The following is a 115,343-nucleotide window of genomic DNA, read 5'->3' as shown; positions in this document are numbered from 1 at the left end:
TCCAGGCATGGCATCCATCGACTGGCGATTGCCGGCCACCCCGAGGGTCACTTTCAGGCTGACGAGGATGCCCTCGACCTCGCCCTGCGCAGCAAACTGGATTATGCCGAACGCGAGGGGCTTCAGGCATGGGTAGTCACGCAATTTCTGTTCGACGCTCAACCTCTGATCGACTGGAAGGCACATTTGCGCCAGCGCGGTATCGATGTCCCCATTCGCGTCGGGCTTCCCGGCCCCGCGACCCTGACGACATTATGGAAATATGCCATGTCTTGCGGCATCGGCCCATCCATGTGGGCGCTCCAGCGCCAGGGGGGAAGATTGTTCAAACTCGCCAAGGCCCGTCCACCGGTCGAACAGGTCCTGGGGCTCGCCGAACAGCATGATCCGGCACTCTCCCTGCACTTCTATCCCTTCGGCGGGATCGACAAGACGCTAGCCTGGGGGCAGGCCATCGAAAGCGGCCATTTCCAGCTCGATGCTCAACAACAAGAGATACACGTCCTCACTTGAGTCATCCGGATGACATCAGAAATGCGTATTGTCCGGCCGGGCCAGGTTGTTCACCTTGGTCCGGCCCATCAAGCGCAGCAACCGGTTACGGCAATAGCGCAAGACGGGATACAACCATCGAGCCCGCCTCGGCGAGCGAAATATCCAATAATTGAGGCGATTGAACATGCCGGAACGGCTACTCATCAATGCCAGGGCATGAATCGCGTCATCGCCGTAATACAGACGGTCATCGAGTTTCAGTACCATGCCCTGGTCGATATCGAGCCCCGCCCGGGTGATCTCCTCCATGATATCGCTCGCCTGGCGGGCATCGACGAGCCGTATTTCGCCGACCGAGTCACGCAGCCGGAGCAGGCGACAATACTGATCGCAGAAAGGACATTGCGTGTCATAGACCAGTACCGCTTCCTGCATTTCAGACCTCAGGTCCAATTGGCCACGACATCGTCGAGTTCAGCAAGCAATTCATTGCGACGCGATTCACTCATGAACCCGACATTCAATGCATTACGCGCAAGCTGCACAAAGGTCTCACGGGACCATTCGAATGCCTGATGGCAAGCGAGATAATTGTCCAGCACGCCACCCCCGAAATAAGCCGGATCATCGGAATTGAGCGTCAACACCAGTCCCGCGTTCAACAATGTCGGTAGCGGGTGATCGCGCATGTCTTCAACGACCTTGAGTCGGACATTGGACAACGGACATACGGTCAGGGGGATACGACGCTCCCGCAGGATCTCGACGAGTTCCGCGTCCTCCAGGCAACGGACGCCATGATCGATACGGCAGACATCCAGCGCATCCAATGCCTCACGTACATAGCTGGCCGGTCCTTCTTCCCCGGCATGAGCGATACGCGGAATCCCGAGTTCCTTGGCCCGTTCGAAGACGGCCTTGAATTTACCCGGGGGATTGCCGGATTCGGCACTGTCCAGACCGACGGCATCGATCATCTGCCAATACGGCGACGCACTTTCCAGCACATCCATGGCTTCGTCAGCGGGACAATCGCGTAGAAAACTCAGTATGAGCGCAGTGGAAAGCCCCAGTTCACGCTCGGCATCACGCATGGCCCGCATCAATCCATCGACCTGGATCGACAGCTCGACACCCCGTTGTAGATGAGCCTGAGGATCGAAGGATAATTCGACATGCCTGACGCCTTCCCCCTGCGCCCGGTGAAAATAATCCATCGCCAGGTCATAGAAATCCTCGGCCGTGCACAACACCCCCATACCTTGATAATAGAGATCCAGGAACGACTGCAAATTATCGAACTCATAAGCGGCCCGAACGGCATCGACCGACGGATACGGCAACTCGATACCGTTTCGCTTGGCCAGCGCGAACATCAGTTCCGGTTCCAGCGATCCCTCGATATGAAGATGCAGCTCCGCTTTGGGGAGGCGGGTCAAAAACTCTTGCATGGTTCACTCCCGTCATGATGATTGCCTCATCGTGAGCCAGCCTGACCGATTGATCAAGCATCCAGCCGGTCAACGAATTCAACACATCACTACCGCACGATGCGACAGCTCATGAATAACTAGCGAACCGCTTCACCCAGGGGTGGTTCCACGACGCCCCCGTCACTGAGGATGACCGCGCGATCGATCCCCGGAGGATCGACGTCACCACCTTCGAGCTGATGAACCAGAAACAGTACACTGCGTCCTTGTAACCATGGGTCCAGACGAGTCGAGATCCGCGATGCCAGCTCACCATCCAGTCCGGAAAAGAGCTCATCGAATATCACCACCTCAGGTTCGGCCAGGAGAACGCGCGCCAACGTCAGCCGGCGCGCCTGGCCACCGGAGAGCTGCGCCCCGCCTTCCCCGACCATGGTCGCCAACCCATGCGGCAATTGTCGGACCCACGCATCCAGCTCGACCATGGCGAGGACATGCCATAATGCCCCCTCATCCGCCTCATGATCAGCGATCTGCAGGTTGGCAGCGATGCTGTCATGGAACAGTTCCACCTGTTGGGTCAGATAGCCCAGGCGACCATGCCAGTCATCCAATACGATTTCGGACACCTCGATACCGCCAATGACCACATGCCCGACCTGCGGCTCGACGAGACGCGCCATCAGTTGCGCCACACTGGATTTTCCCGCTCCCGAGGGCCCCACCAGCGCCACGCGCTCTCCCGGCGCCAAGCGTAGATCCAGATTCGATAGCGCCGGACGTGGTGCCCCGGGATAGTGCAGTGTCACGTTTTCCAGACGAACCTCGGGCGGATGCCCCTGTGCATACCGAACCGCATTCGATGTCGAAATCCGGCTACGTGACTGACGCAATGCATTGAGGCGTCGTGCCGCTGACCGTGTCGCACCGAAATGGGTCAACGCCATCGGTAACATGGCCAACGCTTCGCTCATGGCAAGCACCGCCAACGGTAGCATGACCATGACCGGCGCGGATATCGATTGCTCTTGATAGGCCCATGACGCCAGGTACAGTACCGCCAGCGCCGTCATGCCGACGGCAACCGACACCATCGCATTACCGAATGCCACCATACCGGCCAGACGTCGTTGATCCCGATACAAGCATTGTTCCGACCTGGCGATCGTCTGATGATGGGATGCCAACGAACCATACGCCGACAACGCCGCCAGCCCCTGAAGGTGATCGATGGTATGCGAGCGCAGCGTCTCCTGCGTGGTAACCCGGCGCTGACTGGCCGCCATTCCCCACCAGGCCTGACCAGCGATCAGCCATAACCAGGTCCCTCCAAGCAACAAGGCAATGGTCGCCCCGACCCAGGGGACAAAAATCGATGCCACACCGCTGACCAGGATTATGGCCAGCAATGTCACGGCAGGCGGAGCCAGTAGGCGCAGATAGAGACTGTCCAATGTATCGATATCGGCCGTGAGGCGATTCAGCCACTCACTGGCCCGACGTCGGGACAGGGTATGGGCATCGAGTTTCACCAGTACGGCAAACATGCCGGCTCGCAGGTCGGCCAGAAGCCGCAGCACGGTATCGTGGTTATAGAGGCGCTCCAGATACCTTGATACCGTACGAGTGACGGCGAAAAAGCGGATGCCGCCGCCCGGCACATACACATCCAGGGTCATCGCGCCGCCTGCCGCCAACAGCATGCCTGCCACCGCCGTGGCCGTGATGAACCAGCCCGACAGTGCCAACAAGGCGGCACCCGAACCGACGGTCAACACCATCAGCAGTGCCCCTGTCATCAGCCGGGAACGTCGCCGCCGCAACAGCTTCAACCAGGGGCGGAACTCATTGGTCATGAGCGAACCTCATCGATCCTGCCTTGATCGAGAATCAGAGTCCGATCCGCCATCGCCATCAATGCAGGATGGTGGGTCGCGATCACGACCGTTCTGCCGCCTTGCGCCAATATACGAATCGACTCGATAACGCCAGCTTCCGTGTCATGATCGAGACTCGCCGTCGGTTCATCGAGCAACACCAGCCTCGCCTTCGAAAGGAATACTCGCGCCAGCGCCAGGCGTTGCGCTTGACCGCCCGACAGGCCAACGCCCCGTTCCCCCAGCGGGGTATCCAATCCTGAAGGCAACGTCGCCAGGAAACGGCCCAACCCTGCTGAAGTGAGCGCATCGATCATTGCCTCCTCCGAAGCGTCCGGCGACACCACGTTCAGGTTGTCCGCCAACGTTCCCTGAATCAGCCAGGGTCGCTGGTCCATCCAGGCAACCCCTTCCAACGGCGGCATTTGCAGATGACCGCTATGGGGTTCGATAAAGCCGGCCAGCAACTGCAGCAGCGTTGACTTCCCGGCGCCCGACGGCCCTGCCAGAGCGACGGTTTCGCCCCGGTAAAACGTGACCGATAGCGGTCCCAGAACGCGATCCCGGCCACCATGAAACACCGTGACCTCTGTCAGTTGAATGATGGCACTGGCCGAACCGCCAACATCCTCTGCCGCGGCCGGCGATGACGATGAGCTGACTCGTTGCCCGTCCGCCGTTTCCATGGCAAGCAGCCTGACCAGACCTTCGGCCGCCCCCAGCGCCGCTGCGCGATCATGATAATGCTGGGATAATGTTCGTAGCGGCTGAAAGAACTCGGGCGCCAGCAGCAGAATCGTCAATCCGGAAAACAGGGTCAATGACGGCGACGGACCGTAGTCGATATATCCCAACAGCCCGAAACCGACATAAATCGCGACGACCGCAATCGCAACGGCAGCGAAGAACTCGAGGACAGCCGATGAAAGAAACGCCAGGCGCAAGGTTTTCATGCTCAGTCGTCGATAATGATCTGCAGCGTCATACACCTCGTCGGTTGCTTGCACGCCACGTGCAAACAACTGCAGGGTGGTGATCCCCCGCACCCGGTCGATGAAGTGGCCGGCGAGCCTGGCGACGGCTGCAAACTGGTCGCGATTGAGACGCTCCGCCCCCATACCGACCAGCGCCATGAATAATGGAATCATGGGCGCCGACAGCAGCAGAAAAAGCGCCGCCAACCAATCCAGCCACACCACCACGGCCAGAATCAGCAGTGGCTGCCAGATCGCCAGCCATTGCTGGGGAAGAAACCGGGCAATATAACCATCCAGTGCCTCGACCTGATCGACCAGTTGATTGCCCAATCCAGCGGAGTGATACCCCGACAGTCGAACCGGCCCCAAGCGTTCCAGATGATTCAACACCTCGTCCCGAGCCCGTTGGCGAATGTTCAGGCTGGCCTCCTGCCCTGCCGCTTCCTGGCTCCATAACAGCAGCGAACGCAACAACACCGCGCCGGCCAATCCTGCGAACACAGGAAGCAGCGAATCCGGCGAGGTACCCGCTACGACCAACTGGCTGATCAGCCAGGCCAGGCCGACCATCTGCAATACCGTCAAGGCACTGGCGACGCCCCCCAACAGTACGCTGCCGATCAACCAATGACGCTGCTGTTTCGCCAGCCGGCCCAACCAGTGACGGGGCGACATGGCTGCCGCCCCCGTATCGGTATCGCTCATGCGTCAGTGATAGCCCTCACCGACGCGAACCTTGCCGCGGAACACCCAGTAAGTCCACGCGGTATAGACCAGCACGATAGGAATGACGAACAGCACCCCGATCAACAGGAAGAGTTGAGACTCAGGCGCTGAAGCGGCATCCCAGATCGTGTGATCGGGCGGAACGATGACGGGCCATTTGCTGACGACCAGTCCCAGATACGTGAACAGGAAAATTCCGAGCGTCGAGAGAAACGGCAGTGCTTCATGGCGCCGCCTGAGCGACCATATCAGCAGAGTCATGCAAGCCAACGCCAGCATGGGCAGCACCCAGATCCAGCGGAGGTGACCAAACCAGCGTTCCCAGACGGCCGGATCAATGAACGGCGTCCAGAAGCTGATGATCAGAAAGATCACCAGGACGGCCGCAAGCAGGCGCGGCGTCACACGATAGGCCCATTGCTGGATGTGGCCTTCCGACTTGAGGATCAGCCAGGTCGATCCCAGCAGGGAGTAACCGATCATCATGCCGATGCCCGTCAATACGGTAAACGGTGTCAACCAGTCCAGAGGGCCACCCACATAAGCAAACCCTTCGGTTTCGAAGCCCTGTATGTAGGTACCGACGACCGCTCCCTGAGCAAATGTTGCCACCGCCGACCCCCAACAGAAGGCGCGATTCCACCAATGGCGCGAACGATGGGACTTGAAACGGAACTCGAAAGCGATGCCCCGAAAAATGAGCCCCGCCAGCATCAGGAACACACCGATATAGAGTGCCGGTAGAAACACCGAATAGACCAGAGGGAAAGCCCCCAGCAATCCGGCCCCCCCCAGCACCAGCCAGGTTTCGTTACCGTCCCACACCGGCGCCACCGAATTCATCATCACATCGCGCGCCTGCTCATCAGGCGCAAAGGGGAAGAGGATGCCCAAGCCCAGGTCGAAACCATCCATCAGGACGTACATCATGACGCCGAACGCGATGATCACCGCCCAGATCAGTGAAAGATCGATCAGTTCCATGTATCAGCCCTCCACCTTGGCCGTATCATCATCGAAGGGAACATGTGCTGCCGACCAGGGACGTTTGGGACGTTCCACCTCATCGACCTCGTCTTCTTCATCCTGGATCGTCATACCGTTACGCACGACTTTGGTCAGGTAATACATGCCGGCGTAGAAGACCACGGCATATACGGCGATATAACCGATCAGAGTGAACAACGCCATTCCGCCTGTCAGCGACGGTGTCAGGCCCTCGGCATGCGTCATCATGCCCTGCACAAGCCAGGGCGCGCGGCCCGACTCGGTCACGAACCAGCCAGCCAGCACAGCGATGAATGGCGAGACGCTCATCACTCGCAATAACTGCAGATAGCCACGATGTTGATACACCCGACCGCCCCGGCGCAGCCAGAGCCCAGCCAGTGCCACAGCAATCATCAGGAAACCAAGCCCGACCATCACCCTGAACGACCAGAACACGAACCAGACCGGAGGCTGCTCGTCGGGAGCCGCCTCGGTAATTCCCGGCACTTCGCCGTCGAGATGATGCGTGAGGATCAGACTCGCCACATTGGGGATACCCAATTCGACGAGGTTTTCCTGCGCCTCCTGGTCGGGCCAGGCAAACAGCAGCAACGGCACGCCCGACCGGGTTTCCCAGTTGCCTTCCATGGCCGCCACCTTGGTGGGCTGATGCTCCAACGTATTCAGCCCGTGGAAATCGCCGACCAGCGCCTGAGCGGGTGTCAGGAACAACAGCAGCCACAAGCACATCGACAACGCCCGCTTATTGGCATCGACGTCACGCTTGATCAGCAGGTACCAGGCACTGACCCCGGCAACGACGAACCCACCGGTAATGAACGACGCCAGCACCATGTGAGAGAATCGGTACGGGAAGGAAGGATTGAAGATCGCCTCACCCCAGGACGTCACTCGAAACATGCCGTCTGCCAACTCGACGCCTGCCGGCGTCTGCATCCAACTGTTGGCGGAAAGAATCCAGAAAGACGATATAAAGGTGCCCAATGCGACCATGACCGAAGCAAACAAGTGAACGCCTTGGGGCACTTTACCGCGACCGAACAGCAATACCCCAAGAAAAGCCGCTTCGAGGAAGAATGCCGTCACCACCTCATAACTGAGCATCGGTCCGAGGAAGTTCGAGGCTGCCTGGGAAAAATTGCTCCAATTGGTACCGAATTGGAAGGACATGACGATGCCCGACACCACCCCCATGCCGAAAACGACGGCGAACACCTTGGTCCAGAAAATGGCTAGACGCTCCCAGGCGGGCGTTCCGGTCCCATAAAAGAGTCCATTGAGTAGCGCGATATAGGATGCGAGGCCGATGGTAAACACCGGAAAGATCGCGTGAAACGACACGACGAACGCAAACTGAAGTCGCGACAATAGCAGCGGATCCAGCTCCATGATTCCTCCCCTACGACTTCCGGAAACCGGTTATCACCGTCACCTGATTCATCCGGTGTCTTGGTATCATCAGTATTCCACCGGACAGACAGGTATCACCACGAGGGTAGCTCATGGCACGGCATTAACCATGGATAACCACTCACGTTAGAGGCATGACTACCTACGAAAGTGGTACCTCTCCATGCTACTGCGATGCTCAACCCGGCAGAAGGGGATTTCTTGCGCTATCGTGTGGCTTGTTGACGCACGTCAAACCAAGACATGCTCATTGAACAGGATTAAATGATGGCGTGACGTATCTTGGCAGAAAGCCATTCTGAAACCATCACTGTCGCGAAGATCAACAAGAAGATGACCGCCACACGATCCCATGCGAGTGTGTTGATGGAGGCATTGAGTTGCAGACCGATGCCTCCCGCACCGACCAGACCGAGAACAGTCGCTTCGCGGATATTGATATCCCAACGATATACGCTGATACCGGCAAACGCCGGCAAGATCTGCGGCAATACTCCATAGCTCATGATCTGCAACCGACCGGCCCCCGTCGCCGAAACCGCCTCGACAGGCGTGGGATGAATCTCTTCGATCGCCTCATACAGCAATTTGCCGATGAACCCGACCGAACGTAGCGCGATGGCCAGAATACCCGCCAGCGTCCCCGGCCCAAGAATCAGCACCAGCAGCAAAGCCCAGATCAATGAGTTGATGGAGCGTGAAGTGACGATCGCCAGCAACGCTATGGGTCGTAATACAGGATGCGGCGAGGTATTACGAGCTGCCAGAAATGCCAGGGGAAATGCCACCATGATGCCCAATGCCGTCCCCAGGGTGGCAATATTCACGGTATCCCAAAGCGGAAGCCACAGTTCACTAGCATAGGCCCATTCCGGAGGCACCATTCGCGAGATGAGATCGCTCCCCTGGCGTCCAGCATCGGCGACGAATGACCAATTGGTGTTACCGGCAATCAGCTGGCTGCATAACAGGAAAAGCACCGTTCCCGATAGCCAGATCAGCCATATCAACCACTGAGTACCCGTAGTACGTCGTCGCCAGACAGGACGCTGGTGAGCGACGGATTTCGACAAAGGCATGCAGGCTCTCCGGATTCACTGAAGGTAACGACGTGCATGGCTCGAGGCATATTCCGTCGCCATGACGATGGCAATGATGACAAGCAGAATGGCGGCAGCCGATTCGTACTCATAGCGGTCGATCGCCGTATTGAGAGTGGCACCGATGCCACCGGCACCGACGATGCCGATCACGGCGGATTCACGAAAGTTGATATCCAGCCGGTAAAGCGACAGCCCCAATAGCCGGGGTGTCACCTGAGGCTGCACGGCATGATTCATCACCTGCCACCACCCTGCCCCGGTAGCACGCACCGCCTCCACCTGGCGCCAATCGATGGCCTCGATATCTTCGGCAAGCAACTTGGCCAGAAAACCGATCGTGGCGAAGGCAAGCGTCACGACACCGGCCAAGGGACCGAAGCCGAACATAGCCACGAACAGGATGGCGATGATCACCTCCTGGAAAGTCCGCGACAAGGCGATGACACCACGGCAGAGTCCATAAACCGGCCAGGGCGCAATATTGCGTGCCGCTCCCAGACCGAACGGTACGGAAAGCAGAATACCCAGCACCGTGGACACCACGGTCATGGTCAGGCTTTCCAGTATCCCGCCGACAATATCGTCGCGACGAGAGACGAAATCCGGTTGGAAGAAAGCCGAGATGAAGGCGGCACCTCGCCCCAACCCTTCCATGACACGGGACCAATCCACCTGGATACTGGCGAAGGCCAGCACCAGATAAACCACCAGCCCGATCCACAACGCCCACCGCCAACGAGGATCGCGGATCAGTGGCGGCCGGCGCCAGGTGCTCACCGCCATCCTGGAGTCGCTGTCTTGGGACACCGTCATGACATCCCCCCGTGCACCGCCATGGGAGTTGCTGGTGACACACCTCCTTCATCGGCGTCATCCGCGGGCTCCGGTTCTGTGCTCCACTCTTCTTCGCCGTAGATCGTGGTCAACACCGAAGGGGTCAGCGTATCCGGTCGGCCATCGAAGACGATTCGACCATCGCGCAACCCGACGATGCGATCGGCAAAACGTTCGGCCAGCGCCACATCATGGATATTGATGATCGCTGCCAGCCCTCGCTCGACACACAACTCACGGATGAGGCGCATGATCTGCCGCGATGTCCGGGGGTCGAGGCTGGCCGTCGGTTCGTCGACCAGCAGCAGTGAGGGCGACTGCAGCAACGCCCGCGCAATACCGACGCGCTGGCGTTGCCCTCCGGACAACGCATCGGCCCGTTTATCCATGGCATGAGGCATACCGACTCGATCCAGCATATGGAGTGCCGTTTCGATATCGGCGGATGGATAACGGCGCAGGAAACTCCGCCAGAACCCCACATACCCCAGACGACCTGACAGCACGTTCTCCATCACTGTCAGACGATCGACCAGGGCATACTCCTGGAAGATCATCGCCATCGACCGGCGCGCCCGACGTAACTCGGCCCCATGCAGTCGAGTCAACGCCACGCCTTCGAGCCGAATCTCTCCCTGGGTGGGTTCGACCAGACGATTGACGCACCGGATCAATGTGCTCTTCCCGGCCCCGGATGGCCCTATCAGGGCCATTACCTGTCCACGGGGAAGTGCCAAGTCAATATCGATCAGAGCCGGTTCATCGCGTCCATATCGCTTCTGTACCCCTTCAAGCCGAAGCATAGCGGTATCGCTCATGACGACGACTCCCCTTCAGCCACAATCGTAAGAGACATCATTCGCCTCATCGATCGTACGGATGACATCCCAGTGTTCTTCATAGGTGATCGGGATAAACTTGGCTTCGCCGGAATTCTTGAACTCCTCTGCCAAGGCACTGCCTTCCCACTCGAACGTCTCGAAGGCTTCCCTGACGTCTTCGGCCACATCCGGATCCAGGTTATAGACATGGCCGTAACCGGTCGTGGGGAACGTATCCGAGGTATAGATACTGCGGTAATCGTCCTCGCCGATCACATCACGCGAGATCATGCGCTTGAGAACGGAATTAGCGATGGCGGCAGCCTCGTAGTCGCCATTGACCACGCCCATGATCGAGTTGTCATGCTTGCCCGAAAACTCGGTGTCGAAATCCTCACCGGCCTCCAGGTCGAACTCCGATTGGAGAAGTGCCGAAGGCGCCTTGAATCCGGAGTTGGATGATTCCGACGTGAAGGCCAGCGTACGCCCTTCGAGGTCGTCGGGAGACTCGATGTCGCTATCCGGCTGAGTGATTATCTCCATCTCGTAGCCGAAACTGTCATCCTCCCGGGCCATCATGGTGAAAGGGACGAAGCCCGCACAATTGACAGCCAACGGATTGGATCCGGTATTGAAGCCCGCAACATGCAAACGTCCCGCCCGCATGGCTTCGACCTGAGCCGCGTTGGATTGAACGGGGAAAAATTCGACGTCTTTTCCGGTCACCTCTTCCATGTGCTCCAGGAAGCCAGCCCAGACATCGGCATACACAGCGGGATCCTCGACCGGCGTGTAGGCAAACACCAGCGTGTCGGGATCGACCCATTCCGATTCGTCTGCCGGCAGATCGGCCACCAGGTCACCGTTCTCATCCTGATAGCGTGACGACAGATCGTCAGCGGCACTCACCGAAGCCGCCATCAGCATGAATCCAGCCACGGCCGTGCTCAGTAACGTCGGGGCGAAAGTCCGGAATGAAGCGAGCGCACCGGTTCTAGAGGCCATACCGACGCCGGCTGCGGTCCGTTGTCCTGCGTAAGTCACTTGTACTGTCATGTCATCGAGCCTTTACAGGTGATTGAAAAACCACCACTGACCCTAGGCGATGCTCATGACAGTCATGCGACGCTTTGATGTCTCCTTCATGTCAGTTCAACGACACACCGATGACATGTCTGGACACGACATGTCATCCGCTTGCCGATAACACCGTGGTTACCAAATAGCCGGTATAGAGAATGAACAGCAGCAGCAGCAATCCCCCTTCCAGCCGATTGATTCGCCCCGGGCATCCACGCCAACCCATCGCGAAAACAGCCAGCAACACGGTCATCACCATCATCACGATCCAGTCGCGCCTTAGTACTTCAGCACCGGCATCGATGGGATGAATGACACCGGCCAGCCCCACGACCCCCAACGTGTTGAACAGATTTGAACCGACCACATTGCCCAACACCAGATCATGTTCCCGACGACGCAACGCGCTGATCGATGAAGCGAGTTCGGGCAACGAGGTCCCTACAGCAACGACCGTCAAGCCGATGATCAGATCGCTGACCCCGAAGCGCTGGGCAACGGCTACTGCTCCCCATACCAATAGCCGGGAACTGAGGATCAGCAATACCAATCCGACGACCGTCCATATCAGTCCCCGTGACAGGGACATGGGGCGGACAGCAATGCTCTCCTCGGTCTCGCTGGCAAGCACATCATCTCCAGCGGTACGCGCGCGCCATATGCTGATAGCCACGAAACCACCCAATACTGCCAGTAGCACGACCGATTCCCACTTCCCGATATAGCCGTCGTGAAGTTGCCAGGCAGCCAGCAGGGTGACACCGCCAAGCAAGGGTATTTCCTGACGCAGGACCTGGGAGTGAACCGCCAGCGGCGACAATAATGCCACCAGACCGAGAATCAGACCGATGTTGGCGATATTCGACCCATAGGCGTTACCCAGGGCCAGGCCAGGACTGCCCTGCCATGCGGCCAGGGCCGAGACCATCAGTTCCGGAGCCGACGTCCCGAAACCAATCACCAGCACACCGATCAATAATGGTGATAGCCCTAGATGCCCAGACGTCGACGCCGCCCCGTCCACGAAACGTTCGGCACTCCAGACAAGAACAGCGAGCCCAGCGACGATTGCCAGTAGTGGCCATAGCATCGTTGATTGTCTCCTCGATGATTTGCTGACGCTTCCATGCGGACATTCATATACGAATGTTTGTATGTTGCGCGACAGGCGGCATAATGGCACCAAGCATGGTGATTCACCAGTCATGACGTCAGTGGAGTGTCTATTTGATCAACCAGCGAGCGTCAGGTGACGGATACACGCCATTCATACCGGAATCCCCCGAAGCGAACCTCTCCCGGCGACGCTTGCGGGCGTGTCATGAATGTGATCTGTTGACGGCGCTTCCCCCACTGCATGCCGGGGAAAAAGCGGATTGTCCGCGTTGCGGCCATACGCTTGCCACGCGCCATTTTCGCCCCGCTCAGCGCAGCATGGCACTGGCCATCGCCTCACTGCTGGCATTGATGATGGCCACCTCGTTCACATTCGTCAGTTTCGAATCCCGCGGTATCGGTAATCGCATAGAACTGACACAGACTGCGACAACGCTGCTCAACTTTCACGAACCCTTGGTAGCGATTGGCGTCGCTCTGACCGTCATCGTGCTCCCGGCCGTTTATCTATGTGGGGTCATCTGGCTGCAATTCGGGCTGTTGCGTCAGAATCCGCTCCCTTTCAGCCGAGGCATCGCCCGCTCATTGACTCATCTCCACCCCTGGATGATGGCTGACGTCTTCATCATCGGTGCACTCGTCAGCCTTTTCAAAGTGGCTGGCATGGCGCATGTTGAGTTGGGTGTTTCTTTTTGGGCCTTCTGCGCTTTTGCCTTGCTGTTACTGGCGACCACGCAATCGTTCGATGCCGACTGGATGTGGTTTTCACTCGCAGGAGAGCCATTGGCTCCCGAAGGGAGCCAGGTCGGGCAAACCGCTGCTCCACAAGGACTGGTCGGTTGTGCGACCTGCGGCCTGGTCAACCGGCTGGATGAAACGACGCGGCATACGCATTGCCGACGCTGTGGCGAACGACTTCATGCTCGACTTCCGCATAGTCTACAGCGAACCTGGTCATTACTCATCGCTGCTGCCATTCTCTATATTCCTGCCAATATCTATCCGATCATGACCACCACATCGCTGGGCCGTAGCGACCCCTCGACAATCATCGGGGGAGTCGTCACGCTGTGGCAATCGGGCTCCTGGCCGATTGCGATGATCATTTTCTTCGCCAGCGTACTGGTACCGGTCGGCAAATTGCTCGCTCTGGCTTGGTTATGCATCGCCATCCGACATAGCGATAGCTTGAAGAACAGCATTCGCACCCGGCTGTATCGAATCACCGAGTTCATCGGCCGCTGGTCGATGGTCGACGTCTTCGTTGTCGCTCTACTCGTGGCATTGATACGTGCGGGTGATCTCATGTCGATCACGCCGGGACATGCGGCACTGGCCTTTGGCACCGTTGTGGTACTCACTATGCTGGCCGCCATGACCTTCGACCCGCGCCTGATCTGGGATGCTCCCAACGCGACCATGGAACGTGGCAGTCAAGGAAGTCGCTCATGACCGAAGACAACACGCCCTCCTCCGATTCTCAACGGGCCGTCAAACGCCGTCAGTCTCGGCTTTCGCCGATCTGGATCGTTCCGCTGGTCGCGGCACTGATCGGACTATGGCTCGTTTACGACAATATTGCCGGACGCGGGCCCCAGGTGACGCTCATCATGGACAATGCCGAAGGGATCGAAGCCGGCAACACATTGATCAAGAGCCGTAACGTCGAAGTCGGGCGTGTAGAAGACGTCCGCCTCTCCGAGAATATGGATCATACGATCATCACCGCTCGCATGAACCCGGATGCCGAACGCACGCTGGTCGAAGACAGTCAGTTCTGGGTCGTCAAGCCGCGTATCGACCGTGAAGGCATCAGCGGCCTGGGCACCGTCCTGTCCGGTGCCTATATACAACTGCAACCTGGCAGCAGCGACATCCCGCGAGATCGCTTCGAAGTACGAGATCAGCCTCCCGTCGCGTCCAGTGATACCGAAGGACTGCGACTCAACCTCGATAGCCAACTCGGTAACTCCCTCCGTGTCGGCGATCCTGTCACCTATCAGGGATACACGGTTGGACGTGTCGAGGAAACGGAATTCGATGCAGAGGCCCGAGAAATGCGCCATCGACTCTTCATCGAGAGCCCCTACGATGTGCTGGTCACCAGCAGCACCCGTTTCTGGTCGGCCAGTGGCGTCGACCTGCGTCTCGACTCCGAGGGGGTACGGGTCAATGTCGAATCTCTGGAATCCTTGCTGGGAGGCGGTGTCACATTCGGCATTCCCGAGGATCTCCCCACAGGACAACCCGTTGAGGAGAATACCACCTTCACTCTCTACGCCGATGAAGATAGCGCGCGCCAGGGGACATTCAACCGTTATCTGGAGTATGTAATGCTGGTCGATGGCAGCGTACGGGGATTGTCACGGGGCGCTCCCGTCGAATATCGGGGCGTTCGCGTCGGCACCGTCGCCAGCGTACCCTGGAATTTCACCTCACCGCAGCCGGACTCCCGCTCCCAATTCTCCATTCCGGTGCTGATCCGTATCGAGCCTCAACGCCTGGGGGAGGATGAACGTGATCGCGGACTCCAGGAATGGAACGAAGAATTCAAGCAAATGTTCGATATGGGCCTGAGAGCATCGCTGAAATCAGGCAATCTGCTGACTGGTGCTCGCTATGTCGATCTCAACTTCCAACGTGACCTGGAAGGCGAATACGAACCGGAGACCTTTGAAGATGTTACCGTCTTCCCGACGACATCGTCAGGGTTCGCCCAGATCGAACAGCAGGTGTCGGACTTGCTGGAAAAACTCAATTCACTGGAAGTCGAACCGGTACTTCATCGCATCGACAGTAGCCTGGCGGCTTCGGAAAACACGCTTGAGGAAGTCCAGCAGACCAGCGAATCGCTACGTGAACTCCTTGACAGCCAGGAAACCAGAAACATGCCTGGCAACGTCAATGCAACTCTCGCGGAGATACAGCGCACACTGGATGGTTTCTCACCGGAATCTGCCGCCTATCAGGATCTGACCCAAACAATGGAACAACTCAACAGGTTAATGAGAGATCTGCAACCCACGGTACGCACCCTGCGTGAACAGCCCAATGCACTGATTTTCGATCGCCGGGAAGGTGACGATCCAGAACCTCGTGCACCGAGAGAGTAAGGGACATTGCATATGGTGTCATTGACGCATTTTGGCCAACAGTATCCGCATCTCGACACGAGTGGCAGATACCTCCGGATGACGCGCCATATCATCATGATGGCGGGATGGCTGATATTGACAGGCTGTGTCGGTACGCCAACCCCCAGTGAGCGCTATACGCTGCCTGGCCCCGAACATGTCGAGACCGCCGGTGCCGACACGGATCAGGTCCTGTTGATCGACTCCCTGACTCTCGCCGGCTATCTCGACAGCGACGGCATTGTGCTACAACTCGACGAGCTCCGCCTGAACGAAGCAAGACAACATCGATGGGCCGAACGCCTTGATCGACAGCTCGAACGTGGATTGCGCCAGCGCCTGGCGACGACGCTGGAAGACACACGGATAACGATGGATGCTGACGATACACGCGCCAGCGATACCGTGACCCATTTGCGTATCACCATCGACCGGTTCCAGGGAGATCATCGTGGCTACGCGATTGCCAGTGGTCAGTGGCAACTGCATGATGAAGATGACCGCCTGGTCATGGCCCGATCTTTTGATGAACGCACGGAACTTACCAGCGACGGCTATGCTGCTCTGGTGCGAGCGCTCGGCCAGAGCTGGGATCGCGTGGGGAAGGCAATCGCGACCGCCGTAAGGGAAATGCGATAACTCGTCAAATCGAGATCACGTCATACGTGTACGCAGCCTCGATACCGCCTGGCTGTGAAGCTGGCAGACCCGTGACTCGCTGACCCCCAGAACGGCCCCGATTTCCTTGAGGTTGAGTTCTTCCTGGTAATACAGCCCCAGCAGCAACTTTTCACGTTCGGGCAATGCCTCGATCGCCTCGATCAACTGCTGCCGCTGTTCTCCATCGATCAGAGCGGCAAATGGCGATGGCGGGCCTTTGTCGCCTGAACTGGGCTCTCCTCCGTCACTGACAAGTTCCTCGAACGGTAATAACTGCCCACCATTGGCATCCCCCAGCAACTGCTGGTAGTCCTCCAGGGACAGCCCCATGTCATCAGCAATTTCACGCTCATCCGGCGCACGTCCAAAGGATTGTTCGAGACGGCGGATCGCTTCGTCGATGCTGCGCGCATGGCGTCGAACACTGCGTGGCACCCAATCCCGACTACGTAATTCATCGATCATGGCTCCGCGAATGCGTTGACTGGCATAGGTCGTGAACGCTGCTCCCTGCCCTGAATCATAGCGGTTCAAGCAGTCCAGCAACCCCACCATGCCCGCTTGAATGAGGTCATCGAGTTCAACACTTGCCGGCAATTTGACCTGCAGTGCCAACGCCTGACGACGAACAATCGGCAGGTACTGCTCCAGCAGGGCTTCCTGATCGATCTTACCTTGTGCCGTATACATCTCTCTCGCCTTGGCCCCTGGCGGCGTGCCGGGTCGTGAACATCGGGGTCATAACACCCATGCTGCATTATTACTGGCAACTTGCCCCCTGCAAGCGGGGAATACGCGACTTCAACAGGGTTTTTTTGCCGATTTGCTGCTCATGGGTGGCAACCTCGGTCAAGTTATCGCTAGGCTAGTTCTGATCCCTCTCATGGAGCGAGCCATGAACGCCGAAGCCCCATTTCACCAGCAGATCACCTCCGCACAGCCACTGCGTAATCGCTATCTTCTCATGCGTCATGGTCATAGCCAGGCCAACGCCGACCATCTTATCGTCAGCGATCCCGAAGAAGGTCGCATCTCATCCGGTCTATCGTCCTTGGGGGTGACGCAGCTCGACGACCTCATGGCGACCTGGTCCTGGCCACTGCCCGAGCGCATCCTGCATTCGGATTTCCTGCGTACTGCCCAGACGGCATCGTCACTGGCTCACCACTTTGCGCTTCCCGTTGCCGCCGACTCCCGCTTGCGCGAACGTCATTTCGGTGAACTGGAAGGCGCGCCGGATCATTTCTACGAGTCGGTCTGGGCCTATGATCAACAGGATCCACTGCATCAAGAATTCGGAGTGGAAAGTCTCATCAGCGTGGCCAATCGAATGATGGCCGTGATCGACGACTTGGAACGGAAACATGATGATGCCGTACTAATGGTGGTGAGTCATGGCGATCCATTGCATATCCTGCTCACTTACCTGGAACACAGACCACTCGGCGAACACCGTCGTCGCCGTACGCTGGAACCCGCCAGTGTCACACTGCTGCACGGTTAACGATACTCGGCAATGACCTGCAGGCCTTGCACGGTCAAAGCACGTTGATCCGAGGGTAATCTGAACTGGAACCACAACGGCGTAGAGGCCGGAACACCGGCTAGCGCCTGACTTTTACCGCGGGAGGAAGATAACGGTATACATTTGGCTCGATGGCAGATCCAGGCTTCTACTCGGGCCTTCGCCGGTACATCGAAGCGCCAGCGTACCGTCTGCAGGCGGCTATCTTCCCCGACCGATGAAGGGGGGGACATACGCTCGGAGGTCGTGTCGCGGCCCTCGATGGCGACCCGTACGCTGGCAGGCTCAGCAACCCAACTACCCGCCGTGCCGGCCAGTATCGCCGCAGGCCAGGCGAGCAACAAGAGCAGAGTCAATACGCGCCAACAATGTCTGTCTCCCTGGCAATCAGTGCCCCATGCAGCTATCACAGTGCCTCGCGTGTTCATGGTTTAAAGAGAATCAGCAGCTCGATCCCCAGGAAGGATTCAGCGGCATCGCGCAGATTGTTCAGCAGTCCACGGGGCGAAGAGAAACCGGGGTGCAGCACCAACAACCGTTTCGGCCCATGGTTGGCATATACCTGCTTGAGGGTACGATAGGCCAGCCGAAAACCATCCGGCCCCTCCTCCACCCATAACGCCCAACGGGGTTGCTGTTGAGCAAGCACCGGCAGATGCCGGCTCTCGGCAGCGAGCGGCACGATTCGCCACGCGGCCGGGTTGCCTATCCAACGATGACCGTCCTCGTGCCACGTCTGCAGCACCTCGCTGACACGTCGGGATTGAGCGGCAGACGTAGTCGGCATCCCCACCACCATCAATGTCGTCGGTGATGGTGCCGTGGCTGTATTGGACTGGCTCGACGCCATCGTCTGATCGGGCTTCTCATTGGCCCAACGACGCAGCCCGGCAGCCTGGTCCCCGCGAGCTCCCTGTGCATTCGCTGTCTCGTCCATCATCACCCGTAGCTGCTCTCACCGGAACGTTCGACCGACGCGGGGCGATCGACCGCCCCCTTTTCATACTGGACTTGTCGTCGCGATGCCCCAAGCTCACTCAACGCATCCTGAGCGACGAAGGCTTGCAACAGGGCTTCCAGAAGCCGTCTCGCACGACGTTGGCGTTGACCGTTCAACAGGTTCAACAATTTAGCGCGAGTATCCATCGCCCACATCTCGCCATCCTGCTCGAGTCGTACTGCCGTGGACGCCAGGCCACTGGCCAAAGACAGCTTGAGAGCGGCATCACTGTCGCCCAGACCGGCATCGGCCAGGCCCTGCCAGGCCTGACGTGTCAGAGCCGGCAGTTCGGCATGAACCATCTGCCGTTCCAGCAGTACCGACACTTCCATCGCCTGGGGAGACACCAGCCAGAACCGGCGTCCCATCTCACGACCGCTGTCAGCATCGGTCAATGTGCCGAACCAGGCTTGTAACGGCAACGCCGAGGCCGTGGTATGGCTGCCGGATTGTCCCGGCGATACGTCCAGTGCCGACAAGGCAACTGACACGCGTCGCCCACGACACCTTATCGTCACTACCTCAGCGGGGGACGCCAGTGTCACCAACGAGGCCAGCGATACTCGCTCTCCCCCATGAGTGACCTTGGTATTGTGCTGCGCCGCTGCAATCCAGGGCAGCTGCCAGGCCGCCAGCCACTCCATGACAGGTACTGTAGGACAGCGTGAAAAGACATGTGATGACACGCCCAACTCACGTGACGCCCAATCGAGACGCTCCTCACCAGAGGCCGGTAGCCGATGACGCAACCAATTGAGCGCAGTCGGCAGACCGTTACCACCCACCATCTGGACAGGCATCGCCCAGTCGCTTCCGGCATGCTGTACCGGCCCCCATAGCAACATCAAGCCCGCACTACGCTTCCCGACGTCTCGAGCCAGCGGCAATACTCGACTCTCGAGTGACTGCCAGGCATCGGGCTGGCGCGACCTGGGCAGATGGCAAAGAGACCAGGCCGCCTCCACGTGCATGAACCCGGGTACTTCACGCCGCAACGATTCGAACGCCGAGGCCAGGCCACGCCCCTGCCCCAATAGGCCACGCGATAATTGCTGGAGTTGAATGCCACGTGCGCTCAGTTGAGCCGTATCCGGCGTATAGGGAGAATCGCAGGCAGCGGCCAACGCCTCGTCGATGAGCGAGTGGCGCTCGGCTGGAGACAGATCTTCAGGCACCTGCTGGCCATGTGATACATAGTGCAATACCAAGCCATGACGTATCACGCTATCGAGCACGGGCCCCAACCGAGCCGCCTCATCTTGTTTGGTGAGGATACAGTGCTGCAACGTGCTACCGGCGTTGTCTGCGGCCTGTCTATAGGTCGACACGACGTCATCCAGGGTTTCTCCCTGGCTGGCCGCACTGAGAACCAGCATCAATCGGACCGGGCGAGACTGTGCCAGCGCGGAGATCTGCTGCACCAGTCGTTGATCGCGCTGACTCATGCCCACGGTATCGATGATGATGAGTCGTTTTGCATCGAGACGTGTCAATTGCGATGCCAGATCCGCTTCGCTGTCCAGCGCATGAATGTCGATCCCCAAAAGATCGGCGTAAATGCGCAACTGATCGTGAGCGCCGATCCGATAACCATCGGTCGTGACCAACGCGACCCCGTCACTGCCATGCTGCATGACATAACGGGCCGCCAGTTTGGCCGTTGTGGTGGTCTTTCCGACACCAGTCGGTCCGACGAGAGCGATAACTCCCGCTTCGTCCAGCAACGAGGCCTCGTCATCCGGTGTCTGTAGACTGGACATCAACTGATGCGTCAGCCAAGTGTTCACTCTGGGATCGTCCGGTGACAGAACCGTCAGTTCATCCGGCAGCATGGCAACGATATCGTCGCCCAACGTCATGCTGAACCCGGCACTGACCAACCGCTGACGAAGATGTGTCGACACCGCGGTTCCCGAGTCGGACGCGGGCGTTCGTCGACTCAGCATCTCTCGCATATCCTGCATTTCGCCCAACAATTGGCGACTCAGCGCCGCAAAATCCTCATGCCCCACCGGTGACGTTTCCGATGTGTCAGAGGTCGGGTGTGGGGCCTCGCGGCTATCGGAGCCGGATTGGGTCAAAGCGGGAGATACAGGCGTTGACGGCGACCGTGCCGACACCTCTTGCGGGGACTCTGTCATTCGACCGTGATCGTCTTCAGCCAGTGCCAGAATTTCGACACCGTCATCGCTCCGACGATTGGAAAGGATCAGTGCATCATCACCGAGCGAGGCACGGACTTCCCGCATCGCCTCGCGACTATTGACGCCAACGAAACGCCGAACACTCATTCACGACCTCCCACCAGACTGGTGACTCGAAGGGTTCTATCATCAGGAATTTCGGCCTGGGACATGACCACGAGGTGCCGCAACCGACGACGCAGGAAGCGTGACAGCAACGGACGTAACGCATGCTGAACGACCAGTACTGGCGGTTCTCCCGCGTTCTCCTGGCTCTCGAGCGCGGTTTCTGTCTGTGACATGAGATTCTCGGCCAGGCCGGGCTCGAGAGCACCGCCGTTGTTCATGGCCTGCATCAACACCTGTTCGAGCTGCGCATCGAGCCCCATCACATGCAATTCGCCACTGGCCGGGAACCACTGCTGGGTGATGGCGCGTCCTAGTGCAATACGGACCTGTGCCGTCAACTCATTGGGATCGGTCGTCTGCGAGGTATACTCAGCCAGCGTATCCAGGATCGTCCGCATGTCGCGTATCGATACGTCTTCATCAAGCAGATTCTGGAGGATACGTTGCAACACGGTCAGGGAGATCGCCTTCGGCACGACCTCTTCAACCAACGACTTGTGATCTTCTCCCAGCTTGTCGAGCAATTGCTGTACCTCGGAACGGCCCAGCATTTCACTGGCATAACGGTGCAGCAGGTGGTTGAGATGCGTCGCCACCACGGTACTGGCATCAACGACGGTATATCCATAGACCTGAGCATGTTCGCGCTGACTGCTATCGATCCAGACTGCCGGCAGACCGAATGCGGGATCCTCGGTGGGTGTTCCATCGACATGACCGGATACCTGCCCCGGATCAATCGCCAACCATTTGCCCGGATAGGCCTCAGCCTGACCGACTTCTACCCCCTTCAACGAGATCGAGTAATTATTGGGTCCCAATTCGAGGTTGTCGCGGATATGGACCACCGGTGGCAGGAAGCCGACTTCCTGAGCAAATTTCTTGCGCACGCTCTTGATACGTGACAGCAACTCCCCTTCCTGACGATGATCGACCAGCGGGATCAACCGATGGCCGACTTCCAGTCCTAACGTGTCCACCAATTGAACATCATCCCAACTCGCCTCCGGCGCTTCCGGTGCCGGTGGTGGCTCGGCTTGCTGGGCAGTTTCGACGAGCTTGCGCTCCTGACGACGCATAATGAACCAGGCCAGCCCACCCAGTAGCACGGTAAACGTCAAGAAAACGAAGTTGGGCATACCTGGCACCAGGCCCAACAATCCCATGACAGCCGCGGCCAGTACCAGGACTTGGGGGTTGACGAACAACTGGCTCAGCATCTGTTGGCCGACGTCCTGATCGGTCGTGACACGTGATACCGTGACGCCCGCCGCGGTGGAGATCACCAGAGCCGGAATCTGTGCCACCAACCCATCACCGATCGTCAACAGCGTATAGGTTCGTGCCGCATCGCTGAAACTCAAGTCATGCTGTAACATCCCGATCAACAACCCGCCGATGACGTTGACGATCATGATCACCAGTCCGGCAACCGCATCACCACGCACAAATTTGCTGGCACCATCCATCGAGCCGTAGAAATCCGCTTCCTGAGCCACATCGGAGCGGCGTTGACGTGCTTCCTCTTCTCCAATCAGTCCGGCATTGAGATCGGCGTCGATGGCCATCTGCTTGCCGGGCATCGCATCCAGCATGAACCGCGCGCCCACCTCGGCAATACGGCCCGCTCCCTTGGTGATAACCATGAAGTTGATGATCACCAGTATCATGAAAACCACTAGCCCGACAGCGAAATTACCACCTACCAGAAAGGTGCCGAAGGCTTCGATCACCTTGCCCGCGGCATCGCCGCCTTGATGCCCCTCCATCAATACCACACGCGTCGAGGCCACATTGAGGGAGAGCCGCAACAAGGTCGTGAATAGAAGCACCGCCGGAAACGCCGCAAAATCAAGGGGTTTCTGGGTAAACATGCTAACCAGCAACACCATCACGGCCATGGCGATGTTGAAGGTGAACAGCATATCGAGCAGGAAAGGCGCCAGAGGCAGGATCATCATGGCCAGAATCATGATGATCAGCACCGGACCGGCCAGCAGCTTCATGCGCACGTCGCTCATCCAGTCGCGACGTCCCAGATAATCAGTCAGCGCTCTCATCGACGCTCCTCACTCGATCCATTGCCCGACGACTGTCCGGAACGCGGCCCATCCATCGCCGGTGGCACCGGCAGATTGTCAGGCGTATCGGGAACGTCACCTCCCTCTTGCTGGACCCGTTTGATACGGAATGCCCAAGCCAGGACTTCAGCCGTCGCCGTATATAAGTCCACCGGTATTTCCTGTTCGAGATCGACATGGTGATACAGCGCTCTGGCCAATGGTGGTGCCTCCAGTCGGGGGATGCCGTTTTCATCACCTATCTCACGAATGCGTGCTGCCACGGCGTCCGCCCCCTTGGCGACAACACGCGGCGCTGACATAAGATTGTCGTCATACTGCAAGGCCACGGCGTAATGCGACGGGTTGGTGACGACAACATCCGCCTCAGGCACATTGCTCATCATTCGTCCTCTCGCCATGGCCTGCTGCTGGGAACGAATCCGTGCCTTGACCTGTGGATCCCCTTCGGACTCCTTGTGCTCGCGCTTGATCTCATCCTTGGTCATCCGCAACTTCTTGTTGTGACTCCACAACTGGAACGGCACGTCGATCAGGATCACCACCACCAGCGTCAATACCATCAGACCGCACGCCATGGCCGCCATATTCAGCGCCGTGGTCAAGGACTGTCGGATCGGCTGATCCATCAACGACATGTATTTCTCCTTGTTGAAGAACAAGAAGGAGAGCCCTACACCTCCGACCAACAATGACTTGGCGATTGCCTTGGCCAGTTCGGTGAGAGCTTGCGTGGAAAAAATCCGCTTGATCCCCTTGAGCGGATTGAGCTTGCCGAACTGGGGTTTGAGCGATTTGGCGGTAATCAGCCAGCCACCAAGCAGCGCCGGTGTCACCAGCGCTAACAAGGCCAAGAGCAGAAACAGGGGTAGCATGATCATCAAGGTGCGCTGACCGAGATCCCATGCTGCGATCAGCATCGATTCATCCTGAAATGCCTGGCGCCGCTCGAACAGAAACGCCTGCTCCATGACCAACCCCAGTTGATCCTGCAGGGTCGCCCCCATCACCCAGAATCCAGCCACGCCACCCAGCAACAGCATGAATGTCGTCAGCTCGCGCGAACGCGCAACCTGCCCTTCCTCGCGGGCCTTTTCCAGACGTCGCGGGGTCGGATCTTCAGTCTTTTCCTGATCGCTTTCTTCGGCCATGGCCCGTGTACATCAATCCTGGCTGGAACTAGGACATCGGGCATTATCGTGAAAGGCGGGCAAGGGCAATACGCCGAACAGCGGGACGAATCGTGCGTTAATTCACGATTGCCACGCCGTCGGCTCAAATGAGGAAGGCAATGACCGGCAGTAAATCAGAATCCAAGCTCGTCGAGCAGATCGTCGACCTGATCCTGAGAATTCACGACATCCTCGCCTTCAGGTTTGACCTGCGGTCCATTGAGTAATGACTTCTCGCGCTGCTCATCGGCTTTCCATTGCCCTTCAGCGCGCATCTGCATCGAGGCTCGTCCTTCGCCTTCAGGAACGCTGTCGAGCAGCACCTGCACCAATTGATGTTCGATCTCACGTATGACATCCATCATCTTCTTGATCACCTGGCCCGTCAGGTCCTGGAAGTCCTGGGCCATCATGATCTCCATCAACTCGGCATTGGTTGCCTGAGTCTGTCCCGGCACCCTGCCAAGATAGCTGCGCGTGTCGTTGACCAACTCCTTGGCCTGCTCCAATTCGATAGGATCGGCAAACCAGGCCTTCCATCGTTCATCCAGGGCCTGTGCCTGCGCACCAATCTCGTCCTGGATCGGCTGTGCGCGATCGATGGCATTCAACGCCCGTTCGGCAGCCTGTTCCGTCATCGAACCGACATAGCTCAATCGATCACGGGCATCCGGTATCGCTTCCGCCGCTCGCTCGATCTCTTTATCCAAACCCAGTTCGCGCATGTTCTCGCGCAGCATCCGGGTCAAATGACCAATACGCTGGACAAGATCATCCGGAGCATGCTGTTGCGATGCATCCTGAGAGTTATCACTCATGACCATTACCTCTCCAGTCCGTTACATGCCCAGCTTTTCAAAAATCTTGTTGAGTTTTTCTTCCAGCGTCGCGGCGGTGAAGGGCTTGACCACATACCCATTAGCACCGGCCTGAGCAGCAGCGATGATGTTTTCCTTCTTGGCTTCGGCGGTCACCATCAGGACCGGTAAATCCTTCAGAGCATCATCTTCACGGATCTGTTTAAGCATCTCCAGACCATCGAGGTTGGGCATATTCCAGTCAGACACCACGAACTCGAAGTTGCCGTTCTTGAGCTTCGACAAGCCATCCTGACCGTCTTCGGCTTCTTCGACATTGGTGAATCCCAGTTCTTTGAGCAGGCTGCGAACGATCCGACGCATGGTCGGGAAGTCATCCACTACCAGAATGCTCATATCTTTGTTGGCCATTGCTGCTCCTCATTGACTCAACGTAAATGAATGCGACCGATCCGATGCCGGCCGCCAACAATTCAAAACTCTTCCCAATCGTCTTCCGTCACCGTGCTCTGCTGTTTCTGCGGCTGTGACGATTGATGTTGCAGACTACGGGGTGACGAAACGTCATCCCGCTGCGGGGCAGACTCTTCAGCCGCATGACGACTGGAAGTCGAATTGCCGGCCGAGGCTTGCGCCGTCTGATGTCGCAGGGAAGGCGTATTCTCACTTGACGTATCCGCTTCATCGGCCAGACGGAACACCGCCACGGCCTTCTCCAACCGATTGGCTTGTTCCTCGAGCGACATGGCCGCAGTCGCTGCCTGCTGTACCAGCGCGGCATTCTGCTGGGTCACCTGATCCATCTGGTTGACCGCATGACTGACCTGCTCGATCCCGTCGCTCTGCTCCTGCGACGCCGACGAAATCTCGTCCATGATATCGGTCACGCGTTTGACCGCTGCCACAACTTCTTTCATGGTCTCCCCGGCCTGTTCGACCAGGGTCGAACCTTCCTGAACCTGCGTTACGGAATTATCGATCAGTTCCTTGATTTCCTTGGCAGCCGACGCACTGCGACCCGCCAGATTACGTACCTCACCAGCAACGACCGCGAACCCACGCCCCTGTTCACCGGCGCGAGCCGCTTCAACCGAGGCGTTGAGTGCCAGAATGTTGGTCTGGAAAGCGATCGAATCGATCATTCCGGTAATATCGGCAATCTGTTGAGAGCTGCCGGAAATACCATGCATGGTCGAAATCACCTGATCGACCACCTCACCGCCTCGCTGCGCCGTACTCGAGGCGTCGGTCGCCAACCCACTGGCCTGACGCGCATTATCGGCGTTCTGTTTTACCGTGGTGGTGAGCTGCTCCATGCTCGTGGCGGTCTCCTGAAGCGACGATGCCTGCTCTTCGGTCCGCGATGACAGATCCGAGTTTCCACTGGCAATTTCACGCGTGCCGACATGGATGGAGTTACTGCTATCGCGCACGGTGCCAACCGTCTGACTCAAGCCTTGCTGCATCTTGCGCATGGCGGCAAACAACTGTGCAATCTCGTTGCGCCCATATACCTCGATGTCATGCGAAAGATCCGCCTCGGCGATATACTCCAGGTCCGTGACTGCAGCCCGCACCGGTTCGGTCACGAGCTTGCGCAGCCCCAGGTAGATCAGCACCAGCAGTAATACCGTAACGCCCAGCACCGCCAGACCGATCCACTGAAAACGCTCGATTTGTGCCTCGTATCCCGCCATTTGCACGTCGCCACGCTCATTGGCGTAGCTCACGAACTCGGTCATGTCCGAACTCAACGTCTCCGTGGGCTCTTCCAGCTCGGCACGCAGTTCGTTGAACAAGGGGGTGTTGGCGTCATCGAGCGCGGCCACTTGTTCATCGACCAGCTCGAAGACGGCACCAAAGCTGCTCTCGACGGCTTCCGCCATCTCAAGCCCCTGGTCCGTCTTGGGGGTCTCGACGAAGTTCTGGTAGCGGTTATGGGCCCGTTCGATCTTGTCCCTCGCGACATCCAGTTCGGAGTTGGCGAGATCCATACGCCCCAGCATGATGTGGTTGGATGACACCTCCAGACTGATGCGTGCGGAGTTGAGCAATGCGTCAGCACGGTTGATTTCGTTCAACTGCTCGACATTGATCTGATTGATGGTCTGCAAGGACTCATCCGCCGATTGATTGGCGATGAATCCCAGCCCTGCGATCACGGCTATGGACACTGCGAAGCAGATCAGCACGCAGCTCATAACGATGTTGAGACTCAAGTTGCGTAGAAGTGACATCATGCCGGCATATCCTCTTCACATTTATCGTTATCGAGAGTTGATCGTCTGTGACGACATCCTTTATCTCCCTGCGTCAAACACGCTGGGCACGGCCCGATTCGGCAGCCAGCTTCATGAGGCGCGGCGCAATATCCATCAACGGCACCACATCGTCGGCCGCACCCATCGCAATCGCTTCACGAGGCATGCCGAACACCACACAGCTCTCCTCGTCCTGCGCGACGGTTCTTGCACCGGCCTGTTTCATTTCCAATAACCCAGCGGCACCGTCCTTACCCATTCCTGTCAGCAAAACGCCGATCGCATTGCGGCCCGCCACATTGGCCGCCGACCTGAATAGCACATCAACCGATGGGCGGTGACGATTGACCGGTGCCCCGCTGTCCAGACGTACCACATAGTTGGCACCGCTGCGTCCCAGCTTGAGGTGGGTGTCACCCGGCGCAATGTAGGCATGACCAGGCAGTACGCGCTCGCCCTCCTGGGCCTCTTTCACGGTGATACGACATAGCTTGTCCAACCTTTCGGCGAACGAACGGGTGAACCCCCCCGGCATATGCTGGGTGATCATCACGGCGGGACAGTTCGGCGGTAGCGGCTCAAGCACATTGCGAATCGCTTCGGTACCGCCGGTCGATGCGCCGATGATCAACAACTTCTCACTCGAGACCATCGGCGCTTCGACTGGCCGGGGTGCCGGCTTGTTCTTGGAACGGGCCTGACGAGGCCTCGAACGTGCCGCCGCCCGTATCTTTTCGGCGATGACTTCGCCGTATTCCATCATGCCACTGCGAATCCCCAGCGACGGTTTCGCCAGAAAGTCCACAGCACCCAATTCCAGAGCCCGTAACGTGACTTCCGACCCCGCCTGGGTCAGCGACGACACCATCAGTACCGGCATCGGTCGCAACCGCATCAGCCGCTCGAGAAAGTCCAGGCCATCCATACGCGGCATCTCGACATCAAGGGTCAACACATCGGGATTGTGTTGCTTGATCAGGTCTCGTGCCGCCAGGGGGTCCGGCGCCACGGCCACGACCTCCAGGTCATCATGACTATTTATGATTTCGGTCATCAGGTCCCGAATCAGTGCCGAATCATCGACGCACAGGACCTTGATCTTCGCTGCGCTCAAGGCGTGTCTCCTTTCCCATATCGCAACGCCCAGCCCGTGGCGTGACGCGCATCCGATATAGGCGATATCGGCGGGAGTCTCGATCTCTTTAACCAAAACGCAAAAGAAAATGACCCATGAGGTTCATGGGTCATATGGAAGCGACACGGGACGGGAGTCCCCGTCGTGGCATCAGCGCGGCGACAGTACATACACGGTCTGACCGCGAAGACGGAATCGCTCGCTGATATAGGAAAAGTTCTCCGAATGACCGGCAAACAACAGGCCATCCGGCTTCAGCAGAGGGGCGAAGCGTTCCAGGATTCGTGCCTGGGTCTTCTTGTCGAAGTAGATCATGGTATTGCGACAAAAAATGGCATCGAACGGCCCCTTCACCGACCACTCAGGGGCCAGCAGGTTGAGCGTGCCAAACTCGACCATCTCCGACACCTCGGGACGCACCCGGGCCAGACCAAGGCGCTCACCGCTGCCCTTGAGGAAGAAACGCTTGACGCGCGATTCTTCGAGCTTGCGAACCTGCTCCATGGGATAAATCCCCGCCCGCGCACGCTCCAGAGCTTCCGTATCGATGTCCGTTCCCACGACCTCGGCATCCTTGGCACGGTTGCCTAACGTTTCGATCAACGTCATGGCAATCGAGTACGGCTCCTCCCCGGTCGATGCCGCGGCGCTCCAGACACGAACCGGACCGCGACATTTTGCGACATGATCGGCAAGTAAAGGAAAGTGGTGAGCCTCGCGAAAGAAGGCAGTGAGATTGGTCGTCAAGGCATTGGTGAACGACTCCCACTCACGGGCGGTCGGCTGCTTTTCAAGGCGTGCCAGGTAATCGCTGAAGCGCGTCAGCCCGTGGTGGCGCAAACGTTTGGCAAGCCTGCTGTACACCATTTCGCGCTTGTGTTCGGCCAGCACGATTCCGGCCCGTTGATAGATCAACTCCCGGATACGCGCGAAATCGGCATCAGTCAGTACGAGATCGCGCTCCAGCATACTGGACACCGGCCATGACTGAGCCGGCGGCTGTTCCGGGGGTATCTGATTCAAAACGCCTCCCAATCATCCGTCGCTTTCGCCAGTTGACGGTTATCATCACCCTTCGACGAAGCCGTGAGTTCACCCGTTTGCTGATCGACCCTTTCAGCGTCCCGATCGACCTGAGCGACCCGCTTCTCCACCTTGTCGGCACGCATTTTCAGGGCTTTGACATCCTCTCGTGCCTCTTTAACGGTTTCCGCACCACTTCCCGACAGGCGGAAAGCTGCGACTGCATTGGACAGCATTAGTGCCTGATTTTCCAGTTCCGCCGCCGCACGTGCCGAGGCCTGTACACGTTCCGCATTCTGCTGGGTGACCTCGTCCATTTGAGAGATCGCCTGATTGATCTGGTTCAATCCGCTGCTCTGCTCTTCTGACGCGGCAGTGATTTCCCCCATGATGTCATTGACCTGCTGCGACGATGCAACGACGTCGCCGATGGAGCTTTCGGCTTTCTTGACCAACGATGCACCGCTATCGATCTCGCGTGCGGAACTGTCGATCAATTCCCGGATATCCTTGGCCGCATCGGCACTGCGACCGGCCAGGCTCCGAACCTCGCCAGCCACGACGGCGAAACCACGCCCTTGCTCACCAGCACGAGCAGCCTCGACAGAGGCGTTGAGCGCCAGAATATTGGTCTGAAAAGCGATGGAGTCGATGAGACCGATGATCTCGGTCATCTTGTTGGAGCTTTCGGTGATCCGCCCCATGGTATCGACTACCTGACTCATCAACTCCCCACTTTCCCCGACGCTCGACACGTTGTTGACGGCGAGCTGACTGGCCTGGCGCGCATTGTCCGCATTCTGACGAACCGTCCCGGTCATCTGCTCCATGCTCGACGCCGTTTCCTGAAGTGACGCCGCCTGCTCTTCGGTCCGCGACGACAGATCCTCATTGGCGGAGGCAATATCGCGCGACGCCGGCGTCACGACCGATACTCCGGAATTGACATCACTGACGATACTGCCCAGGCAATTCTTCATGATGTTGAGGGTGTACATCAGTCGTCCCACTTCATCACGACCATGGTCGGGCGCCTTGACGCCGAGGTTGCCGGCAGCCATCTGCAGCGTGAAATGCAGGGACTCGCGTAGCGGTCTAAGCAATGCCTTGATCGTCATGCTCCCCAACAACACCAGGAACGCCAGACCGACGATCAGCAACGTCGACTGAACGATCAACAGGCGTTGTTGTGCGTCGCTGGCCGCCTGTGCAAGTTCACGGGCCTCCTCCTGCTTGGCCGCGACGAGTGCATTGATCTGTTCACTCAGTTCTTCCCCATCATCCTCCAATACATCATTGTAGGCTCTGTAGGCACCGTACTGATCACCCCCGGTCAGGCCGTTCAGCGTCGCCAGCAACCCATCATCGATATAGCGTTGCAGCCCTTCGGAAAACACCTCGGTCTCTGCGCTCTGATTCACCTCACGAGACGTATACTCACCCCAGAGGGACTCGATACGTTCAATCGAATCTTCGACATCCGCCTCGACCTGCTCCATTTCGTCGGCTCGCAGACTATCGATATGATCGCCCAACCTGTCGCGACTACGCACCATCAGCTGTTCGATCTGCTGCAGACGCGCCACATCCCGAAGCCCATTCTCGTTGAGCTGCATCAACCGCTGCCCGGACTCATTCTGGGCATAGATGCCGAGACCGCCGCTGGCAATCAGTAACACTGCCGCCAGGCCAATGATCGACACCAATCGTGCTCGCGTGGTGCTCAGATTGAGTCGTCCCAACCAGCCCACCATTCCACGACGCTCCAGCGCCCCACGATTCAACCGCAAGTGCTTGCCTTTGCCTTCGCGTAACTGACGATAGGCTCGCTCGGCCTGAGCCACTTCCTCACGGCTCGGCTTGAGGCGCACCGAGGCATACCCTAGTGTTTCGCCATTTTCGACGATAGGCGTCACGCTGGCACGAACCCAGTAATAGTCCCCATCCTTGCGGCGATTCTTGACCAAGCCATTCCACGTGTCGCCGGACTGCAATGTCTCCCAAAGGTTCTCGAACGCCTGCGTCGGCATGTCGGGGTGACGCACGATATTGTGCGGTGCGCCTATCAGTTCTTCTTGAGGAAAGCCACTGACCTCGACAAAGGCCGGATTGGCATAGGTGATCCGTCCTTTGAGATCGGTGCGCGAGATCAGGAAATCATCGTCCTGAAGCTCATATTCGCGCTGGGTCACCGGTTGATTGTTACGCATCCTAATATCCTGTTCCTGAATCGATATCGAGTGACGTTAAAACGCTTCCCACTCTTCTTCAGTGCTGCGAGTGACTGTACGATCACTCCGAGTCGGTTCCGCCGCCGGTTTCCCTTGCGGTCCGGATGAAGACGGGAGCTGACGATGGGGCAGACGCACGCCCCCCTCGGCTTCTGGTGCATCCCGCTCCGCTAGCCGGAAGAGCGAAACGGCGTCACGCAACCGTCCGGCTTCCACCTCAAGCTCACTGGCCCCATTGGCGGCCTGCTGAACGAGCGCAGCATTCTGCTGGGTCACTTGATCCATCTGGGTAACGGCATCGTTGACCTGGCCAATGCCATGACTTTGTTCCTCGGAGGCCGCGGCGATTTCATCCATGATATCGGTCACACGCTGGACCGATGCGACGATGTCATCCATCGTCTTGCCGGCCTGATCGACCAGCGAGGTACCGGTCTCGACCTTGGCCACGGACGCTTCAATCAAATCACGAATCTCTCGGGCTGCATCGCTACTACGACTCGCCAGATTACGCACTTCGCTGGCTACTACGGCAAAACCTCGCCCCTGCTCTCCCGCACGTGCGGCTTCGACAGAAGCGTTGAGTGCGAGGATATTGGTCTGGAAAGCGATGGAATCGATGACTTCAATGATGTCGGAGACTTTTCGGGAGCTTTGATCGATCTCGCGCATGGTGCCGACGACATCGCCCACCACTTCACCGCCACGCGTGGCCGTCCGTGAGGCGTCGACGGCAAGTTGGCTGGCCTGGCGTGCATTGTCGGCATTCTGAGTCACGGTCGAGGTCAATTCTTCCATGCTCGAGGCGGTCTCCTGCAATGAAGCCGCCTGCTGTTCGGTTCGTGCCGAAAGATCACTATTGCCTTGCGAGATCTCCTGTGCTCCCTGATGGATCAGGCCGCCACTGCGTCGTACTGTCCCGACGATATCCGCCAGGCTGTGCTGCATATGTGCCAGGGAAGCAAAAAGACGACCGATTTCATTGTTGCCACGCTGTTCGATGGGTTCTGATAAATCTCCCTTGGCGATCAGGTCGAAATGGCCAATCACCCGGTTGAGAGGACGAATGACATTGACCGTCACTCCCCATAACACGACCGTGACGGTCACGGCTGAAATCACCAGCGCAACGATAATGCTCCACTTCAGCAGACTGGCAACACTGAAGAAATCCTCGTATAGCGAATGGCCTTCACTTTCTGCTGCGCGAAAAAAATCGACGGCATCCTGATAGAAGCGGTCATTGAGCTCTCCGGCAGTCTCGAGATGGTTGCTGTATTCGGTCAGCCCATAGCCGGCCAGTGCCTGCTGCTGCGGCCAAAGGGCCTCGTCCATCAACGTGGAAAAGCTCGCCTCGACCTCATCGATCAAGGCCTCATGGTCATCGCGCGCCGGCAGTTCGAGAAAGGTGTCCATTACCGCTTCGGCTTCAGCAAGCTCGTCTTCCAGCGCTTCGGCCCGTTCGATAGCCGCTTCCCGATCATCCTGGGTCGTGGCATTTTCCAAGGCATCATGGATCTCGGCCATCTCCATGCGCGCATGACTCATGGTCGCATTGACCCGGTTGAGCGTTGACTGTTGATCCACATTCACCGAATCAAAGCGTGCCAGTGCATCCTCGCTGTAATTCACGGCATAAAGGCCCAGTCCGCTCAGCACCAGGACCAGCAGGGCAAAGACCACCAGCACCAATGCCCAACTCATGCGTACCGTCATATTGTCGAGTAATTTCACGTTGCTCCCTTATCACCAGTTCCCAATACACACCGATGCCAACCATGGGTGGGTTAACACCGGCATGAACAACATCCACGAGTGGCGCTCCCTAAGACGGAAACGCATCCTTCCTCGTCAGGGTGCAGGGCCGTTCGGCTTGTTATCGTTCGTTATGTGACGCCGTTCATTCCTTGACGCTCTCCACCAGTGCCATTTCCTCACTGGTCAAGAGTTTGTCGATATCGACGATCACCAGCATGCGATCTTCCAGGCTGCCCAGACCGCTCAGGAAGTCGGAGGACAAGGTCACACCGAATTCTGGTGCCGGTTTGATTTGATCCGGCGTCAATGTCATCACGTCGGATACCCCATCGACGACAATACCGACGATACGCTCACCGACATTGACCACGATCACCACGGTCTGACCACCGTACTCGACCTTCTCGAGATGGAACTTGATGCGTAGATCGACGATCGGCACGATCACGCCGCGCAGATTGGTCACGCCCTTGATGAACTCCGGCGCATTGGCGATACGGGTCACATTCTCGTAGCCACGAATCTCCTGCACCTTGAGAATATCGATGGCGTACTCTTCATCGCCCAGTGAAAAGACCAGGAATTCTTGACTATGCGCCTCGACGGCGGCGGTGCTGGCGGAATCCAGAGTTGTCATGACTCTTCTACCTCCTTCAAAGGCACTGGCTGGTTAACGCCGCCCGGCAAGGGCCGGCGCGCTTCTCTCTTGGTACGGTTGAGGCGGTGCATGCCGGTGATATCCAGGATCAGGGCCACACTGCCGTCACCCAGGATGGTTGCCGCCGACACGCCCGGCACCTTGCGGTAATTGGTTTCCAGGTTCTTCACCACGACCTGTTGCTGACCGATCAATTCATCAACCAGCAGGGCATAACGTCGCCCTTCCCCTTGCACGATCACGGCAATACAGTCCGTCATGGTGGTCTGCGCATTCGGTACATCCATGACTTCATGCACGGCGATAACGGGCAGGTACTCGTCACGCACCTTCATCACGATATCGTCGCCGGCCATGGCATAGAGGTCCTCATTCCGTGGCTGCAGGGATTCGAGCACGGCGCCCAAGGGAAGAATGAAGATTTCATTGCCGACCTTGATCGACATGCCATCGAGAATCGCCAGTGTCAGCGGCAGAACGATGCGGGTAGTGGTACCCACCCCCGGTTCGGATTGAATCTCGACATGCCCGCCCATGGCTTGAATGTTGCGCTTGACGACGTCCATACCGACGCCACGTCCGGAGACGTCACTGACTTCATCGGCCGTTGAAAAGCCTGGCGCGAATATCAGCTGCCATACGTCATCATCACTCATGTTATCCGACGTGGGCACACCATTGGCCTCGGCCTTGGCGAGAATCTTCTCGCGGTTGAGTCCCGCACCGTCATCGATGACCTCGATCAGGATATTACCCCCCTGGTGCTGGGCAGACAGCGTCAACTTCCCGGTCCGGGGTTTACCGGCAGCTTCACGGGCATCAGGCATCTCGATGCCATGGTCGAGACTATTGCGCACCAGGTGCGTCAGGGGATCGATGATGCGTTCGGTCAGGCTCTTGTCCAACTCGGTGGACTCACCCTCGGTCACCAGTTCGATATCCTTGTCGAGTTTGGCGGTCAGGTCGCGCACCAAGCGTGGGAAACGGCTGAACACATAATCCATGGGTACCATACGGATGGACATGACGGCTTCCTGCAAGTCGCGCGCATTACGCTGCAGAAGGCTGACACCGCTGGTCAGCGAACTATTCGCCGTACTGTCCAGTTCACTGACCGTTTGATCGAGCATCGACTGAGTGATAATCAACTCGCCGACCAGGTTGATGATCTGATCGACCTTATCCACCGGCACGCGAATCGAGGTCGACTCGCCCGCCTTGGCTTTGGGCTTCGCCTTGGTTTTGGCGGCGGACGAGGTTTTGGTGTCGTCAGACGAGGTTCTGGTGTCAGCATCAGTGGTGGCATGTGCCTGGGGCTTGTCGGCTGACGCCGATTCGGCGGGCGCCTCAGAGGATGCCGATGCCTGCTGAATTTCGACCTGACTATCATCAATGATGAAACACATCACCGCTTCGATGTCATCGGCACTCGCGGTTGTCTCGAGAGTGACTTCATAGCGCCTATCGTCACCGGACTGATGCTTGATTTCGCCGAGTTGGCCCAACTCTTCCGCCAACAAACCACGGTTCTCGTCATCGACCCCTAACAACGCGACCGTCAACAGTGACGCCCCGGCGTCCGATGCTTCATCCTGTTCAGTCGCTTCTCCGGTGGAATCCGATGATACCGAAGACGATTCCGGCATCTCTTCCGACTCGGCGTCGGGATTGGCATCCGGCGTTTCCGACCCAGCCGAGTCCGATACGACTTCACCATCGACGCTCTTGCCCATCTCGTCCAGGGCCAGTTGCTGCAAGGTCTTGCAGATTCGGTCAAATGCCTCGGGATCGGGTTCCTCCCCATCGCGATAGGCATTGAGCTGGTCATGCAACATATCTTTGGCTTCCAGAAAGGTATCGACGATGTCACGCCTCAGGGTCAGTTCGCCTTGCCGCGCATAGTCGAGTAGATTCTCGAGCAGATGCGTGGTGTGCTGAAGCGCATCAAAACCAAACGTCCCCGCTCCCCCCTTGATGGAATGGGCCGCCCGAAAAATGGCATTGAGCTGCTCGCTGTCGGGATCGTCGACATCCAGTTCGAGCAGATGACGCTCCATATCCCCGAGGAGCTCTTCAGCCTCCTCGAAAAAAGTGTCGTAGAAATCTGTGATATCCATGCGCGTTCCCACTCGTATTGTTGACGTCGGTCGTAGGGCTATCCATCGGTAGTTGCGTCACGCAACCCTTGCCTGAAGCGATTGACAGGCCCCAGGTTGATGTCTGAACGCAGCGAGTCGCCCGCAGGGGATGGTGGCAACCCCACACCGGCTCCAGGTTCGCCCTGAGATTGGATGCGTGCCTTGGCCTCCCGATCGAGGACCAGGATCGCAATCCGTCGATTGACCGGGTCTCCCGGCTCACTGTCGGCCAACGGCACGCGATCCCCGAGACCGGTCACTCGCAGCAACTTGCTGGAATCGAGACCGCCCTCGATCAGCTCACGCCGGGAGGCATTTGCCCGATCCGAGGACAATTCCCAGTTGCTGTAATTCTCTTGTCCCGAGGCGTACTGCAGGTTGTCCGTGTGCCCTGTGATACTGATCGGGTTGGGCAGCTCATTGAGAAGCGGTGCGATGGTTTGCAGCAAATCGCTCATGTACGGGGCCACCCGGTCGCTTCCCAGTTCGAACATGGGACGCTTCTCGGAATCGACCAACTGGATACGCAGCCCCTCGGGTGTCATGTCCAAACGCATCTGATCACGCAGGTTACGCAGTTGAGGATCGCTCTCGATGACCGATTCGAGCTTGTGCTGAAGGTTACGGAAAGTCCGACGCTCATCACTGGGCCGCGTTTGCGTCCGGGTATCGATACGCATGCGCTCACCGTCCTGATGGGCAGGGTCCGGGCCACCGCCTGGTATCGCACTGTCACTGGCAGTCGTTTTGTCCCCCCCCGCCATGGCCGCTGACAAGGAGGTGTTGAAATACTCGGCAATGCCTTCCAACTCTTCCTCGCTAGCCGTCGCCAGGATCCACATGACCAGAAACAGCGCCATCAACGCCGTCATGAAATCCGCCAGTGCGATCTTCCAGCTCCCTCCATGATGTGCCTTGACGACCTTCTTGCGCCGAATGATGATCGGACGGCGTTCTTCGCTCATGCGCCCCCCGTTCCGGTTCCCTTGGCCGAACGAACATGCTCTTCCAGCTCGGTGAAGGTGGGACGCTCGGCGGTATGCAATGCTTTGCGGCCGAATTCTACAGACAATTGCGGCGCATACCCGTTGAGGCTGGCAAGCAGCGTGACGCGGATGCACTGAAGCATTTTCACGGCTTCAGCGACCTGGCGGTCGATTCGACTGGAAAGCGGATTGACGAACCCGTAGGCCAGCAGGATGCCGAGAAAGGTGCCTACCAGCGCATGGGCAATCATCACCCCCATTTCGGCCGCCCCGGAATCGGCAGAGCTCAACGCCTTGATAACGCCCATCACCGCGGCAACGATACCGAAGGCCGGCAGTGCATCACCGACCTTGTACAGCGCATCGGCAGGAATGTGTGCCTCATGCTCGAAAGCATCGATTTCATGTTCCATCAATTCATCGATCTGGTGCGGATCCATGTTGCCGCTGATCATCAGACGCAGGTAATCCGTCAGGAACCCCATGATCATGGGGTCGTTCTGGATCTTGGGATAATCGGAAAACAGCGCACTTTCTTCCGGGTTATCGATGTCGCGCTCTATCGCAAGCATGCCGTCACGACGGGCCTTGGTCAGCAGCTTGTACTGCAAGGCCATCAGCTCCATGTAGGTTTCCTTGTCATACTTGGTGGTGCGCTTGAGCTTGCTCGTGGTCCGCAGCGTCGCCTTGATCGCCTTGAAATTGTTGGCAGCGATAAAGGAGCCGACAGCGGCCCCGACGATCATCAGTACCTCGGTGGGCTGATACAGGGGACCCAGGTGCCCTCCCGCCAGGGAAAAGCCACCAAAGACAGAGAGCGTTACGATGATAAATCCGATAGGTATCAGCACAACCGGCTTCCTTATCCACGACGATTTGCGACATCAGGCGCTATGTATTACCCCTGTTATCGGCAAGAGCTTCGAGTGCTTGAGGGCCACATCCTGAAAAAATTGATGCGGTGCCTGGCGAGAGACCAAAAAAAACCCCGCACTTCGAGGCACGAGGTTCATGTGGTATGCCTGCATCAATCAGTCATGAAACGTGACAGTCAACGCACCGCAACCCGGGCACTCGTCATCACCGCGTCGGCCACCGACTGACGCGACCCTGCAGGCTTGCGCGTCTTCCCGGCACGCGAAGGGGGCTGACAGATACCACAGACATAATGCTTCGAGGGTGTGTAAGCATGTGCCACGAAATGACCGCCGCAACTATTACACTCGATCAACTCGAGCATATCGTTCTCGAAGAAACGTATCAGCGTCCAGGCTCGCGTTAGTCCCAGAACAGGCTCGGCGCCATCGATGGCAATTTGCTCGAGATACAGGCGGAATGCCTTGACGAACGCCTCCATTCGCGCACATTGCTGTTCATGGGCCAACGTACGATAGATATTGTAAAACAACGATGAATGGATATTGGGAAGCCAAGTGATGAACCAGTCTGTAGAAAACGGCAGCATTCCCTTGGGTGGTGACATGCCCCGCACCTCTTTATAGAGCTTGATCAATCGCCCTCGGCTCAACTCCGTTTCGGTCTCGAGCACCTGCAGGCGCGCACCCAGCTCAATCAGCTCGATGGCCATCTGCACCTGCTGCATTTCACTGACAAGACTTTTTTCCGTCACGGCTCAACTCCCTTGTGCTGACAAGGCTCCGGCCGTCGTTGACGATGCCATCAACAACGACGCGTGCGTCTGCGACAGCCCCTGTTCACGCTGGTTGTGCGTAAGCTTCATCAACTGATCCGGCTCATCGAAACAGAGTCGACACAGCAGTTGATTGGTTCGGGATAGCTGACTGAGTTGTTTGACGGAAAGTGAGGCAAGTAAATCCGCCATCGATTCATCGATCTTCAAGCGAAACATCGCCGTCGTGCGATCTTCACTCAACATTCGCTGAACGAGAAGCAGATACGAGAGATTGATTTCCTGGATTTCATCCAGAATACCATCGTTTTGCATTGTAAACCCCTGCGTGTTTATCGGGTTATCGACGTATGACGTCTGGTTGTTATGAACCCTTCAGTGGATGTTTCGTCCACTTTATTTATTAATGTCATTGTGAGACTTTTTTATGAAAGGTTTCAACACACCCAAGGGTCAATGGAACCCATACTAAAGCATGACCCAGGTCATGGATATCAATAGAAATCTTTATTATCAATTAGTTATAAAATAGCGGAAGGAAATGAAAGTATCAGCACGGTAAACACACAACGCTAGCTGATACATTTTACTACAAATCGATACAGCAAAAGGATACGCTGATGTGTACAAAACAAGCCGGACAATCATCAATCATTCTGCTTTGCAGAATCAATTTCTCTCACCCAGACCAACAGTTCCGCAATGACCTGATAGAGTTTGGGCGGAATCGCTTCATCGATGTTCAACTGCATCAGCAGGGCCACCAATTCCGGAGCATCATGGACATAGATACCCTGCCGCTTGGCCTCATCGACGATACGCTCGGCCAGTTCTCCGTATCCTTGCGCCAACACTCGTGGCGCATTGTCTCCTTCTTGATACGCCAACGCCACTGCCTGTCGACGTCGACCGGCATGATGCCCCTGTCCATCATTCATTCAACGGTGCCCTCGAGGTTGGAAAGATGAGTCCGCAACAGCACTTCATCGAATCCGCAAGCTTCCAGTCTCGACCGCAAGTCTCCCTGCCCCATTTCCAACGACCGTACGACATCGGCCGAGGGACTCGCCAATGTCATCGTCAACCGCACTCCCGCCAACCGCATTGACACACTAAGTTCACCGAGATGCGGCAACCGCAGGGTGATATCAGAACGCCAGGGAGGAGCATCGTCTTCCTGCTGATCGTGTTCCCCTTCCTCTTCCCTGCCATAGCGCTGATCCGTGGGTTCCGGTACATGCACCAACAGCGCCATGAAGATGCCCGTCCAGACATCACCTTCCCAACGCAGCACCGGCGTCACCAGCATCTCCAACTGATGACGAACAACGCTCTGCAGCGCTTCATTGACCGGCTCCTGTAACGTTATCGCGGAGCGTGACGCCATGTCCGCCATGGCGGTATCACTGGGTGACCAGGCTGCCTGCCCCGATGACGCCCCTTGATTGGCAGCGACCGGGCCCGGCTGCCCGATAGAGGGCGTGGACGACAGTGGTGTCGGGGTCGCCGGCGACATCTGAGATGAGACACTTGATGCCATGGCTCCCCGTTCGCCTCGCCCGCCTGCCGACGCTGGATCAAGCAGCGGTAGCAGTCTGGACACCGTATGGGCATCGGGAGGCGACAACGGTGCAGGAGGAGATGCCTGGGCCGAACCGACTGGCCTCAGAGAGCCCAGAGCAGCAAAATCACCGGGTGCGGGCCGTTGGGCTCGCGTCATCAGCATCTGAGGCTCGCGTTCAAGAGCTTGACGAGAAAGCTCGCCACGGAACCATCGCCCGAGATGCGATTCGTAGAACAGACCACTTTCATTGATGCTGGCTTGCAGTGAGGATGCTACCTGGGTTGGTGAGGCGGACTGACCACTTGGAGACATCAATGGCGCCGATGGAGACAGTGCCGACGGAGGAGCGGGAAACTTGACGAGGATATCGGCTATCGAGCGGGCGGCTGGGCTGAATTGAGTCGTGGTCGATGCCGGCGTCTGCCCTTGCCGAGCCGCCGGCGTACCCTCTTGTGGTGTCTCGCGAGCCGCGGCACCTCCAAGAGGCGTCAACTGTGGCTGACGCGCGTCCAGCCGAGAATCACTATGTAACGCCCGCGGTGCCTCACTTGGTGTCATGGGTTTGACAGGTTCGTTGAGGACCTTCGGGGACGGATTATCGACACGCTTGCCCAGCACCTGATGCAGCAGCGTGTCGAGTATCGGCGTGATACCGCTCACAACATTACCTAACGACGGTTGGCAGCATGATACGTGCGGTGCAGGTCACGCTGTCGACGGGTCGTGCCGATCATTTGCCCCAGCTCATCACGGCGTGCTATCAGACGCTGGCGTATCTCCATGTCCTGCTCGAGGATCCGTTCCAACAAGCTATCCTTGCGGGCCTGCTGCTCCTGACTCATAGCATCCTGTCCTTCAATACGGGACAGCCGTTCGACGTCGATCACGTACTGGGATTCCTCTTCGATCAAGGCATCCCAATCCTCCTCCCGAGCCTGCGTGAGCATGCGCGTCGAGCGTGCCAGCAATCCCTCGTAAAAGGATATCAACGCTTCCTGCGGTGTTGTGGCATCGTGGCGAGATGGCTCTTGCATAACATCAATTTCCATTAACTTGAGGCCCAATGTCGCGCCAAGCGGACCCGATGTCATCGAGAACACGAACCGCTTCATCGATTTTCTCGACATCATTATGCAGGTTGGCCTGCAACAGTTGCCGTGCGACGTAGTCATAGAGTGCATCGAGGTTCGCGGCGATTTCACCACCCTTCTCACCGTCCAGCACGGCACGCAGTCCATTGTTGACGATATCCAGCGCCTTGGAAATGGACTTCCCCTTTTCCTGAGTGTTCCCGTTTTCCATATGCAGCTTGGCTGCCCGAATCGATGCCAGAGCGCCGTCGAAAAGCATCACGATCAACTGATGCGGGCTGGCCGACATCACTCCGCTCTCGACACCCACACGTGCATACGCACCTGCACCCCTGGCATATCCCGAACCACTTTTAGAAGCAGTCACAGCCATCGCTAGTCACTCCCATTGAAACCCTGTTTCTAACACAGAGCATGAAACTCGGATTCATCACCTATGGTTCAATAGCGGCGGATACGGCATCACATCAAGCTGGATAGGCCGCCGCCGCCGCCACCAAGCTGCTGCGAGAGATAGGAACTCGTCGAGTTCATCTCGGATACCATGCTGTCCATCTGAGCAAACTGCTCCTGATAGCGCGCCATGGTGTTGTCGATATTGCGCTGGACACTCTCCGCACGATCGTTGAGTCCGTCGATGCGCGTATTCAAGCCATTGGTCGCCGTCTCCAGGCTTCCGTTGGGCCCTAACACCGTCTCCATCCGCGCATCCAGAAGGCCCGCCATACCACTGTCGTCATCAGCACCGGCGAAGAAATCGACCAGGGTCTCCTGATCCGTTTCGATCACCTCATCAAGCTTGGCGTCATCCAGGCTGAGTCGGCCATCGACATCCATGCTGATGCCGACATCCGACATCAGACTCAAGGCACCATCTTCACCCTCGACACCACCACTCAAGGCGCTTCGCAATTGCGTCTGAATCCCGCGCAAGGTCGAGTCGCCCATGAGTTCGGCCGCTTCTCCGGACTCGGAATCGAACGCGGTCAACTCACCCATCGTATCCTGGAGGGCGTTGTAGTTATCGACGAAATCCGTGACAGCGTCCTTGATCGACTCGGTATCCTGCTCGACGGTGACCTTGGAACTGCCGGTTTCCTGAAGATCCAGCGTAACGCCTTCCAATCCATTCTCGACCGTGTTCGACTGGCTGGTAATGTCAATGCCGTTAACAGTCAGGTCCGCGTTCTGCGCCCCGACGGTTTCCGTCATGGCATCATCACCATTGCCATACTGCAGGATATCGCCGGCAATGCCCCCGCCATCGAATGACACGTTCATTTCCGAATCGGCACCGGTGTCCTTGGACGTCAGCACCAGACGATGCGGCTTGTCACTACCATCATTGACGATCGAAGCACTGATCGCCCCATTTTCCGCATTGATGGCATCGCGGATATCACTTAGCGAACTGTCGGCATCGATTGCTATATCCATTGTCTCGCCTCCCGCTGTCTCCAGAGAGAGGGTACCGGCACCGTTTTCCAGGCTGGCATCACGATCCTCGACGCCATCGGCGGCCAACGAATGGGCTTGTGCCAGTGCATTGACGTCCACATCATAGGTACCAGGCGATGCCTCGGAGTTCGCTGCCACATCCACTGCCGAACCTGACGCCTCACTGGTCATGCTCGTGAACGTCTCCGGATCATTGAGCGACGACAGTGACGACTGAAACTCGGAGAGCGAACTCTCGAGCTCACCGTAAGCCGATATCTTGGCTTCATAGCTGGATTTCTGTTCCTCGATCGGCTGCAGCTTTTCCTCTTCCGCTGCGCGCAACTGATCAAGCAAGCCATTGAGGTCCAGTCCAGACCCAACGCCGAGTGACTGAATCGTCGACATGTTCGCCCCCTTTGATGCTGTGTTCTTTTTACCAGCATGGCGCCACCGTGACGCCCGGAAAAAGCCGGCATTATACGGTTATTTCTAATTATCGACGGCCATACAGTAGACTTTAGCCCTCGCGACGGATATTTTTTGCATCGATACGAACGCCCGGCCAATGAATGAACAGCCGGGCGTTCGCTTGTGACGGCACAGAATCGATACTCAGGAAGGCGTCATGCCCCGCAGACGCTCACTACGTCGACGCAGCAACTCGAGTGTCGTCAGCAGCAATATCGACAGGATCACCAGCAATGTCGCCACGGCCAGAATCGTCGGACTGATCTCCTCGCGAATCCCCGACCACATCTGAATCGGCATCGTTCGCTGTCCGGGGCCTGCCACGAACAGCACAACGACGACCTCGTCGAAGGACGTGATGAAAGCGAAAAGCGCTCCCGATACCACACCAGGCGTCACCAGCGGCAAGATCACCTTGAAGAAGGTTCTTTGTGGACTCGCGCCCAAACTGTGAGCAGCGCGAATCAGCGTGGTATCGAAACTCGACAGGGTCGCCGTCACGGTAATGACAACGAACGGGATTCCCAGCACGGTATGCGCCAGAATCACGCCTAAATAGGTTTGGGCCAGATGGATCTTGGAGAAGAAGAAGAACATGGCCGCCGCGGAAATGATCAACGGTACGATCATGGGCGAAATCAGCAGCGCCATGAACAGCCCCCTGGCCGGCATATGTCGACTACTGAGCCCGAGTGCGGCCAACGTTCCCAGCACCGTTGCCAGTAACGTGGAGCAGATGCCGATAATGAAACTGTTCTTGATCGAGTTCAGCCATCGCGATGATGTGAAGAAGTCTTCGTACCAACGCCACGAGTAGCCTGCAGGATCAAAGGACAGCATCTCCCTGGTAAAGGTGAAATACGGTTCAGCATTGAAAGATAACGGTATAATTATCAAAAGCGGACCGATCAGGAACAGAAAGATCAGCGCGCACAATCCCCGAAACACGTAATGCCATATGCGCTCACTGCGGGTTGCATAAGAAGGAATCGCCATATCGTCACCCCAGTTTGACTTTATCGACGCCGACCAGGCGATTGAAGACGAGATAGAAGACCACCACCACGAACAGCAGAATCGAAGCGATGGCGGCCGCCAGCCCCCAGTTCAATGACGTCTGCATGTGATAGGCGATGTAATTGGTGATGAAGCGTCCCGACTGCCCACCGACCAGCGCCGGAGTGATGTAATAGCCGATCGAGAGAATGAAGACCAGAATCGCACCGGCGGCAATCCCGGGAATCGTCAGCGGGAAATAGACCCGCCGGAATGACAGGAACGGCTTGCCCCCGAGGGATCGCGCTGCATGCATGTAGCTCGGCGGAATCGTCTTCATGACCGAATACAGCGGCAGGATCATGAATGGCAACAGAATATGCGTCATGGCGATGATCGTACCCAGCTTGTTGTGAATCATCTGCCAGCGGGCATCGTCAGCAATGACCCCGAGCACGACCATGATGTCATTCAGTACCCCCTGAGACTGCAGGATGGCAATCCAGGTCGTGGTCCGCACCAGCAGCGAGGTCCAGAACGGCAACAGCACCAGAATCATCAGCAGATTGGATTTGCGTAGCGGCAGATTCGCCAATAGATACGCGATGGGGAATCCCAGAACCAACGTCAGCAGTGTAATGACCGAACTCATCCAGAACGTTCGCCAGAACAACCCTTGATAGATTCGACGGTCGTCTGCGACATCGACGATCTCACCCTCAGGCGAATACTGCTTGTCGATGGCCGCCAGATAATAGGACAGGGTGTACGGGCTCGATTCGCGTTTGATGAGTCGCCAGGTCTCCAGGTCGCCCCAGGCATCATGAGCCTCCAGCAACCCTTCCTTGTATGGGGGATCCATGGTGCGACTCGCCATGCCGCTACGCATGACCGCCGAACGCATCCCCGATTTTTCATAATTCAACCGACTGGACAGGCGACCGATCGCGCGATTTTCATGCCCCTCGGCCAGATCATTCGCCAGCGCCTCGTAAACGGGCTCCTCGGGCAATTCATCCGATCGAGGATCCCAGTCTTCCAACGCAGCGACCGTCCGTGACAGATGCGTGGCGATCTCCGTATTGGCCACACTACGCGACAGCATGTCGAAAATCGGCATGACAAAGGCAATGACGAGGAACAATAGCAGCGGCGCCACCAGCAGTAGCGCCTTGAGTCTGGAGCGGCGCACGGCACGCCGCAGACTGACTTTCAGCGGTACGCCATCGGCCGTCGTCAACTCACCGGATGATACGGATGAAGACACGCAATACCTCCGAACAAGGAACGGATACCCGGAACGGGGCGGCCATCAGGCACACCCCGCACCGGTTTGTCACAACGTTTACTGGGCGAGCCAGGCGTCGAAACGCTGGGTCAGTTCGTCATTGTGATCCGCCCAGAACGGATCATCCTTGGGGATGGCCGTACGGAAGTTGTCTTCATAGGTGGGCATGTGCTCTTCCATCTCGATACCGGTCTCGGCATGCGTCGACACGAGTTCGTTCGACGATTCACGCGCCGGACCATAGGAGATGTATTTGGCCTGATCGGCAAGCCGCTGGGTATCGGTTGCCCAATACAGGTAGTCTTCCACCTTGTCGAGCTTGCCCGCCGGAACCACCCAGCCATCGAGCTCGAATACCTGTGCATCCCAGATGATCTCGAAAGGCTGATCTTCGCTCACCATGGCATTGAAGATGCGGCCATTATAGGCGGAGCCGAACGCCACCTCCTGGTCAGCCAGCAACTGCGGCGGCTGGGAGCCCTCTTCCCACCAGATCACCTCATCCTTGATGGTATCCAGCTTGGCAAAGGCGCGGTCCACGCCTTCTTCCGTCCTGAGCACGTCGTAGACCTCTTCCGGCTCGACGCCATCAGCCACGAGTGCCCATTCCAGGTTGTTGATCGGCTTACGGATCAACGCGCGTTTACCGGGATAGTTCTCGATATCGAACACATCCTCGATCGAATCAGGTTGATCATCCTCGGGGAACATCTCGGTGTTGTAAGCGACGATGTTGGAATAAACGATCTGGGGTATGAAACACTCGCTCAGCGAGCCCTCGATGAAGTCTTCACTGGGAGGCGTACCATCCGGGGCATCGGCAAGCATCTCGTCATGATCGATGGGTTCGAGCAGTCCCTCGGCACAAGCGATCATGGCATCGGCCGGCAGCATATCGACCAGATCCCAGGTCACGTTGCCAGCTTCGAACTGGGAACGTAGGCCGGCCAACGCATTGCCGCTGCGATCGATATTGACGATTTCATCGCCGGTCTTTTCCATCCAGGGTTCGTGGTAGGCCTTCTGCTGACTCATGCTGTAGGCACCGCCCCACGAGACGACATTCAGCTCTTCCGCTTGAACACCTCCTGCCATAACCACGACAGAGGCACCGGAACAAGCCAGGATTGCATGACGCAACATGTTTTTCTTGAACATTTCTGGTTTCCCTTTCGGTTGTTGTTGTCAATCAATTGTTGTGGGTTATCGTCAATTGAACGTCGTCACGCATCCAGGGCGTGACAGTCATCACTAGACCAACCGACCTCGATCTGTTGACCGGGACGCAAGGCGTGATGTCCTTCGGCATTGGGCGTCTTGATGACGAACTCCTCGTTGCCGCAAACGGCGATCCGCGTGCGCAAGTGATCGCCTAGATAAATCACCTCCTGCACCTTGGCGGTGAAGCAATTCTGGAGCCCTTCACGGCGGGGATCGTCGCTATCGCGTAGCACGGCCACGCGCTCGGGACGCAGTGACAGCGTCGTCCGAGAACCGATACCGCCGACGGCCACGGGTTTGGCAAGTACGGTTTCTCCGCTATCCAGTTGCACCTTGCACTGATCGCCCAGGCGCTCCACGACGTCACCCACCAGCCGGTTATTCTCGCCGATGAAATACGCCACAAACGCATTGGCCGGGGATTCATACAGCGTCTGCGGATCGGCCAGCTGCTGGACCACACCATCGTTGAACACGGCGATGCGATCCGACATGGTCAGCGCCTCGCTCTGATCATGAGTGACGTAGATCATGGTCACGCCCAGGCTGGCATGGATACGCTTGATCTCGTACTGCATCTCCTCGCGCAGATTCTTGTCCAATGCCCCGAGCGGCTCATCCATCAACACCAGGTCGGGCTCGAACACCAGGGCACGTGCCAGCGCCACGCGCTGTTGCTGCCCGCCGGACAGTTGCGCCGGTCTCCGGTCACCGAAATCTTCCAGACGAACCATGGCCAGGGCACGGGCTACGCTCTTGTTGATCTGCTCCTTGGTGTAATGACGGACTTCCAACGGGAAGGCGAGATTTTCCGCCACCGTCATATGAGGAAAGAGCGCATAGTTCTGAAAGACCATGCCGATACCACGTTTATGCGGGGGTAAATCGTTGATCGGCTGACCTTTCAATAGAATCTGACCGTGGGTCGGCGTTTCGAAGCCGGCCATCATCATCAGACAGGTCGTCTTGCCCGAGCCCGACGGTCCCAATAGAGTGATGAATTCGCCCTTATTGATGTCAAGATTGAAGTCCTTGACGACCAGTTCGACACCGTCATAACTCTTCTGAACGTTGACGAATCGAGCAAAGTATTCGTTCTGTTCCGAGGAGGGGGAACCCTGATCCGCAAGGGCCGGATCCGCATCGCTGATAGGAGTACTGTCTTGGGTCATTCGTCTTCCCGCGTGTGGTAGTTATCATTGTGTTACACACTCGTTTGAACATGACGATAGAGTGCGACGCCCTCTCACCACAACCCGCCTTCAGGACATTTATCGTTGAACGGCAGGACTGTTTTGCGCCGCAATATTGACTATGGCTGATCGACGCTCCAACCCTCCGACTCTGGTCAAATCGCACGCTTTGTGGGAAGGTAGCCGCGCAATCAGCGGATACGGAGATCGCATGAACTCACGGGATCGCATTCAGGAATATCACCGTTGGGTGACCTATCAGCGTCAGGAACAACTCGTCAGGGAACACCGAGGCGCCACGGACAAACTCGTCAATGCCGGCGTCACGGCGAAAAGCGTCACTCAGGGATACCACAGCATGGCTGACAAGGGAGCCAGCGAGGGCGCCTGTTACCGCACCCTGTTCATGCGTGAATATGTCGACAACGAACTGCTGCCCTGCGAAGGCTGGCTATTCATCCGTCGTGTGCTGGAAGATGGCGAGTCAACTCGCGTACGCGCCTCGTTGCTGGAAACCTTCAACTTGATTGATGGCCAGATCCGGGTCGGTGACCGCGCTGCAGACAGCATCACCCTGGAGATATTCGATCAAGTCAAGGTCGGCAACCACATCTCTACCAGTAGCCGGGTCGACCGTGTGGATGCCAGCGGCGACACCCGCTTCATCACCTTTCTCGATGCCGTACGCGGCGATCTTCGGTCCTACATGAAATAGGCATCTCATGCCCGCTTTCATCCTGCTGATGATTCTGGTCGGGCTCAACCTGCGCCCGGCACTCTCCTCGCTATCCCCCGTCCTCAACCGCATTCAGGACGACACCGCCCTGACGGCGCTGGGCGCGGGTGCCCTGACCACCCTGCCGGTCTTGTGCCTGGGCATCTTTGCCCCAACCGCTCCCTGGCTGGCAAAGCGTCTGGGACCGGAAAGAACCCTCTCGTTCGCCCTGGCAATACTGGCATTTGCCCTGTTGCTGCGCGGCAGTGAAAACTTGTGGCTCCTGTATGGCGGTACCGTACTCGCCGGTGCGGCAATCGGTGTCTGCGGCACACTACTGCCCGCCCTGGTCAAACGAGAACTTCCCAAAGGTGCCGACGTGATGACCGGCGTCTATACCATGGCGCTCTGTCTGGGAGGTGCCCTGGGGGCCGGTCTCAGCATTCCCCTATCGGATGCATTGGGAGGTTGGGGACGCAGCTTGGCAAGCTGGTCATTGATAGCTCTGCTAGCACTTGTTGCCTGGCGGCGCATGATGCCACAGACACGTCCCGAGAAACCGGCAAGCACAGCAGGCACGCCACGGCTCGCCTTATGGCGGGAGCCTCTTGCCTGGCAGGTCACAGGGTTGATGGGCTCCCAGTCGTCGCTGGCTTACATTGTCTTCGGGTGGCTACCCGTGCTGATGCAACGTCGAGGACTGGGCGAAGCCGAAGCGGGATCGCTGCTGGCCATTTCCGTCATGGTGCAGCTCATTGCCGCCCTGGGAACCCCCTGGCTAGCAAGGCTTGGCCGGGACCAGCGTCCCGCGATCCTGTTGGTCATCGGTGCCAGCATTAGCGGGTTGCTGTTACTGCTGAGCGGTCCTGTGGCATGGCGTTGGTGGGGCGTCGTCTTGCTGGGTCTCGGCCAGGGTGGCAGTTTCAGCATGGCCTTGACGCTCATTGCCCTGCGTAGCGGAAATTCCCGTATTGCAGGGAAGCTATCGAGCATGGCGCAAGGGTTTGGCTATTGTCTGGCAGCCTTGGGACCGCTGTCCATCGGGATCATGCTCGATATCGGAGCGGGGCTGACCACTATCAGCATACTCCTGGCCTTGATTGCCATGCTCGCCGCCGGGTGCGCCATGATGGCGGGACGTAACCGGCGACTGGATATCGATGACAACGGTCACCTAATCACGCGTTAGCTGTCGTCATCTTCTGCCGACGTCATTCGCCAGGCCAGGTGCTCGCCCGCCATCAACGGCACGATCGTTTGATCGTCGTCCCCATACGGGAACGATGCCGGGATCGTCCATTCGTGTTTTGCCAGTGTGATCAGGTCCCGGTTACGCGGCAGGCCATAGAAATCGGGGCCGAAATGGCTGGCAAACCCTTCCAGCCGCTCCAACGCGCCTGCTTCCTCGAAGGCCGAGGCATATAGTTCGATGGCCACCGGCGCCGTAAACGCGCCGGCACAACCGCATGCCGACTCCTTGTCGCCTCTGGCATGTGGCGCGCTGTCCGTGCCCAGAAAAAACTTGGGATTCCCCGAAGTGGCGGCAGCAAGCAGGGCCTCTCGATGGGAGGCCCGCTTGAGTACCGGTAGACAATAATAGTGCGGTCGAATACCGCCCACCAGCATGTGATTGCGATTGAACAGCAAGTGGTGTGCCGTGATCGTTGCCGCCACGTTCTCCGGCGCCGCGGTCACGAACTCGACGGCATCACGGGTGGTGATATGTTCGAAGACGACCTTGAGCGAAGGATGGCGTGTCAGCAACGGTGCCATGACCTCATCGATAAAGACCGCTTCGCGATCGAAGATATCGATGGATGGGCGCGTCACCTCGCCATGAACCAGCAAGGGCATACCCACTCGAGCCAGCGCTTCGATGGCCGCATCACAATGGCGGATATCCGTCACGCCCGATGCCGAATTGGTCGTGGCTCCGGCGGGATAAAGCTTGACGGCATGCACCACACCGCTGGCCTTTGCCGACTCGATCTCTTCCGGTGTGGTGTCATCGGTCAGGTATAGCGTCATCAGCGGTTCGAAGCCGCTATCCTCAGGTAGCGCCGCAAGAATGCGTTCACGATAGGCCAGTGCCTGTTCGGTCGTCGTCACCGGCGGTTTCAGATTGGGCATGATGATGGCGCGCCCGCACTGCCGTGCGGAATGCGCCACAACGGAGCGCATGGCCGCGCCGTCACGTAGGTGCAGGTGCCAGTCGTCGGGACGGGTCAGGGTCAATTGGGTCATAACAGCTATCACGCCTTCATTGCAGCAATATCATCGCCGGGACTATACCTGAAACCTCGGCCGATTACCCACTGGCCTCAACAAAGCACGATAACACCTGACGCCGACGAACGAACTCGCGTATCATCGCATTCCTGGCATCGACCGATATCTCGATGCAACGTTGTCCCGAGAGCCCTATCAAGATGCGTCAAGTTCGTAACAAGGCCGATATCATTGCCATGCTGGAAGGGCTGATGTGGCTGTCCATCAGTTGGTCCATCAGCATTGCACTCTGGCAAGGCACCATCAAACCCATACTGCTCGCCCTCAGTCTGGCAGGAACCCTGATCATCGTCAGTTGGGGACATCGCCCCATGCGTATTGCCCTGCGCCGTTACCGGATACGTCGGCGACGCACGGAAATGTGGATGCACCTCGCTGCCTTGCCGATTGTATTGTCTCTGGGGCTGGCCATCATTATCGAAGGCATCATCACCCCGCTTGCAGGCCAGGGGAAAATGTTGCTGTTCAACATCGTCGCCACTGCCGGCTGGCTTGTGTTCGTCATCACTCTGGTTCTCAAGAACCTGACGTCACGCGTCGTCGCCAACCGCAATCGGCGCTCGCCGAGCTGAAGCGACACACCTTCTAGAGATGCACGATCACCTCGACGCGACGGTTACGTTCACGCCCTTCGGCGGTCTCGTTGCTTGCCAACGGCCGGGTTTCCCCGAACCCGACGGCGCGCAGTCGCGTCGGCTCGATACCGGCAGCTTCGAGATAACGAAGAATCGCCATCGCCCGGGCACTGGATAGTTCCCAGTTCGACGGGAACGACTCGGTATTGATCGGTCGGCTATCGGTATGGCCTTCGATCGACACCTCACCCTCATAGCGCTCGATGATCGACACCAGTTCGTCAACCAGCCCCTCCCCGGAACCGATCAACTCGCCGGAGCCCGATTCGAACAGCAGGTGATCCTCCACACGGAGACTGATGCCCTCCTCCACACGCGAGACCTCGACACCATCAAGATCCGGAACGCGTGGTGCATCATCCAGGTCCGCGATCAGATCAATCACTTCAGGATCGAGTTCCTGCGTATCTTCCGGCGTCAGTTCCGTAATGACCACGACGCCGTCGCCCACCGACTCAGGAATATCCAGGTCGACCGGCGCCACCACCTTGGGAGGGACCCATGCCGAGGGTTGAGTGCCCGGACGCCCCACGCCCATGGCGACAACTACTACACTGGGATCGATTCGAGTGACGTCTGTCGGCGACGGAGCCGGCCGTTCCGGGGGATGCGTGGCACGTAGAGCACCCGGCGGTAGCGGCACGCCGAGATGCCCCGACTCGTCGAGCCGTAACGATGACGCACGGGTAAGCATGGATGCCTGCAGAGCGCCAGGCTCCAATTGCGCTTCACTGGCGTCGCCGTCGACATAGCTCGATAACGACAGTAACAGCACGAAAAGCGCCACAAGCAACGTCATCACATCGATATAGCTGACCATCCATACGCTGCTGCTTTCTTCCTCGGCGGGTGCCAGCAGCCGATCGTCATCAATGGCATGACGATGATCGTCAGGCATCGGCTATCTCCTCCGATGAGGAACGACGCAACCGATCACGCAGCCGTCGGCGAGATGATTCGGAGACATCCGGTTCCCGAATTTCATCATGGTGCGTGGCCACGAACGACTTCAGTGTCTCCTCGATGAAAGAGGGCAAACGACGCTTGGTCATCAAGGCCACCCCCTCCAACACCATGTGCATGGCTATCAATCGCTCTTCGGTACGTCGCTCGAGTTTGACGGCGATCGGTTTGAAAACCAGGTTGGCAAGCACGATGCCGTAAAACGTCGTCAGCAACGCCACCGCCATGCGTTCACCGATCATGCCGATCTCGCCGCTGTCCATGACCTCGAGCATGTTCACCAGCCCGACCAACGTGCCGATCATTCCGAATGCCGGTGCATAGAGTGCCATGGTGCGGAAGATCTGTGCTTCGGCCCGCTCTCTCGCTTTCAGTCGAGCGATACGCCAGCGCAGCAGTTCCAGTACATCTTCCTGCTTGGTGTTATCGATCACCAACTGGATTCCCGTACGCAGGAATGGGTTACGTGTCGATTCGAGCGAACGCTCGACAGCGCGAACATCGCCCTGGAACCATAGCCGTGCCATGGCAACCAGTTCCTGAATATCGTCGTCGATATAGCGGTTTTCGCGGCGGAACACGATACCGACCAAGCGGAAGACACGAAGCACTTCACGCAGCGGATAGCTAATGAAGGTCGCTGCCAGTGTACCGGTCAGCACGATCGCCAACCCAGGCAAATTGATGAAGCTGGTTGCCGATTCGGCACTCAGCAAAACGACACTGGCCAGCATCAAGACGCTGGCCGCGATCCCGATAAGTGTGGAAGGATTCATGCATCACATCCGAATGGAGTTCATGGCATGGCACCATGCTAGCGTAGCAATGCCAGATCAAAAGCCGGAAAAGGCGCCAAGAGGGGCGCTACTCTACGTCACACCGAGCGTTGACCTTCCACTCATACCCCAGAACGCTTTATGGCCCACTCCTGCTTCCCTATACGTCACAACACCCTCTGGCGACATCATGTGACAACCGGATATGATCATCCAGCAATGCCCGCCCCCCGCTGATATCGCGATTCAGCGCATACTCCACCAACTCACCATGTTGAGCATCCAACTGGCGACGCACCTCCGGATTGGGGGGTGCCATACGGCGATAGCGATCGAACTGATCGTGTAACTGCTCAATGAAACGCAGCAACCAGCTCGACCCACAAGCCGCCAACAAGGCGCGATGAAAACGCAGGTGAGCCTGCTCCCACTCTTCTATCTGTTCCGGCTTTTCATCGGCCCGGCGAAGCCGATGATGAGCCGCAACCAACAGTGACTCCCACTCAGCATCACCGTTCTGGAACGCCTGGGTCAACGCCATGCATTCGAGTTGCGACCGCAGGTTGGCAATATCGTCCAGTTCCTCCAGACGCATTGCCGGCACCCGAAACCCCCGTTGGTTGACCTGCTCCAGCAGCCCATAGGCCGACAATCGGTTGAGTGCCTCGCGTAGCGGGCTAAGACCGACTTGGTAATGCGATTTGAGTGAGCTGATAGCCAGCTTCTCTCCCGCTTTGAACTGCCCACGTATCAAATCTCTCTTGAGTGCTTCGAAGACTTGACTAGATGCTGTCGCACTCGAGGAGTCCAGTACCGTCATGGTGATGTTCCCAATAACAGCCAATGAAGATTTGCCCTGTCGGGTTGACGCCTACCCGATACCATATCATAGTCTCTATAAAATCGATTTTTTAATCGATATAAGATTTATACCACAATAATCGACCTAGGTTGATAACGACGCTGACGACAACAGAGGATGACAATCATGACAATGATTCCTGAACGACAATTCACTCCACACGCCTTCCGGTTGACCGGATTGAAGCCAATGATGACAGCACTGGCTGCAGGCATCGCCCTGGCCAGCGTCGGCCCTGTCCAAGCACAACCGGATTACCCTGACGATACCATCGAATTCATCGTTCCGTGGTCCCCCGGAGGTGGCAGCGACACTCTGATGCGTGTCATTTCCGAACATATCGAAGATCACCTCGGTCAATCCCTGCAAGTCATCAATGTCCCGGGGGTCAGTGGCACCACAGGGCTGGAGGATCTGACGGAACGCGATGCAGACGGTTATACCGTCGGTCAGGTTCATGAGGGTCTGATGGTAGCGCATCATACCGGATTGACCGATATCAACTGGGATGATTTTACCCCTATCGCCTCAATGACGGCCTCACCTCAATACCTGACCGTCAATGCCGACGATGACCGTTGGGACAATGTCGAAGAGTTCGTCGAATACGCTCAGGACAACCCCGGCGAGATTCGTTTCGGTGTCACGCTTGGCGGCATTCCCCACGTTCACGCCGCCATGATTGCCGATGCCGAAGATCTCGAGTTCCGCTACGTTGGCTTCGAAGGGACCGGAGAACGGATTCGTGCCCTGGTGGGTGGTAATATCGATGCCGCAATGGGCGATATTGCTTCCAGCGGAGAGTTCGTCAAGAACGACGATCTACAATTCCTTGCCGTCGGTAGCGACGAACGTATCGACGAAACGCCTGATGTCCCGACATTCAACGAACTGGGCTACGAGGACCTCAACCTCAATATCGTGCGTGGGCTGGTCGCCCCCGAAGGGACACCCGAAGCGCGTGTCGAGATCCTGGCGGAGGCACTGGAATCCCTTTCCGGGGATGACGATTTCATCGAGGGCATCAACAACGCCGGCGCCGAAGTGCAGTACAACGGTCCGGAAGCGTATACCGACTACCTGGATACGACCAACGATACAATCGAACGGCTCTCCGGAGAACTTGAAAAATGAGCCCGAGGGACTCCTCATCCACGGCCCGGTCAACTGACCGGGCCAGTGCCATTGCCCATATCGCTCTGAACGGGATCCTGGCACTCTTTTTCATCTATCTATTCGTGCGAGCCGGAAGCCTGCCGGAATCCGCCTGGGAACCACTCGGTGCCGGCACATTTCCCCGGCTGATTCTGGGGCTGCTGATACTTCTCAACCTGGCACTCGTCGCCAAGGAAGTCCCTCGTATCGCCAGTAGCGCCTCCCTGCCGGATGGGCTGATCAGACAATGGCTGTGGAACCATCGCCTTGCGCTTGGTGTATTGGCACTGTTCGGTACCTACACTCTGACCGTGCCGCTACTCGGTTTCCGGCTTGCATCATTCCTGTTCTTGATGCTCGTTCAAGGACTGCTCGGCGCACGCCGACCACGCGCCCTGCTGATCGCTCTGGTGATCGCCTTGCTGTTTTCCGTCGGCATCCATGCGCTGTTCCAGAATGTCTTTTCAATCAGCCTGCCACGCGGCATGTTCGACTAATCCATTCATCGGTTACTGGCATCACAGGAGAACCAACGCATGCTAGACGCCCTTCTCTCCGGTGCGAGCCAACTTTTCACCCTGGGCACCATTCTCACCATGCTCGTTGGTGTGGTGGCCGGTGTCATCGCTGCCGCCATTCCCGGCTTCACGATCACCATGGCGATCGTGCTGACACTCCCATTGACCTTTGCCATGCCACCGCTGCAAGGGGTTGCCACCATGCTGGCAGTCTACGTCGGCGGGTATACCGGCGGCATGATCAGTGCAGCCTTGCTCGGCATCCCCGGGACGCCGTCAGCCGTCGCCACCACCTTCGACGCTTACCCGATGGCACGCAATGGACAACCGGGGCGTGCCCTGGCCATCGGCATCTGGGCGTCGTTTTTTGGTGCCCTGATCAGCACGGTCGTTCTCATCATCGCAGCCCCACCGCTGGCTCTGATTGCCGTCAAGCTCGGCGCCTGGGAGTACTTCTCGCTGATCATCTTCGCCATGACCGTCGTCGCCAGCCTGGTAGGAAAATCCATGCTCAAGGGATTGATGACGGGATGCCTCGGCCTGTTGATCGCCACGGTCGGCACCGATCCCATGATGGGGGAACCCCGGTTCAGCTTTGACCTGCAACTGCTCGCCAACGGTTTCCCCTTCCTGGTCGTGTTGATTGGCGTCTTCGCGGTCAGCCAGTTGTTGCAGGAAGTCGAGGATGCCGACCAGATCAAACAGGGCAAGCAATTGATTTCGGCCAACGTCAATTTCCGGCCAATGGATGCCATGCGCGAGACGATCGCCCGGCCGCTCAATCTGATTCGCTCATCCCTGGTGGGCGTATTCATCGGTGCCGTACCCGGCGCCGGCGGCAGCATCGCCAACCTGCTGGCCTACGACCAGGCAAAGCGTGCTTCAAAAAACCCGGACAGTTTCGGTACCGGCACACCGGAAGGCGTCGTCGCTTCCGAGTCAGGCAATTCCGCCACCTCGGGCGGTGGCCTGATTCCGATGATCGCCCTCGGGATCCCCGGCAGTGCGGTCGATGCGGTCTTGATGGCATCACTGATGGTTCACGGCGTGGGTGTCGGTCCACGTCTGATACTCGACCACGGCGACATCGTCTATGGCATGTTCATGGCCATGATGCTGGCCGCCGGAATGGTACTGGTCGTCTGCCTGTTCAGTATGCGCTGGTTCCTCAGAGTGACCGAAGTGCCGCGCTCCATCATTGTGCCCGTCGTATTGGTCTGCTGTGTCATCGGCGCGTTTGCGCTCAACAACCGCGCCACCGATATCTACCTGCTGCTTTGCGTCGGCATCGTCGGTTACCTGCTCAGCAAACTCGACTACCCACTGGCACCGCTTGTGCTCGGTGTCATTCTGGGACCGATCGCCGAAACCAATCTACGGCGGGCGCTGATGAGCAACGAAGACTGGACCCTGTTCTTCACTCGACCGATCTCGTTGGCATTGCTGATACTCGCACTCATCTCCATCATTCTGGCGCTACGTTACCGATTCAAGGCAAACAAACGGAAACTCTCGCAGACGTAGCCAATGAACAGCCGGCGATACTGACCATCAAGGCCTTCCCATGACAGGACATGGGAAGGCCTTTTTACAGCGAGGATCACGCTACTAAATCACTCGTTATCGTTTCCAGCGGCTAACCACTCATCGACGAGATCGCGATTCTCTTCTATCCATATTGCCGCACCCTCAGCCGGCTCCCCGTCTTCCTCGATGGTGAGCATCAAGTCAGCCAGTTGCTCATGAGTCATGTACCACTCATTCATCATGGCCGCGACATCGGGATGACGATCGGCGAAGCCTTTGTGCGACATCCACATGATGTCGTCGCCACCGCCGTAGGATTTCTTGGGATCTTCCAACGCCTTGAGATCGTATGCTGCGTAGGCCCAATGAGGTTGCCAAAGCGTTACGGCAATCGGTTGCTCCTTCCGATAGGCATCGTCCAGAGCCCCGAGCATCGCTGGACCTGAGCTATTCAGTTGCCGAAACGGAAGGTCGTAACGCTCGATGGCATCTTCCGTTTCACCGGAAATGGCCGAGCCTGACTCGATGCCGACAATCGTCGGTTCGCCCTGATGTTCAAAGCGATCGGCGTGTTCTTTGAGATCGCTGATGGAGTCGATCTCGGTCATATAGGCGGGAACGACCAACTCATCCTGAGCTCCATCATACCAAGCATCGTGAACATCGATCTGATCCTGGTACGGTTCGATATACTGGGCATCACCATGCGGTAACCAGACTTCCAGGGACATGTCGATCGAATCCTGAGCCAGCCCGCTGAAAATGACACTCTTGCCGGTCGAGCGCAATTCGACATCATAGCCTTGCTCGACAAGCAGCTGCTGCCACATGTTCGAAACCGCGATATTCTCGGCCCAATTGTTGGTACCGATCGTCAACTCATCGGCTTGCGCCACCACTGCATAGCCACAACATCCCATCAATACGGCCGTACGAAGCAATTTCATTATCTTCCCTCTCGTCGGGTTCACATTCTTCATTTATCAGTCGTTATGTTCATCAACCATCTTTTGGCATGATTCAGTCATCAAGCAGGTCGTCGGCATATCCATAGGTAGACAACCGTTCGATACCCTGTTCGGTAATCAGCACCTGCTCCTCCAGCTTGACCCCTTGCACGCCATCGCGATGGCCGATATAGGCTTCGACACAAAGCGTCATGCCAGGCTCGATGACGCCGTCGTAACCGACATCATCCCAATCGCCATCATGAGCAATTAATGGCCATTCCCCCGACATGCCACAGCCGTGGACGATATCGAGATAGCGGTTTTCAAGGTATCCATCGGGGATTGGCCAGGCGCGTTGTGAATACTCCCGGAAAGTCATCCCGGGAGACAGCAAGGCGATGTTCGTTTCCAGTTGATCCGCAGCCATCCGGTAAAGCGCTTTCTGATCATGAGTTGGTTCTCCCGCGCCCGGGACATGAAACGTCCGCGAAAAATCCGTGTAATAGCCGAAACACCCCACGATGTCCGTATCAAAGGCAACCAGCTCACCAGGCGCGATCACCTTGTCGGAGCATTCTTGAAACCATGGATTCGTTCGATCACCGGAAGACAGTAATCGTGTTTCGGCATATTCTCCCCCGGTGGCCAGCACATGTTGATTGAAGATCGACCATAACTCGTTTTCCGTCATTCCAGGGCGCAACGCACTTTCCATGCGTTCCATCGCCGCTTCGGTAAGAATGACCGAGCGATAGATCAGTGCCAGTTCATCCAGGCTCTTGATGGATTTCGCACCTTCGGTAGCGACGGTGCCATCCACCAATGTGAAGCCGGCATCTGCCAACCCCTGGATAACTCCTGTCGGCGCCGACTCGATCCCGATACAACGGCCATTCGTCGAAGAACGGGCGAACAGTCCCTCAATGTCCTTGACGAAAGCGGAGGTATGCTGAGCACACTTTGGCCCACTGTATTGCGGCATGACAGCACGAGCGGGATAGACTTCATCGAGCACGATGGAGCCCCGCGTCAAGTGAAGACACGCACTGAACTCGTACAGTACGACAGGCCCCTCTGCCGCCACATAAAGGTAACGAGCCGGGTTGCGACGCGAGTAAACCTCCATGTTGCGCACGCCACACGCATAGCGAATGTTGACTGGATCAAACAGAATCACGGCGTCCATGCCGTGATATTTCATCTGTGCACGTAATCGCGCAAGGCAATACCGCTGAACTCGCTCCAGCAGTGCAGTATTGATCTCTGTTTCGCGAAACCTCGCACCACTGTATTGGGTATCATTCGAGCAGCTATCGGGGAGAGAAACTATCCCGCTCATATGCGATTCATTTCCTTGATTTTATGTAGATAACGCAACATTCATCCCATTAAATTATCTTGACGACGCTGATTTTCGGCATCGATGTGTTGTTGAGTCACACGTCCATATATTTTTCGAGTATGCTCCAGACTTCCCATCATGTCGGGCGTTTTCGAATAGCCGAGTAATGTACACAGACGCTGACCTTTTGCCGACGCCACTCGGTGCATGGAGTACCGGCCCTTGAAAAGCTGCAGGTCTCCAGTATTCAGAGTCAGGGACTCAACGCGGTCATGATTGCCTTGCAGCACCTCACGCACGGCATCGAAATTTTCATTGCCTGGCTCACGAATATTCGGACAATACTGGAACTCTCCTCCCTCTTGCGGTCGGCGAGTCATCAGACTGACGATGAACTCATTGGTATCGAAATGCCAGGGAAGTTCGGTGTCATCAGGCATGACGTTGATTACCAAGCCAGCGATCGGGTCCGAGAATTCATATATGACCGGTTCTTCCAAGCAGTCGGCAATGAACCGCATGAAATAAGGGTTCTGATATAAACGTTTGATAATGGCATCATCGGGAATCAGGTCTCTGGCAACGAAACCATTGGTATAATGCTGAAAAAAGCGTATCGGATGATCTTCCGGTAATGAAGGATCATCCTTTGTCACATAAGGGTTGACGTTGTTATCTGAATAGAATGCTTCCGGCGCCAGCTCTTCGCTTTCTTCTCTCAATAAATCGATGACGTCGGATTTGATGAAATTGGAAAGCAGTGCACAACCATCCCCACGAAGCTGATTTCTTACACGCTCCACCGTCTCCCAATAAACATGACTTTCCTGCTCTCCACTAGGACGCTTATCTACAGGGTAGTCGGATAAATTGACGAAACGTCGCAGGGTGTCAATATCACGATCTTGCTTAGCCGTTTCCGTTGCAGCATTGGTTCCCATATAACTTCCTCCTAACAACTCGTTGGATGCGACATATGCTAGGGGGACCTGCGAACGAGTACTAATTAGAATCTCAAGGGACCTGCAACGAGATTTTTATAGGTGAGCAGTACTCTAATAGAGAGCGCGCAACGTAGAAGCCAGCGGGGTGGCCACTTCAGCTACGTGAGGCTCATCGGCATAAGCCAGATACCATGGAATCGGGGCAATGTCGGCCGCCAAGGGACGTATAGCGACCTTGCCCGCCCGATGGGCGTCCTGTGCAGCCCATTGCGACAGTATGCTCACACCTTTACCTGCCGCCACCAATTCCAGAATCAAGGACACGGACTCGATCTGAATCATATGCGAGGGATAGATGCCGGCCGGCTGAAAAAAATGCTCGAACTCATGTCCCGCTTCCGGCGACGTGCTATATGTAAAATGCCGACCTTCATCGAACACTTGCGGAGGAATGACAGAGGCATTGGCATAAGCATGTGAAGGCGGTAACACTGCGACAAGCGGCGCCTCGAAGACAGATTCATAGGTGAGTCCACGCTGAGAAGGCACATCGATCATGAGAATGATGTCAACGCGACGAGACAACAACGCTGCCGTCATCTCACGCATTGGCAACCGGACGAGATCAACATCGCGATCATGCTGGTCATACAAGGACGGAATGATATGAGCAAACGTATCATAAGGGCCGATTCCCATGCGCAGAGCCGGCTCCACGCGCCGCGCCAATTGCCATGCTTCATGCTCGGCAGTTTGCAATTGAGGCAATACCTCACGCGCCGTCGCCAGTAGCCGTTTGCCAGGGGAAGTCAGTACCAGGCGACGCCCTTCCCGGATGAACAGCGATACGCCTAATCGGCGCTCCATTTCACGCACTCGATGCGTAGCCGCCGGTTGGGTCAATCCGATCGCCGCCGCAGCATCCTGCAGTGTGCCATGCGTCGCTATGGCATCGATGAGTACGTAATACTTGATATCCAGCATGGAAATTCCCTGTTTCTGGCAACGGGCCAAACGACTATGTTACCGCCGCCTCTGTGCCTGAAACAAAACTCCCCTCCTCGTCCGATGGAGAAGACGAGTATGCAAGTCGGGTCATGCTGGCACTCAAGGCATGCTGGCCAGCCGCTGCTACGACTCTTTCAGCCACGCAAAGGCGTCGAGTTCCTCCAGTTCATCGTGCAGGCTCTCGATTCGTCGCAGGCGACTATACGGATCGCTGAGACTGCGTTCGAACAGGGTCACACAAAGTAGATTCAGTACACTCATGGCCGCCGAGTAACTATCCAGCAGCGATGACGAGCGGACATGGCAGTCGAGTGTCCAGGTAGCCAAATCCGTTGACTGGGTGGCGGAAGGATCCGTCACCAGCAGGATTTGCGCCCCACTGTCTCTGGCAATCTCCATGAGACGTGGAATGGCGGCGACCCGGCGACGCATGCCGATCACGACAAGCAGATCCGGCTCCGCCATATCGACCAGATCTTCCCCGAGAGTTTGCCCCGCTTGAGGCAGCAGACTCACATCCGGCCGCATCAGCAATAACTGCCGCTGCAGATAGAGCGCCAGCATCCGGCTATTGCGAAAGCCCACGATCTGAACCCGGCGCGCCTTCGCCAAGGCATCGGCCACATCCCGGAGCACGTCCGGCCGAATCGCTTCCAACGTACGGGTAAGATTCAGCGTTTCCTGTTGCAGGTGATCGGACAGGAACCGGCTGGGCATGGTGCGGTCATCGCCGTGACTGGACGACAGGTACACCGGTGACCCCCACCGCTTGGCCTCCCGGACCTGTCGACGGGCTTCATTGAAATCCTTGTACCCCAACCGCTGGAAAAAGCGCGATGCCGCAGCCTTGGAGGTACCGGCCGTCTCGGCCAGCTCCCCGGCACTGTAGTTGGCGATATCCCCGGGGAAATTGAGCAGCAAATCGCCCAGACGTTTCTCGGCCGGAGGCAAGGTTTCGTAATGCGCCTGAATGCGCGCTTCTAACGTGGTGGGTTCTTTCATGGTGTCCATGCTAGCCATCCTGGCATAGGCTGGGAAGCATTGAAAATATATTTTCACTAACTTGACACAATAAAAATATTGATCCAGCTTAAAAGACATCACCTTTGACTGTTTTCCTCGGGAACCTCATGAGCCAACTCATTCACGACGACACCATCGAACATCACGCCAATGCACGCGTCTGTCGCGACACCGCTTTTGCGAAGCGTCTCCGGGCGGTACTGACCCAACAAGACATGCAGATGGCACGCGATGAAATCCGCACCTGGCCGGGATATCACGTGACACCGTTGGTCGAGCTGTCCGGTATCGCAAAGCGCGCGAACATCGCCGACATCCATTACAAAGATGAAGACAAACGCTTCGACCTACATAGCTTCAAGGCATTGGGGGGTGCCTATGCCGTACTTCGGTTGTTGAAACGCCAGCTACCCTCGGCGACGACCGAGGAACTGCTGGCCGGCACCCATCGCGACGCCGCCGCTCACGTCACGGTCTGCTGCGCCACCGATGGCAATCATGGCCGCTCGGTCGCCTGGGGAGCTCATCTGTTCGGCGTAGGCTGCGTCATCTACCTCCATCACACCGTGTCCCATGCCCGGGAATCGGCAATACGCCGATTCGGGGCGGAAGTCCGCCGCGTACAGGGCAACTATGACGACGCCATCCGTCAGGCCGCCAAAGATGCCGACACCCACGGCTGGTTCGTGGTCTCGGACACCTCCTATCCCGGTTACATGTCGATCCCGCGTGATGTCATGCAGGGCTACACGGTAATGATCGATGAGGCCGTTCAGCAATTGCCACAGGTCCCGACACACTGCTTCATCCAGGGAGGCGTTGGTGGGCTGGCGGCAGCAACCGTCGCCCAACTCTGGGAAGCCTACGGAGATCGCTGTCCACGCATCATCGTGGTCGAACCGGATCGGGCCGCCTGCCTGATTGCCAGTGCCCGAGAAGGACGACCCACGCCGGTGCATGGCGATCTCGACACCTTGATGGCCGGTCTGGCCTGCGGTGAAACCTCGCTACTGGCCTGGGAAATCCTGGATCAAGGTGTCGATGACTATCTCACCATCACCGACAACGCGGCCGTCGAAGCCATGCGACTCCTGGCGGAAGGTATCGATGGCGATCCCCCGCTCGTTGCCGGTGAAAGTGCCGTCGCCGGACTGGCCGGTCTACTGATCGCCAGACAGGACGATGCCTTGAGCGCCCGCCTGGGTCTGGATATCGACAGCCGGGTGCTGTTGATCGGCAGCGAAGGAGCCACCGACCAAGCCCTCTACGAACAACTGATCGGGCGCGCCGTCGAGGATATTGACACAGGAGCCACCCAGCATGCATGACACACTACGTATCAATGGCGACCGCCTCCGACATCGTCTGTCGGAGCTCGGAAAAATCGGTGCGCTCCCCGGTGGTGGTGTCTGTCGTCTGGCACTGACCGACGAAGATCGCCAGGGACGCGACACCGTCATGGGCTGGATGCGTGAACTGGGCCTGGAAGTCACGGTAGACGCCATGGGCAACGTCTTCGGCCTGCGCCGGGGAACCGAAGACGGCCCACCGGTCATGACCGGCTCGCATATCGACACCGTCCGAACCGGTGGCCTCTACGACGGTAGCCTGGGCGTGCTGGGCGGACTCGAAGCGATCGAAACGCTCAATGATGCCGGCATCACCACACGCCGGCCGTTATGCGTCGCCTTTTTCAATAATGAAGAAGGCGCCCGCTTCGCCCCGGACATGATGGGCAGTCTCGTCTACGTCGGCGGTATGTCGCTCGAAGAGGCCATGGCCACCGAAGGCATCGACGGCAAGACGGTCGGAGAATGCATGCAGGCGATCGGCGCTCAGGGCGATGCGCCTGTGGGCCATCCCGACGTGCATGCCTTCATCGAGATTCATGTCGAACAAGGGCCCGTCCTGGAAGAGTCCGGCATTACCATCGGTGCCGTCGAAAAGGTTCAAGGCATTTCCTGGACCGAGTTCACGCTGACCGGTACGTCCAACCATGCCGGCACGACACCGATGCGCCTGCGCCATGATGCCGGTTATGTCGCCATGGCAACGGCCGGTTTCGTGCGCGATCTCGCTACACGTCTAGGGGGCGACCAGGTCGGCACCGTGGGCGCATTAGAGATCGGTCCCAATCTGGTCAACGTGGTTCCCGATCAGGCGCGCTTTACCGTCGACCTGCGCAACACCGACAACGACCGTCTACAACAGGCTGAATGGCAACTTCACGAATTCATCACCCAACTTGCCGAGCGCGAAGGAGTTACCGTGGAACGACGCCAACTGGCGCGCTTCGACCCGGTACCTTTCGATCCAGAGATGGTCGACCGGGTCGAAAAAGCTGCACGCGACCATGGTCTCAGCGTCATGCGCATGCCCAGCGGCGCCGGTCACGATGCCCAGATGCTCGCCAGAGTCTGCCCGACCAGCATGATATTCGTGCCCAGTGTCGACGGCATCAGCCATAACATCGATGAATACACGGCTCCCGAAGACCTGGAGGCAGGGGCAAACGTGCTGCTTCAGGTGCTGCTCGACCTGGCCGCCTGAATCCCCACAAGGAACACCAAATGACCCGCAGATTGACGATAGCCGCCGCCCAACTCGGTCCCATTGCCCGCGACGAATCGCGTCGCGATGTCGTGGCCCGCATGGAAGCCATGATGCGCCAAGCCCATGCCCGGGGCGCCCAGCTGGTCGTGTTTCCCGAACTGGCGCTGACCACTTTCTTCCCACGCTGGTTTTTCGAGGATCAGGCCGATATCGATGCCTTCTTCGAACGCGACATGCCTGGGCCCGAGACACAACCCCTGTTCGATACGGCTCGCGAACTCGGTATCGGTTTCTATCTCGGCTACGCCGAACTGACGACCCAGAACGGCCACACTAGACGCTTCAATACCGCCATCCTGGTCGGTGACGACGGCCGGATCATCGGCAAGTACCGCAAGATCCACTTGCCGGGACACGATGAGCACGAACCCTGGCGTCCGTTCCAACACCTCGAGAAACGCTATTTTGAAATCGGCGACCTGGGGTTCGGCACCTGGAACGCCTTCGACAGCACGTTGGGAATGGCGTTATGCAACGACCGTCGCTGGCCGGAAACTTACCGCATGTTGGCCCTGCAGGGCGCTGAAATCATGATGCTGGGTTACAACACTCCCATTCACTATCCACCGATCCCCGCCCACGATCACTTGCAGGGGTTTCATAATCATATCTGCATGCAGGCCGGCGCCTATCAGAACGGCATGTGGGTCGTCAGTGTCGCCAAGGCCGGCGTCGAGGAAGGCTGCCGGCTGCTCGGTCAAAGCAGCATCATCGCGCCGACCGGCGAAATCGTTGCCATGACCACGACCCAGCAGGACGAACTGCTCATCCATGATTGCGACCTCGACCAGACACGGGAAATACGTGAACACATCTTCAATTTTGCACTGCACCGACAGCCGCAGGAATACGGGCTGATTACCGCGTCGGCCCTACATGGATGATGCGAAACCCACTTCCCTATATTAGGGCATGCTGATCATGAACATTGCCCGAAATAGTGCAGCAACGAATGTAAGGAGATATTTGTATACAAAATAACTTGTTGTCTTAAAAGATAATAACGATGTCAGGCAAGATAATTGCCCACGCCAGGAACGGTATCACTGATACGACATAAAATGCCCAACGATAACTCGACACAAAGGCCCATGTTCATGAACCGTATCCACCAACATATTCAACGCATCAGCGGGGTTCTCGATCGCTGGGTCGAACGCGTCTGCGTCGTGCTGATGGGAATACTCGTCCTGACGGTATGGATCGGGATCCTGTCTCGCTACGTCCTGCCATGGAACCTGACATTCACCGAGGAACTGGCGAGATACCTGATGATCTGGACGGCCCTGCTGGCTGTCTCCATCGGAATATGTCGGCGCCAGCACGTTGGCATGCTGGTGATTTTCGAACGCCTACCCCGCTTGGTATCGAAGGCCTTGGCACTGATCTTCGATGTAATCGCCTTCACGTTCTTCTCCTTCCTGTTCTATTACGGCATCGGTCACGTCTCCGAGGGATTGTCCCAGGTCACCATGATCTATGGCATGCCCAAAGGGTATCCCTACCTGATCATTCCCCTGGCCTCAGCTCTGGCCTGTATCCAATTGCTACTGGCGATGCTACGCGATCTGCTGGCCGAACGGCCGACAACCGCTATCGAACACACCTGAGTCGAGAGGATAATCCCATGGTCCTGGTCGCCGTCACATTTTTCGTACTGCTGCTGCTTGGCATGCCGGTGGGTCTGGTACTGGGCGTTGCCGGGTTGACCGGGCTGATCGACATGGGAGGGGAGCAATTCCTCACCATGGCCCCCGGCCGGTTCTTCTCCGGACTCAACCTGTTCGCGTTTCTCGCCATGCCGTTCTTCATCCTGGCCGGGGAGATCATGAATCGTTCCGGCATGACATTGAGCCTGGTCAATTTCGCCCAGGCGCTCGTCGGCTGGCTACGCGGGGGCATGGCTCACTCCAATATGCTGGCCTCGGTACTGTTTGCCGGTTTGACCGGCTCCGCGACTGCCGACGCCGCCGCTTTCGGCAATACCTTCGTGCCCGCCATGAAGAAAGCCGGGTACCGAGGTGACTACGCCTGCGCCGTTACCGCGGCGGGCTCCATCATCGGCCCGATCATTCCGCCGTCGACCCTGGCGATTATCTATGGCTCACTGATGGGGGTATCGATCGCCGGCCTGTTCGCCGCCGGCATCATTCCCGGCCTGTTGCTCTGTCTGGTCTGCATGTGCCTGATTGCCGCCACCGCCCGCCGGTTGAAACTCCCGAAGGACGACAGCCGACCCAATCTGGCACACATCCTCAAGGAGTTCCGCGGCAGCCTGCTCGCCCTGATACTTCCCGTATTCATTCTCGGCTCGATCCTGCTCGGTTTCACTACCCCCACCGAAGCAGCGGCACTGGCCGTGTTTTATGCGCTTTTCGTCGGTGGAGTCATCTACCGCAACATTTCCTGGAAAGATCTCTACGAGATGCTGGCCAGAACAGTGCTGATCTGCGGCATCATCTTCCTGATCATCGCTTCCGCCTCCATTCTCGGCTGGTGGATGACATTCAATCAGATACCGCAATTGATCGCCGACGGCTTCCTTTCCATTTCGGAAACGCCCGCCATCGTACTCGGCATGATCATCGCGCTATTGCTGTTCATCGGCCTATTCATGGATATCAATGCCGCATTGATCATTCTGGCCCCGGTACTCACGCCGCTGACAATATCGATCGGCATGGATCCGGTCCACGCCGGCATGATCATCATACTGGCGCTGACCATTTCACTGATGACGCCCCCGGTCGGTGCCTGTCTTTTCGTACTGGCCTCCGTCACCGGCGAACGTATTGAATCCATCACCAGATATCTGTGGCCATTCATTCTCGTTGAACTGGGAGTGCTGTTTCTCACCGCTTACTGGGAACCCGTCTCCCTCTTCATACCCCGCCTGTTCGGACTCGCAGGTTAGTCCGACAGTCAACCCCAGCAAGGAGTCATCCATGCGACACTTCAATCCAAAAACAATGACGTCCATCGCTCTGTCCTTCGGTCTCGCTGCCAGTTTCCCGGTGGCCGCCGAAACGACGATGCGGATTGCCCACCTCAACCCACCCGAGCCGACGGAAAGCCACTCCGGCGCCATGACCGCCGTCTTCAAACAACTCGTCGAAACGGCCAGTAGTGGTGAAATCCAGGTAGAAATCTACCCCTCCGGTCAATTGGGAGAAGACTCCGACGCGATCAACCAGGTGCGCCAGGGGGTCGTCGAGTCGTCCATCTCCTCTGCCGGGGGTATCGCGGAACATTATCCGCCTATCGGCGTTTTCGACATGCCGTTCGCCTTCCCGAACATCGGCATCGCTACCGAGGTCATCTCTCTGGACAGTGAGTTCGGTCAAACGCTCGCCGATGACATCCATGCAGAAACCGGTCTCAAGGTGATGGGTCTGCTGGATAGTGGCGGTTTCTTCCAGTTCACCAACTCACAGCGCCCTCTCACCTCACCGGAAGACATGGAGGGACTGCAGATTCGCACCATGACACTGCCGACCCATGAAGCCATGATCAATGCACTGGGTGCCGAGGCGACCCCGCTCGCCTGGTCGGAAGTCTATACCGCGCTCGAAACCGGCGTCGCCGATGGACAGATGAACCCCATTCAGCAGACCGCCTTCGCCAATTTCGACGAAGTGCAGGATTATCTGACCATCAGCAACCACGTCATCACGCCATATGTCTGGGTCGTCAATGAAGACTTCTACAATGGCTTGTCCGATGAACACCAGGAAATTGTCGACTGGGCCTCGGATATTGCCGTGGACGCCGGACGTTCGATGTCACGCATCATAGAAGCGTCGGATGAAGGGCTGCCTCAGTTGGCCGAGAACATGGAAGTGAACACCCTCAGCGACGAGGCGCGTCAAGCGTTCCAGGATGCCGCTCAACCGGCAGTGCGAGAGGTCATCGAAGATCGCTACGGTGAGAAAGGCACTGAGTTGCTGAACGCCATGATGGAAGCCATCGAGGAAGCCAACGAGTAACGTTACGTCCTTTACAGCAATAACGTTCAAGAAGGGGCTACGGCCCCTTCTGACATGCAGGCACTCACGTGCTCTCGCGCACCGCCAGTCGATAGCCGAGATCGACACGCTGCGCATGCCGCTCGCGCCCTGCCAGACGGTCGAGCAACATTTCCGCCGCCCGAACGCCCATCTCGAAACGCGGCAAGACCACCGTCGTCAGCCGTGGGGTCAGATGTTCGGCCAGAGACAAGCCCAGGTAACCGCCAATGGCGACCTCATCGGGCACCCGAATGCCCTGACGATTGGCCTCCATGATCGCTCCGGCCGCCAGATTGTCGTTGGCAAAATGAATGGCATCGATATCCGGTTGCGCTTCCAGTGCCTCGAGAAATACGCGACGCCCCGCCTCGTACGATGCCGGCTCATCATTCTGAAACAGCAGCGACCCATCCAGCCCGGCGCGCTCCAGTACCTCTCGGTGCGCGTGATAACGGTAACGGGCACGATAGTCACGATCCATGCCGGTTCCCAGGAAAGCGATTCGTCGATAGCCCCGCTCAACCAGATGACTCGCCATGCAAGCCCCTGCCTCACTGGTCTCGACGCCGACGTTCATATCGATGTAGGAGGTCCCGAGTTCCATGAGTTCGACCACCGGCCGCCCCCAGGCTCGCAACCGATCAATGGTCGTATCACGATGGTGCAGACCGGTCATGATCACTCCCGACGGAGAGTAGCCCAGCACGGAATCGACCAGCGCCGCTTCACGATTGAGATCGTAATCCGTCGACCCCAGTAGCACCTGATAGCCGGCATTCTCCAGCGTCTGCTGGATCCCGTGAATCACCTCGATGAACGTCAGTATCGACAGCGATGGCACCACGACCGGAATGACCCTGGTGCCGGCCGAAGCCAAGCCACCGGCGATAAGGTTGGGAACATAGCCCAATGTCTTGACCGCCTGATCGACTCGATCGCGTAGCTTGGTGGATACCTTTTCGGGCGTATTCAAGGCACGGGACACCGTGATCGGTGCCACACCGGCATGTCTTGCCACATCTTCCAATGTTACCCGATGCTCTCCCTGATGGCGCCGACGCTCCCTGTTGGCCAACTTCTCGCTCGGCATGTTTTGCCTCTTTCCTCATGTGCGTTTGGTTGTAGTGTAAACCAGAACAATATTTTTGGTAGCGCTACCAAAAACTCCGTGCTAGCTTTTCCTGTAAGTTAGCCGAATCAACCAGTAGAACTCTGGTGTTGTCGGAGCGGTTTCAACCGCGATGCAGGGCGGCAAGCCCCGCCCGGTTCAGTCCAGCGCCGGGTGCCTGACAGCCCCATCGCGACTGTAGTCGCTCCTGCATAAAGCTTCGGAGAAATACGAGATAGTGACCGAAACTATAAATAGAAATGGTAGCGCTACCACACCAATCAACGGCGGTCGCCAAGGCACCGTCAACAGGAACCCGGCCTGCGGGTCGCGATGCGGGCGCTTCACCGCCCGCTATCAGGACGATGAACCGACACACGCCAACTCCAACAGGAGATATCCGTCATGAAGACAATAAAAGCCAGCGGTATCGTAATAGCCGGCCTCGCCGCATGGAGCACAACCCTGTCGGCCTCCGCCGAAGAGCTCGCCATCGCCATCCATGTCGAGCCATCGCACGCCATGTTCAAGGTCGGCGAACGGCTCAAGGAGACCATCGAAGAAGAAACCGACGGCGACTATTCCGTCACCCTGCTGGGCACTGAAGTGGGGGGTGAACGCGACCACCTCGAAGGCGCCAGCAATGGCGAATACAACATCGCGCTAGGTGGCTCGATGCCCATGACCCTCTATGCCGAAGCGTTCGCCGCTGCCGACCTGCCGTTCGTCTACGGTTCCAGCGAAGAAGCCCGAGAGGTCTATGCCGGCGAAACTGGAGACCTGATCAACGAGCGCCTCATCGAAAACGGCAATATGCGCCTGGTGGCTCTCTCCGCTCGTAATCCCCGCAATCTGACATCCAACTTCCCGGTCGAAACGCCCGAAGATGTCGAGGACGTCAAGATGCGCGTTCCCGAAATCGCCCCCTGGGTGCAGATCTGGGAAGAGATCGGCGCCCTACCCAGTCCGATCGCCTGGCCTGAGGTCTACACCTCGCTCCAGACCGGCGTCATCGAGATGCAGGAAAATCCCGTCGATCTCATTCATGCCGGTAAAATCTACGAAGTGCAGGATCACATCAACAAGACCGAGCATGTCTATTCGTTCTTCCACTGGTTGATGAACGAGGACTTCTATCAGGGGCTCTCCGACGAAAACCGAGAGATCATCATCGGGGCCATCGAGGAAGCGACCGCCTGGGGTGACGACATGGTCGCCGAAGGTCAGGACGAACTCTATGAGCAACTCCAGGAAGAAGAAGGCATGACCGTCGTCGAACCCGATGTCGCGGCCTTCCGCAGTGCGGGCGAGCCCGCCATCCGGGAAATCGCTGAAGAGTACCATCCGTCCGTCCGTGACTACGTACTCTCCCTGCTGGAAGAAGAGTAACGACCGAACGCGCCTAGCCCCACAAAGGGGGTAGGCGTTCTGCCCGCTGCCGACTCACACCCGGAACGGGCAGGTGGCAACTCGTTTCCCATTCCGCGTTCACGCCCAGCGGAGGTTACCGTGTCTACCTCGACATTCGTCAACCGGAGCATCGAACGCTTCTGGCGACTACTGACCGCCGTCGTCATAACAGCGTTTTCTCTGATGCTGATCATCATGGCCGTTCAGGTCATCTCGCGTTACCTCCTCGGCATCGCAGTTCCATGGACGGATGAAGCATCTCGCTACCTGTTTCTTGCCGAGATCTTCCTCGGCTCGATTCTGGCGCTGCACTATCAGCAGCACATCAGCATCACCATCGCCACCGATATGTTGCCGGTGCGCTTGAAACGTATCACCGGGGCGTTGGCTGACGTCATCTGCATTCTGGTTCTGCTGATGCTGGTCTTCGGTGCCTGGAACATGATGGGCCGCACGTCCGGCATCCTCGCCAGCACCTTCCAGATGAGCTTCTCCTATATCTACTTCATTCAGTGCCTCTCGGCCGCCATCATGATCGGCCTGTTGTTAGGCAATCTTTACCGGCGATTCAACGGCAGGAGCGACTGACCATGGAAATCTTCGTCATCATGTTCGTCGGACTGATCGTGCTGCTGGCGATCGGCGTACCGGTGGCATTCGCCATGATCGCGTCATCCGCATTGGTACTGGCTTATGCACGCGGTTTCGACGCGATCCCGATAGAAATGATCGCCCAGCGTACCCTCTACGGTGTCAATAGCTTTACGCTGCTGGCCATACCGGCGTTTCTACTGATCGGGCGACTCATGAACGAGGCCGGGATATCCGACCGTGTTTTTGACATCGCCCGAACCATGGTCGGCCATCTCAAGGGCGGCCTGGGTCATGTCAATGTGGTTGCCAGTATGCTGTTTGCCGGTATGTCCGGCTCGGCAGTCGCGGATGCCGGCGGACTAGGCGCCGTCGAAATCAAGGCGATGGAAGACGATGGCTATCCCACCGGATTCAGTGCTGCGGTGACCGCCAGTTCGGCAACCATCGGTCCGATCATCCCGCCAAGCATCCCAGCCGTCATTTACGGTGCCCTGGCCAACGCATCGATTGCCTCGATCTTCCTGGCATCGATTCTGCCCGGCTTGTTCATGGGGCTGGGATTGATGGTGATGATCGCGATCATGTCCCATCGCCGCGGCTACCCGACCCGCGCCCGAGCCACCCTCAGCGAATTCATTCGCGCCATGTCGCGAGGCTTGCTGCCGATGCTGACACCGCTGATCATCATCTTCGGCATTCTCTCCGGGATCTTCACACCGACCGAGGCCTCGGTAGTCGCTCTGCTCTACTGCATGATCATCTCGTTCATGGTCTATCGCTCGATCAGCTTCCGGCAGTTCCTGGGGATCCTGAAATCCACCGCCATCGATACCGCCGCGCTGCTGTTCATCATTGCCGGTAGCGCCCTTTACAGCTGGGTTCTGGCTCGCTACCAGGTCACGGCGCTGGTAGCCGATTTCCTGCTGTCCACCGTGACCAGTCCACTGGCATTACTTCTGATACTGGTGCTGTTCATCCTGCTTATCGGGCTTTTCATCGACTCCGTCCCGGCGCTGTTCCTGCTGACTCCCCTGCTGGTTCCCGTCGTCGTCCAATACGGTATCGATCCCGTGCATTTTGGCGTCGTCATGATCTTTACGCTGATGATCGGCCTGATCACCCCGCCGGTCGGCACCGTGCTCTTCACGATACAGAAGATCACCCAAATGTCGTTCTCGGACCTGGTGCGCGAGACAGTGCCCTTCTATATACCGCTGATCGCCGTTCTACTGATCATCACGTGTTTCCCATCGATCGTCATGCTCTTGCCCAACCTGGTCTTCAACTAATGAACGACCAGCCTGTTACCTGAAAGGAGAATTTCATCATGGCAGTATTGATTACCGGTGGCCTCGGCCACGTTGGCTCCTGGGTCGCCTACCAACTGGCCAAACAAGGCAAGAGGATCATCATCTGCGACATGGCCGCCGGCCATTTCGACAACATGGACCTCGATTACCTCCAGGAAGTCCGCGACCAGCTCGTGCTCGAGAGCGTCGATGTCCTCGACTATCACGCCATGTTCGAAACGTTGCTGCGCTACCGCGACGAGTTGGAAGGCGTGATTCACAGCGTGTCGGTCATTGCCGGCCCGCACTTCCCCAAACGTCCGTTCAAGCATATTTCGATCAATGCCACGGGGACCCTGAATCTACTGGAATGCTGTCGCATCCTGGGTATCAAACGCATCGTCAACATGAGTTCCGGCGCTGTCTATGGCGATGCCCCCGGCGGCCAGACCGAGGCGACACCCTACAAGGCCACCGACCTCTACGGCGCCACCAAGATTGCCGGCGAACTTTACGGCATCCAGTACAGTGAAACCTATGGCATGGATGTACGTAATGCGCGCCTGTTCTTCGTCTATGGCCCGGGAAAGCGTCCCTCCCACATGCATCCGGTCTACCAGGCGCTGTTCGGTCCCCTGGAAGGGATGGACGACATTCAGTCCGACAACGGTGCCGACCAGGCCCTCGACTGGACCCATGTGCAGGACACTGCCCGCGGTATCGTGCTGCTGTTCCAGAAAGATCACGTCAGTGAACGCAACTTCAATATTTCCAGTGGCGTCACCGTCGACCATCGTGAACTCGTCGATCATGTCGCCGACACCATCGGCAAGCGCGCCAAGGTGACTCTCGGCCCGGGCCCCTTCGCCGGCCGCGGCTCACCATTGGATATCTCGCTGGCACGCCGGGAACTCGGATTCGATCCTGTCTACACCGATATCAAGGCAGGGCTGGCAGATTATCGGCGATGGCTGGAAGGGATAAAGTCATTCGAGGAACGCTAACAAACACACGGCCCCGCTCGCGGCGGGGCCGTCAACAGAGACAGGTAAACGCTGTCAGTGCGGCCAGGCTGTCAACCTGACCACAACCTAATCACTGCAGCGCTTCCTCACCTTGGCCTTGGCCTTGTCCCTGCTCCTGCTGCTGCATCTGCTCCTGCATCTGCTCCATTTGCTCCTGCTGCTGAGCCATGGCCTCATCCAGTTGATCGCGCTGTTCCTGAGTGAACACGTCTTCGATCTGAGATTGCAGGATGATGCTGTCAGCCGTCATTTCTGCAGTCAGGTCGCCAAGACGCTCCGCATCTGCGCGAATGGCAGCTTCGTCATAATCCGGCTGAACCCGCTCGCTGATTTGCTGTTGCAGCTCCTGGGCTTCCTGCTCCTTGGCACCGATGTCATCTTGCATCTGGGTCAAAAGGCTGCTGATCTCCTCCTTCTGCCCGTCATCCAGATCCACCATTTGGTCGAGTTGACTGACCTGGTCATCGACACTGGGTGCTCCACCACCCATGCCGCCTCCACCCATTTGCTGGGCCATGGCGGGAACACTGAATGCCAGTGCGGCGACTGCCGGAGCGAAAAGCTTGGCTACCTTCATAAAGACTCCAATTGCGTACAAAGTGCGTTTCCGACCCGAAACAATCCTGACGGGTCTTGCGATACCCCATACGACTATATGACGGACCACCTACACACAGCGGAAACCACAAGGCCCATCAAGGTGACGACTCATCTTGGCCCTGGCTCCCGAGGAGGCTAATCACTACAGCCATAATCGGGTTATCTGTCGCCACCTGCGCCGTCGGACAGTACTGTTTTCAAAAAATTCGTCGCAACGGCAATTTTTTCATTCCGCATAGCGCGTAAAAACAACGACCCCGCCAAAAAGGGCGGGGTCGTTGTGCGGGATCGCAGGCGACTCAGCGCAATTACTGGCCTTGCTGTTGCATCTGTTCCTGCATCTGTTGCATCTGTTGTTGCTGCTTGGCGATTTCTTCATCGAGCGCATCGCGCTGCTCCTGCGTGAAGACCGCCTCCATCTTCGATTGCAGGATGAGACGCTCCGCCGTCATTTCCGCGGTCAAATCACCAAGTGCCTGGGCATCAGAGCGGATCGCCGCTTCGTTATAGTCGGCACCGACATGCTCTCCCAGGCTTTGCTGCAGCTCTTGTGATTCCTGGCTGTGTTGCTGCCGGCTTTCCTGCATTTGATTCAGCAGTGAGCGGACTTCTTCTTCCTGGTCGGCATCCAGATCAACGATCTGATCAAGTTGCTCGACCTGATCATCGACGCTCGGGGCTCCACCTCCCATCTGTTGGGCCATGACAGGAACACTGATCGCGATCGAAGCAAGTGCTGCAGCCAATGACGTGGCAATCTTCATAAAAACTCCCTTGCAAATTAATCGTCAACAGACTTTACCGCGCCAGCGGCCTTGGCGACTAGCCCCCTATCCAGAAAGTCGCAGGCCACTCACTTTTCATTCATGCCGGATCGAGTGACGACTGCCATCGAGGCAGTTGACCGGAAAGCCGGAGATATTTGTCGAAGACCATCAGCGACACCAGCAAATCACTGTCCGAATCGTAGAACGATTCCGCATGACGGTTCGCGTTGGCGATGATCGCTTTTGCCTCGGCAGGATGAACGAGATAGTGCTCGATCTTGTCCCCCAGGTCCGAGAAGTCATCTGCAACCTGGACATAGTGCACACCGGGAATCAAACGCCCTTCCATGAACCATGTCTCATAACGCGGGCGGGGCATCAAACACAGTGAATTGGACGACAGGATCCACTTCAGGTTGGTCGCGACGTCCTTGCCTTCGATACTAATGATGAACCGGTATTGCAATTGCTCGCGAATCGACAACGTACCGCGATCGTACAGGCCATCGGGATCGCCTCCGACTGCACCGATATTGCACAACGGATGGGCGAAATGGCTCGCCACGAAACGTTTTCTATGGCCCTGGTGAATGGAACCGCGCCAGACCGCCAGCGGCCGTTTCTGTTCGAAGGCCAGTCGATCACGCACTCGGTAATAGTGCCGGACGCTGTTAAGTTTCAGCAGTACCGAATCGGCATTGCCCGCACCATCCGCCACCGGACGGCTTTTAACGAAGGTCGGCTCGTCAGGCACGTGCGTGCAGTCACCGAACAGATAGGAAAAGCGCACATCAGCAGGAAAATAGCGGGCGACGCGTTTGAAATCCAAATGATAGGCGGAACGACGCGTACCAATCGTCAAGTCCCGGTTGAACTGATCCAACGCCTCCGCATTAAATGCACTCGTCAACTTGTTGCAATAATCGACACGATCAACGATGGCCTTCTGAGTTTCATTATTCAGCCCGTCGAAACGAGACAACAGGACGTCTCGTCGCTTGCGAAAATAGATATCGGGGATGATCAGGCTGGACGCCTCTCCAAGATAAAATCTCAGTCTATGGGGTATGCTTCCGTAACCGCTGCGCGTCGACATGGATAACCTGTCCGAGTGCCAGAAGAATGAAGGAAAACCACACGACTCCGATGGCATCACACCCTGCCAATCAGTATTTCAGCACGGTACGCCGACCATATGAAAGTCATGTAACATCGTGATGACAGCAACGATGGCCAGGTGTTCACTCGGTTAACTAGTACCAGAGGGCATGCGTTTGGTTGCATGACATACGGGAATGCGTATCCTCACCCCATCATTCGGTAAAGGCCCTTCCATGACATCGACCAATGCCGCCCCGCTTGCCGCTATCGCCATACGCCAGGTCGAAAAACGCACCGGCGCCAGTCGTAACGCCTTCGAACAAACGGCAGCACTGCGCGAGCTGGGCTATCGCGTGGTCATCCTGGCCGAACGAGGTAACCGTCAGTTGATCGAGCAATCCGGCGCCGACTGGGTTCGCCTGTGGCGTTGGCCATTCAAAGGGCCCCAGCGGCGCTTCTGGTTCGACCGTCGGGTGCAAGCCTGGTGTCGACGGCACACCCCCGCTCTGCTCATCAGCCATGGGGACTGTGTCACCAATGACGTGGTCTATATGCACAACTGCGTACACCTGGCGAGCCAGCGGATTCACGGCCGCGACCAGGCGACAGGAGAAGTCGCAGCCATTCATGACCACGTGCTTAGCCAGAATCGCGGACAGCGTATCGCCGTCAATTCACGGCTGATGGGTGACGACCTGGCATCACGTTACAACATCAGCCGGGCTCGCATCGACATCAGCTATCCCGGCTACGATCCCGCACAGTTCAATCCCGAACGAGCCCGAAGCGATCGCCGATCCATGCGAGAATCGCTGGGCATCGAGGAAGCCACTCGCCTGATCGGTCTTGTCACGTCGGGCAACTTCCGCAAGCGCAACGTCGCCGGTTTCGTCTCGATGGCCGCCGAACTGCTGTCAAAAAGCGATCACGACCACCGGTTTCTGGTCGTTGGCAAGGATGATGCCTCTCCCTACCAACAACAGGCGGAACAACTCGGCATCGCTGACCGGTTCCTGTGGCGTTCGACGATTCCAGAGGTAGAACGCCTCTATGGCGCTCTCGATCTGTTCGTTCTACCGGCGCATATCGAAGAATTCGGCCGCGTCGTCCTGGAAGCCATGGCATGCGGAACGCCGGTGCTGCTATCACACTGGGTGGGTGCAGCCGAACTGCTGGAAAGCGATTTCGAGGAATTGATCGTAGAGAGCGACCAACCGACCGAATGGGCGGAACGGATCGTCTCCATCATGGAGCGAGACGACTATCATGAGCTCGCTGCCGGCCTCGCCCAACTGGCCAATCATTACTCTCATGAGCAACAATACGAGAAACTCAAGGACGCGTTTCGGCTATTATGTAAAGACACATGAATACGACAAACAAATCAAGTGTACCCTAAACGTCCAGCAATAGGGTTGGTTTGATCCAGGACCCTTTCCACCTGGGCTTCAGTCAAGCCCTCTTTCCAGGCTCCTGTACTAGGCGTGATAGGGCGCCTCACCTGTTCTTGACGCACAGTCATGTTACGTTCATGTCTGACGTCATCGTAGGCGGTATCTCCGCTCTCGATTATCGAAGGATCCCATTCCATCCCCAGAAAATGGCATATCGAACCAAACTCTTCCTGTGGGGCTGTCGTCATTGATTCGTAGCTAACCAATTTAGCTTGAGAACTTTGAATGACCTGTAATGCCTTGCGATTATCCATATTCCAACGATCAATCGCATAATCCAGATCACCGTAGCGCCTGAATAACGAAAAGCAGTTATCTAGCGGATTGCGCACCATCACGATGATCCGTGCATTAGGCAAGACTCTGAGTATTCGATCGACTGCATGCACATGTTTGGGTGTTTTTTCTATAAAGACCTTCTTGCCCAGTGTTTCAAATAAGGCTATCCATTCAGACGCCACGAGATAAGACGAATATAACCCTTTGGCAGGCGCAAAATGGTGAGTCTCACGTCCAATCAAATATGCTTTTGAGTGATTACCTAACTTGGCTGCGGTCAATGTGGTACCGCTATGCCCACAGCCGACCACGAAACAAGGCAGAACCTCGGAATAGAGGGGCCTTACCGAGTGACTATTCAAGTTGTTGAGCAGTGTCTTGTACTGCTTGCGGAGATATTTTCCCAGCGTAGCCCGATGATTGGCCGAATGAACGTATTTCACGATATAACCTTCTGCCCCGAGTTTTCATTAACCGACTGCAGAAAGCGCTGCACGACGGTCTCCGGCAGAAAATCTGTCAGCCAATCATCATTCACGTCAGGTTCAGGGCCCGCTAACGCCTCGCGTATTTTACTCGCTAACGAGTCGACATCATGGTCGGCGATGGCCTGTTCCAATTCACCTTTGAGCACCTCGCGGATTCCGCCCGGACAGTCGACAGATACCACTGGGGTGCCACAAGCGAGTGCTTCGGTCAGTACGATGCCCATCCCTTCCACACGCGAACTGAGAACGAACAATCGCGCATGATGCATCCAGGGGTAAGGGTTTGCTTGATGGCCGACAAAAACGACGTCATGAGCGATCCCGAGTGACGCCGCCTGGGCTTCCAACGTCTGACGTAGCGGTCCATCGCCCACGATCACCAGCGGCTCATCAGGCGCCGCCTTGGCATAGGCCCGCAACAGCAGGTCGTGATCCTTCTGTGGCACCAGACGCGCCACATTGACGAGATAAGGTTGATCGGGGATTGCCGGTTGCGTTTCCGACATCGCCTCGCGGATGGCTTTCACCGGGCAGGGATTGACGATCACCGACACCGATGCAGGCGTGAACCCCCAACGCCGCATTCCCTCCCTGAGCGTGTCAGCAACGCCATGCGATACACAAACCAGGTGCTTGCCGGGATACAAGCACCTCGCAAACAGCGTCTGCCGCCATTGCGAGTCCTGTAGATGCAGGTTGTTTTCCAGTACGAAGCGGGCACGGTCCTCACGATAGCTCCATACCATCTCGAAGGTGCCGATACCGCGAAAGATGATCCGATCCACTCGACCGTATCGACGTTCGAAACCCGTTAGCCAGATACGAAAGAGCCAGCCACCGAGCCAACCGGTCCAGACGAAATGGGAACGCCGAATCAGCGGGTTGAGGATCAGGCGAGAAAGCAGTTCCAGCAACAGACCTATGCCGGTCAAACGTGACCACCAGCGTAACGGCAATACATGGGTCTTCACGTCCTTATTCGTTGGCGCCAGCCCTTGTTGCTGCCGACGGAATACCAGCAGATGACTTTCATGACCACTATCAGCGAACGCATCAGCCAAATTCACCGCGACTCGCTCCATACCGCCCATCTTCAGGCTTCGGACCACTATCAAGGTGCGCAACCGGTTTCCCCCGACTCGACAGACTGTACATAAAAAAGCCCAGGCATCAGTGCCAAGGCCCAACCATCATACCGCAAAGCCCGGAATGGAGCAGTAGACATTGCCGGCCGGCTCATGCAGTCTTGCCTGTTCCGTTAGCCGCATTATCGTTAGATCCATCAACGACACTGACCTATGGCCGACCTACTCTGGTATCAATACGTACTCATCGGGGGGATATTCGCCTGGAGCGGTTTTGTCCGGACCAGCCTGGGATTCGGAGGTGCGGTGCTTTCACTGCCCTTCCTGCTGCTGGTATATGACGAACCGCTGGTGTTTCTGCCGATCATCGCCGTTCATTTGCTGATCTTTTCGAGCTGGATAGCCTGGCGCGGTCATCGTACCCGTGTCGTGGAAAGCAATGGCGACCCCGGTGAGAGCAATATCGACTGGGCCTATCTGATGAAAGCCATGAAGGTGATCATCATACCGAAGCTGATCGGGGTGATCGGGCTCCTCACTCTGCCCTCTCGGATCATGGCCAGTATCATCTTCGTGATCGTGATCATCTATGCGACCGGCTATGTCCTCAACCGCCCCTTCAAGAGCCGCAACAAGTATGCCGACAATGTGCTGCTCGCCCTGGGCGGCTATATCAGCGGCACGTCCCTGATCGGTGCGCCGCTGCTGGTGGCGGTATTCGCCTCGCACGTCGCCAAGCACCAGCTACGCGACACGCTATTCGTGTTGTGGTTCATCCTGGTCGTGATCAAGATGGTGTCGTTCGTCATCGCCGGCGTCGATCTGCAATTGGTCCATCATCTATGGTTGCTCCCCTGTGCCCTCGTCGGACACATCATCGGGGAGCGCGTGCACCGTTACATGATCACCGCCGAAACGCCCATCTTCTTCCGGGTACTGGGCGTAGTATTGATCCTCGTAAGTGTCGTGGGACTGCTACGTCCCCCGACATAACGCCGGCCGCTTGGGATCGAACTGCCAGCCCTCGATCAGGTATTGCATCGCCATGGCATCGTCGCGGGCACTGTCAGGCAAGGAGCGGTACAATGCATTCGCCGTCTCCACCCCGTCCATGTCGATCTCCACGCCCAGCCCCGGCGCATCGGTCACTGCCACGCGGCCATCGATGATCTCCGGCGGTTGATGCGTCAAACGGGCGTCGCCCTCCTGCCAGATCCAGTGAGTGTCGAGTGCGGTCATGCGACCGCAGGCAGCCGCCCCGACCTGGGCGAACATCGCCAATGAGATATCGAAATGATTGTTGGAGTGCGATCCCCAGGTCATGCCGTGATCCTGACAGAGCTGCGAGACGCGCACGGCGCCTGAAAGAGTCCAGAAATGCGGGTCGGCCAGTGGAATATCCACCGAACGCAGCATCAATGCGTGCGCCATCTCACGCCAGTTGGTCGCCACCATATTGGTCGCCACCGGCAACCCCGTGGCGTGGCGGAATTCCGCAAGAATCTCGCGTCCGGAAAACCCTTGCTCGGCGCCGCAGGGATCTTCGGCATAAGCGATGACCCCATGCAGGTCCTTGCAAAGATCCACCGCTTCGTTCAGTGACCACGCGCCATTCGGATCGATCGTGACCCGCGCCCCGGGGAAGGCCTCAGCCAACGCCGTCACCGCCTCGATTTCCTGCTCTCCAGCCAGTACACCGCCCTTGAGCTTGAAATCACGAAAACCGTAGCGGTCCTGCGCCGCCTGGGCCATCTCGACGACCCGTCGTGGCGTCAATGCCGTCTTGTCACGCAAGTGATACCACTCATGCGACACGCCCGCTGTCCCCCGACGATAATCCAGCGGCGTGGCATGCCCATCGCCAAGGAAGAACAGATAACCGAGGACCTCGACGCTATCACGTTTCTTGCCATCACCCAGCAGTTCGGCCACGGGTACACCCAGGTATTTGCCCATCAGATCAAGCAATGCGGCTTCCAGTGCCGCCACAGCATTGACCCGTAACTCGAACGTCCAGGCCCCCTGGCCCGTTGCATCGAAATCGGCACGTTGCCCCGCATTATGCAAAGAGGCCACCAGCGATTTCCAGGCACCGATGGATCGCCCTTCCATCAAGGGGATGGCCTGTTCGAGCGAGGCTTGTATCGTCTTGCCCCCTGGCGCCTCGCCAATACCGACATGTCCGGCACTATCCTTGAGAATCAGCAGGTTGCGAGTGAAGTAAGGCGCATGAGCCCCACCAATATTCAGCAGCATACTGTCACGTCCGGCCACGGGGATGACCTGAATATCGGTAATGACCGGAGTATCCCCTATCCCGGCCGCTGCCGCGTCACGCTCATTCATCGTGGAATCCTTGTGATTTCTGACTTTCCGCCAACGTCATTTCATCGCTTGGGCGGGGTGGAACAGGCTGAATCGGCAGGCATACGGATTTCCAGCAACGACGCTCCATCATGGTCCTGATAGCGTGCCAGTGCCTCGGGCAGCTGATCGTTGTGGTCAATGGCTTCGGCGTGCAGGCCGAATCCTTTGGCCAACGCCACGAAATCGGGATTGTCCAGATCCGTGCCGGAAACCCGCCCGGGAAAACGGCGCTCCTGATGCATTCGAATCGTGCCGTAACTGCCGTTATTGACGACGACGAACAGCATCTTGAGCCCCAGCATATGGGCCGTTGCCAACTCCTGAATGCTCATCAGTGCGCAACCATCGCCCCCGAAGGCCACCACGGTGCGCTCCGGCAACGCCACCTTGGCGCCGATTGCGGCGGGAAAGCCATAGCCCATGGCACCACTGGTCGGTGCCAGTTGGGAGCGGAACGTGTGGAAGCCAAGGTAGCGCTGCAGCCACAGCGTATAGTTGCCCGCCCCATTCGAATAGATCGTATCCCGCGGCAACGTCTCGCCGATCGTCGCCACGATCGTCTGCAGATCCAGCGGGCCATTGGACGTGCCGGCTTGGGTGAAGGTGACATGGTCTTCCCGTGCCGCCTCCATATAGTCCCGGCGCTCGTCATCACCGGTCGGCGACAGTGTCTTCAACACCTCGGCGAATTCCGGCGACGTCGCATTGATCAACTGGCCCTGATAGACCCGTCCCAATTCCTTGCTGTCGGCATGCACATGTACGAGCCGTTGCTGCGGACATGGCGGTGCCAACAGGGTGTAGCCCTGCGTCGTCGCCTCCCCCAGACGAGCTCCCAAAGCGATGATCAGGTCCGCCTGCTTGACCAGCTCGTTGGCTTGTGCCGAAGCCCCCAGGCCCAGGCGTCCCACATAAGCCGTCGAATCGTTGTCCACGAAATCCTGACAACGGAACGACGCCAGAATCGGCACATGGTGCGTTTCAGCAAACTGGCGAACATCCTCTCCCGTCTGGGACGTCCATCCGCCACCACCGACGATGAGTATCGGCCGACGTGACTGGTTCAATGATTCGGACAACTGCTCCAATGATGAGGGATGCGCTGCGATCGGGATACGACTGGCCGGCGCAGCATCCCCGATGGTCACCGTTTCGTCCAGCATATCTTCAGGGAGTGACACGACGACCGGGCCAGGACGGCCCGAGATCGCCGTCTGAAATGCTCTAGCCAGCATCTCCGGCAACCGTTCGGCATCATCGATTTCGGTTACCCACTTCGCGACAGAGCCGAACATCTGGCGATAATCGATCTCTTGAAACGCCTCACGTTCCCGCATATCCCGTGCGACCTGGCCGATGAACAGAATCATCGGTGTCGAATCCTGGCGTGCCGTGTGCACACCGATACTCGCATGCGATGCACCAGGGCCACGCGTCACGAAACAAATCCCCGGTTTGCCCGTCATCTTGCCGTAGGCCTCGGCCATATTGGCCGCACCCGCTTCATGACGGCATGTCACCAGCCTCAAGCGATCCTGGCAGTCATATAAGGCATCCAGAACGCTGAGATAACTTTCACCCGGTACGGCAAACGCTTCCGTCGTGTCATTGAGCAGTAATGCATCAACCAGCACTTGCGCCCCGGTACGGGCTGCCGGTCGATCTTGCGAGCCTGTCATAAGCGCCTCACTCAAAGTGGAGAAAAGCTGGTGGAGCGCAGCAGTTTATTGGTCTGATGTTGGACGTTACCGGCATCGGCACTTTTCTTGCGATACGCGATCCACTCCGGATCGTTTTCCATTGCCGTACGACGCGCCTCGCGCTCGGCCGCGTCCTCGTACCCCCACATATGGACGACCTGGTTCAAGTCACCTGTCTCGGTCACGAAATAGCCCAGCAGATTGCCCAGATGCTTCTGCTGAATCGGCAATCCCTCACGCTCATAGAGTTCCAGAAAGGCTTTCAAACGCCCCGGTACCATCGTATAAGTGCGTAAATCGACAAGCATGATTTCCTCCTCGTGATGTTATGATCCTTTCAACTTGTAATACATATGATGTATTTACGCTAATAGGACGTTAGTCGTAGTCATAGCAAACACTCGGTACCGGGAACCTGCTGTAAACCGGTACACCGATGCGCACAGCTGACGCCTTCACCACCCCCTATAGACTAAAGATGAATAGGTAATTTCCCGAACAACCACTAGGTTAGTTGTATGATGTATTACTTACTATGAGTTCAATGTAATGACAACCGTCCCCTTTCCGACATTGGTCAATACACTTGAGCGGGTCTTCAAGCGCATTGGCCTATCCGTCGACGATGCCACACTCTGCGCCCGCATTCATGCGGAAAGCACTTGGGATGGTGTCGCGTCACATGGTGTCGGTCGGATCACGCGGTTCGTCGATTACGTGCAGCGCGGCTGGGTCGATTCACAGGCGACCCTGCAACGGGTCCATACTCTTGGTGCCCTGGAAGTTTACGATGGCAACTTCGGCATTGGCGTTCGCAACGCCATGGAGGCGACTGAGCGGGCCATGGCGCTCGCCGACGAGCATGGCCTCGGACTGGTGGCGTTGCGAAATACCACGCATTGGATGCGCGGCGGCAGCTACGGGTGGCACGCGGTCGAACGTGGTTACGCCGCATTGATGTGGACCAACACCGAACCCTGCATGCCGGCCTGGGGATCATCGGAACAGAGCATCGGTAACAACCCGCTGGTCATGGCGGTTCCCAGTGACAAGGGTCCGCTGGTACTCGACATGGCCATGTCACAGTTCTCCTACGGCAAGCTCAAGACACTGGAACGGCAAGAAGAATCGCTCCCTATCGACGGTGGTTTCGATAGCAAGGGCCAACTGAGCCGTGACCCGGCCGCCATCCAGGCGACACGCCGCATTCTTCCCACCGGGTATTGGAAAGGATCGGGACTGGCCATTCTGCTTGATGCACTGGCCGCGCTGCTATCCCAGGGACGTCCCAGCCATGAGATCGACAACCTGCAACGCGGCAGTGGTACCGGCTGCTGCCAGGTGTTCATGGTATTCAATCCACAGCACCTCGGTGGCAGTGATCTGTGCCAGACGCTAGTCGACGGCATCACCGCACACCTGTCCTCCGCCACCCCGGACGAGACGGAGCGCCAGGTTCGCTGGCCGGGCAAGTCGACCCATGACAGGCGCCAGCTGAACAAGGACAACAATGACGCCACCGTCGAGATCGACGATGGTACCTGGAACGCGATTATCGCCCTTGCCGAATGACATCGTGCGTTCGGCCGGGAAAACCGGTTTCGTCGAAACGCTTTCGACGGAAGTACACGATCCTAGAGGACAACAACAGGAGCAACGCTATGCTTAAAAGAGCATTGGGTCTTGCCTGCATCATGTCGGTCGCGGCCACCTCGGTCAGCGCCGCCGACGACTACCCCACTCGCGACATACGCATGATCGTACCCTGGGCCGCCGGCGGGGGGACCGACGGTATCGTCCGCAAGATCAGCGACCTCACCGAAGAGACGCTGGACGGCACCATGTACGTCGAGAACATTGAAGGCGGCATGAGCGGCAATGGGCTGATCCAGTTGATCAATGCCAACGCCGATGGCTACACCCTGGGTGCCCTGACCTACGACAGTGTCATCACCGTGCCCTGGCAGGACATGCTGGACGGCTACAGTGTCGACAACATGGATCTGATTGCGCGCATTACCAGCGAGCCGGATGCCCTGATCGTGCCCGACGACTCCGAGTATGACAATTTCGAGGAGCTGATCGACGCCGCCGAGGAATCCCCCGGCGAAATTCGAGCCGGCATCCAGAACATGGGCGCCCGTACGCACCTCACTCTGCTTCAGTTAATGGATGAAACCGGCGCGGACTTCAAGATCGTTTCCTATCCCGGCGGCGCAGCCCCCCAGAAAGAAGCCCTGCTCAATGGCGAGATCGACTTCGCCATCACCAGCCTGGGTGACTTCTCGGGGTTGATCGACTCCGGTGATGCTCGCGGTCTACTCGAGTTCACCGATGTCCAGAGTGAATCCTATCAAGAGGTACCGCCGGTCACAGAGTATGACCTCAACGTCCAGATGGGCAGCTTCATCATCCTCGCCGCGCCTTCCGGCACACCGGACGCCGTCCTCGAGAAGCTCGAAAACGCTTACCAGGAAGCCTTTGAAAGCGACGAGTTCCAGGAATGGCTGGTTGACGTAGGTGTAACACCCAACTGGCTGGGCAGGGACGATGTCACCGAATGGGTAAAGGATACCCAGGACGAGATCTTCGCCACCATGGAAGAACTCCAGGAAGAAGGCATTATCGAGGAGTGATGTACTACCCGCCACGGCCCTTGCCGTGGCGGGACTATCTTCGACGATGCGTTTCCGATGACTAGAGGGCCAACTTCTTGAAACATGCGTACGGTTTGGGCGGCAAATGGGTCGTACCCGCCCTGATGTTGACCATAACGACAGTCTATCTGATCGAGGCCGTGAAAATGACACCGCCGGTCAAGAACGGCGATATCACGGCCTCGTTTTTTCCGATCGTACTTGCCATGATCATGTATCTCTCGATTGCCATCGTGCTATGGCAGAACCGCCGCAACGCCCGGGAAGAGAGTACGCCGACAGAAGATACCGAAGCAGGCCCAACGACGTCGACTCAGCGTTACGGGGCCCTCTGGGTCACCGTGTTCACCGGGCTATATATCAGCGTCTTCTCGGTGATCGGCTACACCGTTTCCACGTTTGTTTATGTCTTGTCGCTTACTTTCCTGTTCGGTAACCGCGAGCCGGGGCAGGGAAGAAGCGCCTGGATCGTCAAAATCGTTGCTGCCGCCATTATCACCCTGTTCGGCTACGCCTTGTTTGAACTGATCTTCCAAGTGCGCTTGCCCACCTTGTGGACGTAACGGTCATGGAATACTTCAACGAAATACTCAATGGATTCGCAACGCTGGCAACGCCGGAAATACTCGCTTACATGATCGGCGGCTACTTGATCGGCACATTCTTCGGTGCCGTACCGGGGCTGACGTCGATGCTTGCCATCGCCCTGCTGTTGCCGCTGACTTATAGTCTCGATGTCACCGCAGCCCTGGTGGCCTGCGCCAGCATCTTCATGGCCGGCATGTGCAGCGGCAGTATCACCGCCACCACCATCAACATTCCCGGTGCACCGGCCTCGATGATGACCGCCATCGAAGGGTATCCGCTACAGCAGCGCGGCCAGGGAGCCAAAGCGCTGGGGCATGCCGCATTGGCTTCCATGATCGGTGGCGCGATCGGGGCGGTCCTGCTGATGGTGATCGCTCCGTTGGCGGCGGAAGCCGCTCTGTTGATTCGCACACCGGGAAAATTCTCGCTGATCGCCTTCGCGCTGATCGTCATCGTCATTTCCCAGCGGGATTCGATTCCCAAGGGCCTCATCGCAACGACGCTCGGCGTCATGGTCGCCACCGTGGGTATCGATGTCATGCAACCGATCCCCCGCTTCACCTTCGGCACCAGCACGCTGATGCAAGGCATCGACATCATGCCGCTGGTCATCGGCGCCTTTGCGATCAGCGAACTGTTGGTCCAGGCGCGTAATCGTGAGACTCGCACCGTCGAGGCAGATGCCGTCAAGGCCCAGAAAGTTCGCCGTCGGGACTTCATCCCTCCGCTCAGCGAAATCCGGGAAATCGGTGTCTATCGCTATATCAAGTTCGCCGTGATTGGCTACGCTATCGGCGTGCTGCCGGGCGCGGGTGGCTCCATGGCGGCGTTCGTCTCCTACGCGGAAGCCATGCGCAGCTCCAAACATCCCGAACGCTATGGCAAAGGGTCCCATGAAGGGATCGCCGCTGCCGAAGGGGCCAACAATTCAATGTGCAGTGGTGCCTTCGTACCCATGCTGTCATTCGGCATTCCCGGCGACCCGACCACGGCCATCGTACTGGGTGTTCTGGTGGTCAACGGTCTCCAGCCCGGCCCACAGTTCCTGGATACCCAACTTCATCTGGTCGCACCGATGTTCGCTGCATTATTCATCAGCGCCCTGGTGCTGGTTCCATTGACGCTGTATCTCCTGGGCCCCTACTTCGTGCGCATCGTCTCGATACGTCGCGATATCCTCTACTCCAGTATCGCCGTCATTGCACTGGTCGGGAGTTATGTCGCCACCTACTCCATTTTCCAGATGGGGCTGGCGCTACTGTTCGGCGTACTGGCGTACATCCTGCGCAAGCACGGCTACCCCATCGCCTGCCTCCTGCTCGGTTTCGTACTCGGCCCCAGCCTCGAGGAGTATTGCCGACGCGCGCTTTCCATCAACGACGGCAACCCGATGGTGTTCATCACCAATCTCGACAGCCTGTTCTTCATCCTGCTGACGGCTGTCTTCTACTATTTCATGGTGATTCGCAAACCCAAGACAGCACTCGTTGATAGCGTCACGAAATCATCCTGACATTGGCTTCACCACAACGTAAGGAAGCCTCGGCTTTGACATGCCGAGGCTTCCTGTCATGTGAAGCTATCCAAGCAAGACTATCCGCCCGATTCAGGCCGCCTGGGCCGGTTCACACTCGCTGAGCGCATCCACCAGACGGCGCAACGCTTCCTCTCCCTGGGCCCCTTGCGTCACCTCGCGCCACCAGTCTTCATGGACCGCCCTGACACGCACGACGATCGTTTCCAGACCCACGACCTGCGCCATGGCCAGGCGATGCAGCCCCTTGTTGATCTTGATGAGCTGACCATGGCGATCAATGGCCACTCCCAGGCGGTCCTTGCCCAAGCTGTCATCGAAGCCGCCCAGCGCCATGGCTTCCATGTAACCAATATAGAGTTTCAGATAATGCCATACCCGTAAGCTGGTATTGAGCAGAACGCCCCGATGTGGAGACCGGAACGGTTTGCCCGCATTCAATTGCTCCAGGAAATCCTGATAGGCACAACTCTGGTCGAGATCACGACGATGCTGCCAGATGTCACTGATGAAACGGTAACGCTGGCTCGTCTGAAAATCGAAACGCGTCAGGTCCCAATCGCCGGGCCAGATGAATCGGTTCGAGGCGGTACGCCGCTTGCGAGAATCCGTGAAGGAACGCTTGAGCGACATCGAACATACCAGTTTCGCGGGATCAACGACGATATCCAGGTTGTTTCCCAGATGCACCTCGACGCTTCGGCGGGGCAATCCCAATGCCTCCACGCGAGACGCCAGCGATCCCTGCGTCAACCACTGCCGGAACAACCAATCCTCGAACGGACGCACCGTATAAGCCGATACGCCATCGCGAACTCGGTTGAACCAACGTGAACGCCTCATGGCCCAACGCAACTGCGGATCATAGAGCTCAGGCCGTACCTGCTCCCCGCTCGGCGTCTTGGGTAATTTCTTTCGGGATTGCATCACTACCTGCCTGAAACTCCTTTCCAGATTCACTACCATGGCATCATGCCATACGCGTCTTGTGTCGCCGTCGACGAATCTTGGGCTGTTTCAGGGCGAGACGAAACCGCTTCAACCACGAGAGCTCCCGCTTCAATGCCTCGGCGTCAATCGGCCAGGCAGTCTTGCCGGCGTAATCAAGAAACCAGGGCTGCAATGGGTGCTCGCAGGCCGGATGCCAGGGTTTCACCGAACCAATGAAATGCACGATCCGTGGCGATCGAATCGCCTGTTCCAGATCCCCCAGGAAAGGTCGCAAATGGGTATATGCCTTTTCCACCGCCGCATATGCGGTAGGCTGGAAGTTCCACACAGGACTCAATGGCAACCAGTTATCTACCATGACATGATTCAAGGCATCCTGGTCAGGAAACTTTAGCCCCTGTCCCGATGTTCGCAAGTACTCGAAGGCCCTTTCGGCAACCCGCTCACGCCGCCATGCTTCCAGATCAATGAGCATCACCCCGGAGTTGAAATAACCGTCGAACCCATCGCGCGACCCCAGATTGGACGGGTTGCACAGATCCATGACCGCAGCCACGGTCCGGCCTTGCAGGGGAGTGTGCCACAAATCCGCCAGGTCACCGAGAATCACCAGATCACAGTCGAGATAGATGACCCGATGGCAATCCTCGGGAAGATAGCGATCCATCTGCAATCTCAGTAATCCGGCCGGACCAAAACGACCGACATCGATCCCGCCGGCACCCTCAGGCGACGCTTGGATCACCTGCAACTGCGCCCCTGAGCTTTCAGCAACCTGCCTCAAACGAGGGGGGGTCTCAGGGTCCAGACCTGGAGTCAGCAAGAAAAAACGAAACTGTTCAGGCGTCGGTGAATTCGCCAACGCCGAAGCCATCACCACCGCCGCATAGCGCGCATAGCGCTCATCAGCACTCAATACGATATCGATCATGCAGGATGTCTCTCACCATTCCTTACACCAAATATATAGAACGACATCCCCACGCCACCAATGAATATAAAGAAGTACATTCCCGTGCGAAAAATCAGATACGACTCGAACAGATTGACGAACGCAAAAAACACCCAAGAAGCCGATAACCCCAGGAACAGGTGGAAATGACCACGATGGGCTAAACGAAACACCCCTTTCATGATGCAAAAAATCAACAGCCCCAACAGCAAGACACCCACGGCACCGTAAGCGAGTGTCAGCTCCAGGTAGGAGTTATGAAAATGGCCAAAACGCTTCTTGAAGCGATCCGGAAATGGCCCTTCATCGATCAATGGCTTGCGGCTTTGTGGGCCCCATCCGGTCAGCGGACGTTCTTCGATCCTGTCTAGTGCGTAATCCCATGAGCGGATACGTACCCCCAGGCCTGCGTAACTCAGATCATTCTTTTCACCGTCCATCACCACGGCAAGGGTCTCTAGCCCTTTATCCATGCGAGGTTCAATGAATGGTTTATAAGTGGTGACAGCCAACCCCGCCATGACAACGACACCAAACACCACAACAAGAAGACGACGGGGCGTCACGAACGCCGAGCCTCGAGCTAGCGCATAGCCGCTCCAAGCCAATGTCACAACGATCAAGGTTATGGCGATAGCAAGCCATACGCTACGGGTCTGAGTGACCAGGATGCCAGCGCCCCCCAGCGACATGGCTGCTATAGATACCACTGTCGGGACAAGGGACATGCGGTGACTGATCTCACGCAGAAACAGAGATAATCCCACGATAAAGGCCAAGCCGAAATAGACCGCGGTATGCTGAGCGTTCTTGTAACCAAAATCCAGACGCCGCCCCTGAAAACCGCGGACCCAGTCCTCCAGCGAGGCAGTGAACAACAACGACACCAGAAATCCGGCAAAGAATATTGCAATCAGGTATTTAGCGGCATTGACAGAGCCTCGAAGCCACCATGCCACGGCAATGCAGAGAAACAATTTGGCGACATGGCGGCTGGACTTGATCTGGTCGTCGGCGAAGTCGGGAAATCGTTCCGCCGCAAAGAAATAAACACCAATTTGCAGGACAACAAAAGCGAGCAATAACAGGAAAATTCGGTGCCATTTCAACCAGGATTCGGTTTCGGACCACCATGCGATAGCAAAACACAGAATGAAAAGTGATTCACCTGCACGCGAGATATCCAGATCGATCAGCCAGAAAAACGCATAAATGCTGATGGCGAACCAGCCCAGCGCATAAACCTTGCCACGCCAGCCATCTGTATGATTCTGCAGACTCCCCCTGGCCTCTCGAAACCTTGATTGCATTACTGCTTATATTCCGGCAAAAAATCGAGCACGAATGATATCACGTCCACAAAAATTCAATGCAACGGTTTATCGGATTTCTCCGATACCGACACCGCTGCCGAATAGTCACTTGCCGGCAATAGCAAATCCGTCATCGGCGAACGGTGCTGAAAACCACTCACTGCACGTTTGAGCACATCGAACGCGCCTTGGCAGTCCATGTTCTTCTCAGCACGCTCCATTTCATCGAGCAGCTCCATCAATCGATCGGCGGGCAGCATGTCTTCCTGGGCACGCATGATCTTCGGATGCGATGTGCCTACGACGTTGTCGCCGATCAGCAACTCCTCGAACAATTTTTCGCCAGGCCGTAATCCGCTGAATTCGATAGCAATGTCACCTTCGGGCGTATTTTCGTCCTTCACCTCCAGTCCGGTCAACTGAATCATCCGCCGGGCAAGATCGACGATCTTCACCGAATTCCCCATATCCAGCACGAAGACATCTCCGCCCTTGGCCATCGACCCCGCCTGAATGACCAGCAACGCCGCCTCGGGAATCGTCATGAAATACCGCGTTATGTCCGGATGGGTGACCGTTACCGGACCGCCCTGTTCGATCTGACGACGAAACAGTGGCACCACCGAGCCACTGGAGCCAAGCACGTTACCGAACCGAACCATGGAAAATACGGTATGGCTCGATGTCTGTGCCAATTGCTGAAGCACCAGTTCGGCCATGCGCTTGGTCGCCCCCATCACATTGGTAGGTCGCACGGCCTTGTCGGTGGAGACGAGAATGCAACGCTCCACGTGCAGGCGAGCCGCACACTCGGCGACTACCCGCGTACCTTGTACATTATTCCGCACCCCTTCCAGCACATTGTGTTCGACGATAGGCACATGCTTGTATGCGGCCGCATGATAGATGGTCTGAACCCCATAATGCGAAATCACTGCTTCGACCCGTTCACGATGGCTGACATTCCCCAGCAGCGTATAAATCGGGATCGATTCGCCACGCTCATTCAGAATGGCTTGCAGTTCCTGGTCAATGGAGTACAGGCCGTATTCGCTAAGTTCGAATAGTATCAATGCCTTCGGCCCGCAGCATGCGATCTGACGGCATAGTTCACTGCCTATCGATCCACCGGCCCCCGTCACCAGCACTACCTTATCGCGGATACTGACATCCAGCAGTTCTTCACGCGGAGGGACGGGGTCGCGACCCAGCAAGTCTTCCAGATCCACATCGCGTAACTGGTCAACACTTGCCTCACCCGAAACGATTTCCGGCATGGAGGGCATGGTCTGTACATGCACCGGATAATCGGCGAGATGGTCGAGGGCACGTTTACGTTCAGCTTTAGACGCCGAAGGCAGTGCCAGCAACACACGGGTGATATTCAAGTCCTCGGCCACTTGACCGAACTGCGCCGGGTTGTAGACCTTGATTCCCTTGATCGTGCTGTTCCAAAGCCCCGGATCATCATCGAAAAATGCCGCTGTATAGAACTCCCGGCCGTTGCTTAGCGCCATCGCCAGTTGCACCCCGGCTCCGCCGGCGCCATAGATCGCCACGGCATCCTTGCTGGTATAATGTTTGATCAGCCACTGGTAGTAACTACGGACCAGAAAGCGCGATCCCCCTACATATATAAAAGCCACCAAAGCAAAGTTGACGGGCACTGATCGCGGGAAGTCCTGCCACTGATAAAAATATGCCGCTGCCCACATAATGAGCGCCAACAGCACCACGCCTTTGATCACCGCCCACATCGCCTGAGGGCCGATGAAACGTACCACGGCCCGATACAACCCAAGGCGGGCAAAGATGAAGACACCCAGTGGGGGAATGATGGCGAACAACCACCAATACGGCTGAATAAACCGTTCCGGCCACCATTCGGCCAAACGCAGAGCATACGCTGACCACAACGCAACCGGCAGCGCAACCAAATCCGCCACTACCATGATCAGGCGCTTCTGCGCCCGATTCAGCCGGGTCACGCCTCGATGCATCCGTTCCGATCGATTCATTCTGGACTCCGTGATCTAAAACTCAGCGCACCCTGCGTACGGCTTTTTTTCACCTACAACCACTTCATCAACCGAGCGACGATATCCTGCGCTTCGAGCGCTTCGGTATTGACGGAGACTTCTGCCTTGCGAGGTGGTTCATACGGACTATTGATGCCGGTGAAGTCCTTGATTTTACCCTCCCGCGCCTTCTGATAAAGCCCCTTGGGATCGCGCTGTTCGCAGATATCCATCGGCGTGTCGACGTGCACTTCGACGAAATCTCCTGCGCCAAACAGATCCCGCACGGCATCCCGATCCTGTCGAAACGGTGAGATGAAGGCAGTGATCACGATGATACCGGCATCGGCCATCAACTTGGCGACTTCACCCACACGACGGATATTCTCCGCTCGGTCGGCCTCGCTCATGCCGAGGTCCTTGCACAGACCATGTCGAATGTTATCACCGTCCAAGAGCATGGTGTGATAACCACGACGATTGAGCTCGACCTCCAATGCATTGGCCAGGCTTGATTTCCCGGAACCGGAGAGTCCCGTGAACCAGAAACATTTACCACCATGCCCCTTGACCTGCGCTCGCATGGCCGGCGTGACACTCGTCCGGTTCCACACCACGTCGGCCTTGCTGTCATGATCGCGGAATTCATAAGGCAGCTCGGTTTCCAGCGTCCGGTGGATCATGCCGGCACCGACCGTCACATTGGTCAACCGATCGATGACGATGAAGCTGCCCGTTCCCGGACTCTGTCGGTAGTCATCCAGAGGAATCGGTGCCGTCAATTCGACGCGGCAGCGGCCGATGGCATTGAGATCCAGATGATCGGCTCGCTTGTGCTCCAGCGTATTGACGTCGACCTGATAGTCGATCGCCGTCACCTGCCCCGCCAGGTCGCGAGTCGCCAGCTTCAGATCATAGAGCTTGCCGGTTTCCATGGCGGTATCGTGCATCCAGACGATATCCGCCTCGAAGGCGTTGGAGAGCGGCACGTCGGCGTCAGCCGCCACCAACCAGTCTCCGCGGGAAATATCGATCTCATCACTCAATGTCACGGTGATCGCCTGCCCGGGATAAGCGGCTTGCAGATCGCCATCGAATGTCACGATACGCTCGACATAACTCGTCTTGCCTGAGGGCAAGGCCTTGACCGATTGACCGGGACGCAGAATACCGGCCGCCAGCGTACCGCTGTAGCCTCGGAAGTCGAGATTGGGCCGGTTGACGTACTGTACCGGCAGCCGAAGGTCCGTCAGATTCTGGTCATGGGTAACCTCGACCGTTTCCAGCAGCTCCAGCAGCGGTTGACCGTCCTTGCCCTCGGTCTGGTACCAGGGGGTCCGCTCGCTGCGATTGACGACGTTGTCGCCTTCCAGCGCCGAGATCGGCACGAACCGAATGTCGCGGGCATTGAGCTTCTCGGCAAACGCCCGGTACTCGGCGACGATCTCGTCGAACCGGGCCTCGGAGAAGTCGACCAGGTCCATCTTGTTGACCGCGATCACCAGGTGCTGGATACCCAGCAGATCGGCAATGAAACTGTGCCGTTTGGTCTGGGTCTGCACGCCGTAGCGCGCATCGATCAGGATCACCGCCAGGCTCGCCGTCGAGGCACCCGTGGCCATGTTGCGGGTGTACTGCTCATGGCCCGGCGTATCGGCAATGATGAACTTGCGCTTGTCGGTGGAGAAATAGCGATACGCCACATCGATGGTGATGCCCTGCTCGCGCTCGGACTGCAGGCCATCCACCAGCAGTGCCAGATCCACCGCATCGCCGGTGGTCCCGCTGGTCTTCGATGCCTGCTCGATCGCTGCCAGTTGATCCTCATAGATCATCTTGGAATCGTGCAGCAAGCGCCCGATCAGGGTGGACTTGCCGTCGTCGACGCTGCCGCATGTGATGAAGCGCAGCAGGTCCTTGCGTTCGTGTTCCTTGAGGTAGGACTCGATATCGTCGGCGATCAAGGGGGAAGAGTGTGACATGAGTGACCCTGAAATAGTAAACCCTAGTGAAACCAGCCCAATCCATCGCGGTTGAAACCGCTCCTGCACGCCTCGGATGCCTCACCTGGTGTCATGCAGGAGCGACGTCAGTCGCGGTGCCGGCCATAAGTCCGGTACTCAAAATATCATGTTAGCCGCTAATGGCCGACTTCAACGCCTTTTCCCAAATCTCGTGGCGCTGACCACAAACGATGAACCAGGGGTTGAGAACACTGTCCTGCTGGTTGCAACGCAGAGGCTCGAGGGTCTGAGCATCCAGCACCTGACCACCGGCAGCGGTGACGACGGCTTGGGCGGCGGCGGTATCCCATTCGCTGGTCGGAGCAAGCCGTGGATACAGGTCGGCCTCCCCCTCGGCAACGAGGCAGAGTTTGATGGAACTGCCCATGGAAAGGCATTCATGCTCAGGCAGGCCTGCACAGAAAGCATCGAACGTCTCGGCACCGTGGCGACGACTGCCGACGACTTTCCAGGGGGCGCTATCCGGTTCAGGCAATGCCCGTACCTGGATGCTTTCATACTGATCGCCACGCTGTTTCTCGGCTCCCTTGCCATGCAGGCCAATCCAGGTAGTGTCCAGTACCGGGGCATGCACGATACCGAACACTGGCTCGCCCTGTTCAACCAATGCCAGATTCAAGGTGAACTCGCCGTTCTTGTTGACGAACTCCTTGGTACCGTCCAGAGGATCGATCAACCAGTAACGATCCCACTGCTTGCGGGTCTCGAACGAAATCTCTCCGGACTCCTCAGACAGTACCGGCACCTCCGGCGTCAACTCACGCAACGCATCCACCAGCGCGTGATGCGCCGTCATATCGGCTTCCGTCAGCGGACTGTCATCCGCCTTCATTTCCACCTCGAAATCGCGACTGTAGATCGAGAGTACCTTCTGTCCAGCCTCGTGAACGGCATCGATCAACCGTGAACGCATGTCATCAGATACGAAAGCAGTCAAAATAGCTCCTTTTTGTCCGGTGGCAACCAACGAGCGCCCCTACAGCGCCACAATCACAACACCTCAATGGGCCCTGGCGTGTGCAGGAACGACGTCAGTCGCGATGGCAACATATCGCTTGCCACTGTCGTTTCAAAATCCCCACACCATCGGAATCACACTCAATGCCGTGACGGCGACGATCAATGTCAGCGGCGCCCCGAGGCGCATGTAGTCCGTGATCCTATAGCCGCCGGGCCCAAGAACCATGAGATTGGTCTGGTAGCCCAACGGCGTCATGAAACTGGCCGAAGCGGCGATCATGATGGCAATGGCAAAGGGTAACAGACTTACCCCCATCTGTTCCGCTACCGAGTTGGCGATCGGAAACATCAGCACGGCCGCCGCATTATTGGTGATCAGTTCAGTAAAGACGACCGTCATCAGATAAACCAATGCCAGCGCCAGCCACGGCGAGGCGCCGCCCAGTTGCATCAGCAGGCCGGCAATCGCGCTTGCCGCACCGGTCTTGTCCATCGCGGCCCCGAGAGAGAATGCAGCCGCAATCACTACCAGCACCGTCAGATCGATATAGCGGCGCGCCTTGCTGGCGGTCAGGCAACGAGTCATCAGCATGGCGCCACCGGCTAGCAATGCCGCTTCAAGGATACTCAACAGCCCGGTGGCACTCATCAACACCATACCGCCCAGGATGCTCAGTGCCAGCGGTGCCTTGCGAAAGTTAGGGGGAGTTGAATCGTTCAGTGCGCTGACCAGCAAGAAGTCCTTGCGGTAACGATACTGCTCGACGAACTCATGGTCGGTTTCCATCAACAGGGTATCGCCGACCTGGAGTGTGATATCTCCCACCTTGCCCGGCAGCCGCTGGCCGGCACGGGAAATCGACAGAATGACCGCTCGATAGCGACTGCGAAAACGCGACTGCTTGACGGTCTGGTCCAGCCCGGCGAAATCCGGACCGATCACCGCCTCGACCAGGCACCGATGATGATGCGCGATATCGAGTTTATGCACATCACCGTTGGCGGGCTTCAGTCCATGAATACGACGCAGCTCACGGGCACACTCCGGCGCACCGATGAAGATCAAGACATCCCTGGCCCGCAATTGGGTATCCGGCGGTACCGCCGTCATCAACTGACCGTCACGCTCGATATCGGCCAGATAACCGTGGCTAAGGCTGCGCAGTCCCGCCTCACGAATGGTCTTGCCCGGCAACGGGCCGTTGTCATCGATCTGCACCTCGACACTATACTCGCGAGCGGATTCCAGTTGTTCGAGCGCACCTTCCCGATTGGGCAGCAGCTTATCGGCAAACAAGTACAAAAAACCACCACCGATCACCACCAGGGGCACACCGACCCAGGCCAGATCGAACATGGCCAGATCGATCCCGGCCTCGGTCTGCAACAGACCATTGACCACCAGATTGGTACTGGTGCCGATCAATGTGCAGGTACCGCCGAGAATGGCGGCATAACTCAGCGGCAACAGCAACTTGGACGGCGGCAACTTGAGCCGTTTGGCCCACTCCTGCAAGGCGGGAATGAACATCGCCACGACAGTGGTATTGTTCATGAAGGCACTCAAACCAGCGGCAGGCATCACTACACGCAATTGCGCGAGCCGCAGCCGCCTGGGTTGCCCCAACAAACCATGAGCAATCCACTGAATCGCCCCCGTCTCCTTTAACCCCGCTGCTACGACATACAGTACGGCAATCGTCATCACACCCGGGTTGGAAAACCCAGCTAGCGCTTCTCCCGGCGTCAGGATGCCGGCAATGGTCAAGAAGCCCAGCGCTGCCATCAGGATTACATCGGGCGCGATACGCGTCAGCACTAGCGTCGCCAGCACGGCCACCACGGTGGCCAATGACAAATAGGCCTGCCACTCCATCAATCAATGCGCCTGTGCTCAGAAAAAACGGCCTCAATGGTAACGTGTTCCGACAGTGATTTCTCTACTCTGTACTGCCCCGCCCATATCCTTGGATCCATGTTGATTATCACGAGGCAGCCCTCAGCCTGATGATATTCCCCACCGAACGCACTGATTTCGTTATATAAACCAAACCATATCGCATAGCCGGCCATACAGGTGTTCCACGGAAGAAAGAGAACGGCATGACTGATCTCAGACTATTTCAGCGGACCCAACCAATCATCCCTGTGCATTTTTCGACCAAGGGATTCACCACTAATAACGAATGCATGATCATGCTCCCAAAAGGGAAAACAATATCAAAAGCAAGCTGAAAAATTAACTTTTTAATGCCTTGAAAAGATTAGAAAAATCAGCTTGGTATAAGTGTAAAGATATTTTATCATTAACACTTGAAGTAACATTAATTAACTATCTGTAACAACGCAGGTTAAAGCAATAAAATTATAAGCTAAAGAAAAATAAACAGAAAAAATACGCATATAGGTCATGGGAACGTTATAAGGGGCAGGACATGTCTTTATCATTGGATAAACTCTTTCGCCTGCCTCGAAGGCATAAACGATTTGTGCTCACCTGGATGGATATGGGGCTGGTTTCGGGAAGCCTTTTATTGGCCATCCTACTGAGGACCGGCTCAAACGAGGCATTGACCTACTTCGATACATGGTTACTCATCGCCATGATCACCCCTGCCACGTTAATGCTGTTCACTGCGTTAGGGTTATATCGACACGTTCTCCGTTTTCTCGGTTATAAAACACTAAAGACGTTGATGATATGCGTCTGTGGGTCAGCCCTTCTTATCGCATTGGCCAACGTCATTATCGGGCAACCTCTTCCCCATTCCGTCTCCATCATCTATGCCCTGCTTTCATTATCATTGGTGGGAGGTGTTCGCCTCCTGTTGCGCAGTCTTTATCGCTTGACAGTGATGCGGCAGACGACACGAGTCATCATATACGGAGCAGGATCCGCCGGCTCACAGCTCGTGACGTCACTCAACAACGGCCATGAATATACCCCGGTCGGGTTCGTCGATGACTGGCGAGGCATGCACGGTACGCGGGTTGAAGGACTCAAGGTCTATCCGCCCGGTGAGTTACCCCGGTTGATACAGACGATGCAGGTAGAGCGCATTCTGTTCGCCATACCGAGCGCCCCGCTTTCACGCAAGCGCCATATCCTGCAGACGCTTGAACCCTTGACCGTTCCCGTTCAAACCGTACCGGGCATGGCCGATATCGTCGCCGGGCACTCACGTATCGAAGAGCTCCGTGATATCACGATAGACGATTTACTCGGGCGCGATCCCATCCCCCCGAATCAATCACTCCTCGATGCCAATATCCGGGGCAAAGTCGTGATGGTGACAGGGGCCGGAGGGTCCATCGGTTCCGAACTCTGCCGTCAAATCCTTGTACAGGGCCCCGCACAGTTACTGCTATTGGATATCTGCGAATATTCTCTCTATCGCATCGAACGGGAACTCCAAAACCTGGCCCTGAAAACCTCCCCTCCAGCCGTAATCAGAGCACTCCTGGGTTCCGTACAACAACGCTCTCGTCTTGATGACATCATGCGCACCTTCCACGTGCAGACCATTTATCACGCTGCCGCTTACAAACATGTGCCCATTGTCGAGAACAACATGGTGGAAGGCATTCGTAACAATGTGTTCGGTACCCTGGAAATGGCCAGAGCTGCCATCGACTGTGGTGTCGATACCTTCGTACTCATCTCTACCGATAAAGCGGTTCGACCGACGAATGTCATGGGGACCACGAAACGACTTGCGGAACTCATCTGCCAGTCATTGGCCGCCCACCAGAGTATGACACGCTTCTGCATGGTGCGATTCGGTAACGTGTTGGGTTCCTCAGGCTCTGTCGTGCCCCTGTTTCGCAAGCAGATAAAGGCAGGCGGCCCGATTACGGTGACGCATCCCGACATCACACGATACTTCATGACCATTCCCGAAGCGGCACAACTCGTCATTCAAGCTGGCGCCATGGGACGGGGCGGAGATGTGTTCGTCCTCGACATGGGTGAACCCATCAAGATCGATGAGCTGGCCCGGAAAATAGTCAGGCTATCCGGCATGGAAATCATCGATCAAGACAATCCCGATGGTGACATCGAAATCGTCTATAGCGGCCTTCGGCCAGGTGAAAAACTGTTCGAAGAACTCCTGATCGGCGACGGCACCGTTCCCACGAGTCATCCACGTATCATGTCAGCCAATGAGGCCTTCTGGGATTGGCCGACACTCAATGCCTATCTGCAACGGCTCTACGCCACGCTATCCAATCATGAATACGATCGTATCCGGGAATTGTTGAGAGAAGCTCCGACCGCCTACCAGCCTGATGGACCGATCGTCGATCCGATTCATCAATCCAAATCTGCCGAGCCTGCGACGACCAAAGTGACGTCTGCTGAAGAGGACGCGTTCGACGTGCTCAAGGTCTCCGCTGTCTCCCTCGTCAAAGGGGGGCCTCACTTTTGACCCCCGACCATCACTGCGAGGACATTGATCCATGGAACTGACTCATACACTGGAACAGACACGCGTGGCCATCATCGGCCTCGGCTACGTGGGGCTGCCGTTGGCGGTGGAATTCGGCAAACATTTTCCGACGCTGGGCTTCGACATCAATAGCCAGCGAATTGCCCAGTTGCAGGAGGGGATCGATCTCACCCTGGAAGTCGAACAGGACACGCTTTGCCAAGCGACGCAATTGCAATTCACTCACGACACGGATGCTCTGCGGCATAGCAATGTCTATATTGTCACGGTTCCCACGCCTATCGATGCCCAGCACTGCCCCGACCTCACTCCCTTGATAAAGGCAAGCCAACTCATCGGGCGCGTCATCACCAAAGGCGATGTCGTGATTTACGAATCCACGGTGTATCCCGGGGCCACGGAAGAAGAGTGCATTCCTATCATCGAACGGGAATCCGGCCTGCAGTACAACATCGATTTCTTTGCCGGCTACAGCCCCGAACGCATCAATCCAGGAGACAAGGAACACCGCGTAGCCACGATTCAGAAAGTCACCTCGGGCTCCACGCCACAAGTCGCGGACTTCGTCGACGCTCTTTATGCCCGAGTGATTACGGCCGGCACATTCAAGGCCAGTTCCATTCGGGTCGCGGAAGCCGCCAAGGTCATCGAGAACACACAGCGCGACATCAATATCGCCCTGATCAATGAACTATCGATGATCTTCAACCGGCTCAATATCGATACGGAAGAAGTATTGAAGGCGGCCGGCACCAAGTGGAATTTCCTGCCGTTTCGCCCCGGGCTGGTCGGAGGGCACTGCATTGGCGTCGACCCCTACTACCTGACGCACAAGGCCCAACAAGTCGGCTACCACCCCGAGGTGATTCTGTCCGGTCGCCGTATCAACGATGGCATGGGCGCCTATGTCGCCGGGCAGTTGGTCAAGCAGATGATCAAACAGCGTATTCACGCGCAAGGCGCACGCGTTCTGGTGCTCGGGCTGACATTCAAGGAAAACTGCCCCGACCTGCGTAATACACGCGTGGTCGATATCATTAGGGAGCTGGCGGACTTCGATATCACCGTGGACGTTTACGACCCACATGCCAGCATCGACGATGCCGTACACCAATACGGTATTCGGCCGGTCGACCAACCCCATCCGGGGACCTATGACGCCGTTATTCTTGCCGTTGCGCATCGTGAATTCCGCGACCTGGGAGCGTCACGTATACGCAGCTGGGGAAAACCGCAGCACGTTCTCTATGATCTCAAATACATGCTCGGAAATGGCGATGCCGACCTTCGTCTCTAGCTGCAAGAACTACGTACGGCTGACCCATCGCTTCCTGCAACTATCTGCTCGGCATCGATGGTGGTCATTGGAAGCACTGTGCTTGCTCTCACTGGCCTGGCTGTATGTGCGAGTGCTCCCCTATCGATGGTGGTCGAAACGGCTCGGCACACTCCAGTGCGACATGACAACCGCCACCCCGCATCCACCCGACAGTACTACGCTGCAGGTCTGCAAGCGGCTGATGACGATCAATCATTGCCTCGGCGGACGCTTCACGTGTCTGATGATGGCGATGGCCGCCCACTGGATGCTTGGCAGACGCCGAATCGCCAGTCGTCTCTTGCTGGGAACCCGTATCGTCTCGAAAACGGCGACCGAGCCCGATCACACATTAGCGGCTCATGCCTGGCTGACGGTCGGCGGACACATCGTGATGGGGCATCATGACGATCACTTCACCCCGATTGCCTGTTTCATGCACACCGTTGCCGAGGAACCGAAGCCTCATGGTGGAAAACGATGAGCGCCATCGTCGGACGTATTCATTTTTCGGGTACCTCCGTTCCGATAGAGGCGTTCCGCCATGCGCTGGAGAATCTGAAAGCCTATGGCCGCGACGGTACGCAAGTCTGGATGGATGGCCCGGTGGCGCTGGGACACCAACAACTGGATATCACCCCTGAGTCCCAATATGAGCGACAGCCTCTAGCGAAAAACGGCCTGGTCATTATTGCCGATGCCATTATCGACAATCGCGGCGAACTTTGTGACGGGCTCGGCCTCGACATCCCCGGACGCGATACCTTGCCGGATAGCGAACTCATCATTGATGCCTACCATCGCTGGGGAGTGCAGTGTGTCGAGAAACTCGTGGGCGATTTTGCCTTTGCCATCTGGGATGCCCCCAACCGGCGACTGTTCTGTGCCAGGGACCACATCGGTACGCGCTCACTCTATTATCGGTCCGTCGGCGATCAATTTCTGTTCGCGACGGATATCAGCGCCTTGAAAGCCTTCAAGGACATCCCGCTGGGCATCGACGAACAGCGGGTGGCCGACTTTCTGCGATGGCCGTTCGATGCCACGGAAAACAGTTTCTTTCAGGACATCCATCCCCTCCCCCCAGGCCACTGGCTACACGTTACGCGGACCAGCCTGGAACAGCATGCTTACTGGCAGCCCGACGACGTTCCCAGCGTACGTTATTCGCATCATGTCGACTACGCGGACCATTTCAGAGCCTTGCTGGAAACCGCCGTCAGCGACCGCACTCGAACGACATACCCGATCGGCTCGCATATCAGTGGCGGGCTGGATTCCACCGGTGTCACGATTCTCGCCAACCGGCGTCTGAAACAGCATGGTCAGCGACTCAGGAAAAGTTACTCTTGGACTCCTCCGATATCAGTGAAGTACCCACTTGTCGAAGGCCGGCGAGATGAACGTCAACTCATCGAACAGGTCTGCCGGCAGGAAGGCATCACATGCCATTACGGTGCCGCTTCCGGTCACGACTATCGAGACTTCCTGTCGCGAGATGTTGCCGAGGAAGGGACCACCGACCTTTTCGAGGAACGGCCGGTCATGGCGCATGCTGAGCAGGAAGGCATTCGCATCATGCTATCGGGATGGGGCGGCGATGAGGCGGTAACATTCGGGATTCGGGGATACGCGGCCTACCTGCTCAAGAACGGGCAATGGCCGAACCTATTTGCCATGACACGCACCCATGCCGGCGGCTGTCGCCGCCCACGACGGATGGCTCGGTTCCTATGGCAACAGGCCCTGCTACCTCTGATGCCGGATACCGTCTACGCACGCTTCTCTCCCTTCCGGGAAACGGAACGACTCAACCCGTTCATGCACGGCGACTTCACCAACCGCTACCCCCACCTCAAGAACCGACGCATGCCGGCTTGGCGAGAATATCCTGACCCCCACACCATGCAAGCGCTGCTGTTACAAAACGGTCATCTCGCCAGTCGCATGGCAACCTGGGCCAAATGGTCGGCCCCGCACGGCATCGTCTACCGCTACCCGCTGACAGACATTCGACTCCTGCGCTTCGTCCTGGGGCTTCCGCCGGAACTCCTCTGGCAGAACGGCAAGCCTCGCACGCTCTACCGCCATGCACTCAACGACCTGCTGCCGCAACGCCTAGGAAAGAATGACCCGGTGAACGAAACGAAGCGAATGGAATTGAGGAAGGACTGCTGGCAGTTACTGGCCAAAGAGGCGCAAGAGGGAGGATTTCAAGAGCACTGTGGCTGGCTGAATACTCGTGCACTACAGCCTTCGATAATGAACACGCCCGACACCATGACGATGGAACACCTCTCGACCTTCATACCCATCTGTTCAGCATTACAGATGTGGCATTTATGGCAACGGTATATGGTCAGATAGCGGAACAATTCATAGGCTTTTTATAAGCCAACGTCAGGAGAAAACTCATATTGACAATGGCACCTGACTGCCGCATGTTTACTAACATAAATTAACAGTTTATTCACTTAAGCGACACGCTATTCTGGGACATAAACCGATGAAATCTATGGACTCAACAACCACGTTACCAACGGATAAAGTAAAATGGGTCACACCTGAACTGATCATAATGCGTATCGACGCCACCTTATCCGGTGGCAAGAATGTGCCGGGAGAATCCATGTCAGGACAGCCTAATTCAGCCGGCAATGACTTCTCATGATATGCAAAAGGAGGATCAGACGAAAAAATGGAGGCAATGAATTTACAGTGTCATTCATCAATAACAACACTGATATTGCCTACTAATAATGGCAACCAGAATGGAACAGGGAACGACAATGAACGACGTAAATACGACAGACAACAAAGCAGTCTGGATCACTCCTGAACTGTCGCGTATGGGTATTGAAAGCACCTTGTCGGGGAGTCAACTTGCTCCGCTTGAGGACACATTCAATCTCCCATTCCTGGCCCCCTCCGATCCGGACTCGTGAATCATGACTGTGGCTGCCATGATTTCACTCGATTCCCGTGTCGTGCGACAGGATGAACCACTGGCATCGCAAGTCGATGACGACCTGGTGCTGTTCAGCCCCGATAAAGGCATGTACTACGGCACACAGGCGGTAGGACGACGCATCTGGTCGTTGCTTGCCGAGGAAACCGTGGTCGAGGAACTTTGTGACCGACTATTGCAGGAGTTCGATGTCGATCGCACCACATGCCGTGATGAAGTGGTTGCCTTCCTTGATTCGTTGGCGGCAGAGCAACTCATCAGGGTTCGTTGAAAGGCTCGCAGGCTCGCAAGTCAGCAGTGGTTCCATCATCGTACATAGAGCGCCTCTCGGCGCTCTCTTCGCTGTTCCCTTCACGATAGTGATACGCCTGACGACGAAATAACTCGAAGTAAGCCCCTTTACGTTCCATCAATTCATCATGGGATCCCGACTCGAGAATCCGCCCCTGATCCAGTACATGGATGCAATCCGCCATGCGAACACTCGACAGACGGTGGCTGATGATGAGCGCACCGCGATGATCGACTCGTTCGCGGAAATTCTCGAACAAGGCAAATTCCGCCCCGGGATCCAATGCACTGGTCGGCTCATCGAGAACGATGAACTGCGACTGGCGCATGAAGGCACGTGCCAGAGCGATCTTCTGCCACTGGCCAATGCTGAGCTCCATGCCGTCATCGAACATCCGTGTCAGACGTGTCTCATACCCATGCGCCAGTTCATCGATGAATGACGCCGCACCGGCAAGCTCGGCCGCCGACTGCACCGACGGCGTATCCGGCGGCTGGTCGATATCGCCGAAACGAATATTCTCCCTGGCCGTCGTGGCATAGTGCGCATAGTCCTGAAACACCACACTGAAAAGTCGACGATAAGCCACGATCCCATAATCACGAATGTCCACGCCATCCAGCGTGATGCGACCGGCACTCGGATCATAGAGTCGACACAACAGCTTGATCAGGGTGGTCTTGCCCGAACCATTGGCACCGACCAATGCCACGACCTCGCCAGGACGAATTGTCAGATCGATCGCCTGCAAGGCCTCCCGCTCACTGTCAGGGTACCGGAATGTCACATTCTCGAAACGAATGCCCCGGACCGGCGGTACGGGGACCGGTAACGGTTGCTCAGGATCGGCAAGCGCCGGGCGAATGTCCAGAAACGCCAGCAACTGCCCCATATAGAGATGGTCTTCATACAATCGGGAAATCTGCTGCACCAGCTCCTGCCCCATGGACTGAGTGCGTTGAAAAATGAGCAGGAACAAGACCAGATCTCCGACACTGCTATGTCCCTCCACGGCCTGCCAGACAAGCAGGGTCAAGGCTCCGAAAAAGGCCAGCGTAGCGGCGCCTCCTACCGCCAGTTCGATCCAGGTACGCCGCTGGGTGATAGCGAATCGTTCGCGCCGTATCCGTCCTCGCAACTCGGCATACTGCTTACGCAGATGCGCCCCGAGTTGATTGAGCCTGAGTTCCTTGGCGTGATATTCCGATGTCATCAACCAGTCGAGATAGCCCGCCCGCCGCTCCATCTGCGTACGGCGCACCTGCCAGTCATACAGTCGCCGCGTGTATCGCAATCGCACCCAAAGTGCAGGGAGAATGACGCACAACATCAATGGCAACAATCGCCAATCGATGGTCATGATCAGTCCGGCGACCGCGGCCAGCATCAGGCCATTCTTGGCCAACAGCAGTATGTTGCTTATCACTTGCACGGGCCGCTGATTGCCGGCCTCCCTCGCCCGCTGCAAGGTATCGGCATAGCGAGGGCTCTCGTAGAACGCCAGATCGGCTTTCACGGCTCGATCATGAATCTCGCTATCGAGATGATCGGCGAGTTGAAGTCCCTGCGCCTCGCGAGCCAAGCCGGCCATGCCACGGCATACCATGAAGGCCAATGCACAGCCCCCGGTCAAGGCGACATAGCCGAGCATGCCCCCCTCACCCACGAGGCCCGCGTCGCCGGCCAACGTCCCTGTCATGACATCGACGAGACGCTTGAGCCAGAAAAGCAACGCCAGGCCGAAACCGATCTCCAGCACCATCAGAATCGTACCGATCACGGTCCAGCGGGGACTGCTATGCCATAGCAACCCAAGCATCCTTCGGGTAATGCGTAACGGAGCTAAATGCTTATTTGCTCGGGGCATCAGGCGTAACCAGACGTATGAAGTATTTGCCCATGGCACGAAATGGGCGTGTCAATCTATAGACCCACTGCCAGTGAGGTCTCAGGGGCATCGGTCGGTAATCGGAGTAGCTCGGTCGCCAGACCATTAGCCAGTTATGCAGGCGGTGGGACCAGCGATGAATCATTGTGCTTTGCCACGAGAACGCAAAATCGGTCGTGATGTTACGTTGTCTCTGCGCCAGTTCCACCCGGCGGTCGCCCTGCAGGTTGGTCAGGCAGACACTCAACAGTTCCCGGCCATGACTGGCCACTACCGCCACCCGAGGATCCCCGATCCCCGCGCACGCACGATAGAGCGCCAGAGACGCCTCAACCGTCGAGACGAGCCCGCGCCTGACGGCACAGGCATGCACAGCCTGCAGATCGAAATCGGGACTGCGTTGCATGACATCGAGATCGGCCAACCAGTGGAGGTGAGACCAACGATGGCGGGTATGGTGGAGACAGAGATAGACGAACAGTTCATCCGTCGGCATGACCGACACACGCCCACCGCCCAATGCCAGATTCTCGGTTCGGGCGAGCAGCGAATCCGTGTCATATATCGCCCCCGTCGTATCGAGACGACGGTGCAATTCGACCGGCACACCCAGCGGCGACATCAGTGTGATAACAGGATGCACGTCGACCGCAAACGTCAGGCTCTGCCGGTCGGGTGTCATCCCGTCAGGCTTCAACAATCGATAACCGGATGCCACAGCGGCTTCCAGTAACCGCACCATATCCTTGTGAGCGACCAGCAGGTCGATATCGCGACAAAAGCGCCCCGCCGGGTCGCCATAATAACGCGCTGCCAGTGCCGGTCCCTTGAAGAACAGATGGGGAATTGCCTGAGGTCCAAGTACCTCGCGCATCAGATGTCTCTGAGCCGCCACGACACACAGATTGTGCCGGGTCATGGCGATGCTTGTCTGACGCATCCGATCCAATGCTTCCCGGGGTAACCCCGGTGGTTCAAGATCATTGAGATGACGGTAGACCAGCGGTAGTACGAAATGGCGCTTCGCCTCCTGCGTTACCTCCCCCCAGTCTGAAATATCGGGACAAAGACGCAGAGCCGCCTCGCTCTGGGATGGAGACAGGCGCAGACGGGACAGCAGGATCAATAACCGTATCGTCGACGGCACGGACGAAACATCAGACATCATCGGGGGCTGCCCCAGCGATGTGCGCTATCAACGGCGATAGCACAGGCGTCATATCATGCAGCGACAGGGGGCGCCGAAAGCGATAGATCTGCACACGTTGAGCCAGATCAGCTACATGACGCATCAGGCTCTGAGGGACTTGAAACGCACGGGCCAACTCAGGCCGGTACAATGACGCCATGACAGCCTGGAATGCAGCCACTCCGTGCAATTTCTCCAGTACGGCATGCTCACCTGGTTCGGCTCGCTCCAGCACGACCAGTCCCGTCAGCGGTAAAGGCACAGCCTGGAATCCCCGATGCTGAATCAAATGGTACTTGTCGGCCCGGCTCAAATCACGAACCAGCCCCTGTGTACCGATGCCCAGCATCGCAAGTGCATCCTTCCACAGCTTGAGACGCGGCGGGCCGGGATACAGCCAGGGGCGGGTTTCTTCCGGTTTGACGACAGCCACATCGTCACTGATCAACGGCCAGCCGCGATCGTGATGCAGCCAGGCGGCCAACGTCGACTTGCCGGCACCGGAAGCCCCCGTAAAGGCCCACGCGCCAGAGGGGGTTGCCAGCGCACTGACATGCAGTGGCAACCATTGGCGTTGATGCAACAGCGTTCCGAAGGCTGTCCCCAATAGATACAACCGGACATCACCGGGATCACAGCCAAGCGATGTGTCCACCCGACGATCGACAACGATCCGGCGTCCCCCATCCATGCGGTAGCGGGCGATTCGCGGAATCGTCATCTGGCAACGCGTTTCGCTGAGCTGAATCCAGCTTCCCCGTTGGATAGCCTGCTTCAACGAGACCGGCAATGCATGCGTCAGGATATCGACATCACGATCCGCACGAAGGCTCGACGGCAAGAGTTCCGGCAATTCCAGTTGCGAGGCGATATGGAGTCCATAGACCTGATAGCCAAAACACGATGGAAGGACGGGCATATTGCCACGGCGCTCATCGCTGTCCGTGCGACGCTCCGGCCTCGGTGGTGAGGTGACTTGCATGAAAGTCAAGATGGCTGTCCTTTAGGCAGGCAAGAAAGGGTGAAGGTGCGCTGGAGACATTGGTCGACCGATGGTCAGGCTTGATCCGAAGGGGGCGAATTGCCGGTAAAGGGAGCCATGGTGGCGTGCCCTTTTGCTGAAATTCCCTCACGTTCCAGCACTTTTTTGACAGTCAGCAAAAGAATCCAAACATCCAGCCAGAATGACTGGTGATCGACATACCAGGTATCCAAGGCCAGCCTGTCCTCCCAATCCAAGGCGTTTCTGCCATGGACCTGGGCCCAGCCAGTGACTCCCGGGCGAATGTCATGGCGACGAAACTGCTCGGAGGAATACAGCGGTAGGTAGGCCATCAGTAACGGACGCGGGCCGACGAGGCTCATCTCGCCTTTCATGACGTTCCATAACTCCGGCAACTCGTCCAGGCTGGTCGAACGTAGAAAATGACCCAGCGAGGTCAGCCGCTCTTCATCGGGCAATTCCTCGCCATCCGCATCTTTGGCATGACGCATGGTGCGAAACTTGACCAACATGAAGGGGGCTGCATGGTGGCCCGGCCGTTCCTGACAAAACAGGACCGGAGCCCCCATTCGCCAGCGGATCATCAAGGCAATGACTGCCATGACAGGTGCCAGCACGATCAGGCTCATGGCGGACACTATCACATCGAAAAGACGCTTGATCATGTCACCCCCATCTCGGTCAGCAAAATGGCATTGACTTTATCAACATCGAACCTGGACGCTGCGATTTCACGCGATCGCCGCCCCATCCGTGTCACCAACTCCGGATCGAGAATGAAACACTCCATCGCCAATGCCAGCGCGTGTACGTCTTGAACCGGCGTAAGAAAGCCGTTCTCGCCATCGACGACCGTTTCACGGCATCCCGGTGCATCGCTGGTCACCACCGGCCTCCCCATGGCCATCGCCTCCAACACCGTATGAGGCGTGCCCTCGCGATAGCTGGGCAGTACATAGACATGACAGGCCGCGATGGCCGGACGAACATCCGAGATCCGACCTAGAAATTGCAAGACACCATCACGAATCCAGAGATCGAGCTCGGACTGTCGTATGGCATCCGGGTTGTCATCGATCCACCCCACCAGTTGGAACACGGCCGAAGGATACCTTGCCTTGATCCATCGAGCGGCTTCGGCAAACTCCCGAACCCCCTTGTCCCCAAGCAGTCGAGCGATCAGGAGAAACACGATCGGCGGTTTGGCAAAGGGAGCAGGAAGATAGCGGCGCGTATCGATCCCCGACCCATTGACGACCAGGGTCGGCACACGAGCACCCAGAATGCCGCGACGAAAAAACAGGGCCTGGTCGTCGGGATTCTGGAAAAAGACTTTATGGGTTCGCCTCAAGGAGAAGGCGTACAGGTGACGTACGAGACCGGCCACCAAACCACGTTTACCGCTGGCATGTCCCGTAAAGGCATACCCGAGACCGGTAATCAAGGCATAACGCCTGGGAACGCGTGCTAACCAGGCAATGAAAGTACCGTAAACGACAGGTTTGATCGTATAGGCCAGCACGAGATCGGGCCGTACCAGACGCACGATACGCAACATAGCCAGTAGTGTTGCCAGATCCCTGACCGGATCCATACCGGTACGCTGAAGCGATAAGTCGTGGATGATCACGCCGCGTTGTTTGAGCGCCTCGGCGATAACGTCTCCATCACACAACCCCGGCGCTGCTACATGAACTTCATGCCCGCGTTTATCGATTTCCGCCAACAACGCCCCCCGAAACTCGAGCATCGAGTCGGTAAAGCTGGCGATGACCAGCACTTTTGTCATTGTGATTATCCGAAAATAGCGGCTAGATGTAGGGTCACGGATGAACGGATCGCTTATGGAAGTTATCCTCTGCTAGCCGCTAGAGAGCTTCTTCAGCAATTTATCCGGGAGCAGGTTCATGGACATCAAGCAGTGCCGATCGGCCGTGTGGCACCGTCACGGCGCGTCACCAGGGTGGCCGTCTTCAGCCACTGGGCATCGATGTGGTGCGCCAGTGACGTGAAAGCACTCTGCCAGCGCTGCTATCCGCAATTGTGACGTGTACATGGATACAGGTTCCTGTGCACCTGTCATGTTTCCCTCTTGCGGGCCCCGTCGAGCCGGTTCCTCGCCTTCCTCGGTAGTATGAGCGACTCCGACTCGCGCCTTTCCATCCGGCTGGCTCCTTGGGGTCGCCTGGCCGTACCCCCTGAGTGCCTGCACTTCGCCCCCAGAACCATCAGGCACGACAGCACTGGGCCTGGACCTTTTGGGGCAGGCAGCCCCCACCTGTTCACTTGTCTTCGGGGGAGAAAGACGGGCCTCCCAGGTTCCTGGCAACCCCCTGTGCGAACATGCCCTGCTCTCCGACACCGGTGACCTTTCCCCGCAAAACCAGTTGAGCGGGTCAATGTTGCCTTCCAGGGAAGCAAGACTGTCAGCGGTCACATAAACAATAATTTCGGTGCTCAATCACACGGGCTATTCGCTCGCTGTCTACGCTTCGCAGCGGCGGTCGCCCGACGCCATGCAAGACTCGCTACCGGCTGGTGGCTAGCCTTGGCCGGGTGGGACTCTCACCCACTGGGTTTCGATTCACCCTTTCCACCATGCTTACACAGTAGGTTTCCCGGGTGACCAGGCTTCGCCTGGCGCACTGCTGCGATTATTCTATGAATCTAGGTTTCCATTACTTGTTTCTAGCAGTCTATTCCACAGCTTTATGTCTTCTTTATAGTAATCAGAGATAAAACCTATCACATAGTCACTTTCAAAAATATCTCTGAGACGCTTATCACGTGGCACGTATACTAGATTACGGAGTTTTTGACGTACGGAGTCCGGTATAGCTCGGGTTAATACTCGGGTTGCCGGACGGGTAGGCTCAATCAAGCTTCGCATCAAGTTATTTCTATACACTACACTTCTGTTTGCATGAGCTCCTCCAGAAACTTCATCCGAAACCGTCAGCTCTCCGCTAGTTCTGTTGCTAACATCCTGAAAAAGTTTTGGAATCTGGTCTAAACGATATAGCGTGTCAACAACCCATTCTCCGTTAAGCTCAACATAGTCTCTCTGCTTTTGAAAATGTATATATTCTGCCGGTAAAAGGTGAGGCTTTTTTGGTTGATTCGAAAGGTAGGCTATAGCCTCGTCAACTTCCTTTTTTACTTGCTTAATGCTCTGGGTATGAACAGCGCCAGGCCCATATTTTTTCATCCGCTGAGACACGGAGGATGGGAATCGAGAATAAGGATCACGTAAAACAGAAAATGTCCAATATCTTTTTATACGTTCTAACTCCGAAGAGAAGTATTGCTCCAAAATGAATAATGGTATATGCACAAAATCCAGCCTGCCTAAATCTTCATGCTGTTCTACTCTCGAAGTGTAAAATCCATTTCTATCATCAAAAACCTGAAGGACTGCGCGTACAGTAGTCCCTGCACATTTAGGAATATGGACGAATACGAACCTATATTTATTACTGATAATCACTTTGCTATTCCTAGGTTTTGTACGAAAAGTCAGCACGTAGGCAGCGGTCTATGCACGCCAGGCATACCCGAGACCGGTAATCAAGGCATAACGCCTGGGAACGCGTGCTAACCAGGCAATGAAAGTACCGTAAACGACAGGTTTGATCGTGTAGGCCAGCACGAGATCGGGCCGTACCAGACGCACGATACGCAACATAGCCAGTAGTGTTGCCAGATCCCTGACCGGATCCATACCGGTACGCTGAAGCGATAAGTCGTGGATGATCACGCCGCGTTGTTTGAGCGCCTCGGCGATAACGTCTCCATCACACAACCCCGGCGCTGCTACATGAACTTCATGCCCGCGTTTATCGATTTCCGCCAACAACGCCCTGAAGTGACCCCCTCCATAGCTGCACAGGGTATAGTGCAGTCATCAGGAGGACAGGATGAGCGACGACAACCCCATCAAACGATGGACCGCGAAG

At 57.2% G+C, this 115,343-nt stretch carries 104 protein-coding genes (1 of these 104 running past the window's edge); 33 read left to right on the top strand and 71 right to left on the bottom strand.

The genetic code is table 11. The features are described from left to right. Positions 1 to 513, top strand: the 3' portion of a protein-coding gene (locus BLW01_RS16675) for a methylenetetrahydrofolate reductase (RefSeq protein ID WP_092571762.1). 429 nt of this gene lie to the left of the window's left edge; the window shows 513 of its 942 coding nt (coding positions 430-942); its start codon lies beyond the left edge, outside the window; its stop codon occupies positions 511 to 513. Between the two features lie 15 nt (positions 514 to 528). On the opposite strand, the gene BLW01_RS16670 is transcribed toward BLW01_RS16675, so the two are convergent. The 11 genes from BLW01_RS16670 to BLW01_RS16620 form a co-directional block, all read right to left on the bottom strand. Continuing rightward, a complete protein-coding gene (locus tag BLW01_RS16670; protein WP_092571760.1) occupies positions 529 to 930 on the bottom strand; it encodes a DCC1-like thiol-disulfide oxidoreductase family protein in 402 nt (133 codons plus the stop codon). Positions 931 to 938: 8 nt separating this feature from the next. After that, positions 939 to 1,946: an adenosine deaminase gene (locus BLW01_RS16665; protein ID WP_092571758.1), complete on the bottom strand. Its 1,008-nt coding sequence runs from the start codon at positions 1,944 to 1,946 to the stop codon at positions 939 to 941. 119 nt (positions 1,947 to 2,065) lie between these two features. Next, on the bottom strand, positions 2,066 to 3,784 hold the full coding sequence (gene cydC, locus BLW01_RS16660) for a thiol reductant ABC exporter subunit CydC (RefSeq protein WP_229806490.1): 1,719 nt from the start codon (positions 3,782 to 3,784) through the stop codon (positions 2,066 to 2,068). Beyond that, positions 3,781 to 5,487 (bottom strand): thiol reductant ABC exporter subunit CydD, encoded by a 1,707-nt coding sequence (gene cydD / locus BLW01_RS16655; RefSeq protein WP_092571756.1) that lies wholly within the window; start codon positions 5,485 to 5,487, stop codon positions 3,781 to 3,783. The genes cydC and cydD overlap by 4 nt, the downstream gene beginning before the upstream one ends. 3 nt (positions 5,488 to 5,490) lie before the next feature. Beyond that, positions 5,491 to 6,492 (bottom strand): cytochrome d ubiquinol oxidase subunit II, encoded by a 1,002-nt coding sequence (gene cydB / locus BLW01_RS16650; protein WP_092571754.1) that lies wholly within the window; start codon positions 6,490 to 6,492, stop codon positions 5,491 to 5,493. Between the two features lie 3 nt (positions 6,493 to 6,495). After that, positions 6,496 to 7,908, bottom strand: coding sequence for a cytochrome ubiquinol oxidase subunit I (locus BLW01_RS16645; RefSeq protein ID WP_092571752.1), 1,413 nt, complete (start codon positions 7,906 to 7,908; stop codon positions 6,496 to 6,498). 281 nt (positions 7,909 to 8,189) lie between these two features. Then, the gene (phnE, locus tag BLW01_RS16640) at positions 8,190 to 9,008 is read right to left on the bottom strand and encodes a phosphonate ABC transporter, permease protein PhnE (protein ID WP_092571750.1); all 819 of its coding nucleotides are present in this window, start codon (positions 9,006 to 9,008) and stop codon (positions 8,190 to 8,192) included. 15 nt (positions 9,009 to 9,023) lie between these two features. Then, positions 9,024 to 9,845 carry a phosphonate ABC transporter, permease protein PhnE gene (gene phnE / locus BLW01_RS16635; protein ID WP_217635558.1) on the bottom strand — a complete coding sequence of 274 codons (822 nt, stop codon included), beginning with the start codon at positions 9,843 to 9,845 and terminating at the stop codon, positions 9,024 to 9,026. Continuing rightward, positions 9,842 to 10,669, bottom strand: a complete 828-nt coding sequence (phnC, locus tag BLW01_RS16630) for a phosphonate ABC transporter ATP-binding protein (RefSeq protein WP_092571812.1) — start codon at positions 10,667 to 10,669, stop codon at positions 9,842 to 9,844. The genes phnE (BLW01_RS16635) and phnC overlap by 4 nt, the downstream gene beginning before the upstream one ends. 30 nt (positions 10,670 to 10,699) lie before the next feature. Then, on the bottom strand, positions 10,700 to 11,692 hold the full coding sequence (gene phnD / locus BLW01_RS16625; protein WP_092571749.1) for a phosphate/phosphite/phosphonate ABC transporter substrate-binding protein: 993 nt from the start codon (positions 11,690 to 11,692) through the stop codon (positions 10,700 to 10,702). Between the two features lie 184 nt (positions 11,693 to 11,876). Then, a complete protein-coding gene (locus tag BLW01_RS16620) occupies positions 11,877 to 12,857 on the bottom strand; it encodes a calcium/sodium antiporter (protein WP_092571747.1) in 981 nt (326 codons plus the stop codon). A gap of 140 nt (positions 12,858 to 12,997) precedes the next feature. On the opposite strand from BLW01_RS16620, the gene BLW01_RS16615 reads away from it, so the two are divergent. The 3 genes from BLW01_RS16615 to BLW01_RS16605 are packed head-to-tail and all read left to right on the top strand — an operon-like array spanning position 12,998 to position 16,656. Continuing rightward, complete coding sequence (locus tag BLW01_RS16615; protein WP_092571810.1) at positions 12,998 to 14,335, top strand: PqiA/YebS family transporter subunit; 1,338 nt, start codon at positions 12,998 to 13,000, stop codon at positions 14,333 to 14,335. Then, a complete protein-coding gene (pqiB, locus tag BLW01_RS16610; RefSeq protein WP_092571745.1) occupies positions 14,332 to 15,996 on the top strand; it encodes an intermembrane transport protein PqiB in 1,665 nt (554 codons plus the stop codon). The genes BLW01_RS16615 and pqiB overlap by 4 nt, the downstream gene beginning before the upstream one ends. 12 nt (positions 15,997 to 16,008) lie before the next feature. After that, entirely contained in the window at positions 16,009 to 16,656 is a 648-nt protein-coding gene (locus BLW01_RS16605) for a PqiC family protein (protein ID WP_229806489.1), read from the top strand. 15 nt (positions 16,657 to 16,671) lie between these two features. Here the strand turns inward: BLW01_RS16605 and BLW01_RS16600 are convergent, their stop codons facing one another. After that, positions 16,672 to 17,367: an RNA polymerase sigma factor FliA gene (locus tag BLW01_RS16600; RefSeq protein WP_092571744.1), complete on the bottom strand. Its 696-nt coding sequence runs from the start codon at positions 17,365 to 17,367 to the stop codon at positions 16,672 to 16,674. Positions 17,368 to 17,572: 205 nt separating this feature from the next. On the opposite strand from BLW01_RS16600, the gene BLW01_RS16595 reads away from it, so the two are divergent. Next, positions 17,573 to 18,181 carry a histidine phosphatase family protein gene (locus BLW01_RS16595; RefSeq protein ID WP_229806488.1) on the top strand — a complete coding sequence of 203 codons (609 nt, stop codon included), beginning with the start codon at positions 17,573 to 17,575 and terminating at the stop codon, positions 18,179 to 18,181. Here the strand turns inward: BLW01_RS16595 and BLW01_RS16590 are convergent. The 27 genes from BLW01_RS16590 to BLW01_RS16460 form a co-directional block, all read right to left on the bottom strand. Beyond that, entirely contained in the window at positions 18,178 to 18,558 is a 381-nt protein-coding gene (locus BLW01_RS16590) for a flagellar protein FlhE (protein ID WP_175529881.1), read from the bottom strand. The two genes, BLW01_RS16595 and BLW01_RS16590, sit on opposite strands and share 4 nt — an antisense overlap. 68 nt (positions 18,559 to 18,626) lie before the next feature. Continuing rightward, positions 18,627 to 19,142 (bottom strand): hypothetical protein, encoded by a 516-nt coding sequence (locus BLW01_RS16585; RefSeq protein WP_092571741.1) that lies wholly within the window; start codon positions 19,140 to 19,142, stop codon positions 18,627 to 18,629. After that, positions 19,142 to 21,493, bottom strand: coding sequence for a flagellar biosynthesis GTPase FlhF (gene flhF / locus BLW01_RS16580; protein WP_092571739.1), 2,352 nt, complete (start codon positions 21,491 to 21,493; stop codon positions 19,142 to 19,144). Before flhF ends, BLW01_RS16585 begins: the two co-directional genes overlap by 1 nt. Next, a complete protein-coding gene (flhA, locus tag BLW01_RS16575; RefSeq protein ID WP_092571737.1) occupies positions 21,490 to 23,574 on the bottom strand; it encodes a flagellar biosynthesis protein FlhA in 2,085 nt (694 codons plus the stop codon). Before flhA ends, flhF begins: the two co-directional genes overlap by 4 nt. Further along, positions 23,571 to 24,746: a flagellar biosynthesis protein FlhB gene (gene flhB, locus BLW01_RS16570; RefSeq protein WP_092571735.1), complete on the bottom strand. Its 1,176-nt coding sequence runs from the start codon at positions 24,744 to 24,746 to the stop codon at positions 23,571 to 23,573. The genes flhA and flhB overlap by 4 nt, the downstream gene beginning before the upstream one ends. Before the next feature lie 155 nt (positions 24,747 to 24,901). Next, a complete protein-coding gene (gene cheZ / locus BLW01_RS16565) occupies positions 24,902 to 25,585 on the bottom strand; it encodes a protein phosphatase CheZ (RefSeq protein ID WP_092571804.1) in 684 nt (227 codons plus the stop codon). Between the two features lie 21 nt (positions 25,586 to 25,606). Next, complete coding sequence (gene cheY, locus BLW01_RS16560) at positions 25,607 to 25,996, bottom strand: chemotaxis response regulator CheY (RefSeq protein ID WP_092571733.1); 390 nt, start codon at positions 25,994 to 25,996, stop codon at positions 25,607 to 25,609. Between the two features lie 62 nt (positions 25,997 to 26,058). After that, a complete protein-coding gene (locus BLW01_RS16555) occupies positions 26,059 to 27,825 on the bottom strand; it encodes a methyl-accepting chemotaxis protein (protein WP_092571731.1) in 1,767 nt (588 codons plus the stop codon). 73 nt (positions 27,826 to 27,898) lie between these two features. After that, positions 27,899 to 28,960 carry a protein-glutamate methylesterase/protein-glutamine glutaminase gene (locus BLW01_RS16550; RefSeq protein ID WP_092571730.1) on the bottom strand — a complete coding sequence of 354 codons (1,062 nt, stop codon included), beginning with the start codon at positions 28,958 to 28,960 and terminating at the stop codon, positions 27,899 to 27,901. Between the two features lie 171 nt (positions 28,961 to 29,131). Further along, on the bottom strand, positions 29,132 to 29,950 hold the full coding sequence (locus BLW01_RS16545; RefSeq protein ID WP_092571728.1) for a CheR family methyltransferase: 819 nt from the start codon (positions 29,948 to 29,950) through the stop codon (positions 29,132 to 29,134). Positions 29,951 to 30,000: 50 nt separating this feature from the next. After that, a complete protein-coding gene (locus BLW01_RS18910; protein WP_092571726.1) occupies positions 30,001 to 32,214 on the bottom strand; it encodes a methyl-accepting chemotaxis protein in 2,214 nt (737 codons plus the stop codon). Positions 32,215 to 32,250: 36 nt separating this feature from the next. After that, positions 32,251 to 33,969 carry a methyl-accepting chemotaxis protein gene (locus BLW01_RS18905; RefSeq protein WP_280513663.1) on the bottom strand — a complete coding sequence of 573 codons (1,719 nt, stop codon included), beginning with the start codon at positions 33,967 to 33,969 and terminating at the stop codon, positions 32,251 to 32,253. Between the two features lie 166 nt (positions 33,970 to 34,135). After that, on the bottom strand, positions 34,136 to 34,630 hold the full coding sequence (cheW, locus tag BLW01_RS16530; protein WP_092571724.1) for a chemotaxis protein CheW: 495 nt from the start codon (positions 34,628 to 34,630) through the stop codon (positions 34,136 to 34,138). Next, on the bottom strand, positions 34,627 to 36,768 hold the full coding sequence (gene cheA, locus BLW01_RS16525; RefSeq protein WP_092571722.1) for a chemotaxis protein CheA: 2,142 nt from the start codon (positions 36,766 to 36,768) through the stop codon (positions 34,627 to 34,629). The genes cheW and cheA overlap by 4 nt, the downstream gene beginning before the upstream one ends. 38 nt (positions 36,769 to 36,806) lie before the next feature. After that, entirely contained in the window at positions 36,807 to 37,754 is a 948-nt protein-coding gene (gene motB / locus BLW01_RS16520) for a flagellar motor protein MotB (protein WP_092571720.1), read from the bottom strand. Beyond that, a complete protein-coding gene (motA, locus tag BLW01_RS16515) occupies positions 37,751 to 38,626 on the bottom strand; it encodes a flagellar motor stator protein MotA (RefSeq protein WP_092571718.1) in 876 nt (291 codons plus the stop codon). Before motA ends, motB begins: the two co-directional genes overlap by 4 nt. A gap of 200 nt (positions 38,627 to 38,826) precedes the next feature. Beyond that, a complete protein-coding gene (flhC, locus tag BLW01_RS16510) occupies positions 38,827 to 39,405 on the bottom strand; it encodes a flagellar transcriptional regulator FlhC (protein WP_092571716.1) in 579 nt (192 codons plus the stop codon). Between the two features lie 3 nt (positions 39,406 to 39,408). Further along, positions 39,409 to 39,741: a flagellar transcriptional regulator FlhD gene (gene flhD / locus BLW01_RS16505; RefSeq protein WP_092571713.1), complete on the bottom strand. Its 333-nt coding sequence runs from the start codon at positions 39,739 to 39,741 to the stop codon at positions 39,409 to 39,411. A 332-nt stretch (positions 39,742 to 40,073) separates the two neighbouring features. Next, positions 40,074 to 40,364, bottom strand: coding sequence for an EscU/YscU/HrcU family type III secretion system export apparatus switch protein (locus BLW01_RS16500; protein WP_092571711.1), 291 nt, complete (start codon positions 40,362 to 40,364; stop codon positions 40,074 to 40,076). Then, complete coding sequence (fliK, locus tag BLW01_RS16495) at positions 40,361 to 41,650, bottom strand: flagellar hook-length control protein FliK (RefSeq protein ID WP_092571708.1); 1,290 nt, start codon at positions 41,648 to 41,650, stop codon at positions 40,361 to 40,363. Before fliK ends, BLW01_RS16500 begins: the two co-directional genes overlap by 4 nt. Before the next feature lie 8 nt (positions 41,651 to 41,658). Continuing rightward, entirely contained in the window at positions 41,659 to 42,024 is a 366-nt protein-coding gene (gene fliT / locus BLW01_RS16490) for a flagellar protein FliT (protein WP_092571706.1), read from the bottom strand. A 4-nt stretch (positions 42,025 to 42,028) separates the two neighbouring features. Continuing rightward, positions 42,029 to 42,448 (bottom strand): flagellar export chaperone FliS, encoded by a 420-nt coding sequence (gene fliS / locus BLW01_RS16485; RefSeq protein WP_092571800.1) that lies wholly within the window; start codon positions 42,446 to 42,448, stop codon positions 42,029 to 42,031. Positions 42,449 to 42,543: 95 nt separating this feature from the next. Then, entirely contained in the window at positions 42,544 to 43,926 is a 1,383-nt protein-coding gene (fliD, locus tag BLW01_RS16480; protein WP_092571704.1) for a flagellar filament capping protein FliD, read from the bottom strand. Positions 43,927 to 44,133: 207 nt separating this feature from the next. Then, positions 44,134 to 44,985 (bottom strand): ABC transporter permease, encoded by an 852-nt coding sequence (locus BLW01_RS16475; RefSeq protein WP_092571702.1) that lies wholly within the window; start codon positions 44,983 to 44,985, stop codon positions 44,134 to 44,136. A 4-nt stretch (positions 44,986 to 44,989) separates the two neighbouring features. Further along, entirely contained in the window at positions 44,990 to 46,252 is a 1,263-nt protein-coding gene (locus BLW01_RS16470) for an ABC transporter permease (protein ID WP_229806487.1), read from the bottom strand. Positions 46,253 to 46,330: 78 nt separating this feature from the next. Further along, positions 46,331 to 47,431, bottom strand: a complete 1,101-nt coding sequence (locus tag BLW01_RS16465) for an extracellular solute-binding protein (protein ID WP_217635557.1) — start codon at positions 47,429 to 47,431, stop codon at positions 46,331 to 46,333. A gap of 65 nt (positions 47,432 to 47,496) precedes the next feature. Next, positions 47,497 to 48,666 (bottom strand): ABC transporter ATP-binding protein, encoded by a 1,170-nt coding sequence (locus BLW01_RS16460; RefSeq protein WP_092571700.1) that lies wholly within the window; start codon positions 48,664 to 48,666, stop codon positions 47,497 to 47,499. 232 nt (positions 48,667 to 48,898) lie between these two features. Here BLW01_RS16460 and BLW01_RS16455 point away from each other — a divergent pair, with 232 nt between their 5' ends. After that, on the top strand, positions 48,899 to 49,402 hold the full coding sequence (locus BLW01_RS16455) for a hypothetical protein (RefSeq protein WP_092571698.1): 504 nt from the start codon (positions 48,899 to 48,901) through the stop codon (positions 49,400 to 49,402). Between the two features lie 7 nt (positions 49,403 to 49,409). Next, positions 49,410 to 50,591 carry a CynX/NimT family MFS transporter gene (locus tag BLW01_RS16450; RefSeq protein WP_229806486.1) on the top strand — a complete coding sequence of 394 codons (1,182 nt, stop codon included), beginning with the start codon at positions 49,410 to 49,412 and terminating at the stop codon, positions 50,589 to 50,591. Here the strand turns inward: BLW01_RS16450 and pyrC are convergent. After that, on the bottom strand, positions 50,588 to 51,646 hold the full coding sequence (gene pyrC, locus BLW01_RS16445; protein ID WP_092571696.1) for a dihydroorotase: 1,059 nt from the start codon (positions 51,644 to 51,646) through the stop codon (positions 50,588 to 50,590). The genes BLW01_RS16450 and pyrC overlap by 4 nt on opposite strands. A 185-nt stretch (positions 51,647 to 51,831) precedes the next feature. Between pyrC and BLW01_RS16440 the strand changes: the two genes are divergently transcribed. Continuing rightward, positions 51,832 to 52,263 (top strand): hypothetical protein, encoded by a 432-nt coding sequence (locus BLW01_RS16440; RefSeq protein WP_092571694.1) that lies wholly within the window; start codon positions 51,832 to 51,834, stop codon positions 52,261 to 52,263. Positions 52,264 to 52,276: 13 nt separating this feature from the next. Here the strand turns inward: BLW01_RS16440 and BLW01_RS16435 are convergent, their stop codons facing one another. From BLW01_RS16435 to BLW01_RS16425, 3 genes are all read right to left on the bottom strand, one after another. Next, entirely contained in the window at positions 52,277 to 53,224 is a 948-nt protein-coding gene (locus BLW01_RS16435; protein ID WP_092571692.1) for an OmpA/MotB family protein, read from the bottom strand. Further along, positions 53,217 to 54,065 carry a motility protein A gene (locus tag BLW01_RS16430; RefSeq protein WP_092571690.1) on the bottom strand — a complete coding sequence of 283 codons (849 nt, stop codon included), beginning with the start codon at positions 54,063 to 54,065 and terminating at the stop codon, positions 53,217 to 53,219. The genes BLW01_RS16435 and BLW01_RS16430 overlap by 8 nt, the downstream gene beginning before the upstream one ends. A 160-nt stretch (positions 54,066 to 54,225) precedes the next feature. Next, positions 54,226 to 54,885 (bottom strand): GntR family transcriptional regulator, encoded by a 660-nt coding sequence (locus tag BLW01_RS16425; RefSeq protein ID WP_092571688.1) that lies wholly within the window; start codon positions 54,883 to 54,885, stop codon positions 54,226 to 54,228. Between the two features lie 168 nt (positions 54,886 to 55,053). On the opposite strand from BLW01_RS16425, the gene BLW01_RS16420 reads away from it, so the two are divergent. Genes BLW01_RS16420 through BLW01_RS16410 form a run of 3 tightly spaced genes read left to right on the top strand, consistent with a single transcriptional unit; the run spans position 55,054 to position 58,124 of the window. Further along, entirely contained in the window at positions 55,054 to 56,061 is a 1,008-nt protein-coding gene (locus BLW01_RS16420; RefSeq protein WP_217635556.1) for a Bug family tripartite tricarboxylate transporter substrate binding protein, read from the top strand. Further along, positions 56,058 to 56,579, top strand: coding sequence for a tripartite tricarboxylate transporter TctB family protein (locus BLW01_RS16415; RefSeq protein ID WP_092571686.1), 522 nt, complete (start codon positions 56,058 to 56,060; stop codon positions 56,577 to 56,579). The genes BLW01_RS16420 and BLW01_RS16415 overlap by 4 nt, the downstream gene beginning before the upstream one ends. Before the next feature lie 39 nt (positions 56,580 to 56,618). Next, positions 56,619 to 58,124 carry a tripartite tricarboxylate transporter permease gene (locus tag BLW01_RS16410; RefSeq protein WP_092571685.1) on the top strand — a complete coding sequence of 502 codons (1,506 nt, stop codon included), beginning with the start codon at positions 56,619 to 56,621 and terminating at the stop codon, positions 58,122 to 58,124. Between the two features lie 89 nt (positions 58,125 to 58,213). Here the strand turns inward: BLW01_RS16410 and BLW01_RS16405 are convergent, their stop codons facing one another. The 5 genes from BLW01_RS16405 to BLW01_RS16385 all read right to left on the bottom strand — a co-directional run bounded on the left by BLW01_RS16405 (position 58,214) and on the right by BLW01_RS16385 (position 63,382). After that, entirely contained in the window at positions 58,214 to 59,074 is an 861-nt protein-coding gene (locus tag BLW01_RS16405; RefSeq protein ID WP_092571683.1) for a glycine betaine ABC transporter substrate-binding protein, read from the bottom strand. Positions 59,075 to 59,147: 73 nt separating this feature from the next. Then, positions 59,148 to 60,416 (bottom strand): M24 family metallopeptidase, encoded by a 1,269-nt coding sequence (locus BLW01_RS16400; protein ID WP_092571681.1) that lies wholly within the window; start codon positions 60,414 to 60,416, stop codon positions 59,148 to 59,150. Between the two features lie 41 nt (positions 60,417 to 60,457). Next, positions 60,458 to 61,360 carry a HalD/BesD family halogenase gene (locus tag BLW01_RS16395; protein ID WP_092571679.1) on the bottom strand — a complete coding sequence of 301 codons (903 nt, stop codon included), beginning with the start codon at positions 61,358 to 61,360 and terminating at the stop codon, positions 60,458 to 60,460. A 114-nt stretch (positions 61,361 to 61,474) separates the two neighbouring features. Then, on the bottom strand, positions 61,475 to 62,347 hold the full coding sequence (locus BLW01_RS16390) for a LysR family transcriptional regulator (RefSeq protein WP_092571677.1): 873 nt from the start codon (positions 62,345 to 62,347) through the stop codon (positions 61,475 to 61,477). 147 nt (positions 62,348 to 62,494) lie between these two features. Further along, positions 62,495 to 63,382 (bottom strand): MurR/RpiR family transcriptional regulator, encoded by an 888-nt coding sequence (locus BLW01_RS16385; protein ID WP_175529880.1) that lies wholly within the window; start codon positions 63,380 to 63,382, stop codon positions 62,495 to 62,497. 119 nt (positions 63,383 to 63,501) lie between these two features. Here BLW01_RS16385 and BLW01_RS16380 point away from each other — a divergent pair, with 119 nt between their 5' ends. From BLW01_RS16380 to BLW01_RS16355, 6 genes are all read left to right on the top strand, one after another. After that, positions 63,502 to 64,722: a diaminopropionate ammonia-lyase gene (locus BLW01_RS16380; RefSeq protein ID WP_092571673.1), complete on the top strand. Its 1,221-nt coding sequence runs from the start codon at positions 63,502 to 63,504 to the stop codon at positions 64,720 to 64,722. Next, the gene (locus BLW01_RS16375; protein WP_092571671.1) at positions 64,715 to 65,944 is read left to right on the top strand and encodes a Zn-dependent hydrolase; all 1,230 of its coding nucleotides are present in this window, start codon (positions 64,715 to 64,717) and stop codon (positions 65,942 to 65,944) included. Before BLW01_RS16380 ends, BLW01_RS16375 begins: the two co-directional genes overlap by 8 nt. A gap of 20 nt (positions 65,945 to 65,964) precedes the next feature. After that, positions 65,965 to 66,891 (top strand): N-carbamoyl-D-amino-acid hydrolase, encoded by a 927-nt coding sequence (locus tag BLW01_RS16370; RefSeq protein WP_092571669.1) that lies wholly within the window; start codon positions 65,965 to 65,967, stop codon positions 66,889 to 66,891. A gap of 213 nt (positions 66,892 to 67,104) precedes the next feature. Then, positions 67,105 to 67,617 (top strand): TRAP transporter small permease, encoded by a 513-nt coding sequence (locus BLW01_RS16365; protein WP_092571791.1) that lies wholly within the window; start codon positions 67,105 to 67,107, stop codon positions 67,615 to 67,617. Positions 67,618 to 67,634: 17 nt separating this feature from the next. After that, positions 67,635 to 68,921: a TRAP transporter large permease gene (locus BLW01_RS16360; RefSeq protein ID WP_092571667.1), complete on the top strand. Its 1,287-nt coding sequence runs from the start codon at positions 67,635 to 67,637 to the stop codon at positions 68,919 to 68,921. 31 nt (positions 68,922 to 68,952) lie between these two features. Then, positions 68,953 to 69,993: a TRAP transporter substrate-binding protein gene (locus BLW01_RS16355; protein WP_092571666.1), complete on the top strand. Its 1,041-nt coding sequence runs from the start codon at positions 68,953 to 68,955 to the stop codon at positions 69,991 to 69,993. A gap of 64 nt (positions 69,994 to 70,057) precedes the next feature. Here BLW01_RS16355 and BLW01_RS16350 read toward each other — a convergent pair whose 3' ends face one another. Continuing rightward, positions 70,058 to 71,104, bottom strand: a complete 1,047-nt coding sequence (locus BLW01_RS16350) for a LacI family DNA-binding transcriptional regulator (RefSeq protein WP_092571664.1) — start codon at positions 71,102 to 71,104, stop codon at positions 70,058 to 70,060. 423 nt (positions 71,105 to 71,527) lie between these two features. Here BLW01_RS16350 and BLW01_RS16345 point away from each other — a divergent pair, with 423 nt between their 5' ends. The 4 genes from BLW01_RS16345 (at position 71,528) to BLW01_RS16330 (ending at position 75,419) form a co-directional block, all read left to right on the top strand. Then, positions 71,528 to 72,511 (top strand): TRAP transporter substrate-binding protein, encoded by a 984-nt coding sequence (locus tag BLW01_RS16345; protein ID WP_092571662.1) that lies wholly within the window; start codon positions 71,528 to 71,530, stop codon positions 72,509 to 72,511. A 120-nt stretch (positions 72,512 to 72,631) separates the two neighbouring features. Continuing rightward, positions 72,632 to 73,120 (top strand): TRAP transporter small permease, encoded by a 489-nt coding sequence (locus BLW01_RS16340; RefSeq protein ID WP_092571660.1) that lies wholly within the window; start codon positions 72,632 to 72,634, stop codon positions 73,118 to 73,120. A 2-nt stretch (positions 73,121 to 73,122) separates the two neighbouring features. Further along, the gene (locus BLW01_RS16335; RefSeq protein ID WP_092571658.1) at positions 73,123 to 74,415 is read left to right on the top strand and encodes a TRAP transporter large permease; all 1,293 of its coding nucleotides are present in this window, start codon (positions 73,123 to 73,125) and stop codon (positions 74,413 to 74,415) included. A gap of 38 nt (positions 74,416 to 74,453) precedes the next feature. Then, positions 74,454 to 75,419 (top strand): NAD-dependent epimerase/dehydratase family protein, encoded by a 966-nt coding sequence (locus BLW01_RS16330; RefSeq protein WP_092571656.1) that lies wholly within the window; start codon positions 74,454 to 74,456, stop codon positions 75,417 to 75,419. Positions 75,420 to 75,510: 91 nt separating this feature from the next. Here BLW01_RS16330 and BLW01_RS16325 read toward each other — a convergent pair whose 3' ends face one another. The 3 genes from BLW01_RS16325 to BLW01_RS16315 form a co-directional block, all read right to left on the bottom strand. Then, a complete protein-coding gene (locus BLW01_RS16325) occupies positions 75,511 to 76,017 on the bottom strand; it encodes a Spy/CpxP family protein refolding chaperone (RefSeq protein ID WP_092571654.1) in 507 nt (168 codons plus the stop codon). A 331-nt stretch (positions 76,018 to 76,348) separates the two neighbouring features. Beyond that, a complete protein-coding gene (locus BLW01_RS16320) occupies positions 76,349 to 76,804 on the bottom strand; it encodes a Spy/CpxP family protein refolding chaperone (protein ID WP_092571653.1) in 456 nt (151 codons plus the stop codon). Between the two features lie 100 nt (positions 76,805 to 76,904). After that, positions 76,905 to 77,903, bottom strand: a complete 999-nt coding sequence (locus tag BLW01_RS16315) for a glycosyl transferase family 90 (RefSeq protein ID WP_175529879.1) — start codon at positions 77,901 to 77,903, stop codon at positions 76,905 to 76,907. Between the two features lie 238 nt (positions 77,904 to 78,141). Between BLW01_RS16315 and BLW01_RS16310 the strand changes: the two genes are divergently transcribed. Next, positions 78,142 to 79,278, top strand: coding sequence for a glycosyltransferase family 4 protein (locus BLW01_RS16310; protein ID WP_092571789.1), 1,137 nt, complete (start codon positions 78,142 to 78,144; stop codon positions 79,276 to 79,278). 14 nt (positions 79,279 to 79,292) lie between these two features. On the opposite strand, the gene BLW01_RS16305 is transcribed toward BLW01_RS16310, so the two are convergent. Together BLW01_RS16305 and BLW01_RS16300 are read right to left on the bottom strand one after the other, a co-directional pair. Beyond that, positions 79,293 to 80,084 carry a sulfotransferase family protein gene (locus tag BLW01_RS16305; RefSeq protein ID WP_175529878.1) on the bottom strand — a complete coding sequence of 264 codons (792 nt, stop codon included), beginning with the start codon at positions 80,082 to 80,084 and terminating at the stop codon, positions 79,293 to 79,295. Further along, positions 80,081 to 81,211, bottom strand: coding sequence for a glycosyltransferase (locus BLW01_RS16300; protein ID WP_268244666.1), 1,131 nt, complete (start codon positions 81,209 to 81,211; stop codon positions 80,081 to 80,083). The genes BLW01_RS16305 and BLW01_RS16300 overlap by 4 nt, the downstream gene beginning before the upstream one ends. A 216-nt stretch (positions 81,212 to 81,427) precedes the next feature. On the opposite strand from BLW01_RS16300, the gene BLW01_RS16295 reads away from it, so the two are divergent. Then, positions 81,428 to 82,207, top strand: coding sequence for a sulfite exporter TauE/SafE family protein (locus BLW01_RS16295; protein WP_092571648.1), 780 nt, complete (start codon positions 81,428 to 81,430; stop codon positions 82,205 to 82,207). Here the strand turns inward: BLW01_RS16295 and BLW01_RS16290 are convergent. From BLW01_RS16290 to BLW01_RS16280, 3 genes are read right to left on the bottom strand one after another with little or no spacing between them, the layout of a single operon-like run. Continuing rightward, positions 82,190 to 83,560 (bottom strand): enolase C-terminal domain-like protein, encoded by a 1,371-nt coding sequence (locus BLW01_RS16290; RefSeq protein ID WP_092571646.1) that lies wholly within the window; start codon positions 83,558 to 83,560, stop codon positions 82,190 to 82,192. The two genes, BLW01_RS16295 and BLW01_RS16290, sit on opposite strands and share 18 nt — an antisense overlap. Positions 83,561 to 83,601: 41 nt before the next feature. Further along, complete coding sequence (locus BLW01_RS16285) at positions 83,602 to 85,260, bottom strand: thiamine pyrophosphate-binding protein (protein ID WP_092571644.1); 1,659 nt, start codon at positions 85,258 to 85,260, stop codon at positions 83,602 to 83,604. Positions 85,261 to 85,271: 11 nt separating this feature from the next. Continuing rightward, complete coding sequence (locus tag BLW01_RS16280) at positions 85,272 to 85,589, bottom strand: NIPSNAP family protein (RefSeq protein ID WP_092571642.1); 318 nt, start codon at positions 85,587 to 85,589, stop codon at positions 85,272 to 85,274. A 241-nt stretch (positions 85,590 to 85,830) separates the two neighbouring features. Here BLW01_RS16280 and yiaK point away from each other — a divergent pair, with 241 nt between their 5' ends. From yiaK to BLW01_RS16260, 4 genes are all read left to right on the top strand, one after another. Continuing rightward, positions 85,831 to 86,853 carry a 3-dehydro-L-gulonate 2-dehydrogenase gene (gene yiaK / locus BLW01_RS16275; RefSeq protein WP_092571640.1) on the top strand — a complete coding sequence of 341 codons (1,023 nt, stop codon included), beginning with the start codon at positions 85,831 to 85,833 and terminating at the stop codon, positions 86,851 to 86,853. An 89-nt stretch (positions 86,854 to 86,942) separates the two neighbouring features. Continuing rightward, the gene (locus BLW01_RS16270) at positions 86,943 to 87,917 is read left to right on the top strand and encodes a Bug family tripartite tricarboxylate transporter substrate binding protein (protein ID WP_092571638.1); all 975 of its coding nucleotides are present in this window, start codon (positions 86,943 to 86,945) and stop codon (positions 87,915 to 87,917) included. Between the two features lie 77 nt (positions 87,918 to 87,994). Next, positions 87,995 to 88,501, top strand: coding sequence for a tripartite tricarboxylate transporter TctB family protein (locus BLW01_RS16265; protein WP_092571636.1), 507 nt, complete (start codon positions 87,995 to 87,997; stop codon positions 88,499 to 88,501). A 5-nt stretch (positions 88,502 to 88,506) separates the two neighbouring features. Beyond that, complete coding sequence (locus BLW01_RS16260) at positions 88,507 to 90,039, top strand: tripartite tricarboxylate transporter permease (protein WP_092571635.1); 1,533 nt, start codon at positions 88,507 to 88,509, stop codon at positions 90,037 to 90,039. Positions 90,040 to 90,132: 93 nt separating this feature from the next. On the opposite strand, the gene BLW01_RS16255 is transcribed toward BLW01_RS16260, so the two are convergent. The 7 genes from BLW01_RS16255 to BLW01_RS16225 all read right to left on the bottom strand — a co-directional run bounded on the left by BLW01_RS16255 (position 90,133) and on the right by BLW01_RS16225 (position 100,154). Then, positions 90,133 to 90,990, bottom strand: coding sequence for a hypothetical protein (locus BLW01_RS16255; RefSeq protein WP_139243947.1), 858 nt, complete (start codon positions 90,988 to 90,990; stop codon positions 90,133 to 90,135). A gap of 40 nt (positions 90,991 to 91,030) precedes the next feature. Further along, positions 91,031 to 91,942: a glycosyltransferase family 8 protein gene (locus BLW01_RS16250; protein ID WP_092571631.1), complete on the bottom strand. Its 912-nt coding sequence runs from the start codon at positions 91,940 to 91,942 to the stop codon at positions 91,031 to 91,033. Next, entirely contained in the window at positions 91,939 to 93,273 is a 1,335-nt protein-coding gene (locus BLW01_RS16245) for an O-antigen ligase family protein (protein ID WP_092571629.1), read from the bottom strand. The genes BLW01_RS16250 and BLW01_RS16245 overlap by 4 nt, the downstream gene beginning before the upstream one ends. 56 nt (positions 93,274 to 93,329) lie before the next feature. Continuing rightward, positions 93,330 to 95,294 carry a nucleoside-diphosphate sugar epimerase/dehydratase gene (locus tag BLW01_RS16240; RefSeq protein ID WP_229806483.1) on the bottom strand — a complete coding sequence of 655 codons (1,965 nt, stop codon included), beginning with the start codon at positions 95,292 to 95,294 and terminating at the stop codon, positions 93,330 to 93,332. A gap of 53 nt (positions 95,295 to 95,347) precedes the next feature. Further along, positions 95,348 to 97,276, bottom strand: a complete 1,929-nt coding sequence (gene cysN, locus BLW01_RS16235; protein WP_092571627.1) for a sulfate adenylyltransferase subunit CysN — start codon at positions 97,274 to 97,276, stop codon at positions 95,348 to 95,350. 151 nt (positions 97,277 to 97,427) lie between these two features. Further along, entirely contained in the window at positions 97,428 to 98,231 is an 804-nt protein-coding gene (gene cysQ / locus BLW01_RS16230) for a 3'(2'),5'-bisphosphate nucleotidase CysQ (RefSeq protein WP_092571625.1), read from the bottom strand. A 156-nt stretch (positions 98,232 to 98,387) separates the two neighbouring features. Beyond that, positions 98,388 to 100,154, bottom strand: a complete 1,767-nt coding sequence (locus tag BLW01_RS16225) for an SLC13 family permease (RefSeq protein ID WP_092571623.1) — start codon at positions 100,152 to 100,154, stop codon at positions 98,388 to 98,390. Between the two features lie 559 nt (positions 100,155 to 100,713). Between BLW01_RS16225 and BLW01_RS16215 the strand changes: the two genes are divergently transcribed. The 6 genes from BLW01_RS16215 (at position 100,714) to BLW01_RS16195 (ending at position 107,286) form a co-directional block, all read left to right on the top strand. Further along, positions 100,714 to 102,708, top strand: a complete 1,995-nt coding sequence (locus BLW01_RS16215) for a polysaccharide biosynthesis protein (RefSeq protein ID WP_092571618.1) — start codon at positions 100,714 to 100,716, stop codon at positions 102,706 to 102,708. A gap of 31 nt (positions 102,709 to 102,739) precedes the next feature. Further along, positions 102,740 to 104,026, top strand: a complete 1,287-nt coding sequence (tviB, locus tag BLW01_RS16210) for a Vi polysaccharide biosynthesis UDP-N-acetylglucosamine C-6 dehydrogenase TviB (RefSeq protein WP_092571616.1) — start codon at positions 102,740 to 102,742, stop codon at positions 104,024 to 104,026. Continuing rightward, positions 104,007 to 104,531, top strand: a complete 525-nt coding sequence (locus BLW01_RS16205; RefSeq protein WP_175529877.1) for a lasso peptide biosynthesis B2 protein — start codon at positions 104,007 to 104,009, stop codon at positions 104,529 to 104,531. The genes tviB and BLW01_RS16205 overlap by 20 nt, the downstream gene beginning before the upstream one ends. Beyond that, on the top strand, positions 104,528 to 106,414 hold the full coding sequence (locus tag BLW01_RS16200) for an asparagine synthase-related protein (RefSeq protein ID WP_092571612.1): 1,887 nt from the start codon (positions 104,528 to 104,530) through the stop codon (positions 106,412 to 106,414). The genes BLW01_RS16205 and BLW01_RS16200 overlap by 4 nt, the downstream gene beginning before the upstream one ends. A 139-nt stretch (positions 106,415 to 106,553) precedes the next feature. Beyond that, positions 106,554 to 106,718 carry a hypothetical protein gene (locus tag BLW01_RS18525; RefSeq protein WP_175529876.1) on the top strand — a complete coding sequence of 55 codons (165 nt, stop codon included), beginning with the start codon at positions 106,554 to 106,556 and terminating at the stop codon, positions 106,716 to 106,718. 277 nt (positions 106,719 to 106,995) lie between these two features. Next, positions 106,996 to 107,286, top strand: a complete 291-nt coding sequence (locus tag BLW01_RS16195) for a PqqD family protein (protein WP_092571610.1) — start codon at positions 106,996 to 106,998, stop codon at positions 107,284 to 107,286. On the opposite strand, the gene BLW01_RS16190 is transcribed toward BLW01_RS16195, so the two are convergent. The 7 genes from BLW01_RS16190 to BLW01_RS16160 form a co-directional block, all read right to left on the bottom strand. Further along, complete coding sequence (locus BLW01_RS16190; RefSeq protein WP_175529875.1) at positions 107,273 to 109,117, bottom strand: ABC transporter ATP-binding protein; 1,845 nt, start codon at positions 109,115 to 109,117, stop codon at positions 107,273 to 107,275. The two genes, BLW01_RS16195 and BLW01_RS16190, sit on opposite strands and share 14 nt — an antisense overlap. Before the next feature lie 40 nt (positions 109,118 to 109,157). Further along, a complete protein-coding gene (locus BLW01_RS16185) occupies positions 109,158 to 110,363 on the bottom strand; it encodes a nucleotidyltransferase domain-containing protein (RefSeq protein ID WP_092571606.1) in 1,206 nt (401 codons plus the stop codon). Beyond that, positions 110,353 to 111,375 (bottom strand): phosphoenolpyruvate carboxykinase (ATP), encoded by a 1,023-nt coding sequence (locus BLW01_RS16180; protein WP_139243946.1) that lies wholly within the window; start codon positions 111,373 to 111,375, stop codon positions 110,353 to 110,355. Before BLW01_RS16180 ends, BLW01_RS16185 begins: the two co-directional genes overlap by 11 nt. Before the next feature lie 65 nt (positions 111,376 to 111,440). Continuing rightward, positions 111,441 to 112,052, bottom strand: a complete 612-nt coding sequence (locus BLW01_RS16175) for a sugar transferase (RefSeq protein ID WP_092571602.1) — start codon at positions 112,050 to 112,052, stop codon at positions 111,441 to 111,443. After that, positions 112,049 to 113,176, bottom strand: coding sequence for a glycosyltransferase family 4 protein (locus BLW01_RS16170; RefSeq protein ID WP_092571600.1), 1,128 nt, complete (start codon positions 113,174 to 113,176; stop codon positions 112,049 to 112,051). The genes BLW01_RS16175 and BLW01_RS16170 overlap by 4 nt, the downstream gene beginning before the upstream one ends. Before the next feature lie 870 nt (positions 113,177 to 114,046). Then, on the bottom strand, positions 114,047 to 114,874 hold the full coding sequence (locus BLW01_RS16165; protein WP_175529874.1) for a sulfotransferase family 2 domain-containing protein: 828 nt from the start codon (positions 114,872 to 114,874) through the stop codon (positions 114,047 to 114,049). Between the two features lie 48 nt (positions 114,875 to 114,922). Beyond that, positions 114,923 to 115,243 (bottom strand): glycosyltransferase, encoded by a 321-nt coding sequence (locus BLW01_RS16160; protein WP_373294248.1) that lies wholly within the window; start codon positions 115,241 to 115,243, stop codon positions 114,923 to 114,925. Between the last annotated feature and the right edge of the window lie 100 nt (positions 115,244 to 115,343).

Source organism: Aidingimonas halophila (assembly GCF_900106955.1).
Taxonomy (GTDB): Bacteria; Pseudomonadota; Gammaproteobacteria; order Pseudomonadales; family Halomonadaceae; genus Aidingimonas; species Aidingimonas halophila.
The sequence above is the reverse complement of the archived record's forward strand: the minus strand, read 5'-3'. Positions and strand labels throughout refer to the sequence as shown.

Coding starts and splice junctions, on each gene's coding strand:
- BLW01_RS16365 (WP_092571791.1), top strand. CDS start 67,105: ATGAACCGTATCCACCAACATATTCAACGCATCAGCGGGGTTCTCGAT.
- BLW01_RS16600 (WP_092571744.1), bottom strand. CDS start 17,367: ATGTATACGGCACAAGGTAAGATCGATCAGGAAGCCCTGCTGGAGCAG.
- BLW01_RS16240 (WP_229806483.1), bottom strand. CDS start 95,294: ATGAATCGATCGGAACGGATGCATCGAGGCGTGACCCGGCTGAATCGG.
- BLW01_RS16290 (WP_092571646.1), bottom strand. CDS start 83,560: ATGAATGAGCGTGACGCGGCAGCGGCCGGGATAGGGGATACTCCGGTC.
- BLW01_RS16595 (WP_229806488.1), top strand. CDS start 17,573: ATGAACGCCGAAGCCCCATTTCACCAGCAGATCACCTCCGCACAGCCA.
- BLW01_RS16250 (WP_092571631.1), bottom strand. CDS start 91,942: ATGATCGATATCGTATTGAGTGCTGATGAGCGCTATGCGCGCTATGCG.
- BLW01_RS16425 (WP_092571688.1), bottom strand. CDS start 54,885: ATGACGGTACTGGACTCCTCGAGTGCGACAGCATCTAGTCAAGTCTTC.
- BLW01_RS16350 (WP_092571664.1), bottom strand. CDS start 71,104: ATGCCGAGCGAGAAGTTGGCCAACAGGGAGCGTCGGCGCCATCAGGGA.
- BLW01_RS16260 (WP_092571635.1), top strand. CDS start 88,507: ATGGAATACTTCAACGAAATACTCAATGGATTCGCAACGCTGGCAACG.
- cheW (WP_092571724.1), bottom strand. CDS start 34,630: ATGACAACTCTGGATTCCGCCAGCACCGCCGCCGTCGAGGCGCATAGT.
- BLW01_RS16500 (WP_092571711.1), bottom strand. CDS start 40,364: ATGAATGATGGACAGGGGCATCATGCCGGTCGACGTCGACAGGCAGTG.
- motB (WP_092571720.1), bottom strand. CDS start 37,754: ATGAGCGAAGAACGCCGTCCGATCATCATTCGGCGCAAGAAGGTCGTC.
- BLW01_RS16395 (WP_092571679.1), bottom strand. CDS start 61,360: ATGGGAACCAATGCTGCAACGGAAACGGCTAAGCAAGATCGTGATATT.
- BLW01_RS16345 (WP_092571662.1), top strand. CDS start 71,528: ATGAAGACAATAAAAGCCAGCGGTATCGTAATAGCCGGCCTCGCCGCA.
- BLW01_RS16585 (WP_092571741.1), bottom strand. CDS start 19,142: ATGATGGACGAGACAGCGAATGCACAGGGAGCTCGCGGGGACCAGGCT.
- BLW01_RS16185 (WP_092571606.1), bottom strand. CDS start 110,363: ATGATGTCTGATGTTTCGTCCGTGCCGTCGACGATACGGTTATTGATC.
- BLW01_RS16360 (WP_092571667.1), top strand. CDS start 67,635: ATGGTCCTGGTCGCCGTCACATTTTTCGTACTGCTGCTGCTTGGCATG.
- yiaK (WP_092571640.1), top strand. CDS start 85,831: ATGACAACCGTCCCCTTTCCGACATTGGTCAATACACTTGAGCGGGTC.
- BLW01_RS16435 (WP_092571692.1), bottom strand. CDS start 53,224: ATGCCTGACGATCATCGTCATGCCATTGATGACGATCGGCTGCTGGCA.
- cheZ (WP_092571804.1), bottom strand. CDS start 25,585: ATGAGTGATAACTCTCAGGATGCATCGCAACAGCATGCTCCGGATGAT.
- phnC (WP_092571812.1), bottom strand. CDS start 10,669: ATGCTTCGGCTTGAAGGGGTACAGAAGCGATATGGACGCGATGAACCG.
- BLW01_RS16620 (WP_092571747.1), bottom strand. CDS start 12,857: ATGCTATGGCCACTACTGGCAATCGTCGCTGGGCTCGCTGTTCTTGTC.
- BLW01_RS16430 (WP_092571690.1), bottom strand. CDS start 54,065: ATGAATCCTTCCACACTTATCGGGATCGCGGCCAGCGTCTTGATGCTG.
- cydD (WP_092571756.1), bottom strand. CDS start 5,487: ATGAGCGATACCGATACGGGGGCGGCAGCCATGTCGCCCCGTCACTGG.
- BLW01_RS16390 (WP_092571677.1), bottom strand. CDS start 62,347: ATGCTGGATATCAAGTATTACGTACTCATCGATGCCATAGCGACGCAT.
- flhD (WP_092571713.1), bottom strand. CDS start 39,741: ATGCAAAACGATGGTATTCTGGATGAAATCCAGGAAATCAATCTCTCG.
- cydB (WP_092571754.1), bottom strand. CDS start 6,492: ATGGAACTGATCGATCTTTCACTGATCTGGGCGGTGATCATCGCGTTC.
- BLW01_RS16460 (WP_092571700.1), bottom strand. CDS start 48,666: ATGACCCAAGACAGTACTCCTATCAGCGATGCGGATCCGGCCCTTGCG.
- BLW01_RS16225 (WP_092571623.1), bottom strand. CDS start 100,154: ATGGAGTGGCAGGCCTATTTGTCATTGGCCACCGTGGTGGCCGTGCTG.
- BLW01_RS16205 (WP_175529877.1), top strand. CDS start 104,007: ATGCCGACCTTCGTCTCTAGCTGCAAGAACTACGTACGGCTGACCCAT.
- BLW01_RS16245 (WP_092571629.1), bottom strand. CDS start 93,273: ATGCAATCAAGGTTTCGAGAGGCCAGGGGGAGTCTGCAGAATCATACA.
- BLW01_RS16200 (WP_092571612.1), top strand. CDS start 104,528: ATGAGCGCCATCGTCGGACGTATTCATTTTTCGGGTACCTCCGTTCCG.
- tviB (WP_092571616.1), top strand. CDS start 102,740: ATGGAACTGACTCATACACTGGAACAGACACGCGTGGCCATCATCGGC.
- phnE (WP_092571750.1), bottom strand. CDS start 9,008: ATGCCTTTGTCGAAATCCGTCGCTCACCAGCGTCCTGTCTGGCGACGA.
- BLW01_RS16300 (WP_268244666.1), bottom strand. CDS start 81,211: ATGGAGCGAGTCGCGGTGAATTTGGCTGATGCGTTCGCTGATAGTGGT.
- BLW01_RS16370 (WP_092571669.1), top strand. CDS start 65,965: ATGACCCGCAGATTGACGATAGCCGCCGCCCAACTCGGTCCCATTGCC.
- BLW01_RS16320 (WP_092571653.1), bottom strand. CDS start 76,804: ATGAAGATTGCCACGTCATTGGCTGCAGCACTTGCTTCGATCGCGATC.
- BLW01_RS16415 (WP_092571686.1), top strand. CDS start 56,058: ATGAGCCCGAGGGACTCCTCATCCACGGCCCGGTCAACTGACCGGGCC.
- BLW01_RS16335 (WP_092571658.1), top strand. CDS start 73,123: ATGGAAATCTTCGTCATCATGTTCGTCGGACTGATCGTGCTGCTGGCG.
- BLW01_RS16420 (WP_217635556.1), top strand. CDS start 55,054: ATGACAATGATTCCTGAACGACAATTCACTCCACACGCCTTCCGGTTG.
- BLW01_RS16310 (WP_092571789.1), top strand. CDS start 78,142: ATGACATCGACCAATGCCGCCCCGCTTGCCGCTATCGCCATACGCCAG.
- BLW01_RS16605 (WP_229806489.1), top strand. CDS start 16,009: ATGGTGTCATTGACGCATTTTGGCCAACAGTATCCGCATCTCGACACG.
- BLW01_RS16170 (WP_092571600.1), bottom strand. CDS start 113,176: ATGACAAAAGTGCTGGTCATCGCCAGCTTTACCGACTCGATGCTCGAG.
- BLW01_RS16285 (WP_092571644.1), bottom strand. CDS start 85,260: ATGACAGGCTCGCAAGATCGACCGGCAGCCCGTACCGGGGCGCAAGTG.
- BLW01_RS16475 (WP_092571702.1), bottom strand. CDS start 44,985: ATGGCGATTCCTTCTTATGCAACCCGCAGTGAGCGCATATGGCATTAC.
- pyrC (WP_092571696.1), bottom strand. CDS start 51,646: ATGACCCAATTGACCCTGACCCGTCCCGACGACTGGCACCTGCACCTA.
- pqiB (WP_092571745.1), top strand. CDS start 14,332: ATGACCGAAGACAACACGCCCTCCTCCGATTCTCAACGGGCCGTCAAA.
- BLW01_RS16385 (WP_175529880.1), bottom strand. CDS start 63,382: ATGGACACCATGAAAGAACCCACCACGTTAGAAGCGCGCATTCAGGCG.
- BLW01_RS16195 (WP_092571610.1), top strand. CDS start 106,996: ATGACTGTGGCTGCCATGATTTCACTCGATTCCCGTGTCGTGCGACAG.
- BLW01_RS16280 (WP_092571642.1), bottom strand. CDS start 85,589: ATGCTTGTCGATTTACGCACTTATACGATGGTACCGGGGCGTTTGAAA.
- BLW01_RS16330 (WP_092571656.1), top strand. CDS start 74,454: ATGGCAGTATTGATTACCGGTGGCCTCGGCCACGTTGGCTCCTGGGTC.
- BLW01_RS16270 (WP_092571638.1), top strand. CDS start 86,943: ATGCTTAAAAGAGCATTGGGTCTTGCCTGCATCATGTCGGTCGCGGCC.
- BLW01_RS16295 (WP_092571648.1), top strand. CDS start 81,428: ATGGCCGACCTACTCTGGTATCAATACGTACTCATCGGGGGGATATTC.
- fliD (WP_092571704.1), bottom strand. CDS start 43,926: ATGTCGACGATTCAGTCACTCGGCGTTGGGTCTGGACTGGACCTCAAT.
- phnD (WP_092571749.1), bottom strand. CDS start 11,692: ATGGCCTCTAGAACCGGTGCGCTCGCTTCATTCCGGACTTTCGCCCCG.
- BLW01_RS16665 (WP_092571758.1), bottom strand. CDS start 1,946: ATGCAAGAGTTTTTGACCCGCCTCCCCAAAGCGGAGCTGCATCTTCAT.
- BLW01_RS16400 (WP_092571681.1), bottom strand. CDS start 60,416: ATGAGCGGGATAGTTTCTCTCCCCGATAGCTGCTCGAATGATACCCAA.
- BLW01_RS16315 (WP_175529879.1), bottom strand. CDS start 77,903: ATGTCGACGCGCAGCGGTTACGGAAGCATACCCCATAGACTGAGATTT.
- BLW01_RS16325 (WP_092571654.1), bottom strand. CDS start 76,017: ATGAAGGTAGCCAAGCTTTTCGCTCCGGCAGTCGCCGCACTGGCATTC.
- cysQ (WP_092571625.1), bottom strand. CDS start 98,231: ATGCGTTCACGGTTGATCGATGCCGTTCACGAGGCTGGACAGAAGGTA.
- BLW01_RS16670 (WP_092571760.1), bottom strand. CDS start 930: ATGCAGGAAGCGGTACTGGTCTATGACACGCAATGTCCTTTCTGCGAT.
- BLW01_RS16355 (WP_092571666.1), top strand. CDS start 68,953: ATGCGACACTTCAATCCAAAAACAATGACGTCCATCGCTCTGTCCTTC.
- BLW01_RS18910 (WP_092571726.1), bottom strand. CDS start 32,214: ATGCGTAACAATCAACCGGTGACCCAGCGCGAATATGAGCTTCAGGAC.
- BLW01_RS16375 (WP_092571671.1), top strand. CDS start 64,715: ATGCATGACACACTACGTATCAATGGCGACCGCCTCCGACATCGTCTG.
- BLW01_RS16175 (WP_092571602.1), bottom strand. CDS start 112,052: ATGATCAAGCGTCTTTTCGATGTGATAGTGTCCGCCATGAGCCTGATC.
- BLW01_RS16450 (WP_229806486.1), top strand. CDS start 49,410: ATGCCCGCTTTCATCCTGCTGATGATTCTGGTCGGGCTCAACCTGCGC.
- flhF (WP_092571739.1), bottom strand. CDS start 21,493: ATGAGTGTTCGGCGTTTCGTTGGCGTCAATAGTCGCGAGGCGATGCGG.
- BLW01_RS16645 (WP_092571752.1), bottom strand. CDS start 7,908: ATGGAGCTGGATCCGCTGCTATTGTCGCGACTTCAGTTTGCGTTCGTC.
- BLW01_RS16215 (WP_092571618.1), top strand. CDS start 100,714: ATGTCTTTATCATTGGATAAACTCTTTCGCCTGCCTCGAAGGCATAAA.
- BLW01_RS16405 (WP_092571683.1), bottom strand. CDS start 59,074: ATGAAATTGCTTCGTACGGCCGTATTGATGGGATGTTGTGGCTATGCA.
- BLW01_RS16455 (WP_092571698.1), top strand. CDS start 48,899: ATGAACTCACGGGATCGCATTCAGGAATATCACCGTTGGGTGACCTAT.
- flhB (WP_092571735.1), bottom strand. CDS start 24,746: ATGGCCGAAGAAAGCGATCAGGAAAAGACTGAAGATCCGACCCCGCGA.
- fliT (WP_092571706.1), bottom strand. CDS start 42,024: ATGCAAGAGCCATCTCGCCACGATGCCACAACACCGCAGGAAGCGTTG.
- cheY (WP_092571733.1), bottom strand. CDS start 25,996: ATGGCCAACAAAGATATGAGCATTCTGGTAGTGGATGACTTCCCGACC.
- BLW01_RS16465 (WP_217635557.1), bottom strand. CDS start 47,431: ATGTTCAAGAAAAACATGTTGCGTCATGCAATCCTGGCTTGTTCCGGT.
- BLW01_RS16380 (WP_092571673.1), top strand. CDS start 63,502: ATGAGCCAACTCATTCACGACGACACCATCGAACATCACGCCAATGCA.
- cydC (WP_229806490.1), bottom strand. CDS start 3,784: ATGACCAATGAGTTCCGCCCCTGGTTGAAGCTGTTGCGGCGGCGACGT.
- BLW01_RS16555 (WP_092571731.1), bottom strand. CDS start 27,825: ATGATGTCACTTCTACGCAACTTGAGTCTCAACATCGTTATGAGCTGC.
- flhA (WP_092571737.1), bottom strand. CDS start 23,574: ATGAGAGCGCTGACTGATTATCTGGGACGTCGCGACTGGATGAGCGAC.
- BLW01_RS16545 (WP_092571728.1), bottom strand. CDS start 29,950: ATGCTGGAGCGCGATCTCGTACTGACTGATGCCGATTTCGCGCGTATC.
- cheA (WP_092571722.1), bottom strand. CDS start 36,768: ATGGATATCACAGATTTCTACGACACTTTTTTCGAGGAGGCTGAAGAG.
- BLW01_RS18525 (WP_175529876.1), top strand. CDS start 106,554: ATGAAATCTATGGACTCAACAACCACGTTACCAACGGATAAAGTAAAA.
- BLW01_RS16440 (WP_092571694.1), top strand. CDS start 51,832: ATGCGTCAAGTTCGTAACAAGGCCGATATCATTGCCATGCTGGAAGGG.
- phnE (WP_217635558.1), bottom strand. CDS start 9,845: ATGACGGTGTCCCAAGACAGCGACTCCAGGATGGCGGTGAGCACCTGG.
- cysN (WP_092571627.1), bottom strand. CDS start 97,276: ATGTCACACTCTTCCCCCTTGATCGCCGACGATATCGAGTCCTACCTC.
- BLW01_RS16410 (WP_092571685.1), top strand. CDS start 56,619: ATGCTAGACGCCCTTCTCTCCGGTGCGAGCCAACTTTTCACCCTGGGC.